The organism is Algoriphagus limi (assembly GCF_024919275.1).
In the GTDB taxonomy this organism is placed as follows: domain Bacteria; phylum Bacteroidota; class Bacteroidia; order Cytophagales; family Cyclobacteriaceae; genus Algoriphagus; species Algoriphagus limi.
Window position 1 is genome coordinate 1 of the sequence record NZ_JANWGH010000002.1, and the last position, 115,343, is coordinate 115,343.

103 protein-coding genes, 1 tRNA gene and 1 rRNA gene (1 of these 105 running past the window's edge) are annotated in these 115,343 nt (G+C 41.6%); 43 read left to right on the top strand and 62 right to left on the bottom strand.

Going from position 1 to position 115,343, the window contains the following annotated elements:
* The 7 genes from NY014_RS08370 to NY014_RS08400 form a co-directional block, all read right to left on the bottom strand.
* Window positions 1-120, bottom strand: a 16S ribosomal RNA gene (locus NY014_RS08370); the annotation flags it as partial.
* Between the two features lie 478 nt (window positions 121-598).
* Window positions 599-1,198: a 3-keto-disaccharide hydrolase gene (locus NY014_RS08375; protein WP_259414151.1), complete on the bottom strand. Its 600-nt coding sequence runs from the start codon at window positions 1,196-1,198 to the stop codon at window positions 599-601.
* The gene (locus tag NY014_RS08380) at window positions 1,195-1,965 is read right to left on the bottom strand and encodes a 3-keto-disaccharide hydrolase (RefSeq protein WP_259414152.1); all 771 of its coding nucleotides are present in this window, start codon (window positions 1,963-1,965) and stop codon (window positions 1,195-1,197) included. The genes NY014_RS08375 and NY014_RS08380 overlap by 4 nt, the downstream gene beginning before the upstream one ends.
* A 183-nt stretch (window positions 1,966-2,148) precedes the next feature.
* A complete protein-coding gene (locus tag NY014_RS08385) occupies window positions 2,149-2,910 on the bottom strand; it encodes a helical backbone metal receptor (RefSeq protein WP_259414153.1) in 762 nt (253 codons plus the stop codon).
* 79 nt (window positions 2,911-2,989) lie between these two features.
* Complete coding sequence (locus NY014_RS08390) at window positions 2,990-4,057, bottom strand: M42 family metallopeptidase (protein WP_259414154.1); 1,068 nt, start codon at window positions 4,055-4,057, stop codon at window positions 2,990-2,992.
* Between the two features lie 46 nt (window positions 4,058-4,103).
* A complete protein-coding gene (locus tag NY014_RS08395) occupies window positions 4,104-4,457 on the bottom strand; it encodes a four helix bundle protein (RefSeq protein ID WP_259414155.1) in 354 nt (117 codons plus the stop codon).
* Window positions 4,458-4,508: 51 nt separating this feature from the next.
* Window positions 4,509-6,092 carry an acyl-CoA carboxylase subunit beta gene (locus tag NY014_RS08400; protein WP_259414156.1) on the bottom strand — a complete coding sequence of 528 codons (1,584 nt, stop codon included), beginning with the start codon at window positions 6,090-6,092 and terminating at the stop codon, window positions 4,509-4,511.
* A gap of 183 nt (window positions 6,093-6,275) precedes the next feature.
* On the opposite strand from NY014_RS08400, the gene NY014_RS08405 reads away from it, so the two are divergent.
* The 7 genes from NY014_RS08405 (at window position 6,276) to NY014_RS08435 (ending at window position 15,032) form a co-directional block, all read left to right on the top strand.
* Window positions 6,276-7,220 carry a Ppx/GppA phosphatase family protein gene (locus tag NY014_RS08405; RefSeq protein ID WP_259414157.1) on the top strand — a complete coding sequence of 315 codons (945 nt, stop codon included), beginning with the start codon at window positions 6,276-6,278 and terminating at the stop codon, window positions 7,218-7,220.
* Between the two features lie 63 nt (window positions 7,221-7,283).
* Window positions 7,284-8,357: an Ldh family oxidoreductase gene (locus NY014_RS08410; protein ID WP_259414158.1), complete on the top strand. Its 1,074-nt coding sequence runs from the start codon at window positions 7,284-7,286 to the stop codon at window positions 8,355-8,357.
* Window positions 8,358-8,563: 206 nt separating this feature from the next.
* Window positions 8,564-9,931: a Gfo/Idh/MocA family protein gene (locus tag NY014_RS08415; RefSeq protein ID WP_259414159.1), complete on the top strand. Its 1,368-nt coding sequence runs from the start codon at window positions 8,564-8,566 to the stop codon at window positions 9,929-9,931.
* A gap of 182 nt (window positions 9,932-10,113) precedes the next feature.
* A complete protein-coding gene (locus NY014_RS08420) occupies window positions 10,114-10,608 on the top strand; it encodes a GNAT family N-acetyltransferase (RefSeq protein WP_259414160.1) in 495 nt (164 codons plus the stop codon).
* Between the two features lie 267 nt (window positions 10,609-10,875).
* Window positions 10,876-12,882 carry an alpha-ketoacid dehydrogenase subunit alpha/beta gene (locus NY014_RS08425; RefSeq protein ID WP_259414161.1) on the top strand — a complete coding sequence of 669 codons (2,007 nt, stop codon included), beginning with the start codon at window positions 10,876-10,878 and terminating at the stop codon, window positions 12,880-12,882.
* 67 nt (window positions 12,883-12,949) lie between these two features.
* Window positions 12,950-14,293, top strand: coding sequence for a DUF5723 family protein (locus NY014_RS08430; protein ID WP_259414162.1), 1,344 nt, complete (start codon window positions 12,950-12,952; stop codon window positions 14,291-14,293).
* A gap of 52 nt (window positions 14,294-14,345) precedes the next feature.
* The gene (locus NY014_RS08435) at window positions 14,346-15,032 is read left to right on the top strand and encodes a hypothetical protein (RefSeq protein WP_259414163.1); all 687 of its coding nucleotides are present in this window, start codon (window positions 14,346-14,348) and stop codon (window positions 15,030-15,032) included.
* A gap of 34 nt (window positions 15,033-15,066) precedes the next feature.
* Here the strand turns inward: NY014_RS08435 and NY014_RS08440 are convergent, their stop codons facing one another.
* The 4 genes from NY014_RS08440 to NY014_RS08455 form a co-directional block, all read right to left on the bottom strand.
* Window positions 15,067-18,249 carry an efflux RND transporter permease subunit gene (locus tag NY014_RS08440; RefSeq protein WP_259414164.1) on the bottom strand — a complete coding sequence of 1,061 codons (3,183 nt, stop codon included), beginning with the start codon at window positions 18,247-18,249 and terminating at the stop codon, window positions 15,067-15,069.
* 1 nt (window position 18,250) lies between these two features.
* Window positions 18,251-21,295, bottom strand: coding sequence for an efflux RND transporter permease subunit (locus tag NY014_RS08445; RefSeq protein ID WP_259414165.1), 3,045 nt, complete (start codon window positions 21,293-21,295; stop codon window positions 18,251-18,253).
* A 3-nt stretch (window positions 21,296-21,298) separates the two neighbouring features.
* Window positions 21,299-22,369 (bottom strand): efflux RND transporter periplasmic adaptor subunit, encoded by a 1,071-nt coding sequence (locus NY014_RS08450; RefSeq protein WP_259414166.1) that lies wholly within the window; start codon window positions 22,367-22,369, stop codon window positions 21,299-21,301.
* A gap of 135 nt (window positions 22,370-22,504) precedes the next feature.
* Complete coding sequence (locus tag NY014_RS08455) at window positions 22,505-23,626, bottom strand: TolB-like 6-bladed beta-propeller domain-containing protein (RefSeq protein ID WP_259414167.1); 1,122 nt, start codon at window positions 23,624-23,626, stop codon at window positions 22,505-22,507.
* A gap of 382 nt (window positions 23,627-24,008) precedes the next feature.
* Between NY014_RS08455 and NY014_RS08460 the strand changes: the two genes are divergently transcribed.
* The 4 genes from NY014_RS08460 (at window position 24,009) to NY014_RS08475 (ending at window position 30,248) form a co-directional block, all read left to right on the top strand.
* Window positions 24,009-25,238, top strand: coding sequence for a metallophosphoesterase family protein (locus tag NY014_RS08460; RefSeq protein ID WP_259414168.1), 1,230 nt, complete (start codon window positions 24,009-24,011; stop codon window positions 25,236-25,238).
* On the top strand, window positions 25,235-28,267 hold the full coding sequence (locus NY014_RS08465; protein ID WP_259414169.1) for an AAA family ATPase: 3,033 nt from the start codon (window positions 25,235-25,237) through the stop codon (window positions 28,265-28,267). Before NY014_RS08460 ends, NY014_RS08465 begins: the two co-directional genes overlap by 4 nt.
* 453 nt (window positions 28,268-28,720) lie before the next feature.
* Complete coding sequence (locus NY014_RS08470) at window positions 28,721-29,302, top strand: hypothetical protein (RefSeq protein ID WP_259414170.1); 582 nt, start codon at window positions 28,721-28,723, stop codon at window positions 29,300-29,302.
* 22 nt (window positions 29,303-29,324) lie between these two features.
* Window positions 29,325-30,248, top strand: coding sequence for a hypothetical protein (locus NY014_RS08475; RefSeq protein ID WP_259414171.1), 924 nt, complete (start codon window positions 29,325-29,327; stop codon window positions 30,246-30,248).
* Window positions 30,249-30,392: 144 nt separating this feature from the next.
* Here NY014_RS08475 and leuB read toward each other — a convergent pair whose 3' ends face one another.
* From leuB to ilvD, 9 genes are all read right to left on the bottom strand, one after another.
* Window positions 30,393-31,460 (bottom strand): 3-isopropylmalate dehydrogenase, encoded by a 1,068-nt coding sequence (gene leuB, locus NY014_RS08480; RefSeq protein ID WP_259414172.1) that lies wholly within the window; start codon window positions 31,458-31,460, stop codon window positions 30,393-30,395.
* Window positions 31,429-33,015, bottom strand: a complete 1,587-nt coding sequence (locus NY014_RS08485; RefSeq protein ID WP_259414173.1) for a hydroxymethylglutaryl-CoA lyase-like TIM-barrel protein — start codon at window positions 33,013-33,015, stop codon at window positions 31,429-31,431. Before NY014_RS08485 ends, leuB begins: the two co-directional genes overlap by 32 nt.
* A 10-nt stretch (window positions 33,016-33,025) precedes the next feature.
* Complete coding sequence (gene leuD / locus NY014_RS08490; RefSeq protein ID WP_135073002.1) at window positions 33,026-33,616, bottom strand: 3-isopropylmalate dehydratase small subunit; 591 nt, start codon at window positions 33,614-33,616, stop codon at window positions 33,026-33,028.
* 115 nt (window positions 33,617-33,731) lie between these two features.
* Window positions 33,732-35,138, bottom strand: coding sequence for a 3-isopropylmalate dehydratase large subunit (gene leuC / locus NY014_RS08495; protein WP_259414174.1), 1,407 nt, complete (start codon window positions 35,136-35,138; stop codon window positions 33,732-33,734).
* Window positions 35,139-35,140: 2 nt separating this feature from the next.
* Window positions 35,141-36,649, bottom strand: a complete 1,509-nt coding sequence (locus tag NY014_RS08500) for a 2-isopropylmalate synthase (RefSeq protein WP_259414175.1) — start codon at window positions 36,647-36,649, stop codon at window positions 35,141-35,143.
* A 12-nt stretch (window positions 36,650-36,661) separates the two neighbouring features.
* Window positions 36,662-37,705 (bottom strand): ketol-acid reductoisomerase, encoded by a 1,044-nt coding sequence (gene ilvC, locus NY014_RS08505; protein ID WP_135072996.1) that lies wholly within the window; start codon window positions 37,703-37,705, stop codon window positions 36,662-36,664.
* Window positions 37,706-37,740: 35 nt separating this feature from the next.
* Window positions 37,741-38,241: an acetolactate synthase small subunit gene (ilvN, locus tag NY014_RS08510; RefSeq protein ID WP_259414176.1), complete on the bottom strand. Its 501-nt coding sequence runs from the start codon at window positions 38,239-38,241 to the stop codon at window positions 37,741-37,743.
* A gap of 8 nt (window positions 38,242-38,249) precedes the next feature.
* Window positions 38,250-39,944: a biosynthetic-type acetolactate synthase large subunit gene (ilvB, locus tag NY014_RS08515; protein WP_259414177.1), complete on the bottom strand. Its 1,695-nt coding sequence runs from the start codon at window positions 39,942-39,944 to the stop codon at window positions 38,250-38,252.
* Between the two features lie 4 nt (window positions 39,945-39,948).
* The gene (gene ilvD, locus NY014_RS08520; RefSeq protein ID WP_259414178.1) at window positions 39,949-41,628 is read right to left on the bottom strand and encodes a dihydroxy-acid dehydratase; all 1,680 of its coding nucleotides are present in this window, start codon (window positions 41,626-41,628) and stop codon (window positions 39,949-39,951) included.
* Between the two features lie 514 nt (window positions 41,629-42,142).
* On the opposite strand from ilvD, the gene ispE reads away from it, so the two are divergent.
* Window positions 42,143-42,949: a 4-(cytidine 5'-diphospho)-2-C-methyl-D-erythritol kinase gene (gene ispE, locus NY014_RS08525; protein WP_259414179.1), complete on the top strand. Its 807-nt coding sequence runs from the start codon at window positions 42,143-42,145 to the stop codon at window positions 42,947-42,949.
* Window positions 42,950-42,962: 13 nt separating this feature from the next.
* Here the strand turns inward: ispE and NY014_RS08530 are convergent, their stop codons facing one another.
* From NY014_RS08530 to tgt, 3 genes are read right to left on the bottom strand one after another with little or no spacing between them, the layout of a single operon-like run.
* Complete coding sequence (locus NY014_RS08530; protein ID WP_259414180.1) at window positions 42,963-43,874, bottom strand: DMT family transporter; 912 nt, start codon at window positions 43,872-43,874, stop codon at window positions 42,963-42,965.
* Window positions 43,875-44,948, bottom strand: a complete 1,074-nt coding sequence (locus NY014_RS08535) for an LptF/LptG family permease (protein ID WP_259414181.1) — start codon at window positions 44,946-44,948, stop codon at window positions 43,875-43,877.
* Window positions 44,948-46,078, bottom strand: coding sequence for a tRNA guanosine(34) transglycosylase Tgt (tgt, locus tag NY014_RS08540; RefSeq protein WP_259414182.1), 1,131 nt, complete (start codon window positions 46,076-46,078; stop codon window positions 44,948-44,950). The genes NY014_RS08535 and tgt overlap by 1 nt, the downstream gene beginning before the upstream one ends.
* A gap of 109 nt (window positions 46,079-46,187) precedes the next feature.
* Between tgt and NY014_RS08545 the strand changes: the two genes are divergently transcribed.
* The 8 genes from NY014_RS08545 to NY014_RS08580 all read left to right on the top strand — a co-directional run bounded on the left by NY014_RS08545 (window position 46,188) and on the right by NY014_RS08580 (window position 56,600).
* Window positions 46,188-47,324, top strand: a complete 1,137-nt coding sequence (locus tag NY014_RS08545; RefSeq protein WP_259414183.1) for a glycosyltransferase — start codon at window positions 46,188-46,190, stop codon at window positions 47,322-47,324.
* Entirely contained in the window at window positions 47,315-47,926 is a 612-nt protein-coding gene (locus NY014_RS08550) for an RNA polymerase sigma factor (protein WP_259414184.1), read from the top strand. Before NY014_RS08545 ends, NY014_RS08550 begins: the two co-directional genes overlap by 10 nt.
* On the top strand, window positions 47,926-48,570 hold the full coding sequence (gene rsmG, locus NY014_RS08555) for a 16S rRNA (guanine(527)-N(7))-methyltransferase RsmG (RefSeq protein ID WP_259414185.1): 645 nt from the start codon (window positions 47,926-47,928) through the stop codon (window positions 48,568-48,570). The genes NY014_RS08550 and rsmG overlap by 1 nt, the downstream gene beginning before the upstream one ends.
* A gap of 213 nt (window positions 48,571-48,783) precedes the next feature.
* Window positions 48,784-53,076 carry a DNA polymerase III subunit alpha gene (dnaE, locus tag NY014_RS08560; protein ID WP_259414186.1) on the top strand — a complete coding sequence of 1,431 codons (4,293 nt, stop codon included), beginning with the start codon at window positions 48,784-48,786 and terminating at the stop codon, window positions 53,074-53,076.
* A 120-nt stretch (window positions 53,077-53,196) separates the two neighbouring features.
* On the top strand, window positions 53,197-53,517 hold the full coding sequence (trxA, locus tag NY014_RS08565; protein WP_135072969.1) for a thioredoxin: 321 nt from the start codon (window positions 53,197-53,199) through the stop codon (window positions 53,515-53,517).
* A 64-nt stretch (window positions 53,518-53,581) separates the two neighbouring features.
* Window positions 53,582-54,637, top strand: coding sequence for a tRNA 2-selenouridine(34) synthase MnmH (gene mnmH / locus NY014_RS08570; RefSeq protein WP_259414187.1), 1,056 nt, complete (start codon window positions 53,582-53,584; stop codon window positions 54,635-54,637).
* Window positions 54,609-55,649, top strand: coding sequence for a selenide, water dikinase SelD (gene selD, locus NY014_RS08575; protein WP_259414188.1), 1,041 nt, complete (start codon window positions 54,609-54,611; stop codon window positions 55,647-55,649). The genes mnmH and selD overlap by 29 nt, the downstream gene beginning before the upstream one ends.
* Before the next feature lie 48 nt (window positions 55,650-55,697).
* Window positions 55,698-56,600, top strand: a complete 903-nt coding sequence (locus NY014_RS08580) for a TolB family protein (RefSeq protein WP_259414189.1) — start codon at window positions 55,698-55,700, stop codon at window positions 56,598-56,600.
* Window positions 56,601-56,604: 4 nt separating this feature from the next.
* Here NY014_RS08580 and NY014_RS08585 read toward each other — a convergent pair whose 3' ends face one another.
* The 9 genes from NY014_RS08585 to cmk form a co-directional block, all read right to left on the bottom strand.
* Complete coding sequence (locus tag NY014_RS08585) at window positions 56,605-57,159, bottom strand: DUF502 domain-containing protein (RefSeq protein ID WP_135072960.1); 555 nt, start codon at window positions 57,157-57,159, stop codon at window positions 56,605-56,607.
* A gap of 59 nt (window positions 57,160-57,218) precedes the next feature.
* On the bottom strand, window positions 57,219-57,845 hold the full coding sequence (locus NY014_RS08590; RefSeq protein WP_259414190.1) for a 3-keto-disaccharide hydrolase: 627 nt from the start codon (window positions 57,843-57,845) through the stop codon (window positions 57,219-57,221).
* Window positions 57,846-57,992: 147 nt separating this feature from the next.
* The gene (gene nqrE, locus NY014_RS08595) at window positions 57,993-58,604 is read right to left on the bottom strand and encodes an NADH:ubiquinone reductase (Na(+)-transporting) subunit E (RefSeq protein WP_135072956.1); all 612 of its coding nucleotides are present in this window, start codon (window positions 58,602-58,604) and stop codon (window positions 57,993-57,995) included.
* Window positions 58,605-58,619: 15 nt separating this feature from the next.
* Window positions 58,620-59,303, bottom strand: a complete 684-nt coding sequence (locus NY014_RS08600; protein ID WP_259414191.1) for an NADH:ubiquinone reductase (Na(+)-transporting) subunit D — start codon at window positions 59,301-59,303, stop codon at window positions 58,620-58,622.
* Window positions 59,304-59,333: 30 nt separating this feature from the next.
* Window positions 59,334-60,101, bottom strand: coding sequence for an NADH:ubiquinone reductase (Na(+)-transporting) subunit C (gene nqrC, locus NY014_RS08605; RefSeq protein ID WP_259414192.1), 768 nt, complete (start codon window positions 60,099-60,101; stop codon window positions 59,334-59,336).
* On the bottom strand, window positions 60,088-61,287 hold the full coding sequence (locus NY014_RS08610) for an NADH:ubiquinone reductase (Na(+)-transporting) subunit B (protein ID WP_259414193.1): 1,200 nt from the start codon (window positions 61,285-61,287) through the stop codon (window positions 60,088-60,090). Before NY014_RS08610 ends, nqrC begins: the two co-directional genes overlap by 14 nt.
* A 2-nt stretch (window positions 61,288-61,289) precedes the next feature.
* Entirely contained in the window at window positions 61,290-62,642 is a 1,353-nt protein-coding gene (locus NY014_RS08615) for a Na(+)-translocating NADH-quinone reductase subunit A (RefSeq protein ID WP_259414194.1), read from the bottom strand.
* 134 nt (window positions 62,643-62,776) lie between these two features.
* Complete coding sequence (locus NY014_RS08620; RefSeq protein WP_259414195.1) at window positions 62,777-63,673, bottom strand: 4-hydroxy-3-methylbut-2-enyl diphosphate reductase; 897 nt, start codon at window positions 63,671-63,673, stop codon at window positions 62,777-62,779.
* Window positions 63,654-64,361, bottom strand: a complete 708-nt coding sequence (gene cmk / locus NY014_RS08625; protein WP_259414196.1) for a (d)CMP kinase — start codon at window positions 64,359-64,361, stop codon at window positions 63,654-63,656. Before cmk ends, NY014_RS08620 begins: the two co-directional genes overlap by 20 nt.
* A 119-nt stretch (window positions 64,362-64,480) precedes the next feature.
* On the opposite strand from cmk, the gene ade reads away from it, so the two are divergent.
* The gene (gene ade, locus NY014_RS08630) at window positions 64,481-66,103 is read left to right on the top strand and encodes an adenine deaminase (RefSeq protein ID WP_259414197.1); all 1,623 of its coding nucleotides are present in this window, start codon (window positions 64,481-64,483) and stop codon (window positions 66,101-66,103) included.
* Between the two features lie 38 nt (window positions 66,104-66,141).
* On the opposite strand, the gene NY014_RS08635 is transcribed toward ade, so the two are convergent.
* Together NY014_RS08635 and NY014_RS08640 are read right to left on the bottom strand one after the other, a co-directional pair.
* On the bottom strand, window positions 66,142-67,722 hold the full coding sequence (locus tag NY014_RS08635) for a peptide chain release factor 3 (protein ID WP_259414198.1): 1,581 nt from the start codon (window positions 67,720-67,722) through the stop codon (window positions 66,142-66,144).
* Between the two features lie 173 nt (window positions 67,723-67,895).
* Entirely contained in the window at window positions 67,896-69,131 is a 1,236-nt protein-coding gene (locus tag NY014_RS08640) for a sensor histidine kinase (protein WP_259414199.1), read from the bottom strand.
* Between the two features lie 147 nt (window positions 69,132-69,278).
* Here NY014_RS08640 and NY014_RS08645 point away from each other — a divergent pair, with 147 nt between their 5' ends.
* Window positions 69,279-69,749, top strand: coding sequence for a Dps family protein (locus tag NY014_RS08645; protein WP_259414200.1), 471 nt, complete (start codon window positions 69,279-69,281; stop codon window positions 69,747-69,749).
* 38 nt (window positions 69,750-69,787) lie between these two features.
* Here NY014_RS08645 and NY014_RS08650 read toward each other — a convergent pair whose 3' ends face one another.
* The 9 genes from NY014_RS08650 to NY014_RS08690 form a co-directional block, all read right to left on the bottom strand.
* The gene (locus NY014_RS08650) at window positions 69,788-71,095 is read right to left on the bottom strand and encodes an ABC transporter permease (RefSeq protein ID WP_259414201.1); all 1,308 of its coding nucleotides are present in this window, start codon (window positions 71,093-71,095) and stop codon (window positions 69,788-69,790) included.
* Complete coding sequence (locus NY014_RS08655) at window positions 71,088-71,981, bottom strand: ABC transporter ATP-binding protein (protein ID WP_259414202.1); 894 nt, start codon at window positions 71,979-71,981, stop codon at window positions 71,088-71,090. Before NY014_RS08655 ends, NY014_RS08650 begins: the two co-directional genes overlap by 8 nt.
* A 7-nt stretch (window positions 71,982-71,988) precedes the next feature.
* Window positions 71,989-72,876: a hypothetical protein gene (locus NY014_RS08660; protein ID WP_259414203.1), complete on the bottom strand. Its 888-nt coding sequence runs from the start codon at window positions 72,874-72,876 to the stop codon at window positions 71,989-71,991.
* 79 nt (window positions 72,877-72,955) lie between these two features.
* Window positions 72,956-74,062: a molecular chaperone DnaJ gene (gene dnaJ, locus NY014_RS08665; protein ID WP_259414204.1), complete on the bottom strand. Its 1,107-nt coding sequence runs from the start codon at window positions 74,060-74,062 to the stop codon at window positions 72,956-72,958.
* Window positions 74,063-74,067: 5 nt separating this feature from the next.
* Window positions 74,068-74,640, bottom strand: coding sequence for a nucleotide exchange factor GrpE (locus NY014_RS08670; RefSeq protein ID WP_259414205.1), 573 nt, complete (start codon window positions 74,638-74,640; stop codon window positions 74,068-74,070).
* Between the two features lie 76 nt (window positions 74,641-74,716).
* Window positions 74,717-75,712, bottom strand: coding sequence for a GTPase ObgE (obgE, locus tag NY014_RS08675; RefSeq protein WP_259414869.1), 996 nt, complete (start codon window positions 75,710-75,712; stop codon window positions 74,717-74,719).
* 65 nt (window positions 75,713-75,777) lie between these two features.
* The gene (locus NY014_RS08680; protein WP_259414206.1) at window positions 75,778-76,350 is read right to left on the bottom strand and encodes an adenylate kinase; all 573 of its coding nucleotides are present in this window, start codon (window positions 76,348-76,350) and stop codon (window positions 75,778-75,780) included.
* A gap of 12 nt (window positions 76,351-76,362) precedes the next feature.
* A complete protein-coding gene (hpt, locus tag NY014_RS08685) occupies window positions 76,363-76,902 on the bottom strand; it encodes a hypoxanthine phosphoribosyltransferase (RefSeq protein WP_259414207.1) in 540 nt (179 codons plus the stop codon).
* A 2-nt stretch (window positions 76,903-76,904) separates the two neighbouring features.
* Window positions 76,905-77,813, bottom strand: coding sequence for a zinc-binding metallopeptidase family protein (locus NY014_RS08690; RefSeq protein ID WP_259414208.1), 909 nt, complete (start codon window positions 77,811-77,813; stop codon window positions 76,905-76,907).
* A 171-nt stretch (window positions 77,814-77,984) separates the two neighbouring features.
* Here NY014_RS08690 and NY014_RS08695 point away from each other — a divergent pair, with 171 nt between their 5' ends.
* The 5 genes from NY014_RS08695 (at window position 77,985) to NY014_RS08715 (ending at window position 82,802) form a co-directional block, all read left to right on the top strand.
* Window positions 77,985-79,271: an OmpA family protein gene (locus NY014_RS08695; RefSeq protein WP_259414209.1), complete on the top strand. Its 1,287-nt coding sequence runs from the start codon at window positions 77,985-77,987 to the stop codon at window positions 79,269-79,271.
* A gap of 120 nt (window positions 79,272-79,391) precedes the next feature.
* Window positions 79,392-80,684 (top strand): OmpA family protein, encoded by a 1,293-nt coding sequence (locus NY014_RS08700; RefSeq protein WP_259414210.1) that lies wholly within the window; start codon window positions 79,392-79,394, stop codon window positions 80,682-80,684.
* Window positions 80,685-80,754: 70 nt separating this feature from the next.
* A complete protein-coding gene (upp, locus tag NY014_RS08705) occupies window positions 80,755-81,399 on the top strand; it encodes a uracil phosphoribosyltransferase (protein WP_259414211.1) in 645 nt (214 codons plus the stop codon).
* Between the two features lie 6 nt (window positions 81,400-81,405).
* Complete coding sequence (locus NY014_RS08710) at window positions 81,406-82,347, top strand: calcium/sodium antiporter (protein WP_259414212.1); 942 nt, start codon at window positions 81,406-81,408, stop codon at window positions 82,345-82,347.
* Complete coding sequence (locus tag NY014_RS08715; protein WP_259414213.1) at window positions 82,344-82,802, top strand: hypothetical protein; 459 nt, start codon at window positions 82,344-82,346, stop codon at window positions 82,800-82,802. Before NY014_RS08710 ends, NY014_RS08715 begins: the two co-directional genes overlap by 4 nt.
* On the opposite strand, the gene sdaAA is transcribed toward NY014_RS08715, so the two are convergent.
* Window positions 82,794-83,699 (bottom strand): L-serine ammonia-lyase, iron-sulfur-dependent, subunit alpha, encoded by a 906-nt coding sequence (gene sdaAA, locus NY014_RS08720; protein ID WP_259414214.1) that lies wholly within the window; start codon window positions 83,697-83,699, stop codon window positions 82,794-82,796. The two genes, NY014_RS08715 and sdaAA, sit on opposite strands and share 9 nt — an antisense overlap.
* Before the next feature lie 135 nt (window positions 83,700-83,834).
* Between sdaAA and NY014_RS08725 the strand changes: the two genes are divergently transcribed.
* On the top strand, window positions 83,835-84,569 hold the full coding sequence (locus tag NY014_RS08725; RefSeq protein ID WP_259414215.1) for a hypothetical protein: 735 nt from the start codon (window positions 83,835-83,837) through the stop codon (window positions 84,567-84,569).
* 54 nt (window positions 84,570-84,623) lie between these two features.
* Window positions 84,624-85,502, top strand: coding sequence for a lipoyl synthase (gene lipA, locus NY014_RS08730; RefSeq protein ID WP_259414216.1), 879 nt, complete (start codon window positions 84,624-84,626; stop codon window positions 85,500-85,502).
* Between the two features lie 115 nt (window positions 85,503-85,617).
* Here the strand turns inward: lipA and panB are convergent, their stop codons facing one another.
* The 4 genes from panB to NY014_RS08750 are packed head-to-tail and all read right to left on the bottom strand — an operon-like array spanning window position 85,618 to window position 89,156.
* A complete protein-coding gene (gene panB, locus NY014_RS08735) occupies window positions 85,618-86,439 on the bottom strand; it encodes a 3-methyl-2-oxobutanoate hydroxymethyltransferase (RefSeq protein ID WP_259414217.1) in 822 nt (273 codons plus the stop codon).
* A gap of 5 nt (window positions 86,440-86,444) precedes the next feature.
* Window positions 86,445-86,936, bottom strand: a complete 492-nt coding sequence (locus tag NY014_RS08740) for a phosphoribosyltransferase family protein (RefSeq protein ID WP_259414218.1) — start codon at window positions 86,934-86,936, stop codon at window positions 86,445-86,447.
* A 56-nt stretch (window positions 86,937-86,992) separates the two neighbouring features.
* Window positions 86,993-87,919: a ribosome small subunit-dependent GTPase A gene (gene rsgA, locus NY014_RS08745; protein ID WP_259414219.1), complete on the bottom strand. Its 927-nt coding sequence runs from the start codon at window positions 87,917-87,919 to the stop codon at window positions 86,993-86,995.
* A gap of 1 nt (window position 87,920) precedes the next feature.
* Window positions 87,921-89,156, bottom strand: coding sequence for a 3-deoxy-D-manno-octulosonic acid transferase (locus NY014_RS08750; protein ID WP_259414220.1), 1,236 nt, complete (start codon window positions 89,154-89,156; stop codon window positions 87,921-87,923).
* A 168-nt stretch (window positions 89,157-89,324) separates the two neighbouring features.
* On the opposite strand from NY014_RS08750, the gene NY014_RS08755 reads away from it, so the two are divergent.
* Genes NY014_RS08755 through NY014_RS08765 form a run of 3 tightly spaced genes read left to right on the top strand, consistent with a single transcriptional unit; the run spans window position 89,325 to window position 91,172 of the window.
* Entirely contained in the window at window positions 89,325-89,810 is a 486-nt protein-coding gene (locus NY014_RS08755) for a low molecular weight protein-tyrosine-phosphatase (protein WP_259414221.1), read from the top strand.
* Complete coding sequence (locus NY014_RS08760; protein WP_259414222.1) at window positions 89,803-90,675, top strand: fructosamine kinase family protein; 873 nt, start codon at window positions 89,803-89,805, stop codon at window positions 90,673-90,675. Before NY014_RS08755 ends, NY014_RS08760 begins: the two co-directional genes overlap by 8 nt.
* Window positions 90,675-91,172, top strand: coding sequence for a GNAT family N-acetyltransferase (locus NY014_RS08765; RefSeq protein ID WP_259414223.1), 498 nt, complete (start codon window positions 90,675-90,677; stop codon window positions 91,170-91,172). Before NY014_RS08760 ends, NY014_RS08765 begins: the two co-directional genes overlap by 1 nt.
* Window positions 91,173-91,197: 25 nt before the next feature.
* On the opposite strand, the gene NY014_RS08770 is transcribed toward NY014_RS08765, so the two are convergent.
* Together NY014_RS08770 and NY014_RS08775 are read right to left on the bottom strand one after the other, a co-directional pair.
* Entirely contained in the window at window positions 91,198-92,304 is a 1,107-nt protein-coding gene (locus NY014_RS08770; protein WP_259414224.1) for a Gfo/Idh/MocA family protein, read from the bottom strand.
* A 31-nt stretch (window positions 92,305-92,335) separates the two neighbouring features.
* Window positions 92,336-93,622, bottom strand: coding sequence for an aspartate kinase (locus NY014_RS08775; protein ID WP_259414225.1), 1,287 nt, complete (start codon window positions 93,620-93,622; stop codon window positions 92,336-92,338).
* 57 nt (window positions 93,623-93,679) lie between these two features.
* Here NY014_RS08775 and fbp point away from each other — a divergent pair, with 57 nt between their 5' ends.
* Complete coding sequence (fbp, locus tag NY014_RS08780; protein WP_259414226.1) at window positions 93,680-94,717, top strand: class 1 fructose-bisphosphatase; 1,038 nt, start codon at window positions 93,680-93,682, stop codon at window positions 94,715-94,717.
* Window positions 94,718-94,782: 65 nt separating this feature from the next.
* A complete protein-coding gene (locus tag NY014_RS08785; RefSeq protein WP_259414227.1) occupies window positions 94,783-95,943 on the top strand; it encodes a PQQ-dependent sugar dehydrogenase in 1,161 nt (386 codons plus the stop codon).
* A gap of 38 nt (window positions 95,944-95,981) precedes the next feature.
* On the opposite strand, the gene NY014_RS08790 is transcribed toward NY014_RS08785, so the two are convergent.
* The 3 genes from NY014_RS08790 to NY014_RS08800 form a co-directional block, all read right to left on the bottom strand.
* Window positions 95,982-97,040, bottom strand: a complete 1,059-nt coding sequence (locus NY014_RS08790) for an NAD(P)H-dependent glycerol-3-phosphate dehydrogenase (RefSeq protein ID WP_259414228.1) — start codon at window positions 97,038-97,040, stop codon at window positions 95,982-95,984.
* Entirely contained in the window at window positions 97,018-98,715 is a 1,698-nt protein-coding gene (locus tag NY014_RS08795; protein WP_259414229.1) for a 1-acyl-sn-glycerol-3-phosphate acyltransferase, read from the bottom strand. The genes NY014_RS08790 and NY014_RS08795 overlap by 23 nt, the downstream gene beginning before the upstream one ends.
* Before the next feature lie 76 nt (window positions 98,716-98,791).
* Window positions 98,792-99,271 carry a DUF4199 domain-containing protein gene (locus NY014_RS08800; protein WP_259414230.1) on the bottom strand — a complete coding sequence of 160 codons (480 nt, stop codon included), beginning with the start codon at window positions 99,269-99,271 and terminating at the stop codon, window positions 98,792-98,794.
* 146 nt (window positions 99,272-99,417) lie between these two features.
* Here NY014_RS08800 and NY014_RS08805 point away from each other — a divergent pair, with 146 nt between their 5' ends.
* Window positions 99,418-100,392, top strand: a complete 975-nt coding sequence (locus tag NY014_RS08805) for a polyprenyl synthetase family protein (RefSeq protein ID WP_259414231.1) — start codon at window positions 99,418-99,420, stop codon at window positions 100,390-100,392.
* A gap of 7 nt (window positions 100,393-100,399) precedes the next feature.
* Here the strand turns inward: NY014_RS08805 and thrC are convergent, their stop codons facing one another.
* The 6 genes from thrC to NY014_RS08835 form a co-directional block, all read right to left on the bottom strand.
* A complete protein-coding gene (gene thrC / locus NY014_RS08810; RefSeq protein ID WP_259414232.1) occupies window positions 100,400-101,695 on the bottom strand; it encodes a threonine synthase in 1,296 nt (431 codons plus the stop codon).
* 4 nt (window positions 101,696-101,699) lie between these two features.
* Window positions 101,700-102,632, bottom strand: coding sequence for a homoserine kinase (locus NY014_RS08815; protein ID WP_259414233.1), 933 nt, complete (start codon window positions 102,630-102,632; stop codon window positions 101,700-101,702).
* On the bottom strand, window positions 102,632-105,079 hold the full coding sequence (gene thrA, locus NY014_RS08820) for a bifunctional aspartate kinase/homoserine dehydrogenase I (RefSeq protein WP_259414234.1): 2,448 nt from the start codon (window positions 105,077-105,079) through the stop codon (window positions 102,632-102,634). The genes NY014_RS08815 and thrA overlap by 1 nt, the downstream gene beginning before the upstream one ends.
* A gap of 365 nt (window positions 105,080-105,444) precedes the next feature.
* Window positions 105,445-105,900 (bottom strand): GreA/GreB family elongation factor, encoded by a 456-nt coding sequence (locus NY014_RS08825; protein ID WP_259414235.1) that lies wholly within the window; start codon window positions 105,898-105,900, stop codon window positions 105,445-105,447.
* Between the two features lies 1 nt (window position 105,901).
* Window positions 105,902-106,375: a nuclear transport factor 2 family protein gene (locus NY014_RS08830; RefSeq protein ID WP_259414236.1), complete on the bottom strand. Its 474-nt coding sequence runs from the start codon at window positions 106,373-106,375 to the stop codon at window positions 105,902-105,904.
* The gene (locus tag NY014_RS08835; RefSeq protein ID WP_259414237.1) at window positions 106,362-107,039 is read right to left on the bottom strand and encodes an SDR family NAD(P)-dependent oxidoreductase; all 678 of its coding nucleotides are present in this window, start codon (window positions 107,037-107,039) and stop codon (window positions 106,362-106,364) included. The genes NY014_RS08830 and NY014_RS08835 overlap by 14 nt, the downstream gene beginning before the upstream one ends.
* Window positions 107,040-107,123: 84 nt before the next feature.
* Here NY014_RS08835 and NY014_RS08840 point away from each other — a divergent pair, with 84 nt between their 5' ends.
* Window positions 107,124-107,462, top strand: a complete 339-nt coding sequence (locus tag NY014_RS08840) for an MGMT family protein (RefSeq protein ID WP_259414238.1) — start codon at window positions 107,124-107,126, stop codon at window positions 107,460-107,462.
* Here NY014_RS08840 and NY014_RS08845 read toward each other — a convergent pair.
* On the bottom strand, window positions 107,459-108,904 hold the full coding sequence (locus NY014_RS08845) for a sodium:solute symporter (RefSeq protein ID WP_259414870.1): 1,446 nt from the start codon (window positions 108,902-108,904) through the stop codon (window positions 107,459-107,461). The genes NY014_RS08840 and NY014_RS08845 overlap by 4 nt on opposite strands.
* A 63-nt stretch (window positions 108,905-108,967) precedes the next feature.
* Here NY014_RS08845 and NY014_RS08850 point away from each other — a divergent pair, with 63 nt between their 5' ends.
* The 6 genes from NY014_RS08850 (at window position 108,968) to NY014_RS08875 (ending at window position 111,405) form a co-directional block, all read left to right on the top strand.
* Window positions 108,968-109,252, top strand: a complete 285-nt coding sequence (locus NY014_RS08850; RefSeq protein WP_259414239.1) for an ATP-dependent Clp protease adaptor ClpS — start codon at window positions 108,968-108,970, stop codon at window positions 109,250-109,252.
* A gap of 12 nt (window positions 109,253-109,264) precedes the next feature.
* The gene (gene recR / locus NY014_RS08855) at window positions 109,265-109,885 is read left to right on the top strand and encodes a recombination mediator RecR (RefSeq protein ID WP_259414240.1); all 621 of its coding nucleotides are present in this window, start codon (window positions 109,265-109,267) and stop codon (window positions 109,883-109,885) included.
* 49 nt (window positions 109,886-109,934) lie between these two features.
* Window positions 109,935-110,011, top strand: a tRNA-Ala gene (locus tag NY014_RS08860).
* Window positions 110,012-110,190: 179 nt separating this feature from the next.
* Window positions 110,191-110,442: a GIY-YIG nuclease family protein gene (locus tag NY014_RS08865; protein ID WP_259414241.1), complete on the top strand. Its 252-nt coding sequence runs from the start codon at window positions 110,191-110,193 to the stop codon at window positions 110,440-110,442.
* Between the two features lie 258 nt (window positions 110,443-110,700).
* Window positions 110,701-111,126, top strand: coding sequence for a hypothetical protein (locus NY014_RS08870; protein ID WP_259414242.1), 426 nt, complete (start codon window positions 110,701-110,703; stop codon window positions 111,124-111,126).
* Between the two features lie 18 nt (window positions 111,127-111,144).
* Window positions 111,145-111,405 carry a hypothetical protein gene (locus NY014_RS08875; protein WP_259414243.1) on the top strand — a complete coding sequence of 87 codons (261 nt, stop codon included), beginning with the start codon at window positions 111,145-111,147 and terminating at the stop codon, window positions 111,403-111,405.
* Between the two features lie 9 nt (window positions 111,406-111,414).
* Here NY014_RS08875 and NY014_RS08880 read toward each other — a convergent pair whose 3' ends face one another.
* Together NY014_RS08880 and NY014_RS08885 are read right to left on the bottom strand one after the other, a co-directional pair.
* Window positions 111,415-112,092 carry a DUF2461 domain-containing protein gene (locus NY014_RS08880; RefSeq protein ID WP_259414244.1) on the bottom strand — a complete coding sequence of 226 codons (678 nt, stop codon included), beginning with the start codon at window positions 112,090-112,092 and terminating at the stop codon, window positions 111,415-111,417.
* Window positions 112,093-112,147: 55 nt separating this feature from the next.
* A complete protein-coding gene (locus tag NY014_RS08885) occupies window positions 112,148-113,443 on the bottom strand; it encodes a UDP-N-acetylmuramoyl-tripeptide--D-alanyl-D-alanine ligase (RefSeq protein WP_259414245.1) in 1,296 nt (431 codons plus the stop codon).
* A 93-nt stretch (window positions 113,444-113,536) separates the two neighbouring features.
* Between NY014_RS08885 and NY014_RS08890 the strand changes: the two genes are divergently transcribed.
* Window positions 113,537-115,343 carry the 5' portion of a T9SS type A sorting domain-containing protein gene (locus tag NY014_RS08890; protein WP_259414246.1) on the top strand. It continues 260 nt past the right edge of the window, so 1,807 of the gene's 2,067 nt are visible here — the first part of the coding sequence; it begins with the start codon at window positions 113,537-113,539; its stop codon lies off the right edge, out of view.

The window sequence follows — 115,343 nt, forward strand, 5'->3', positions numbered from 1 at the left end:
TACGTGTTACGCACCCGTGCGCCACTCTCAACAATCCCGAAAGATCGTCTACCGTTCGACTTGCATGTATTAGGCCTGCCGCTAGCGTTCATCCTGAGCCAGGATCAAACTCTCCATTGTATAGTAACCTTATTTAACGTCCGGTATCAATACCGGCCGCCCTGTCTCTTTTTTGGCTTTCTGCTGTACAACATTTCAAAGAACTTTTCCAGTGAATTCCACCGGATCAGCAAAACTAACCCTACCCGGGATCCGTCCTGTGTCTTTGGTCACTCCGACCCTGTTTTTTTATCCGCTCCTTCCGAACGGGACTGCAAAGGTAAAGTATTTTTTTCTTCCCGCAACAAACCGGTTCAAAAAAAATTTAAACCGCTTTTTTCAACACCCTTTCAACACCCTGCTCTCAACTCCATCCGGCACCTTCCGCGCCTTTGGGACCACAAATATCGGAGGTTTTTTCCACCTCGCAAGCATTCCTCCCAACCTTTTTTTAACCCCCAGCACTAAAACCCTGATACAGAATGAGAAAATTCATAGAAAAAATTTTCCCCTCCCAAAAACTAGTTTCAAGAGGGGAAATTTTGATAAATTTTGATTTTTAAAGCTCTTTCAGAACAATATTTCGCCAATAAACTTTTATCCCTCCACCATCGTGAATCTGGAGTAAAACACCTCCTTTTCCTTCTCCAATCTTCTCATCTGAGAAATTCACCATCTCCACACCATTCAAATAGGAAGTTACATTATCACCCTTCACCACGATTCGCATTTTATTCCAATCGCCAAATTTCAGCGCTGAATCTTTTTCTGGATCTGGCTTGATCAACCAGCCCCTTCCATAGGATTCATAAATACCTCCAGTATCACTTCCTGGAGGTGCCACTTCCACTTGCCATCCGGAAACTTTTGTACCATCCACGGTAGAACGAATAAATACGCCGCTATTTCCATTAGCTTCTTGCTTGAATTCCAAGGTTATTTCGAAATCATCAAAATTTTTCTCAGTACCCAAGTAGCCATAGCCTTTATCAGGTCCACTTTCAGAAACTAGCAATCCATCTTCTACATACCATTTCTCAGTACCATAAATAACCCATCCATCGAGGTTTTTACCATTGAAAAGTTTTTGTTCTTTTTGAGCAAAAGAAACTATTTGGACAGCCGCAAATAGTAGGACTGTAATCAATATCTTTTTCATCGTGTTCTTACTTTAATATTTTTAAACCAAACAGGATCTCCATGATCCTGCAATGCGATTAAACCTTTTCTAGCGATTTTATAATCTGGAAAATCATTCCACTTTCCTGAGTTTCTTCTAGCAGTCCAGTCCTCAGAATAAGGCACAAACTCTACCGTCTTCTTACCATTCAACCAATAGCTAGCCCCTTCTTCGGTAAAAATAATCTTGGAAACATTCCACTCTCCAGCTGGCTTAACTACTCCTTCACCTTCCAAATCCGGCTCATACATCGCATAATCCGCCGCCAAAGATTGCCATGGCTCCAAGGGATCTGCGAAACCTAGCTGATCAATCACCTGATATTCAGGTCCTGTGTAATAAGGTGCTTTGTAATCAGGACCTTCTACCACATGATAGAAGACACCGCTGTTTCCTCCAGGAGAAATTTTCCAGGTGAATTCCAATTCAAATTCCTCGAACTCCATTGGCCCAAATACAATATCACCACCAATGTCACTTCCACCTGTCGCTCCAAGGCCTTTCATGGCACCATCTTCGATAATCCAGTTGGAAGGAGTGCTATCTCCATTGAATGCTCGCCATCCATCCATAGATTGACCATCAAATAATAACATCCATCCTTCGGCTTTTTCTTCCTCGGTCAGTGAATTGTCGGGAAGAACAACTTCCTCCACGACCTCAACTTCTTCTACATTTTCTGTTTTTGGCCCACAAGACCATACGGCAGCAAACAAAGCCACCCAGAGTAAATTTCTTTTCTTCATACTATAAAATGATTTCTGTTTAAAGGCTTTTGGATAAATCGACTCTAATTTACGGATTCATCCAGCAAATTTCCTTTTTGATTAAGCAATAGATTGGGTAATGAAGCAGAAAAGTTAATTGAAAATTTTAAAAAAGACCTGGTGTTATTTTAAAAATTTTACAAGTGGTCGGAAGCCATTGAATCAAATAAGCGTTCGGAAATAGGGCATGCTTTTCAATAATCGGGTCCCATACCAAGAAAATAACTCCCCATCAACAATTTCTATCCTCGTATTGGGCAAAGCTTGTTGAAATCCCTTTGCATGTTTAGCTTTAAAAGGAAAGGGTTCAGAACTCAAAAGCAGGTATTCCGGTGCTAATTCAATTAATCTTTCGAGTGAATTTTCTGGGTAACGATTTTCTTGAATCAAGTTTTCGAAACCAGCCCAATCAAGCATTTCATTAATAAAAGTATCGGACCCTGCTGTCATGATAGGATCATTCCATATCAAATAAACCGCAGTTCCTCTTTTGGGAATAGGTTTCTTGAATGCTTGTCTGAGCTGGACTAATAATTCTTCGGCTTTTTCGCGAGTTTCTGTCAATTTCCCCAAATCCTCTATTAAAGAAAAAGTATCTGAAAGGTTCTTTACGTCACTCAACCATACCTGGTATTTTTTTGCCAACTTTTCAATTCCATCTCGATCATTTTCTTCCTTATTCCCGATAATCAGGTCAGGCTTTATGGAATCAATCCGATCAAAGTGATAAGTTTTGGTTCCTCCAATTACTGATTTGGTCTTTCTGATATGATCAGGATGTACACAGAATTTGGTCACACCGACCAATCGATCCTCCAATCCCAAATCCACCAATAATTCGGTCTGAGAAGGAACCAAGGAAATGATTCGGCTTGGTGGGTTAGGTAAAAAAATCCTCCTATTGAGATGATCTGTGAAATTCATAGTGATAAAAGAAAATGGTTATCGATTATTTATAGATAGCGAAAAACCCCTCACCTGATAACCGATAACCAAAACACTATTAACTGATATATCTGAAGTCAAATTCAGGATCAAATTCCATCAAAAACTCATACATCAACTGAATGACTTGTTCTATATCTTCCTTGCTCGCCGTTTCAACCGTGGTATGCATATATTTAAGTGGAAGAGAAATCAAGGCAGATGGAACACCTTCATTAGAGTATGCAAAGGCATCAGTATCCGTTCCCGTTACTCTTGATGCTGCAGAACGCTGGAAAGGAATATCCTTTTTCTTGGCAGTTTCAATTATTTGATCCAAAAGCTTCTTATGGACAGAAGCTCCATAAGTCAATACAGGACCTTTTCCAGCCACTTGATCTCCACTGCTAATTTTATTATACATGGGGGAAGTCGTATCATGGCAAACATCCGTGATGATCGCAGCATGTGGCTTGATTCGGTGAGCGATCATTTGAGCTCCTCTTAGTCCAATTTCCTCCTGAACCGCATTGACTATGTATAAACCAAATGGAAGCTCTTTACCTGATTCTTTGATTTTCCGAGCCACCTGAGCAATCATGTATCCCCCAATCCTGTTATCCAAAGCTCTCCCTGAATAGAATTTATCATTTAGCTCAATCAACTCATCTCGGAATGTGATCACACAGCCCACGTGAATTCCCATATCCTCCACCTCTTTCTTAGACCGGGCTCCAACATCAATGAAGATATTGTCCAAAGTTGGAGAATCCTCTTTCCCCTCTTTTCTGACGTGGATCGCAGGCCATCCAAACACACCCGGAACGATCCCCTTATCGGTATGAATATTCACCCGCATAGATGGTGCAATCATATGATCAGAACCACCATTTCTTCTTACATAGATATAGCCGTCGTCTTTGATATAGTTGACAAACCAGCTAATCTCATCTGCATGTGCTTCAATAACAAATTTGTACTTGGAGTCTGGATTAATCACACCGACTGCCGTTCCATAATTGTCGGTAAAATAAGTATCAACATACGGTTTGATATAATCCAACCATATTTGCTGACCTGAAGCCTCAAAACCTGTAGGCGAAGCATTATTGAGGTATTTGTATAGAAATTGTTTTTGTGGATCCATAGTTTTGTTTTAGTCAATGGTCAATAGACCATAGTCCATAGAGTTTTTATTTTAAACGTTGTTTTAATGTCTGTATCATTTTAACTAATTCCTCACTTTTTGAATATGCTTCTTGAAATTGATCATCAGATAAATAGTTTCTTCTTTTTGCAATAAATAAAGCACACACCACTTCTACGACTGACCGAATTGCATAACCCAAGAACCTTGCGAATTCAGGGTTAGATTGACTTGTACTTCCTTCTGCAATATTTAATGCTATTGAATCTGCGGCTCTTTTGATTTGAGAGGAAAGATTGAATTTTTCCTCCTGAGGAAATGCTGAGGAAATTTGGAAAACTAGGTCATTCAAGTCCATTGCTTTCTGCCAAACTTGAAGATTTTCGAATTTAAAAGCCATCTATAAATTTAGGCAATATCCAGCTATGGACCATGGTCTATTCGCCATGGTCTATAAAGGAATATTCCCATGCTTTTTCCTAGGTAGCTTATCCACCTTGTTCTCCAGCATTTTAAAGGCTTTGATCAATTTAATTCGGGTTTCGGAAGGCTCTATTACCTCATCGATAAAACCTCTGTGTGCTGCTCGATATGGATTGGCGAATTTAGCGGTGTACTCATCAACCTTTTCCTGAAGTTTTGCTTCTGGGTCGGCGGCGGCGGAAATCTCTTTTCGGAAGATGATTTCAGAAGCTCCTTTTGCCCCCATCACCGCAATCTCTGCGGTTGGCCAAGCGAAGTTCATATCAGCGCCGATATGCTTTGAGTTCATCACGTCATAAGCTCCTCCGTAGGCTTTTCGGGTAATTACCGTGATTCTAGGAACGGTCGCTTCGGAAAATGCATATAACAATTTCGCTCCATTGGTGATAATCCCATTCCATTCTTGATCTGTACCAGGCAAAAATCCAGGAACATCTACTAATACCAATAAAGGCACATTGAAACTATCGCAAAAACGAACGAATCGTGCGGCTTTGATGGAAGCATGATTATCCAATACACCCGCCATAGATTGAGGCTGATTTCCAACTATTCCAATACTTCTCCCTGCAATTCGAGCAAAACCAACCACGATATTATCCGCATAGTTTTCATGAACTTCCATGAACGAATCAGCATCCACTATTCCACGAACTACGTCCCGAATATCATAGGGGTGATTTGGATTTTCTGGAACTATGGAATCCAACTCATTTCGGCTTTCATCAGCCTTCAATTCATAAGGATAAACTGGAGCAATTTCTTCGCAATTCTGAGGGATATAACTCAACAAATCTTTTATATGACGAATACACTCTACTTCATTTCTACAAGCAAAATGCGTCACTCCGGATTTGGTACTATGCGCAGAAGCCCCTCCCAACTCTTCGGCAGTAACAGTTTCCTGAGTAACTGTTTTCACCACATTAGGCCCTGTCACAAACATATAGGAGGTGTTTTCTACCATTAAGATAAAGTCTGTAATGGCAGGAGAATAAACTGCCCCTCCGGCACAAGGTCCCATAATAGCAGAAATCTGAGGAACGACTCCCGATGCAAGGGTATTTCGGTAAAAAATATCCGCATAACCACCCAATGAGTTAACTCCCTCTTGAATTCGGGCACCACCTGAATCATTCAATCCAATCACTGGAGCGCCGTTTTTCATGGCCATATCCATGATTTTGCAGATTTTCTCTGCATGGGTTTCAGAAAGCGACCCTCCAAAAACCGTGAAATCCTGAGAATAAACATAAACCAACCTTCCGTTGATCTCACCATAGCCGGTAACTACACCATCACCCAAATAATGCTCCTTATCCAAACCAAAATCTTTGGCGCGGTGCATCACAAAGCGGTCTATTTCCTGAAAACTTCCCTCATCCAGCAACAGCTCGATTCGCTCCCGAGCCGTCAATTTTCCTTTTTTATGCTGAGAAGCTATCCTTCCTTCTCCTCCACCGAGCATTGCCTCTGCATTTTTTCTTCGCAGTAGCTCGATTTTCTCTTCGTTCGTAGATCCGGTATAAATGGGTTTATTCTGGTTTTCCATAAAATTTGGTTTTGCGAAAGCCAAATATAACAGGCTTTGGGAGGAGGAAAAAAATTCAAAGGGATGGCTGGCTGCAATTGGTGCTGGAAAAGACTTTGAAAAATTAAAGGGGAATATTTAAGAGGCAAGAACTCTGGATTTTACAAGAACTTTCTATATTCGCCCATCCAAAATTTTGGCAGTATGAGTACCCCGAAGGCAGCGGTGATAGACATGGGAACCAATACATTTCATTTAGTATTGGTCGAGTTAGTTAAAGACGGATTTAAAGTTTTATACAAGGAAAAAATTCCTGTGAAGCTTGGGCAAGGTGGCATCAACCAGGACCACATCGCGCCTGATGCATTGAAACGCGCCTATCATACCCTCACTCATTTTAAAAATCTCATCGACGGCGAGCAAATTGACCGGGTTTTTGCCTTTGCAACCAGTGCTGTACGAAATGCCAAAAACGGTGAAGAATTTGTCCAAGAAGTCAAAGAAAAAATCGGAATAGACATCAAAGTCATCAGTGGAGAAGAAGAAGCGCTTCTGATTTATGAAGGAATTAAACTTTCCGGTTCGCTCAATGGGCAAACTGAACTAATGATGGATATTGGCGGAGGTTCAGTTGAATTTATCATCGGTACCTCCGAAGAAGTTTTCTGGAAAGGAAGCTTTGAGATAGGTGGACAACGACTTTTGGAACTTTTCCATCACCATGATCCAATTTTGACTTCCGAACTTCAGCGCCTTCATGATTATCTGGAGGAAAAGCTCCAACCGCTTTTAAAGGCTATCGCTAAATATAAACCGTGCAACTTGGTAGGTGCTTCAGGGACATTCGATACGCTTACTGATATTTACTTTGAGTCCATGCTGCAATGCAAGCTTACCGGTCAGCATGTGTTCGAATTACCGACTAGTGAATTTCATAGAATCCATCAATTATTGCTTTCCAAAAATCGAGAGGAACGCCTTCAAATTCCGGGCATGATTCCGATGCGAGTAGATATGATCGTAGTCGCTTCTTCCCTTATTGATTTTATTTTGAAGTACGTTCCTGTCCAGAATATCACCTGTTCGCATTACGCATTGAAGGAAGGAGCAATCGCTGAAGTTCTTCGTCAGCAGGTAGAAACCACCTGATCTACCCAAAGTCAAAGCGAAAGACTTTTATCTTTGTCCTAATTCTCTGTTAGAAACATGGCTATGCAAAATTTTTCCTACGACCGCTTGTACAAATTCACCCATGACACCCTTCTCAAAATGGGCTGTTCCGAACTTCATGCTCAGATCGGTGCAGAAGTTTTGCTTTCAGCTGATCTTCGAGGCGTGGATAGCCATGGTGTAGCACGCCTTTCTGGCTATGTGCGCTTGTGGGAAAAAGGAAGAATCAACACCTCTCCAAGCATCAAAATTGTCCATGAAACCCCATCAACTGCTGTGGTAGATGGAGACGGGGGGCTGGGTTTAGTAGTAGCTCCTTATGCCATGAATGTGGCGATTGAAAAAGCAAGCAAAGCCGGGACAGGCTGGGTTTCTGTAAAAAATTCCAATCATTATGGGATTGCAGGGTATCATGCTATGATGGCTTTAGACCATGATATGATTGGGATTTCTTTAACAAATGCCAGTCCTTTAGTAAGCCCAACTTTTTCCAAAGAGCGGCTTTTGGGAACCAATCCAATTTCTGTAGCCATTCCAGCCAAGGAAGAACCTGCATTTGTAGCGGATATGGCTACAACCACAGCTGCCAATGGAAAACTGGAAATTCTACAGCGTAAAAATCAGGATGCTCCATGGGGCTGGATTCAGGATAAAGAGGGAAAACCAACCACTTCTGCCAACGGTGTAAAAGAAGGTGGCGCTTTACTTCCTTTGGGTGGAGATCGGGAACATGGCTCACACAAAGGCTATGCTTTGGGAGCAGTAGTAGATATTTTTTCAGCCGTTCTTTCCGGTGCTAATTATGGACCTTGGGTTCCTCCTTTCGTCGCATTCTTGGAACCGGATCCCAATCCAGTAGGAGAAGGAATCGGCCATTTCTTTGGCGCGATGCGCGTGGATGCTTTCCGTCCAGCAGAGGAATTTAAATCTCATATGGATAATTGGATTAAACGATTCCGCTCTGCAAAACCTACCGAAGGAAATGAAAAGGTCTTGATCCCAGGAGATCCTGAACGAGAATTGGAAGCCATCCGACGAGTAGAAGGGATTTCATTGCTAGAGCCTGTGGTAAAAGACCTAATGGCTTTGGGCGAAAAATTTGGAGTAAGCCTCTAAATAAAATCGAAAACCTCCGATTTTTCTTTTTCAAAATACTGACTAATTAGGAAGGCTCTGACTTTTTCCTGCTAACTCGGCCAGGTGTCCTAGGTTATTTTTTAGTGGCAAAGGATTTTCTCCTTTCTCCTTCCATCACAGGTTGATTTGCAACTTTTGGCTCTTTTCGTAAATTGAAAGATGCTTCAACCTTAACCCAATAACCTATGAATCAATTCAATCGCCGCGATTTTTTAAAAGGCTCCTCTGCTTTAATGACCCTTGCTAGTTTTGGACTGCTTGGAATGGAATTTAAAAACCCTGATGGTCCCATCCGAACTGCCCTAATTGGTGCGGGATGGTATGGGAAATCTGACTTATTCCGACTGATTCAAGTCGCCGATATTGACGTAGTGGGATTAGCCGATCCGGATAAAAATATGCTGGAAGCTGCAGGGAAGTTAGTTTCTGAAAGACAAAAATCCGGAAAAGTCCCTCCACTCTATGAAAACTACCAAGATCTTTTAGCCAAGGAAAAACCAGAATTGGTTCTCATTGGGTCTCCAGACCATTGGCATGCCCTGCAAGCGATTGATTCCATTAAGTCAGGGGCGCATGTTTATTTACAAAAGCCTATTTCCGTAGATGTGATCGAAGGAGAGGCGATTTTGGCTGCTGCCAGAAAATACAATCGAGTAGTTCAAATCGGTACTCAACGGAAATCTACTCCTCACTTAATTCAGGCAAAGAAAGAGATTATTGATACTGGCAAATTGGGAAAGATTTCCCATGCTGAGGTTTGCTGCTATTATCATATGCGAGCTAATGGGAATCCACCAGTGCAGGATGTCCCTGACTTTTTCAATTATGAATTATGGACCGGACCTGCACCATTGAGACCATACGATGGACTTCCACATACCCGTTGGTGGAGAACCTTTATGGAGTATGGAAATGGAATCACTGGAGACATGTGCGTTCACATGCTTGACACAGTTCGCTGGATGCTCAAATTAGGTTGGCCAAGCCAAGTGACTGGCACAGGAGGCATCTTTGTCCAGAAAGAAGGTAAATCCAATATCGCGGATACCCAGACAGCCATTTTCGAATTTCCGGAACTAAATGTCGTTTGGCAGCATCGTACTTGGGGTAATCCGGTCGATCCGGAATATCCTTGGGCCTTTAAAATCTATGGGGAAAATGGAATGCTCGCTGGTAGCACCATGCAGGCAGATTTCATCCCGTATGGGGAAGGTGAAGAAGCCAAGCACTATGATGTGGTCTATGAAAAAGAAGAGTATCCGGAAGATGTAACTGAAGATAGGATAGAACTCAATGCTGCTCCAGCAACACGACTTCATATGAAAGACTGGCTCAAAGCCATTGACAATAAAACCCTGCCGATTGCTGATGTGGAGCAAGGACATATTTCTACAGCTTCTTGCATTTTGGCGAATATCTCCATGGAATTGGGAGGCCGTCCTTTAAAATATGATCCAAAAACCAGAACCGTGATCGGTGACCCTGAGGCTACTGCGAAATTAAGGAGACCTTACCGAGCTCCTTATGTACATCCAGAACCTGATCAGGTTTAAAATCTGAGATCGCCGGATTAATAGATTGAAATCATGTACTTGTCAGACTGAGCGAAGTCGAAGTCTTGCCATAATAATTATCAATACATTTTGACTTCCTGTCTTTGCCGGTCAAGCAAACGCTCAATCTGACCATAAACGAATATGGAGTCGGTTTTTTACTTTTGAAAAAGGTAAACCTGATGATCGAAATTGTCCCCGCTCAAAAAAAAGACCTGAAAACCATTCAGGAAATCGCCTATCAAACTTGGCCAAGCACTTTTGGAGAAATTCTTACTACAGGACAAATATCCTACATGCTGGGATGGATGTATAGTTTGGATACCTTGGAAAAGCAACTGGAAGAAGAACAATATTTTTTTCTGGCAAAAGAAGATGGAAAAGCGCTGGGATTCACTGCATTCGAGCTCAATTATGAACCTCAAAAAACCAAAATCCATAAAATTTACATCCTTCCTTCTGCACAGGGAAAAGGAATAGGCAAAAAGCTGTTTTCTAAGATTGAAGAAATAGCAACCGGCAAGAATCAAAGCGCTCTTTTGCTTAATGTAAACAAAGGAAATAAACAGGCTATTGATTTTTACAAGCGATATGGATTTGAAGAACTCCGCCGGGAGGTAATTGATATCGGGGAAGGCTTTGTGATGGATGACATCGTTTTTGAGTTTAAGCTTTAAGCCAAAATCACCCCAATCTTAAGCTGCTTTTTCCTGAATATTATCTAATCATCAAGAGTCCATGTTTTTATTAAAACAAGCTTAACGCATCTTCTAGTGCGATCGGAGAGCTTTTGGCTAATTTTGAAACGTACAGCAAAACTTTTTAACTCCTTGCAATTAATTTTTAGCCCCGACTCCGGTCGGGGCCAATTTGCAAAAAGCTTCCAATCATTTTTCTTGAGATTCTGTGCGCATCTTGTACCTTAGATGGGTAATTTTATTTCTATGGAACTAGCCACTACTCCGGGTAAATTCTTGAATTTTGATCGTAAGAATCTCAGTGATTCTAAACTGCTGGAATTGTATGAGGGACTGTTAATTCCTCGGCGAATCGAGGAAAAAATGCTTATCCTTCTTCGACAGGGAAGAATCTCCAAATGGTTTAGTGGCTGGGGACAGGAAGCCATCTCTGTCGGTGCGGTACAAGCACTTCAAGCAGATGAATTTATTCTTCCCATGCACCGAAACTTGGGAATATTCACAGGTCGAAAAGTCCCTCTGGCAAAACTTTTCGCACAGTTTCAGGGAAAAAAATCCGGATTCACAAAAGGCCGTGATCGGTCTTTTCATTTTGGGTCAAAAGAGCATCATATCGTGGGAATGATTTCTCACTTAGGTCCTCAGTTGGCGATAGCGGATGGAATCGCTTTAGCGCATAAACTTTCGAAGGAAAAGAAAGTCGCACTGGTTTTTTCGGGCGATGGCGCGAGTTCGGAAGGGGACTTCCATGAAGGACTAAATGTGGCAGCAGTTTGGAAGTTGCCTGTGATTTTTGTGATTGAGCATAACGGTTACGGACTTTCGACGCCTAACCGGGAGCAATTTGCTTTCAAAAACTTCACCGATAAGGGCCCAGGATATGGAATCGAAACAGTCCGAATCGAAGGAAACAATATTCTCGATGTTTACCAGACCATATCCAAATTAGCTGTGGACATTCGAAAAAAACCTCGCCCTATCTTGGTAGAAGCCATCACATTCCGAATGCGGGGACATGAGGAGGCTTCAGGAACCAAATACGTCCCCAAACAGCTGATGGAAGAATGGTCAAAATTAGATCCAGTGGAAACCTATGAAAACTACCTGGAATCCATCGGTGTTCTGGATGAAAAGAAAAAAGAACAAGTCAATAAAAAAGTCCGAAAAGCGATCACTGAAGCATGGGAAAAAGCCTTCGCCGAAGAAGCTATATCTCCAGTAATTGAGGAAGAGCTACAGGATGTCTATGCTCCTTTCGAGCAAAAGTTGATCAAACCTGTTTCCGAAAAAACAAGCGAAAGACGGTTTGTAGATGCCATCAGCGACAGCCTTCGCCAATCCATGGAAAAATTCCCAAATCTTGTCCTCATGGGTCAGGATATAGGAGAATACGGTGGAGTTTTCAAAATCACCGATGGATTTGTCAAGGATTTCGGAGCAGATCGGGTACGAAATACCCCACTTTGCGAAAGTGCCATCATAGGAGCTGGCTTAGGTCTATCAGTTAAGGGTTTTAAGGCTATGGTCGAAATGCAGTTTGCAGATTTTGTCTCTGTCGGCTTCAATCAGATTGTGAATAATCTTGCGAAAATCCATTACCGCTGGGGACAGAATGCTGATGTGGTCGTTCGGATGCCGACGGGCGCTGGTGTGGCAGCTGGACCTTTTCATTCCCAATCCAATGAGGCTTGGTTTTTTCATACTCCGGGATTGAAAATAGTCTACCCTTCTAATCCTTTTGAGGCCAAAGGATTGCTCAATGCTGCAATTGAAGATCCAAACCCTTATTTGTACTTTGAACACAAAGCGCTATATCGCTCTATGAGTGCGGAAATCCCGGATGATTACTATACGGTTGAAATTGGTAAAGCTCATCTGGTAGAAGAAGGAAATGATGTATCGATCATTACCTATGGAATGGGTGTTCATTGGGCAAAGCGAGCAGTTGAAGAAATGAAGCTTTCGGCTGATATTTTAGATCTTCGGACCTTGCTTCCTTGGGATCAGGAAGCCGTTAAGGAAACTGTGAAAAAGACCGGAAAGGTGGTTTTCCTTCAGGAAGATTGTTTGACAGGAGGAATCGGAGCTGAAATCTGTGCCTGGATTTCTGAGCATTGCTTTGAATTCTTGGATGCACCTGTGATGCGGGAAGGAAGTTTGGACACTCCAGTACCCTTTTCCCCAAATTTGGAAAAAGCATTTTTGCCAGAGGCTAGGTTTAGAAAAAAGTTGAAAGAGCTGATTGAATATTAACATAATTAGGAACCTCTTCTTGGGATTTCTGTATTCAAAAACAGATATTGAATAAAAATCCCTAGCCATGAAATATCGATTCCTCTTTTTAATTTTTCTTCTTTCAGGATTCCTAATAAATAGATCGGGCTTTTCCCAGACACTTATCGGTGCGCAGATTGATAATCGAGCAGGGATCAAAGGACTCACCCTGAATCCAGCCAATGTAATCAACCCGAGACTGAAAGCTGAAATCCATCTTTTCTCCGCAAGTGCTTATGTTGGAAATGATTACATAGGATTAAACCTAGGCGACCTAAATCAAGTGAATGATTTTCGGTCATTTCAGGAAAACAGCAACATTAATTCCAAGCCAGACAATAATTTTGTTGGAAATTTAGATATTTTCAGACCTGGTTTTCAGTTTAACATAGACCCCAAAAATAGCTTAGCTCTCACGACGAGATTTAGGACATTTTTCAATTTAAACAATGTAGGAGGTGAATTTTTTGAATCAATTGTGGCCGAGGACGAATCATCCAGCTATGAGGTTTTGATGCGTGATCTTTCGGGAATTCTTCACGTTTGGGGAGAATTAGGCTTAACCTACGGAAGAGTTTTGCTAGAAAACAGCAACTACTCTTTAAAAGGTGCTGCTACATTTAAATACTTAGCTGGTGCTGGTGGAGTCATTGGATCCAGCAACCTATTAGGAGCTATCTATCTAGAAACCCCTAATTCACTAACTACAAGAGGAAACTTGGATTATGGTTATTCAAATGGATTTGAATCTGGAGAGGTTGATTTAGGGGATTTTCAATCTGGCTTTGGAATGGACATTGGATTTATCTTTGAACTTCAGGATCAAACCAAAAACGCCTATTCTGATGGGTATAAATTCAAAGCCGGTGTATCGATCATGGATATAGGAGGAATAAAATATCCACAATTCGGAAGATGGAATTATGATTTGGATAAAACGGTTGATCTGGATGGAATTGAAGAAACTACAATTCGTGAATTTCTTGAACAAAACTATGTAAGCGCTGTAAATGAACGAGATACCAGATTGGCAATACCTACCTCCTTACAGATTTTTGCCGACTACGCTTTATCCAATCGTTTTTACATTTCTGCCCATGGATCCTATTCTCTTCGAAAGCATCAAGAAGTTCCTGTTAGCCAAATAGTCAATAGTATAGTCATTACTCCAAGAATGGAAACAGGCTGGTTTAGCCTCTACTCTCCCATAAGTTACCGGCAATTTGAAGGAGGAATTTCCTGGGGAGTTGGTCTCCGTCTCGGTCCTGTAACAATCGGGTCAGCTTCAATCTTAACCAATCTACTTTCCAAAAACTCAAGAAGCACAGATGCATATTTCGGTGTTCAAATCCCGATCTACAAAAAAGGATCTCGAATAAATCAACCCTAAAAGCGAAACATCAAGATCCCTTCAATACGTAATAGTCAGAAAAGCACTTTGTATGGCAAGGGTTTTTCTTTTAAGTTTCTTCATTTTCATTTCACATTCTTCATTCAGCCAATTCTTTCTTGCAGGAGGCCATTTCAATGGTTCTATACCTGTTGGAAAACTTAAGGAAGAAACCGGCTCTCTCTTTTTCCCGACCATTTCAGGGATTTTCCTTCATGAATTCCAAAGTGCACCTATTCAAATTGGATTGGAACTAGGCTATGGAATTTATGGAAGTAAGGTGGAAAGAAGGACGGATTTGTATCCGGGATTTTCGGATGAACTCCGCCTACGAAGAAACAACAACCTAGCGACTGGAATGGCTGTCATTCGCTTCCTTCCAGCTGTCAACACGAAAATCACACCCTTTTTCGAAGCCCAAATGGGTGTAAATTACCTCTACACCCGCTACAAAATCAGAGAAACTATTTTGGCTGAAGAATCTATTGAAAGTGATAAGGATTTTGAGGATTGGGCTTTGGCCTATCGCATAGGAGGAGGACTTCAATTCCCCATTGATGAATTTCTGAAATTGGAATTCCGAGCCACCTTTCAAGACGGCAATAGTGTGCGCTTCCTTCAAAAAGGGGATGTTACCTACCTGCCAGACGAAGGAATTTTTGAATACAATATCAGGCGTAGCCCATTACAGTATATGACATTTTCGGTCGGGTTGATTTATTATGATTTGTTTCATTGAGGTGTTATTCTCACTCATGTTTTAAGTAAGAAAATCACCCCTTCTTTTTCCAGAATTTCCATCTAGACTTCAGTTGGATTGGTTTAAGCTCAGATTCGTTTCTTTTAGTAACAGAAGTAGCCTCCTTTTTCCAAAGGAAAACCGGCAAAGCCCAAAACACTCCCAGCATACTGAAAACCAGTCCCCCAATTGTACCGATCGCCAATGAGAACCAAAAAATCTCATTTTGACCTTCCATGATAAAAGGGATCAAGCCAAAGCAGGTAGACAAAATCGTGAGCAAAATCGGAATGGCTTTTCCTGCTACGGATTTCAGCACGTTTCGATTATAGGCTCCTGTAGTTCGGTTGTTCAGGTCATTGACAATAAAGATTCCGGCATTCACAGCCAATCCTCCCAGCATGACAAAGGCCGCATAGCCTCCCTGATCGAAGTAGAAATCAAAAAGCGAAAAGATCAGAAAGAGGCCGATAAAGCTGATCGGAATGATGGCGATGATGTAGACAGGCTGCTTGAGATTTTCAAAAAGCACTGCACAAATCATAAAAATACCCAGAATCAAAAAGGCTAATAGGGAATACTGCCGCTTGGCTTTTTCATAGCTAAAGGACCAGGTTTGCTTATCCGCCGTATAGCCAATCGGCATAATCTGCTTCATTTCCTCCAACACCTCATCCAAGTATTCATTACCAAACTTCGCTGAACCCATGTACTCAAAGGCCACTGCACGGATATATTGTCGATCTTCTTTATTGAGCGCATTGGTGGTGGTTTCCTTTGTCAAGGTACCGTAATCCGAGATTTTGAAAATGCGATTTTCTCCACTGATCAATCCCTTTTGCTCTAAATCAAACTTGCTGAAATCATTGGATTTAGCTTCCCGAATCACCATGCCGTAGTTCTTTTCTTCCAGCGTCAATGAACCCATAGCACCTTGCGGTTTGCTTAAGTCCAGCATGGTATTGATCAGCTCGAATTGGTTGGTCTGACCTAGGGCTATTTGATTCTGATCCAGGCGAAGTACGTATTCCTCGGTTTTCTGCTCACCCCAATTTAAGCGCTCATTGGTATTGACTTCCTGAATCCGCTTATGCTGAAGTAGTTTCTCCGCCAATATCTCCGCCTGTCGTTCCAATTCATCAAAATTATAGCCTTTCATCGTCACCCGGAAAGAAGGAATACCCTCTCCTCCTGCTCCGGTATAGAATCCCTGTCCTACTCCATAGATATTCCATTGAGCCCCGCTCCAATCCGTGGATTTGACGGATAGTTTTCCTTTGAGTTGATAGGGCAAAGCGGAATTTTCATAAGCCCCTTTAAAGGTAATCTCTATTTGCGCTCGCTGACCAGACATCACGTAAGTGACAAATTTGTCTATCCCTTCCACATCCTTCAGGTAGGCTTCAAACTCACGCATGATAAAGTCCATCTGATCTAGGGTATTCCCAAAAGGCAAACGGGCAGAGACATACAATCGGGTTTTTGCCGCTTCTCGGTAGGAGCTTTTTTCAAAAACTCCCCTCACAAACATCCGCAGCGATCCACCCAAAGCTTGATCCACATAGGGGCGGATTTCCTCTTGGTAAAAAGTGTTTCCAACCGTTTTATTGTACCACTCCTGCCCTTCCCACTTGGCTGGTAAGTAAAATATCGGAATCCCAAAAAGCAGAATCAGGAGGGTAATAAAAGCTTTGCGATAGCGAGCTGTCCAAGAAACAGTTCGCTCAAAGCGATGAAGAGACTTGACCCGCTTACGCAACTGTGAAATGCTGAGTTTTCGGCCTTTTCTGGAAGATTCTTTGAATAGTATTTCGTAAAAAGCCGGAGTAAAAAACAAGGCAATAATCAAGGAAATAGCCAGCATGACGGACACCACAATGGAAAATTCCGTCAGGTTTTTTTGATCTTCTTCAGGAAGGAAAAAGACAATCATCAAGGCAGCGATCGTCGTAAAAGAGGCGGCTAACAATGCCAAAAACACTTTTCGATTCCGGTGCTTATGCAAATGATCAATCATGATAATCGCATTGTCCACGATCAATCCAAAACTAATCGTCAAGCCTGCCAAGGAATACAGATGAATATCCACCTTCAAAAAATAGAGCACCATGGCGCAAAGGCTCAGATTGATTAAAATCCCTAGAAAGAGCACCGCTAGGTATCTCCAGTTGCGATTGATCAAAAAGATAAAGACGATCAAAATCAGGATGGAAAGTCCGGATCGTTTGTAAATTTTATCCAGTTCCTTGTCCAAAAACTCCGTATCATCCCGCTCTAGTCTGACTTCAAATCCGGCAGGAAGCAGGGGTTGAGCTCGCTCGATAGCCGCTTTGAGATTTTGAGCAAGCAGTACCTTATTGACCCCGTCCCGATTGAAGACTGTCAGCGTTACCGAGTTATTTCCATTGATACGATAATAGCTCGATGGCTCGGCTTCCTCCAAAGTCAGTTTGGCCACATCCCGCAGCAGGACATCCTGTCCATTCAGTTGCGCTACTCGAAGGTTCTCCAATTGCTCCAAATCCCGAAGCGAGCGATCTACCTGCACGAAGAGGGTTTTCCCCTCTTTATTCAGTATTGACCCCGGGAAACTCCTACCAAAAGCCTGATTGATTCGGCTACTCAACTGACTTCGGGTAAGCCCATAAGCTTGAAGCTTTTGGATATCAAAGGTGATATACAACTGTAAATCTGTCGCTCCTCTTACGGACACTTCTTCCACCTCTTCAAATTGAGTGAGGGCAGGTTTGAGTATGTCTTCCGTGATTTTTTTGATTTCAAAGGCAGCAAAAGGACCATTCACCGAATAGGTCAAAATAGGAGTCTTAATATCGGAGCGCGCCTCCGCTGACTGGGTCACCACCGGATACGAAAGTCTGGAATCAAGCTGAGGATAAATCTGACGAATCAGCGACAAAACCTCGAATCGCTTCAATTCCATGTCTGCTTCCTTGTCAAATCGAAGCGTAATTTCACCACGGTCATAATTGGATATCGAGGTGATTTTATTGAGTTCGGAGAGTTGAGAAAAAGCCCCTTCCAAAGGAGAAGTGGCTAGCTTTTCGATTATTTCCGGAGAAGTTCGGGGTATTCCATACGAAATGGACAGCACAGGTTCCTTGTCCCGGGGGTTTAAATCCACCGATAACAAGGGAATGACAGCTACTCCCAAAATAGCTAAAACCACAAACGCTACTAAAACCCGAAATGGTGTCATTTTATGCTTCGGTTAATTTCTTTTTGGACACAAAAAACCAATAAGCCAAAGGCACAAAATACAAGGCTGTCAAGGTCCCAATAGTGAGCCCACCAATCACTGAATACACCAAAGGTCGCTGCAAATCAGCACCCAAACCCGAGCTGAAAATAATCGGAATCAATGCTAAAATCGTCGTAATGGAAGTCATCAAAATAGGCTTCAATCGAATCTGACCCGCCCGATGAATGGCCATTTCCAAAGCTTCTTTTGCAGAAACTTCAGGACTCTCCACATATTCTTTTCTCAGTCTGTTAATGGTGTCAATCTTCAGAATGGCATCATTTACCATGATTCCTAGCATCACAACCAAACCGATGGCAGACATGACATTCAGCGAGGCTCCTGCTAATAAAATCACCAATAATGCGCCGGAAATGCCCAATGGCAAGGTCAAGACCACAATCAAAGGCTGTATAAAGCTCTCAAACTGAGCTGCCAAAATGAAGTAAAGCAGGAGCACCGAAACCAGTAGAATACCGATCAATTGCTGAATATTTTCCTTATCCTTGAAATATTGCCCGACCATGCTTACGCCCAAATTCCGCTCCGCTCCCCAACGGATATAATCGGAATTGTGAGCATCCGGCTCTGACGCGGTCACCAAAACAGATTGATAGATTCCACCCTTATCAGCGGTGACGTATTTGTAATGATCTTCATATCGATAATCGACAAATTCCCCAAGCGTGTAAAAAGCAGAGTCCGAAGCTGCCAATTGGGTCGTTCGAAGCAAGTCCTCAAAGCGGGCTTCTGATTCCTTCAATCGAATCGGCGTAATCTCTCCAAATCGTCGAATATCCGTAATCGTGTAAGTGCCAAACAAACGGGAAAGTTGCTCTTGAACTTGATCCACGGAAATCCCATAAGTGGCCAATCGATCTGCCCGAAGGGTAAAGACTACAGAAGCTTCTTTTTGCAAACCAGGTCCTCTCTCCCAATCGGAAACGGGGAATTGACTGAGCCAAGGATCCATTTTCTCTTCAGGCACAGGTTCTTTGGAAGTCAGGTCTTTCCAGCGAACCTCATAATAAGGCAAGGTGGAACTGAACAATTGATCAAATGCATTGGGTGCATCCCCTATTTTATAATTGGCTTCAGGATAATTTTTAGACAAAAAGTCAATCAAATCCTGAGTCATCATCTCCTTATCTTCCAAGGAATTAAAGAGGAAATAAAGCAGGGATTGTTGAATGGAATTTTCCCCATCAAAGAGCAAAAACTGCCTTACACCCACATCAGCCTCAGCCTTTTCGTAGCGACCATTCATCGCATTCATGAGAGCTATGACCCGGTCTCGATTTTCAACTGCCGAGATCGGCTCATTCCAATCAATTTCTAATGTCGCATCGAGCTTATCAATCTGAGGCAATCCTTCTGAATCCAGAAAATAACTTAATCCCAAACCAAGCGGAATAAGCAGAGAAAAGAAGATCATGGCAAGCTTTCTGCGTCCAAAAACAATGCTGTATCCTTTTTCATACAAACCTAAAATCCAGCTAAAGAAAGCTCCCTCTGATCCATCCTCCTTCTTTTTACTTTTGCTGAAAAAGAGAAAATACAACATGGGCAAAAGAATAAAAGCCACTGCCAAGGAAACCGAAAGGATGGCTCCTACTGCCACTGCCTGATCAAAAAATAAGGCCCCCGAAATTCCGCTCAAAAACACTAAAGGCACAAATACCGACAGGGTGGTCAGGACGGAACTAACCAAGGCACTCATCACTTCATTCACTCCAGCCACACAGGCTTCAAAGAGCGAAAGACCGGATTCCCGCTTGCGTGTGATATTATCCAAAACAATGATGGAATTGTCAATAAGCATCCCGATCCCCAAAGCCAGCCCTGAAAGAGAAATGATATTGATGGAAATATCGAAGAAGTAAAAGACCAAAAAGGAAATCAGTAAGGAGGAAGGCAAACTCACCCCGATGATGATAGGAAGTCGATAGTCCTTCATGAACAGAAATAAAACCCCAAATGCAAATAGCCCCCCGAAAAGTAAGGAAGTCTGCAAGTTGGAAATGGCAGCATTCAAGAGATTGGACTGATCTTGGGTCAGTTCAAAATCTACCTGAGGATAATCCGTTTTGAAAAGCTCCAGCGCCTTTTTCAGCTCCGGCATGAGCTCATTCATTTTGGCAGCGGCTTGCTTATGCACCGTGATCACCAAAGCCTCTCGTTCCCCAAAAAGATGGTAGCCGAGCATTTCCTGCGCCTGATAGCTCACTTTAGCCAATCTTCCCAAAGGCACAATCGCCCCTGATGGAGCTAATACCGGAAGACTCTCAATATCTGAAGGGGTATCTACTCGGGTAGCTAGGCGGAGGTAATAGCGAAATTGACCGTCTTTTACTGACACTCCCGGCAACTCCGAATTGCCAGCTTGAATTGCGCTGATTACCTGTTGCTGCGTCATACCCAGCGCACGAATGGCGGCTTCATTGGGTTCAACGGTGATGATGCGTTCTTTTTTACCATTGATATCCACCAAGGAAACTCCAGGCAGTTGCTCGATTCGCTTTTTAAGGACATTCTCAGCGAGTTGGCTGACTTCAATTTCATCAATTCCTTCTTTTGGAATGACTTGTACCCGAGCTACAGGAATATCAGATGTATTGATTCGAATGACTTCGGGACGAGCCAATCCTTCCGGTAAAGAATTGGTAATTCGGTCAATTTTTTCATTGACATCGATGTAGGCCAATTCCATCTGCGTGGAATAATCAAAAGTCAAACGGATAGTTCCCACTTCCGATCCTGCTTTGGAATCCATCTCCTCCAGCCCATTCAGCGTAATCAAGCCCTCTCGAATAGTCCGAAGTACATTTTGCTCTATGGCCTCGGGAGAAGCATTGGGATAGTTGACCTTGACGACGATCTGAGGCACATCGATGGGCGGAAGCAGCGAAATCGGCAATGTCCGCAAGACAATGAAGGAGAAAACCATCAATGCCAAAAAAGTCATGAATACGGCAATGGGCCGTGCCAGTAAAAATCGAACCATGGCTTATTCAGTTACGATTTGAACAGGAGCTTGGTGCGCCAACTGCAAGTTATTCGTAGTGATCACCGTACTACCAGCCTCGATTCCATCCAAAATTTCAATTTCTTGCCCATTGTCTCTTCCTACTTCCACATAGTTCCACTGGGACTCATCGTTATCAATTGTGAATACTACAGCCCGTCCGGATCGATACACTACGGCATCTTTGGGAACGACAAGGGAATTAGCTTGAGGAGCTCGGATAATGGCTCTTGCATTCATACCGGGTAGGAGATTTTGGGAAGTGCTGAGCCGAATAGCCACTTCTACCAAACCACTTTCATCTACTTTGGGATTGATGGCAATGACCCTACCTTCCAAAGCCTCCTGCGTATTGGAAACAGGATAGACCTCTGCTTTTTGATTGATTGAAATCAAGCTGATATCTGATTCGAGCACTTTCACGCGAAGCTCAAGATTGGAAGTACTGAGAATCTCGCATAACTCCGAATTTGTGGCGATCAGACTTCCCATCTTGAATTTCAGGTCTGCCACTCGCCCGCTAATCGGAGCTTTGACTTCACATCTTTCCAAATTCAATTGGGCCTCTCTCAGCTCGATCTCAGCTAAAAAGACTCCGTTTTTGGCTTTTAGTTGCTGCTCCAGAAAGGCTTTTCGTTCTTCATCACCGGAGGCAAAATCACGGGAAAAGCCAAGCTTATCATTTTCATAAGCTGCCAAGGCATTTTGAAGTGAAATTTTGGCCTTTTCAAGCCTGATTTCAGCTTCGGTCGGATCGAGCTTGGCAATGACTTGCCCTTTGGAGACAGCTTGTCCTTCCCGTATTGGCAATTCGATCAGGTATCCCGGCTGCTCGATAACAGCTTTGACCTGAGCTGCTGCTTCCAACTTTCCGGTAGCATTTATCAGGTAGTCAAAGCTTTTTGTTTCAGCCAGAGCCACCCGAACTTCCGTAGCAGCTACTTCATTTCTAAAAGATTCAGCAGGAATTTCCTCCTGTTTTTCTGCGTCTTCCTTACAGGAAAAGTTAAGGCCCAGCAAACAAATCAGGGCTAAATAGTGGTAGTTTTTCATCTAAACAATCGTTAGACCACTAATAAAATAATTTATTAGTAGGTTTCAAACCTGCTCACAGAAAAAAGCTGTTAAAAAAGGTGAAAGTAATTTTCCTTTTTCCCAAGCCAAACCAAAACTCAAGTGATAATTAGCTCAGTTAAAATCAAAGGGTAGATCATGAACTTTAAATTGATCAGTTTGGCTATCGAAGGTATAGACTTTTTGACGAACTAGATCAAAGTCGAAAGAAGTGAAGAAATCCTCAAAGACTAATTTCGAAATAGGGTTTCCCTCCCAATCAAAAATCAGGATTTCGGGAAAAGACTTTCGATCAGTAGCAAAATCCTGCTCCAATTCATTTAGATGTAAAAGCGCAAAGAAATCGTCATAAGCCCGAACATCAGAAAATCGATAATTTCGCTCAGGTTGAGGGACTTTTTCAAGGAGACTCAGATCATCGAGCGTCGGTTCGATAGCAATCGTTTTCTTCAAAGAACCATCCAAGGCGTATAGATTAAAGTAATTAAGTCGAAAATACATCTCCAAGATTTTATCACGCTCTGGACTAAGCCTTGTCATCGATGCCATCAAAGATAGATTTAACATTCCATTGGAAACTTCAGCCCGATTGAGCTGATCGAGAAGTTTATTGCTGGACAATTGACCTTGAGACAGCAAATACCTGTTTTGTTTTGTCTCCTGATTTTCAGGTTGTCTTATGTAATAATGATCAGACTCCAGAATCAATAAATCAAAAAGGAATAGTGGCAAATCATTGTCAGCTAGCTCAAGGCTATCCTGCCCTAGTTTTATAGATTGATTTAGGTTGAATTTTAGTAAGTTTCCTTTTGAGAATTGATAAATCAAAGCTGTAATATCATCCCCTTCCGATCGAAAAAGGACCTTATCTGAAGCAATTGACGGGTAGGAAAATTCCTTTGGTCCTTCTCCTAAGGATAGAAAACTACCCAAGGAGTCCAAGCTAGGAAGTTGGTAAATACTCCAGAACTTTTGAAAAGATGTAGAAACGACCATGAGGCTATCTATGATCTCAAAATCTTTCATTCCAATAAATTCCTTCCTTAAGCCTACTCCCTTCTCGATAGCGTGAATTTTTGGAAACTCATTGACCACATGAACAGAATCAAAGGTCAAAAAATTGGAGTTTTGGGGTACAGCCTGCACAAAATCCTTTTCATCGGAATTTTGAACACAAGCCGTAAAAACCAATATTTTCAAAATACCTAATAGTTTAAAAGCAGATTTAATTTTCATTCTCTTAGTAATTTTTTTTAAGGCACCTTCCTAAGAAGATGTGCCAAATTTAAAATTTCAACTCATTCCCGAACATTTATAACAAAGAGCAGTATCTTTTCCTACTCCCTACTATTTTTCGAAATAGGTGCAGACGCCACAGGATAAAGCTGGCAAGCATTTAGATTTTTCGTTCGCTAAAATCCCCCCCCCAACTAATAAGCAAACATAGTTACATATTTTTATAGTTTTTAGCTGGATGATGTAGCTTTGCAACTACTCAAAATACTTTTCTAGAATAAGTTCGTCTTGAATGATTATGACAGCTTTTGTCAGTTTGAAAATGTAAATTGACTTCCTGAGCTTTTAGGACTACTTTCGATAAAGAAAATTTCATCTTTTTATGCTAAAAATCCTTCATACAGCTGACTGGCATCTAGGTAAGCGCTTACAGGAATATCCCCGCTTGGAAGAGCAAAAGCTGGTTCTTGATGAAATCTGTCAGATTGCCGATCGGGAGCAGGTGGATCTAGTTCTGCTAGCCGGTGATATTTTTGATTCATTTAATCCTTCCCATGAAGCAGTAGAACTTCTTTATAAAACCCTTCATCGACTTTCCAAAAACGGAACCCGTCCAATCATCGCTATCTCTGGCAATCATGATAGTAGTCAATTTGTGGAAGCACCGGATCCTTTGGCCCGAGAAATGGGGATCTTTTTCTACAGTCGCTATGATACCGTTATTCCCACAGGAAAAATGGAGTCAGGTGTTGAAGTCCTGCACTCAGAAAGTGGATTTGTAGAATTAAAACTCCCCACTTTCGAAGACCCCATCCGAATAATTTTAGCGCCCTATGCGCATGAAGTGAGTCTGAAAACCTATCTCGGGGAAGAAAATCGGGAAGCGGAACTGCGGAAAATTCTTTCTGAAAAATGGCAAGATTTAGCAGAGCGGTATTGTGATCAACACGGAGTAAATCTCTTTTTGGGACATTTCTTTTTTGTCAAAGAAGGGGAAGCCCCAAAGCCCGAACCTGAATCCGAGCGCCCCATCCTACATGTGGGCGGTACACAGGCACTTTTTACAGAGAATCTCCCTCCACAGATTCAATATGCAGCGCTAGGGCACCTGCATCGCTACCATGCAGTGGATAAAAATCCTTGTCCTGTCGTCTATTCCAGCAGTCCCCTTGCCTATTCCTTTTCGGAGGCTGACCAGCAAAAACAGGTTGTGATGATTGAATTGGAGGCTGGAAAATCCGCTAGCTACACGCCTATTGGATTGAAAAAAGGTAGACCACTGTATCGCAAGACTTTTGACAAGCTACCAGAAACGCTCCAATGGCTTGAGGAAAACCCCTATTGCTTTGTAGAATTGACCTATCAGACAAAAGACTCCATCGATGCGGCCACTCGTAAGGCCATTCTCAAAGCCCATGATGGGATTGTCAATTTGATTCCTCAAATACAAAATACCCGCGATCGGGATGAATTAACCCTCAAGCCAGAGGATCTGGAAAAAGACATGCTTAGCCTATTCAATCTCTATTTCGAAAGTGTGCGCGGACAAGAGCCTAATGAAGAATTAATGGAAGTTTTTAAGGAAGTCATCAGTCAAGAAGAAAGCAAATGATTCCTGTTCAGTTAGAAATTCAAGGTTTGTATTCCTACCGGGAGCGTCAGGTTATTGACTTCAGTCAATTGACTGCTGCTGGTCTTTTTGGGATTTTTGGAGCAGTAGGAAGTGGAAAATCCTCCATCTTAGAAGCGATTTTATTGGCCCTTTATGGAAGTACCGAACGACTTTCTGATCGGGGTGAAAAAAACTCCATGCTCAACCTGCAGAGCGATGAGGTATTGATACGGTTTATTTTTAACTCCGGAAAAAACAACAGCGAAACCTTACTTGCCCGATACGAAGCCAAACGAAATAAAAAAGATCCCGAAAAAGTAGATCCTGCTACCCACACCTTTTACAAAAAGTCCGGAAATGATTGGGAACCTCTCGAAGCTAGGGCAGAGGAAATTGTGGGAATGAAAAAGGAGCATTTCAAGCAAACGGTCATCATCCCTCAGGGAAAATTTCGTGAATTCATCGACTTGACTCCGGGCCCAAGAGCGGAGATGATGAAGGAACTTTTTGGTTTGGAACGCTTCGATCTTGCCGCAAAAACAGGATTCTTGCTTCGAACGGTAAAAGATGAAAAAATCCGCTTGGAAACTCAATTCCAAGCCTTGGAAGCCTATTCAGAAGAAACCTTAAAAACTGAAAAGGAAAAGCTAAATCACCTTCAAGCGGAACAGGATCAAGAACTGAAGAAAGCTAACAAACTGGACCAAGATGTAAAAAGTCTCGAAAAACTGCGGGATAAACACAGGACTTGGAAAGAGTTGAGTATAGCGAAGCGGGAACTTCTAGAACGCAAACCGGAAATCGAGGAAAAACGTCGGATTTACAAGGATTTCATTCAGGCAAAAACCTATTTGCGTCCGGTTTGGAATCAACTTTCTGAACTTCAAGTCGATGCCGAAAAATACCGCGTAAGCATCACCGATTCAGAGCGCTTTGCCTTAACTTTCGCACAAGAAATCTCCCAACTCAAAGAAGAAGAACAAAAACTCCGAGAAAAGAACCAACAACGTCCTGACCGGGAAAGTAAAATTCGCGATCTCAAAAAGGTCTTGGAAATCAAGGAGCTTCGAGAAAAAATGATCGAAGCAACTAATGCCATCACTCAAATTACTCCTTCTCAAGAAAAACTACTTAACAAGCAAAAGCAGGTTCAACAGGAAATAGAAGAGTTTAGCAAAACTCTTGAAACCTCGCCTTCCAATGACTCGAATTTGTTAGCAAGCCTAAAAAGCCACCTTCAATCCTGGTCAGATTGGGAATCACAGATTCAGGAACATGACAGGCTCATTGGGCAATTCGAAAAGGAAGAGAAAAATGTAAGTGCTTTTTTAGAGAAACTCCGCTATTCGATTCCTGAGGAGTTTGAAAATACAGAAGACTGGCAAAAAGCCCAAAAGCAGGTGATTCTAAATTGGGAAGAAAAACGGGAAAATCTATTGAGGAATTCCGGGTTGAAAGTTCACGCGCATCTCTTGGAAGATGGAAAGCCATGCCCGCTTTGTGGTTCTTTGGAGCACCCCAATCCACTCGATCAATCTACTCAGAATCAAGCGATCAAGGAAATCGAGTTGCAGATTTCTCAAGAAAAGGACCTGCTGGAAAAAATTCTTCTGGTCAGGCAGCAATTAAGGGAACAGGAAATTTACCTGCAAAGTCATCGAGACAATCTCGACCGAAGAAGGAAAGAAAAGGGTCAATTGTCGGAGAAATTGAGCAAACTTCTCGAAGGCTTGAAGGAGTTTGGTTTGAAGGACAAAGAAGGGCTTTCTATGCGAATTGCAGAATTGGAAAATTCCAATCAAAAACGAGAAGATTTACTTCAAAAAATTCAACGAAAGCGACAGGAATCTGATCAAGTCAGAGCTGAACTAGATTCCATACAGCAAAAACTTCAGCAAGCTCAACTGAAAAAGGAAAGCCTTGCCACCGCAATCAAAACCAAAGAAGAGGAAATCAAGGATCCGACATTTTGCAAAGGCTTTTTCGATAAAAATCCCAGCGAAATCCAAGCTATGATTTTGCGGGTAGCACAAGATATCGAACAGGCAGCTGCAGCCTTGGAGAGCAAGCAAAAATACCTGCAAGAGGTTCAGAGCAAGGCAACGACTAATCTAGCCGATTTAAAGAATTTCAATAGCTCGTTGGAAAAAGCTCAGACTAAAATCAAAGAGTTGCAAAGTGAATTCGACTCTTTAAAAAAGCAATATGGTTTTGAAGATGAGGAAGCTTTGATTCAACTTTTTGAGCATTCGCTAGATGCCGAAAAGACTGCAAAGGAAATTGAGCAATTCGATCGTCAGCTGGACTTGACTGAAAATAGACTTCAGGAATTGGAATCTGAGAAAGGTGTGAAGGATTTTGAAGAGGAGGCCTTTCAGGAGCTTTCTCAGCAACTTGAAAACCTTCAGCAATCGAATAATGCTCGGCAAGAGGAGGTGATCCTTTTGCAGAAAGAAGTGAAAGTTTCCGAACAAAAACTTCAGGAAAAGGCGATGCTGAAAAAGGAGTTGGAGCGGGTGGAAAAGCGCGAAACTTACTTGAAGGAACTGGAAAAGCTATTCAAGGGAAGTGGCTTTGTTAAATACGTGAGTTCGATTTATCTAAAAGAACTATGCCACACCGCCAATCAGCGCTTTATGAAACTCAGCAAAAATAGCCTGAGTTTGGAGATAGACGAGGACAATACCTTTTGGGTGATTGATTATTTGAATGGAGGCAAAAGACGTCTCTTAAAGACACTTTCCGGAGGTCAGACTTTCCAGGCTTCCCTATGTTTGGCTTTGGCCTTGGCCGAAAAAGTCAAAGCGCTAAATCAGGCAGATCAGAGTTTCTTCTTTTTGGATGAAGGTTTTGGGGCTTTGGATAGAAATTCCCTTCGGGTTGTTTTCGAGACACTCAAATCACTCCGTCACGAAAACCGGATCGTCGGCATCATCAGCCATGTTGAGGAACTACAACAGGAGATCGGTGTCTTTGCTCAGGTAGAACTTGATCCTGAGAAAGGTTCACAGGTAGGGTATTCTTATTGAGGGAAGGCAGGTTCGGACGTCAAAGAAATCCTTGAGATTGTTTACTTTTTGGACTGCTTCTTCGTTCCTCCCTGCCTTATCGGCAGACAGGCTCGCAGTGACGAGCCTCCAAAAGCCTCTGTGCGTGTCTCCACCCACAGATTTTTATTTAATACCTTCGGAACTGAGTCTTATTAAACCACTAATAATTTACAGTTTCACTTGCGCGGAGGGCTGACGCAACAGCGGGGTGTGCGAAAGCCTCGTGGGGGGAAGCTTTGCTGCGTCTTGGCTTTTTGGTTCTTTTTTGCCAAGAAAAAAGAACAGAGGATCATCTCAATATACTTCATCCCTACGTATCTCCACGTTAGACTTTTTATTCACCAAAAGCACCCTCAAAAATCGACCACCACGCCAAACCCTATATTTTTCAGAATTTTCTTAAATTAAATTCCATCTAAAACCCACTAACCCATGAAACCCTTTCTAACCCTAATTCTTATAAGCCTTAGCTTTTCAGCCTTTTGCCAACAAGCACCAAGCAAGGAAATCCAAATCAAATTGGCTCTTTTAGCCGCTCCGGAAGATCAGCGAGCTGAAGCTACCGTGTATGGCTATCAAAACGGAGAAATTGTTTTGCTTCGAAAAGGCAGTAATCAAACCATCTGCTTGGGTGATGACCCCAGTCGGGAAGGGCTAAGTGTATCCTGCTACCATAGCAGTGCTCAACCTTTTATGGAACGAGGTTGGGCCTTAAGAAAAGACGGGAAAAACGCCCAGGAAATTTTTAACACCCGGGAAGCGGAAGCCAAAGCAGGAAAACTCCAATTGCCTGACCAAGGAAGTGTATTGCATGCCTTGGTGGCGGATGAAAATGATGTCAATTGGGCTACTGGGGAAGCACAGAATACCTATACACGCTCTGTAGTGTACATTCCTTGGGCCACTGCTGAAAGTACCGGATTGCCACTGAAACCAGCTGGACCTGGATTGCCTTGGATTATGGATCCAGGCACGCATCGGGCGCATATCATGATAAATCCTGCTAGAAATTAATCAACACAAACTTTTTATAATTATGAATAAATTCCAGTATTTATCTATCCTTGGATCAGCCCTTCTTTTTTCCTGCTCCAATGAGAAAAAGGAAGAAAAAGAAGTCGAAAAAATTGATCCTGTAATCGAAGTAATAACGAATGCAATGGATTTCCAGATGGTGGATTCCATTTCTTCGGGTTGGAATACTTTCCGATATGTAAATAAGTCGAATGAAGTTCACTTTTTTGTTTTAGAGAAACTCCCCGAAGGCATCAGACTTTCCAATTATGAAAATGAGTTAATCCCAGTATTTAAAGAAGGGTTTGACTTTATGAAATTGGGGAACATGGAAGAAGGGATGAAAGTCTTTGAAAAAATCCCTCAATGGTTTGGAGGAGTGGTTAATCACGGTGGAGTAGGTATACTTTCCGGCAACTCCACTGCCGAAACAACCCTCTTTTTGGAGCCTGGAGTTTATGCGATGGAATGTTATATCCGTATGCCCGATGGAACACCACACGTTTTTATGGGTATGCTCAAAGAAGTAATTGTCAAAGATGAAGTTTCCGAATTAGCTGAACCAAAAGAAGATTATAGCGTCACAATTTCCAGCACAGAGGGAATTCAATTTTTAGACTCTATACCAGCTGGAATTGTTGAATTTGGTGTGGAATTTTTGGATCAGCAGCTATATGAACATTTTGCTGGACATGATGTCAATCTGGTAAAACTTCAAGAAGGAGCTGAATTGGATAGTTTGGTTGCTTGGATCAACCCATCGGATATGTTTGCATTATCCACTCCTGAACCAAAGGAATTTATTTTCATGGGAGGAGCAGAAGATATGCCTGAAGGAAAAAAAGCGTATTTCAAAGCTGAACTAAGTGCAGGTAATTATGTCCTGATTTCGGAGGTTCCAGATGCCATGAATCGAAAAATGGTCCATCCGTTTACGGTTTATTAAAACCAAGAAGAGGCTTTCCTAGAATTAGTCTTTTGCCAGGCTGAGCGGAGTCGAAGCCTATACATGATTAATAAACTCAATTTCGACTTCACTCAATGTGACAAAGGCTAAATTGGACAGCCTCTTCTTCTATTCTAATTTTTCTTATCCCAAAATCTTGGCTGCTAGCCAATCACCCACTTCGGAGGTTTTGTAGGCTTTTCCGCCTTCAGCGATATCTTCGGTGACTACTCCTTCTGCTAAGGAAAGGTTCACTACATCACTTATTGCTTGAGCTTCTTCTTTCATATCGAATGCATACTCAAACATCATCGCAGCAGAAAGCACAGTAGCCAGCGGATTGGCGATGTCTTTCCCTGCTGCTTGCGGATAGGAACCGTGAATCGGTTCAAAAAGCTTGACTTTGGAACCCAAGGAAGCCGATGGCATCAAGCCCATAGAGCCAGAAATAACGGAGGCTTCATCCGTCAAAATATCTCCAAATAGATTTTCGGTAATCAACACGTCATAAGCTTTCGGCCATTGAATCAGGCGCATAGCCACCGCATCTACAAATTCGTATTCGACTTTCACATCCGGATACTCAGCTGCCAATTCCTGAACAGTTTCCCTCCACAAACGAGACGTTGCCATCACGTTGGCTTTGTCCACACAGGTTAGCAATTTTCTTCGTTTTTGCGCCGCTTCGAAACCCATCCGAGCTAATCGAACGATCTCTTCTTTGCTATATACATTGGTATCAAAAGCTTTTGTTCCTTGCTCGTTTCGACCTCTAGGCTCACCGAAATACACGCCGCCTGTCAATTCACGGAAGAAAACAAAATCAACTCCATCCACACGCTCCAATTTCAATGGAGACTTATGCACCAAGGAAGGAAAGGTAAATGTTGGTCGCACATTGGCAAAAAGGCCAAGCTTTTGACGCATTCTCAATAAGCCTTGTTCAGGTCGAACTTTGGCTTTGGGATCGTTGTCATATTTTGGGTCACCAATCGCTCCGAAAAGTACCGCATCGGAGGCAGCGCAAATTTCATGGGTCGCGTCTGGATATGGGTCTCCTGTAGCATCGATAGCACAAGCACCTACAAGACCTTCCTTGAAAGTGATTTGATGACCAAATTTTTGTCCGACTGCTTTGACAACTTTTACTGCCTGAGCGATTACCTCAGGGCCGATGCCGTCACCCGGCAACAGCGCGATATTCATTTCCATAATAGGTAGATTCTTCTTTTTCTGGTTGGTAAGTCATGTTTTCGATGATGTTGAGCATTTTTTCAGTAGCCATCATCGCTGCTACTGTCTGATCTGGATCAAGACCTTTGGTTTTGAATATTTTTCCATAATCCCAAGTAATAACCGTTTCCACAAAAGCATCAGTTTTTCCACCTGGAGGAATGGAAACATGATAATCTGTCAATTTAGGAAGCTCTTTCCCTAAAGACTTATAGATCTTTTTCAAAGCCCGCATAAAGGAGTCATATTGACCGTCTCCAGTGGCACTTTCATCATACGATTTTCCATGGATTTTCATCCGAAGTTGAACCGTGGGTTTGAGTCCCTTGGAATGGGTCATATGATAGCCTTCAATGCTGATATGCTTGGAGATCACATTATTCTGGAGGACATCGGAAATAATGTATGGAAGATCCTCGGTCGTCACCCGTTCCTTTTTATCTCCCAGTTCAATGATTCGTTGGGTAACCTTTGCGAGTTCTTCTTTCTCCAAAGAAATCCCCAACTCTTCCAAATTCTTAAGGATATTGGCTTTTCCGGAAGTTTTCCCCAAGGCATATTTTCGCTGTCTACCGAATCGCTCCGGCATCAAATCATTGAAATAGAGATTCTTTTTATTATCCCCATCCGCATGGATTCCAGCCGTTTGAGTGAAGACATTTTCTCCCACGACAGGCTTATTAGCAGGGATGTGCTGTCCGGAGAACTGCTCCACTAATTTGGAAACCCGGAAAATTTTCTGCTCCTGTATTCCGATTTCAAAATCTGTGAAATCTTCAATTACAGCAACCACGGATTCTAAGGGCGCATTTCCAGCCCGTTCACCCAAGCCATTAATGGTCGTGTGAATACCAGCTGCTCCATAAAGGATCGCCTCCATGACATTGGCCACGGAAAGATCATAATCATTGTGCGCATGGAAATCAAAATGAAGTTCGGGAAACAGCTTGGTGATCTCCTGGAAATAGCTTTTTACCTCTTCAGGCGCAAGCAATCCCAAAGTATCCGGCAACATCACTCGCTTGACAGCTTGACCTTGAAGAAACTCGATCAAGGAAAGAGTGTATTCCTTAGAATTCCGCATTCCGTTGGACCAGTCTTCTAAATAGACATTTACAGCAATCCCTTTTTCCTGAGCGTATGCAATGCTTTCCCGAATATCTTCGAAGTGCTGTTCAGGTGTTTTTTTGAGTTGGTGAATCAAATGATTCAAAGAACCTTTCGTCAGCAGGTTCATCACCTTAGCGCCAGATTCTACGATCCAATTAACTGAAGCCGGAGTATCTACAAACCCCAAAACTTCTACTCGATCCAAGTATCCTTTTTGGGAAGCCCATTGAGTAATTTTCTGCACACCCTCCAGTTCCCCTTCGGAAACACGTGCCGAAGCGACCTCGATCCGATCTACTTTGAGCTCCTCCAAGAGCAACTTGGCAATCTGAAGTTTCTCAGAAGGCAAAAAGGAAACACCTGAGGTCTGTTCACCATCCCTCAGTGTAGTATCCATTATTTCAATTCTCTTCTTTGCCTCCATGGTATTTGGATTATCTAGATGCAGCGAAAGCTTCGATTTCGTCAGACATATTCAACAAATAGTCGATGTCGTCGAAGCCATTCTGCATATTACTCTTCTTGTACTCGTTGATGTCGAAAGTTTCAAACTCGCCGGTGGATAGCAAAGTGATTTTTTGTTCCGGGAGATTTACCTCGATCTCGGTTTTTGGATCTGCTTCAATCGCAGCAAAGAGTTTATCAGCAAATTCAGGAGAAACCGTCACCGGCAGCACACCAATATTCAGGCAATTATTTTTGAAAATATCTGCGAAGAAACTCGATACCACACAACGGAAGCCATAGTCATACAATGCCCAAACTGCATGTTCACGGCTAGATCCTGAACCGAAGTTTTTACCGGCAACCAGGATTTTCCCGCTATAAGTTGGGTCATTGAGAACAAAATCCTTCTTGGGATTGCCCTCCACATCGTATCTCCAGTCTCGGAAAAGGTTATCTCCGAATCCTGTACGTTCCGTTGCTTTTAAGAAACGCGCCGGAATAATTTGATCAGTATCTACGTTTTCGGTCGGTAATGGAACCGCCGTATCTCGAAGAACAGTGAATTTATCGTAAGCCATTTTATTATCTGTTGATTAGTTATTTGTTATTAGTTATTGGTGGGTAAGCAGTTCTTTTGAAATAATGAATCCAAACACTAGAAACGATTAACCAATAACTTAATAACTAGAAAACTCAATTTTCAAAAACCTCCCTCGGGTCTGTGATTCGACCAGTGACGGCGACAGCTGCTACCGTCAAAGGAGAAGCTAACATAGTGCGTGCACCAGGACCTTGTCGCCCTTCGAAGTTTCGATTGGAAGTTGAAACCGCATATTTCCCCGCAGGAATCTTATCATCGTTCATGGCCAAACAAGCTGAACAACCCGGCTGACGCAATTCAAATCCGGCTTCTTCTAGGATTTTAACTAGTCCTTCTTCATGAGCCATTTTTTCAACTTCCCGTGAACCCGGTACAATCCAAGCAGTGATGTTTTCAGCTTTTTTCTTTCCTTTCACAAATTCTGCAACAGCCCGAATATCTTCAATACGGCCATTCGTACAAGAACCCACAAATACATAATCCACCTGCTTCCCTTTTACTGGCTCACCTGGTTCAAATCCCATATAATCCAATGATTTCAAGAAAGAAGCTTTGTTACTTCCTTCCAGTCCTTCTGCAGTAGGAATCCGATCTTTGACCTTTATTCCCATCCCAGGGTTGGTGCCATAAGTAATCATAGGCTCAATATCAGCAGCGTCGAAATGATACTCCTTATCGAAAACCGCTCCCTCATCAGTTTTGAGTGATTTCCAGAAGGCAACTGCTTTTTCCCAGTCCTCACCCTTTGGAGCATATTGACGCCACTTCAGATAATTGAAAGTTGTTTCATCAGGAGCAATCAATCCACCCCGTGCACCCATCTCAATGGACATATTACAGATAGTCATTCTGGCTTCCATAGATAGGCTTTGGATAGCCGAACCTGCATATTCCACAAAATATCCTGTAGCACCTGCTGCAGATATTTTTGAGATGATATACAAGATGATGTCTTTAGAAGTCACACCTTTTCCAAGCTCTCCCTCTACGGAAATCCGCATTTTCTTAGGCTTGGATTGCATAATACACTGAGTGGCCAAAACCATCTCTACTTCAGAAGTACCGATCCCAAAGGCAATTGCACCGAAAGCACCGTGTGTAGAAGTATGGGAATCGCCACAAACGATGGTCATTCCCGGTTGAGTCACACCTAATTCAGGACCGATTACATGGACGATTCCATGATGAGCTGTACCCAAATCGTGAAGTTCAATACCATATTTCTTGCAGTTTTCCCGAAGCTTTTCAACCTGCATCCGGGAAAGTTTATCCTTAATGGTTTGGTCCTGATCGACGGTAGGAACGTTATGATCCGGTGTTGCAATGGTGCGGTGCGGATATTTTACCCCAATGCCTCTTTTCTCCAAGTTGAGGAAAGCTACAGGGGAAGTTACTTCATGGATAAAATGCTTATCGATGAAAAACACATCTGGCCCTGCAGGTACGTGACGCACCACATGGGAATCCCAGATTTTATCAAATAGTGTTGTTTTTTCCATAATTAGGCAGTCGCGTATTCTTTGACTGGTATTTTGTTCAATGCATCCACAAAAGCTTGTGCAGATGCCAATACGATATCTTCATTGGAGGCAAAGCCGTGATAAGGTTTATCAGATTTGATGACCCGCATGTGGACTTTTGCCACGTCGTTAGAGCCATGGGACATAGCCTGAATCAGGAATTCTTCCAAATCCACTTGTGGTTGTACCATCTTTTCAATAGCAGTTAAAACCGCATCTACAGGCCCTACTCCAGAAGCGGAAGCCTCATGGCTTGTATCACCAATTTTCAACTTGACATGGGCCTTCACTTCTCCGTTTGAGGAGTAATTCACTTCCTTCAATTCGATGAAGTTGGACTCATCCAAGTATTTCCCAACAAGTGAAAGCAGGTCTTTTCGACCTATATCCCGCTTGGAATCAGCAAGCTCCAAGAAGGCCTCGTAAACTTTTCGAAGTTCCTCTCCTTCTAACTCTACACCCAAGGCATCCAAATGATGCTTCAAGGCCGCTCTTCCTGAACGAGCTGTCAAAACAATGGAAGACTCTTCTACCCCAACCTCCTTCGGGTCGATGATTTCATAATTTTCCCGATGCTTTAACACGCCGTCCTGATGAATACCGGAGGAATGTGCAAATGCATTTCTACCTACGATCGCCTTGTTAGGCTGAACCGGCATATTCATCAATTTGGAAACTAAGCGGCTGGTTTGATAGATTTTCTGAGTGACTATATCCGTGTGAACCGGAATAGCTTGATGACATTTAATCGCCATCACTACTTCTTCCATGGACGTATTTCCAGCTCGTTCTCCAATTCCGTTAATGGTTACCTCCACTTGTCGGGCTCCATTTTGAACCCCTGCAACAGTATTGGCAGTTGCCATGCCGAGGTCATTGTGACAATGAGTGGAAATGATAGCCTTATCGATATTTGGCACACGGTTTTTGAGATCGGCAATGATTCCCCCATACTGCTCCGGAAGACAATAACCGGTTGTATCAGGAATATTTACTACCGTCGCTCCGGCTTTGATAACCTCCTCAATGATTTTACATAGAAAATCCGGCTCAGAACGACCCGCATCTTCAGCGTAAAACTCCACATCCTCCACAAACTGCTTCGCAAATTTGACCGCAGCTACCCCTCTTCGGATAATTTCATCAGGAGTAGACCGAAGTTTGTATTGGATATGATAAGGAGAAACACCGATTCCGGTATGAATCCGGCCTTTCTTGGCGTATTTCAAGGCCTGAGCCGCTACCTCGATATCCTTTTCCACCGCGCGGGAAAGCGCACAAATGATCGGGTTGGAAACTGCCTTTGAAATCTCTACTACTGAATTGAAATCACCCGGGCTGGAAATCGGAAATCCAGCTTCAATGATATCAACACCCAAATCTTCCAGGGCTCTCGCCACCACAATTTTTTCCTGGGTATTCAACTGGCATCCAGGAACTTGTTCTCCATCTCTGAGGGTGGTATCAAATATCCACAGCTTGTCACTCATAATAAATTGGGTTTAATTGTTTTCTGGCCGCAACTGTCTGACGACAGCTCCTGCTTGCCACATTTCTGATTCTCTTAATTCTTTCAATTCCTCCTCCAACTTCTCTCTGTAGTCAGGCTTGGAGTTAGAGTCAATTGATTTTTGCGCTTCTTTTCCTGTTTTAACGGATTCATACAATGCTTCGAAAACCGGCTTGGTTGCATCCCGGAATGGCTTCCACCAATCCAAGGCTCCACGCTGAGCAGTAGTAGAACAGTTGGCATACATCCAATCCATTCCATTTTCTGCCACCAAAGGCATCAAAGACTGAGTCAATTCTTCAACAGTTTCATTGAAAGCTTCGGAAGGAGTATGGCCATTTTCACGCAATACTTCATACTGAGCAGCGAAAATTCCCTGAATTGCACCCATCAAGGTTCCACGCTCTCCAGTCAAATCGGAGGTTACTTCCCGGTAAAAATCTGTTTCAAAAAGGTATCCAGAACCGACACCTATACCCAAAGCAATCACCCGGTCTTTAGCTTTACCTGTAGCATCCTGATAGATCGCATAGGATGAATTCAAGCCTCTTCCTTCAACAAACATTCTTCTTAAAGAAGTACCAGAACCTTTTGGCGCTACCAAAATCACGTCTACATCTGCAGGCGGGATGATTCCGGTTTTATCCTTATAGGTTACTCCAAAACCATGGGAGAAATACAATGCTTTTCCAGGAGTCAGATGCTTTTTCACAGTTGGCCACAAAGCAATCTGACCTGCATCTGATAATAAAAATTGAATGATAGTTCCTCGCTCACAAGCCTCTTCAATATCGAAAAGCGTCTCACCTGGTACCCATCCGTCAGCAACAGCTTTGTCCCAAGTTTTGGAATTCTTTCGCTGACCTACAATTACATGGAAGCCATTGTCTTTCAGGTTTAAAGCCTGACCGGGTCCTTGAACCCCATAGCCAATTACTGCAATCACTTCATCCTTGAGAACCTCTCTGGCTTTTTCCAAAGGAAACTCTTCCCGAGTGACTACATTTTCTTCCACATTGCCAAATTTTAACTTCATAGCTTTATTGGTTTAATAGATTGATTTTCAATAGTTTATTTAATATAATCATCAATAGTCACCATTCGCTTGGCGACAGCGACTCTTCCTGATCTAGCAAATTCCAAAAGCCCATAGCCTTTCAAAATTTCCAATAACTCCTGTGTCTGCTCCTTGTGTCCTGAAAGTTCAAGCACCACAAACTGAGGTTCCGCAGCAATGATTTTTGCATTATGCTGTCGAATGATTTTCTCCAATCCCCCATCCAATCGGGTTACCGGAATTTTATATAAAGCGATCTCCTGATATACCACGCCTTCATCTTCATGATAGAAAGCCTTGATCACGTCGATGACCTTTTCGATCTGATTGACCAATTGAATGACCATGTCCTCGGAAGTCGTCACTTCAATGGTAATCCGATGAATGCCATCCACTCGACTCTCGGAGGCGGTCAAAGCATCGATATTGATTCCTCTTCGAGTGAAGATGATCGTGATTCTGTTGAGAATTCCGATAAAATTCTCGGTAATGACAAAAATCGTATAGCGCTTCATAGTCTGGATTAACTTAATCTCACCTCTTCAACCGAACATCCCGTGGCAATCATCGGGAACACATTGTCTTCTTTTTCAACGACAACCTCCAAGAAATACGGGCCATCATAGATCAACATATCTTCAATCGCTTCGGTCAATTCTTCTCTAGCCTTCACTTTTTGGGCTCTGATTCCATAGGCTTCAGCAATTTTGATAAAATCAGGATTATTTAACTCGGTGAAGGAATAGCGCCTATCGAAAAACATCTGCTGCCATTGTCTCACCATTCCCAGGTAATTGTTATTCAAAAGGACAATTTTTACAGGAGCTTTGGTTTGCATAATAGTCCCAAGCTCCTGAATCGTCATCTGAATGCCTCCATCTCCAACAACACAAATCACTTGTCGTGAATAATCATGAAGTTGGGCTCCAAGAGCCGCTGGAAGTGCAAAGCCCATAGTTCCCAAGCCACCTGAAGTCACCTGAGTTCGAGGTTTCTTATAATTGAAATATCTCCAGGCTATCATCTGATGCTGTCCCACATCAGTCACCAAAACCGCATCATCTGCCTTATATTGGTTGATTTGATTGATTACTTCTCCCATCGTCAAACCGATTTTGGTTGGAGAAATATCATGCTGCACGACAGCTTCTTTTTCCAACTCTTCTAATTCCCGGAACTTAGCCAACCATTCAGGATGACTCTTTTTGTCAACTGCCTCAGTTAGCATGGAAAGACTTTCCTTGCAGTCACCAATTACCGGCACATGAACTTTTACATTTTTATTGATTTCGGCTGGATCAAGCTCTAGGTGGATAATTTTAGCTTGCTTGGCATATCGCTTCAAATCCCCTGTAACCCGGTCATCGAAACGCATTCCTACGGCAATCAAAACATCGCACTGATTCGTCAACAAATTGGAAGCATAATTTCCATGCATTCCTAATTTACCAACATAAGAAGGATGATCTTGGGAAAGTGCGCCCGAACCGAGCAAAGTCGAAGCAGCCGGAATACCGGTTTTATCCAAGAAAAACTTCAGTTCAGTTTCTGCTTTTCCGAGAACTACGCCCTGGCCAAAAAGCACATAGGGTCTTTCCGATTTATTTATCAATTCAGCTGCTTCCTGAATCGAAGATTGCTCTACCGGCTTATGAACTTTGTAGGATCTAAACCCAAGACAAGGGGCATAATTCATTTCCCCAAAATCGACTTGAGCATTTTTGGTGATATCGATCAAAACCGGTCCCGGTCTACCGGAACGGGCGATATAAAAACCTTTTGCAATGGCTGGAGCAATATCCTCAACCCGACGAACCTGAATATTCCATTTGGTTCCTGGCATAGAAATACCCACAACATCCGTTTCTTGGAACGCATCCGTTCCCAACAAATGAGCTGCTACCTGACCCGTAATACATACCAAAGGCGTGCTGTCAATTTGTGCATCAGCCAAACCGGTAATCAAATTCGTCGCGCCTGGTCCTGAGGTAGCTAGGCAGACTCCCACTTTTCCTGATACCCGAGCATAACCTTGGGCAGCATGAATAGCTCCTTGCTCATGACGGGTCAAAACATGCTTGATCTGCTCATGATAATCATACAATGCATCATAGACCGGCATAATTGCACCGCCGGGATACCCGAAGATAATCTCTGCTTGTTCTGCAATTAGGGACTGAACTACAATGTCCGCTCCCCGGATCATGGATTCCTTCATAGGTTTAGAATTTATCAGTCACACAACCCTCAGAAGCTGTGGCAACGAGTTTATTGTATTTTTTCAAAGTGCCTTGAAGTCCTTCAATGACTTTTGGGGACCAGGACTTTTTCCTTTCTGCAAATTCAGCTTCGCTGACATCTACCGAAAGCTCTAAATTATCAGCGTCAATGGTAATCATATCCCCATCTCGTAAAAGTCCTATCGGACCTCCGCACCAAGCTTCAGGGGTTACGTGTCCCACGACAAAACCATGTGTCCCACCTGAAAATCTTCCATCAGTAATCAAGGCAACATCAGACCCAAATCCTGCTCCAATAATCATGGAAGTTGGCTTTAGCATTTCAGGCATTCCAGGCGCTCCTTTTGGCCCTACATTTCGAATGACGACGATATCCCCTGCTTGAACTTTATGATCCCGAATCGCATTGTTGGCTTCCAATTCAGAATCGAAAACTTTGGCTGGTCCAGTGAAGGAAATTCCTTCTTTACCCGTAATCTTCGACACCGCTCCTTCTGGTGCTAAGTTTCCTTTAAGAATACACAAGTGACCAGTCTTCTTGATTGGTTGATCGAGAGGCCGTATGCAATTGACCATGGAAGGAACAATGGGCTCAATCTTTTCAAGATTTTCAGCCAAGGTTTTTCCAGTTACCGTCATGCAATCTCCATGGAGTAATCCTTCATTCAGCATGAATTTCATGAAGGCAGGCAAACCTCCCTGCTCATGCAAATCCTCCATTAAAAATTTACCGGAAGGCTTGAAATCCCCCAGCATTGGAGTTAAATCATTTAGTGCTTTGAAATCCTGAAGAGTGAAGTCCACTCCAGCTGTCTTGGAGATTGCCAAAATATGAAGTACTGCATTCGTACTACCGCCAAGTGCAATCACTACGCGAACAGCATTTTCTATACTTTTTCGAGTGACAATGTCTTTTGGCTTGATGTCTTTTTCCAAAAGAACTTTCACATACTGATTGACTTCCCGGCATTCCCGAAGTTTTTCCGGAGAATTGGCAGGGTAAGATGCAGAATAAGGCAAGGACATTCCCATAGCTTCAATGGCTGAGGACATAGTATTTGCCGTGTACATCCCACCGCAAGCACCCGCTCCCGGACAGGCATTTCGGATGACTCCATCGTAATCCTCTTCTGAGATGGTTCCTTGGATTTTCTTTCCAAAAGCCTCAAAAGCAGAAACAATATTCAATTTTTCTCCTTTGTAATTACCGGATGCAATTGTGCCTCCATATACCATGATAGAAGGCCGATTAATACGAAGCATTCCCATCACAGCTCCTGGCATATTCTTATCACAACCAGCGACAGCTACGCAGGCATCAAAAGAATGCCCCAAAATGAAGGACTCAATGGAGTCAGCAATAATCTCTCTGGACACTAGCGAATAACGCATCCCCATGGTTCCCATGGAAGTTCCGTCAGAAATCCCGATGGTATTAAAAACCAAACCGGTCAAATCATACTCCTGAGAGGAGGCTTTGATCAGACCGGCAAAATCATTGAGATGCATGTTGCAGGGATTACTTTCATATCCGCAACTCGCGATCCCAACGAAAGGCTGTTTCATTTTTTTGTCAGACAAGCCTGTCGCATAGAGCATAGCTTTCCCGGCGGGATGCTCCGGGTTATCTGAAATTTCCCAGCTGTATTTCTTTAGGTTCATAGTTTGGGTATAAAAAAAAGTGCCTCTTCAAATGAGGCACTTATTTGTTTAATATGTTGATACAAGTCTAGTGCCTCACCTTAAAATCCAAGGAGAATAATAATGCTTAGCAAAAAGACTGATCTGTTCATAGTATTAGGTTGAGCTGCTTTTCAATCAATGACAAGTCAAAATTAACCCTCTTAAACCATACATACAATATTTAATTTGTCATATTTTAATTTTTGCAGAAAATATATTCTTGTTATTTGAATATTTTTAAAATATAATTTTTTACACATTCGATTTAAACCTATTTTTTCAATCGGAATTCTATTTTTTTTAAAATTTCAAAATTTTATATCGAATTGATTCTTTTTCAATAAAACTCAATCTTTTTTTCTATTTCCTTAAGAAAAAGGAAGTTTTAATCTTTTTTCAATAACTTCTTTCAATAAGTATTAAAAATTTTTCAAGCTTAATAGTCAAACACTTCCTCTCAAAAATCCCTTATTTTGCTTGAAATCTAGATTCTATGATCACCTTTCCAAACGCCAAAATCAATTTGGGGCTACATATCACCGGAAAACGAAAAGATGGCTATCATGAAATTGAAACCTGCATGGTTCCAATTCCACTTTTTGATGCATTGGAAATGATCGTAGATAAAAAAGGAGGATGGGAAAGTACCGGACTTTCTATTCCTGGAGACCCGAAAGACAATCTCATTTTAAAAGCAGAAAAACTCTTCAGAAAGGATTTTCAAGGTTTACCCAATTTAAAAATTCATCTACACAAAAACATCCCCATGGGAGCTGGCTTAGGAGGAGGATCAGCAGATGCGGCGTTTGCATTGAAACTGATGAATAACCTGTTTGACCTTCATCTAGATGATTATTTCCTTGTGGAATATGCGGCTCAGCTGGGAAGTGATTGTCCTTTTTTCGTAGAAAATACTCCTAAAATAGCCCGGGGAAGAGGTGAAATTTTAGAACCTGTAGACTTATCACTTCAAGGATCCTATTTGGTTTTAATTCATCCCGGAATCCACGTAGGGACCAAGGAAGCTTATGCAGGAGTCACTCCTAAAACCCCTTCTATCAACTTGGAAGAGGTTTTAGCAGACAAATCCAGATGGAAAGAGGAGTTGGTCAATGACTTTGAAGCCAGCATTTTTCAATCCTATCCCGAAATCGCAGAGATCAAATTGAAACTCTATGAATCCGGCGCCTATTATGCAGCTATGTCAGGCTCGGGTTCTACTGTCTTCGGGCTTTTCCATGAAAAGCCAAGTAACCTTAGCTGGAAAGAGGAGTATTTTGTATTTGAGAAACAGCTTTAAATAAAAGGCAAGATTAACCCAAAGTACGAACAGCTTTTCTCCTTTTATTCCAGTAATTCAATACAGGGTAAATCAAAACTGAAATCAAAATAATCAAGGTGCCTAGATAAAATTCTGGGGTCATTTTTTCCTTCTCACCAAATATCAAAACTGCCAAAACAATCCCATAAACCGGTTCCAGATTGATAGTGAGGTTAATCGAAAATACAGTCAGTCTTTTCATCAATTCCACAGAAACTGAAAAGGCATAAACCGTACAAATTCCTCCTAAAATCAAAAGCCAAAACCAATCATAGCCTTGCCAAGCCCATTGAATCCCCGTCCCGTCCGACAACCAAAATGCATAAATTGGCATAAAGAGAAGAACCGATAATGAGGCCCCTGACATTTCATAGAAAGTAATTTGATAGGGATCATGGCGCTTGGTCAGTCGACCATTGATCACAGAGAAACAGGCCGCCAAAAAAGCTGAAGCCAAAGCCATGGAGAGCCCCAACCAATATCCAGTCTCAAATTTAAAAATCACCAAGAGTCCAGAAATCACCATCAATCCCAACGCGACTTCATACCATTTTACCTTTGTTCGATTAAAGAAAGGTTCAACAAAAGCTGTCCACAGGGAGGTGGTTGCCATACCTGCGAGGCAAACAGAAGCAGTAGAAACCCTAGCAGACCAAAAGAATAAAATCCAATGCAAGGCTATGATTACCCCAGTGCCCAATACTTTGATCATTTGACTTGGTGGAATCAAGATGGGCTTTCGCTTCCAAGCAAAAAGTAAAGCCACACCCACCGATGCAATCAATGTCCGATAGAAAACCAACTCCAATGCAGGAAGGCTAATTAACAAACCAAGAATGGCTGTAAATCCCCAGATCAGGACAATCAGGTGGAGTAAGAGATAGTCTTTAATAGAGGCTTGCATCTATCGAGGGACAGTTTTGTAAAGCACCAAACCAGTTAATCCAAAAATGATGTTAGGTAGCCATACAGCCAAAATGGGATATTCCGAACCATTTTCTGCAAAAGTCCTCGATAGGATAAATAAGAGGATATAAATAAATGCCAACAAGAATCCCATGGCTATTTGAAAACCGGAACCTCCTCTTGTTTTTCGGGCCGACATTATCACTCCAATAAATGTCAGAATCAAAGCTGCAAATGGTGACATAAATCGGACATAACGTTCGATTTTATAATAATTCACATTATCGGCTCCTCGATCTTCTAATATTCGAATCTGCCTGCTCAATTGAGGTAGTTTTAACGTCTCATGATGATTTTCAGGAACTCCAAAGTCGTCAGGAACGATTGAAAGAACCGTATCCAACTCTGTCCCTACAGACCACTTCTCCCCTTCTTCTTCTAGTTCGCGCAGTCTCCAATTCCTCAAAGTCCAAACACTTTTTGCGGTATCCCATTCGATCCGGTCAGAGGAAAGTTTAGCAAGTAATTGCCCATCCCGAATGGTCTCCAAAGTAAAATTATATCCGGTATTACTGGTCTTGAAAAATCGACTTAAATAGGCATAACTCTCTTCCCCTACCTTAATGTGGATATTTTGCTCGTTTTGAGGAGCTCCTTTTTCCAAGTATACTAATCGAAAAACAGTGAGATTTTCAGTTGCAGCGGGAAGCACCCAACCGTTCAGAAAAAAACTGACTCCTCCGATCAAAGCAGCAGAAAAAAGAAATGGAAAAAGCAATCGAACAAAACTCACTCCACTTCCCAAAATAGCAATGATTTCTGTTCGACCAGCCATTTTGGAAGTAATGAAAATTACCGAAATAAAGACCGTAATTGGGGTTAGAAGGTTATTCAGGTACAAACCATAATTCCCCATGTACTTGAGAATCTCGATTGTTGGAACCTGATTTTGGATGTATTTATCGTTTTTCTCAGTAAAATCCAGCACCAAAACCACCAAAATCAGCATCAAGACCACGAAGAAATAGGTCTTCAAGAAATCCTTGATAATGAGTCGGTCGATTAATTTCATTAGAGTCGAGTACTTACTTTCTTAACCATTTCGGTCTTCCAGCTTGCAAAATCACCAGCTAAAATATGCTCTCTAGCCTCTCCTACCAACCATAGGTAAAAGGACAAATTATGAATGCTGGCAATCTGAGCGGCTAAGATTTCCTTTGAAATGGTCAAATGACGAAGATAAGCTTTTGAATAAAAGGAACTAACAGAACTTCCAATTGCAGGATCGATCGGACTGAAATCATCTTTCCATTTTTCATTTCGAATATTAATAATCCCTTCTGAAGTAAAGAGCATGCCATTACGGGCATTTCGTGTAGGCATCACACAATCAAACATATCAACTCCCAAAGCAATACATTCTAAAATATTTGCAGGAGTACCTACACCCATTAAGTAACGGGGCTTGTCCTTTGGCAGGATATCCGTCACTACTTCCGTCATTTCGTACATCATTTCCGCAGGCTCTCCCACCGATAATCCTCCAATTGCATTCCCCTCTCTTCCCTGATCGGCAATAAATTGGGCACTTTGTACTCGTAGATCTTTATAAACAGAACCTTGAACGATCGGGAATAGGGTTTGAGAATAGCCATATTTTCCTTCCGTCTCGTCAAATCGATTCATGCACCGCTTCAACCATCGATGGGTCATTTCCATGGATTTTCTAGCATAGCCGTATTCGCATGGGTAAGGAGTACATTCATCAAAAGCCATAATAATATCAGCACCGATAGTTCGCTGAATATCCATGACATTTTCAGGAGTAAAGTGATGTTTTGAGCCATCAATATGTGACTTAAACATTACCCCTTCTTCTTTTATCTTACGAGTTCCAGATAAGGAAAACACCTGATAACCTCCCGAATCTGTCAGAATGGGACGATCCCATCCCATAAAACGATGAAGTCCTCCAGCTTTTTCTAGTATATCCAATCCCGGACGGAGATATAAATGATAAGTATTCCCTAGAATAATCTGAGCATGTATCGGATCTAACAGCTCGTGCTGATGAACCGCCTTGACCGAGCCGGCTGTACCAACAGGCATAAAAATCGGTGTAAGTATAGTTCCGTGATCAGTTTCTAACTTCCCCGCACGGGCTTTGGTCTGGGGATCAGCATGCTGTAAAGTGAATTTCATCGAAAAGAAATTAGACGTTTTTCCGGGAAATGATCTGCCCGCAAAAATATCCCTTTATTCTTAAACGAATGCTGAAATTGATTTTATATTTGCCCAGCACAATCGACCTATGGCCCTATTTTTATTGTGGATAATATTTGGTTTAGGAGTCCTCATCCAACTCATTTACCTCTTGCCTATTTTTGGCAGAACGGCATTCTTTAACTCAAAAAAGCAAAAAGAGCAATCGGAAAACGAGGAAGGGGTTACAGTTGTCATCTCCGCTCACAATGAATTCAAAAACCTCAAGGTTTTAATTCCTAAACTTTTTGAGCAGGATTATAGCAATTTTGATGTATTGGTGATCGATGATCGAAGTCGTGACAGAACTCCCCGCTTGTTAGCAGAGATGATGGATCGCTATCCTAAGCTTCGTACTGTTACTGTCAAATACACGCCAGACCACGTCACTTCAAAAAAATATGCACTAACTTTAGGTATCAAAGTCGCAAAACATGACGTTATACTCTTAACTGACGCGGATTGTATTCCAGCTTCCGATCAATGGATCCGAAAGATGACCGCGCCAGTTCGAAACGAAGGAATGACATTTTCTCTGGGATTTGGAGGTTATGAAGCTATTAAAGGCTTTTTGAATACTTGGATTCAATTCGAAACCATCCAGACGGCATTATTTTATCTATCCTTTGCAAGATGGAAAGCGCCATTTATGGGAATAGGCAGGAATCTATGCTACCGAAAAAGCTTCTTTATGGATGTGAAAGCATTCAAAGACTTGTGGCATTTTGAAGGGGGAGATGATGATCTTTTCATCAATAAATACGCGACAGGAAAAAATACCCAAGTGGTTATTGACTCTGATGCCCGTACCATTTCTTACCCTAAGGACAACTGGAAGGATTATTTCCGACAGAAAAAAAGGCATTTACACGTTGGGAAGCAGTATAAAAGCCAAGACAAGATGAAAATTGGTTGGTTTGCATTTTCCCACCTTTTATTTTGGGCCGGAGGTATTGGATTACTGATTTATTTGGGATTAGAGCAAAATTGGGAACAATTTCTCATCGTTTTCGGTATATTCCTCGTAAGGGTTCTGTTGGTACTTTGGATTTATTCATCAGCCAATAGAAAACTTAACGGGACCAAAACCCGATCCAATATCCTGATCAACGATTTCTTGTATATCTGGTATTTTTGGGGATTAGGGACATTCTCCCATCAGTCAAAAGACATCAAATGGAAATAAACGAACGCGGTTTTTCAAATAAGGCTTTAGAGGACTTCGATCTGATCGATCGGGCAGTCATCGAAAAAGATCAGTCTGCCTATGCGGCCCTTATGAAGCGGTACAAGAAAGCCGTTTATTTCATGATCCTCAAAATGATTCGAGATGCGGATGATGCCGAGGATTTGACCATGGAAGCTTTTGCAAAGGCTTTCAAAAACCTGCATCGTTTCAAAAAAGACTATACCTTTTCCACTTGGCTTTTCCGAATTGCTACAAACAATGCAATTGATTTTATCCGAAAGAAAAAACTCAAAACCATGAGTTTAAATACTACCATGTCTGATGATAGCGGCAACGCAGTCAATATTGATGTGGAAGATGATGAAAATAACCCACAAGATGAATTCATCAAATCTCAACGGATTGAAATGGTGCGGATTTTTGTAGATAAACTTCCTGCTAAGTACCGGAAATTAGTCCAGTTGCGCTATTTTGATGAGCTCTCTTACGAAGAAATTGCCCAAGAACTGGACAAGCCTCTTGGTACGGTAAAAGCGCAATTGCACCGTTCGAGAGAGTTGCTGTACGAAATCGCTTCCGGCAAAGAAAAGCACATCTGATGAACTCCGGTACTGAATTGATTCTATCCTATTTCCCGAATCTTAGCGCGCGGCAAATCGAACAGTTTGACCAGTTGAAAGCATTGTATGAAGACTGGAACGCCAAGATTAATGTAATCAGCCGCAAAGACATGGATCAATTTTATGTGCATCATGTCATTCACTCCCTGGGTATCGCTAAAGTCATGCGATTCCAACCCGGAACCAAGGTCCTGGATATTGGGACTGGAGGAGGATTTCCAGGGATCCCTTTAGCTATCCTATTTCCAGATACGCACTTTCATTTGGTAGACTCTATTGGAAAAAAAATCACTGTGGTGAAGGAAGTAGCTCGTGCTCTGAAACTGAGCAATGTAGAAGCTCAGCAAGCGCGAGCAGAAACACTGGTTAGAAAATATGATTTTGTGATCAGCCGGGCAGTGACCAGAATGATCAATTTTTACCCTTGGGTAAAAGGAAAAATCCGAAAAGAAGATTTCAATGAGTTTCCAAACGGCATCCTTTACCTGAAAGGTGGAGATGTGGACGAGGAGATGGAGGAAACCGGGAAATCCTATGTCACTTACCACTTGAGCGACTATTTCAAGGAGGACTTTTTTGAAACCAAGAAAGTGGTTTACATGCCTTGGGAAGACAAGCGCTAATCAGGAAAATCCCAAATAAATTCATCCAATTTCTCAAAAAGGAATGATAGAGTTTTAGGGCAAACCTTCTACCTAAAATTTTCAAAAAACCAACGAATTTTCTCCCTAAAAACCTCTTCTGTTATTTGGGCAAATTATCTCCGACAATTCTTGCCATTCCATTTTTTGCTTGGTTCAAATACCCTAATTTAAAGCCTCAATTTCCGAAAGACTATGTATATCATTTTTGATACTGAAACTACTGGATTACCCCGCGATTACAATGCTCCCATGTCCGACCTGGACAACTGGCCTAGGCTGGTTCAATTGGCATGGCAGCTTCATGATGCAACCGGAAAGCTTCTCTCAAATCACAATTATATTATCAAACCTGAAGGTTTTACCATCCCCTACAATGCTGAAAAGGTCCATGGTATTTCCACCAAAAGAGCATTAGCGGAAGGTCATGTTTTGCAGGAGGTTTTGGAGATTTTCGAAAAAGATGTTAAAGAAGCTAAGTACCTAGTTGGACATAATATCGAATTCGACATCAACGTGGTTGGTTCGGAATTCCTTCGGTCTGAATTGGGTATGCCTTTGGCTGCAAACCCATTGGACACCAAGGACATTTCAACTGATTTTTGTGCGATTCCAGGAGGAAAAGGCGGAAAATACAAATGGCCTACACTTACTGAACTTCATCAAAAACTTTTTGGAAAGGGGTTTGGCGATGCACACGATGCAGCCTATGACGTGGATGCAACTGCTCGATGTTTCTTTGGTTTGATCACCCATCGAGTTCATCCACCGGAAGAAGGTATTCTTTTGGAGCAAGTGATTTACGAGGCTCCGGATTTGGGTGAGGCAAATTTTGCCCAGGCAAAGGATGAACAAAAAGTAGCTGCCAAGGAAATTTTAAAGCAGGCTGGTAAAGCAGATATTTCCGAACTGGTCGATGTTCCTTTCACCCATTTGCATGTCCACACCCAGTATTCGGTTTTGCAGGCCACGACAGAGATTCCGGCTATGGTTGCCAAGGCAAAATCCTTAAATATGCCAGCGATCGCCATGACTGATCATGGAAATATGATGGGGGCTTTTCATTTTGTAAAAGCTGCCATGGCTGCAGAAATCAAACCCATTGTGGGGTGTGAGTTTAATCTATGTCGAGATCGGAAAAATAAGAGTAATAAGGACGACGGATTCCAAACCGTTCTTCTTGCAAAGAATAAAGCGGGCTATCACAATTTGGCCAAACTAGCCTCCTACGCAAATATTGAAGGCTTTTATTATGTACCCCGAATTGATAAAGAACTTCTTGTTCAATATAAAGGCGACTTAATTGCTACAACCGGTGGACTTTGGGGAGAGATTCCATTTTTGATCCTGAATGTGGGTGAAACGCAAGCCGAGGAAGCCTTTATTTGGTGGAAGGAGCAGTTTGGGGAGGATTTTTATGTGGAATTAAACCGGCATGGAATTCCGGAAGAAGAGAAGGTCAATGAGGTTCTGCTCGAATTTGCCAAGAAATACAATGTCAAGTATTTCGCCGCCAACAACACCTATTACAATGATAAAGGGGACGCCAAAGCTCATGATATTTTGCTTTGCGTAAAAGATGGGGAGTTGGTAGAAAAACCAAAAAAATATGTAGGAAAGCGAGGTAGAGAATTCCGATATGGCTTCCCAAATGATGAATTCTACCTGAAATCTCCTGAAGAAATGAAAAAGCTCTTCGCAGACTTGCCGGAAGCTATCGAGTGTACTCAGGAAATTGTAGATAAGTGTGAAGCTTACAAGCTTGCGCGGGAAGTATTGCTTCCAAAATTTGACATCCCTGAGGAATTCAAAGACCCACAGGATGAAATGGATGGAGGTAAACGTGGTGAAAATGCTTACCTGAGACACCTCACCTACGAAGGTGCTAAAAAGCGATATAGTGAAATCACACCGGAGATTCAGGAACGATTGGATTTTGAATTGGAAACAATCGAACGAACTGGATATCCCGGTTACTTTTTGATCGTACAGGATTTCACCCGAGCAGCTCGGGATATGGGCGTTTCGGTGGGGCCGGGGCGGGGTTCCGCGGCGGGTTCAGCAGTAGCTTATTGTATTGGAATTACGAATGTGGATCCAATCGAGTATGATCTCCTTTTTGAGAGATTTTTGAATCCGGACCGGGTTTCACTACCAGATATTGATATTGACTTTGATGATGAAGGTCGCGGAAAAGTCATCGACTATGTAATCAAAAAATATGGTTCGAATCAGGTCGCCCAAATCATTACCTATGGTACCATGGCAGCCAAATCTGCGATTCGGGATACTGCTCGGGTACTTAATTTGCCTTTGCAAGAAGCGAGCAGATTAGCCAATATGGTTCCCGATTTGAAGCTAAAAGTCCTTTTTGACCTTGCAAAAAACAAATCAGCCTTAGCGGATAAATTAAAAGGACAGGCTGAATTGATTCAAAAAGCTGAGGAATTACTACGAGTAGCTCAAGGCCAAGACGAATCCGCCAAGACCGTTAATCAGGCGACCGTTTTAGAGGGATCCGTGCGAAATACGGGAATCCACGCCTGTGGCGTAATCATCACACCGGATGACATCACCAACTTTGTCCCTGTTGCGCTTGCGAAGGATTCCGATATGGTTTGTACCCAATTCGACAACTCCGTAGTAGAATCTGCTGGGCTTCTAAAGATGGACTTTTTGGGTTTGAAAACCCTCACACTCATTAAAGATGCCTGCAAAATCGTCAAGGAAAGGCATGGTATCGAATTGGACCCGGATAATTTCCCAATCGATGATGAAAAGACTTACGAGCTTTTCCAACGCGGTGAGACGGTCGGCATTTTTCAATATGAAAGTCCCGGAATGCAGAAATACATGCGGGATTTGAAACCTACGGCTTTTGCCGATTTGATTGCGATGAACGCTCTTTATCGTCCGGGACCTTTGGCCTATATCCCTGAGTTTATCGATCGGAAGCACGGTAAAAAGGAAATCACTTATGACCTCGATGATATGAAAGAATACCTCGAGGAGACTTATGGGATTACCGTATATCAAGAGCAAGTAATGCTGCTATCCCAGAAGCTTGCCGGCTTCACCAAAGGTGAAGCAGACGTTCTTCGTAAAGCCATGGGTAAAAAGCAAAAGGACGTGCTGGATAAGATGAAGCCTAAATTCATCGATCAGGCAGCTGCAAAAGGCCATGATCCTAAAAAGCTGGAAAAAATCTGGACGGACTGGGAAGCCTTTGCTTCATATGCATTTAACAAATCCCACTCCACCTGCTATGCTTGGGTAGCCTATCAGACAGCTTACCTCAAGGCGCATTATCCTGCTGAATACATGGCCTCTGTACTCAGCAACAACATGAATGATATCACACAGGTGACCTTCTTCATGGAGGAATGTAAGCGAATGGGAATCCCTGTTTTGGGACCTGATGTCAATGAATCCAAAGGAGGCTTTACCGTAAACCAAGTGGGAGAAATCCGATTTGGAATGGCCGCGATCAAGGGTGCAGGATCGGCAGCGGTAGATGATATCATCGCGGAGCGGGAAAAGAGTGGACCATTCAAAAACATCTTCGATTTTGCCAAGCGGGTGAATTCTCGTGCTCTGAACAAGAAAACCATGGAGGCACTTGCCATGGCGGGAAGTTTTGATTGCTTCCCAGAGCATCATCGAAGGCAATATTTAGAGGCTCCGGAAGGTGATGTAACGCTGATCGAAAAGGCAGTTAAATATGCACAACGGATACAACAGGAGGAAGAAAGTGCTCAGGTGAGTCTATTTGGAGGAGCAGGCGGCGGAATGGATATTCCTTTACCTACCGTGAACCCAATGGAGCCTTTTTCTCAACTTCAACAGCTAAATATTGAAAAAGAGGTGGTTGGGCTTTATATCTCCGGACATCCTTTGGATCAATACAAATTGGAAATCGAGAGCTTTACCAATTCCACTTTGCCTGATTTAAATGATTTGAACTCTCTTCGTTCCAAAAATGAAGTTCAGCTGGCAGGAATTGTTACGGACTTTGCTCATCGAACTACCAAGAATGGAAAGCCTTTTGGCACGTTGACTTTGGAAGACTATCAGGGAGGCTTCACGTTCTTCCTTTTCGGAGATGATTATGTGAAGTATAAGGAATATTTCATGAAAGGTTGGTTCCTCTTCGTTAAAGGAAAAGTCGGTCAGAAGAAATGGGCCGAAAACGAATTGGAATTCAAGGTGAGCTCTATCATGCTCCTTTCTGAGGTGAGAGGTAAAATGGTTAAAGGTCTTCGGGTAAACATAGATTTGGACGACCTCAATTATGACTTGATGGAAAAATTGGAGGGCATTACCGAGAAGTATAAAGGCGATGCCAAATTATATTTCACAGTTAAAGACCGGAAAGAAAACATCACCTTGGAGCTATTTTCGAAGCGCTTTTCCATTAACCCTTGCGAAGAGTTAATTAGCGAGTTAAAGCTCATTCCAGAGATTGCCTACAAGGTGATCAGCAGCTAGTTATAAAGGAAAAACTATCGCTCATAGAAATTATTTGCCAAGCAATTTGAACTTATTGCCCTCTAATCTACTTTCTCTCATATATTTGAGGAATTGAACCGAAACTAAACGTATTATAAAATGGGAAAAGCAGTAGAAATAACTGACGCCAACTTTGAGGAAGTTATCAAAACAGATAAGCCCGTATTGATTGATTTTTGGGCAGAGTGGTGTGGGCCTTGTAAAATGATTGGGCCAATCGTAGAAGAAATGGCTGGAGATTATGAAGGAAAGGCCATCATCGGGAAAGTTGATGTTGACACCAACCCAAGTGTAGCACAAGCCTTTGGAATTAGATCTATCCCTACGCTATTGTTCTTTAAAGACGGCCAAATTGTAGACAAACAAATCGGTGCTGTTCCAAAAACGATCTTGACACAAAAGTTGGAAGCACAGCTTTAATAAAAACTTATTCAAAACGAAATGCCACCGGAATTCCAGTGGCATTTTTTTATATTCGGATTGTATGAAAGAGACCCTGATTTCACTTTCTGAATATTTAGAACTTCGGCAAAAGCTCCCCATCCTAGATGCACGAAGTGAGGGAGAATTTTCCCAAAGCCATATTCCTGAAGCAATCAATATCCCGATTTTGAATGATCAAGAGCGGAAAACAGTCGGTACACTTTACAAAGAAGAAGGAAGTGAAAAGGCTACTTTAAAAGGCTTTGAATTAGTAGGACCACGATTTCATCAAATTCAAAAAGAAGTCATTAAGCGTTTTCCAAATCGGAAAATCATTCTCTATTGCTGGAGAGGAGGTATGCGAAGTCAAATTCTCTCCTGGCTTTTGAGCATGGTTGGTTTTGAAGTATTTAGGCTAAAAGGGGGCTATAAAACCTACCGAAACTTCACCTTTGAGGAAGTTCGAAAAAAGCGAAATTTTATTGTCCTTGGCGGAAAAACAGGTACTGCAAAGACAGTTTTACTTCAGCATTTGAAAGAAGCTGGGGAACAAGTCTTGGACTTGGAAGATCTAGCTCATCACAAAGGTTCGGCCTTTGGTGGAATTGGACAAGACCCTCAACCTTCGGTAGAACAGTTTGAAAATAAACTGGCAGAGGCACTGCTTCAACTGAATTCAGATTCTCCTATATGGGTGGAAAATGAAAGCAGAAAAATCGGCCGCGTAATCCTCCCGGATGTATTTTTCTCCCAAATGCAGGCAAGCCCACATTTGGATATCAGCAAATCAGAACATGAAAGGATAGCCCATATTGAGTCAGAATATGCTGGACTTCCAAAAGAAGAATTGAAACAGGCTGTCAAAAAACTAAGGAAGAAATTGGGAGGACTACGAACCAAAGAAGCTTTGGAAGCCATAGAAGAAAGAGATCATCCACGCTGGATTCAAAACCTATTGACATACTACGACAAAGCCTACGAGTTTGAACTGGAAAAACATCCGAAAGAACATACTTTAAACCTGGATTTGACAGGCTTGTCTTTAGCAAAACAAATTGATTTGCTAATCCACTCGAAAGACCAACTATATGAACGAGCAAAAAATACGATTGACTGAATGGAGTGAAGGATCTGGATGTGGATGTAAAATCGCACCCGCTGTTCTAGATCAAATTCTTTCTTCCAGCGAATCCTGGACTCAGACAGATCCCAATTTGCTGGTTGGTAATTCCGCCAAAGATGATGCTGCCGTGTATCAGGTGAGTGAAGATTTGGCCATTGTCAACACGGTAGATTTTTTCACACCAATTGTAGATGACCCTTTTGATTTTGGAAGAATTTCTGCTGCCAATGCCATTTCGGATGTCTATGCCATGGGAGGAAAGCCACTTTTCGCCAATGCAATTTTAAGTTGGCCGGTAGAAAAAATCGCTCCCGAACTAGCTGCAAAAGTCCTTGAAGGTGCAAAAAGCATCTGTAAAACTGCTGGGATTGAATTGGCAGGAGGACATAGTATTGCTGCAAAAGACCCGATTTTTGGACTTTCGGTAAATGGGATTGTTCATCCACGAAAAATCAAAACTAACCAAGGCGCTAAAGCGAATGATCTCATTTATCTAACAAAACCTTTAGGGATTGGTGTATTAGCAACAGCTTTGAAAAGGCAAAAAATCAAAGATGAAGATTACCTGACTTTAGTGGATACGGCCTGTCGTTTAAATCGTATCGGGCAGGTTTTGGGAAATCATGAGGAAGTCCATGCCATGACGGATGTGACTGGGTTTGGACTTTTGGGGCATCTGATCGAACTGGCTGAAGCATCTGGAATTTCTGCACAAGTTGATTTTTCGAAGCTTCCCATTCTTGAAGGGGTTCAAGATTACATCAAGCAATTTATTTTTCCAGACAACACCTACCGAAACTGGAATGCTTTTCAATCAAAAGCAAAAGGGGTAAATGGAATGGATTTGGTGCCACTTTGTGATCCTCAAACTAGTGGCGGACTATTAATAGCCGTGGGAGAAGAAAATCAAAAATGGTTTGAAGACACCATGAAGTCTGAAAACCAAATCGTCTGGGAGATTGGACGATTTATTGAAAAACAGGACTTTAAAGTCGAAGTGCTGTAAATTGTGGGAGAAGATTGGTAACTTATTAAGCCATCAACCCCAGCTAAAATGATTTCCCGATTTCTCCTTTCCCTTTTGATTGTGCTAGTTCCTCTCCTCACATTTTCCCAGGTGCCTGAAAACATAAAGAGTGAACTCGTCATTCTGAATATTCATTCGGGAGAGGAAAAAACTGTTCTGCTAGAAAACAGACACTTTGAAGCCCCCAATTGGTCAAGAGACGGAAACTATCTCTTGATAAATGCCGCAGGAAAATTAGAGAAAATTGGTCTAGACGGTCAAAAGTTGGGACTTCTTTTTCCTGATCAAATTGACCGGGTAAACAATGATCATGGGCTCAGTTTTGATGGAAAAACGCTGGTCTTTAGCCGAAATGATGAAGGGCTAAGTTCACGGATTTATACGATCCCCATTGAGGGAGGAACACCCAAACTAATCACTGAAAATTATCCAAGCTACTGGCACGGAATCAGTCCTGATGGGAAGACTTTGGTCTATTGTGCAGAAAGAAACGGCGCTTGGGATATCTGGGGAATTCCTACTGAAGGAGGGAAAGAAGTTCGCTTAACTTCTGCCGAAGGCTTAGACGATGGGCCGGAATATTCCTATGATGGACAGTGGATTTACTTCAACAGTCACCGAACTGGAAGAATGCATGCTTACCGAATGAAGCCAGACGGAAGTGGACAAGAACAGTTAACTTTTGATGACTACGACAATTGGTTTCCTCATCCATCACCAGATGGAAAAACTGCAGTGATTATTTCCTACTTAGAAGACCAAAAAGGAGCACATCCTTTTGGAAAGGATGTCAAGTTGAGGCTTTTAGATGTAGAAAGTAAAGAAATCCGGGACTTGACTCCAGTATTCTATGGTGGCCAAGGTACCATCAATGTGCATTCCTGGTCACCTGATGGAGAGTGGATTGCTTTTGTGAGGTATCATCGTTGAATTGTTACTTCAAGCTCGACACTCCACCCGAAACCATAAACTTCATCACGTCGGCACTTTTCACACCCTTCAAGGGTTTGATTTTCTCTTTGGGAACGAGGAATACGTTTCCAGATACATTGTAGCTGTGTGGAAAATAAACAGCTACCAATTCCGGCTCTCCGATGATAGACATATCTTCTTGAGTGATAAAACCCAATCGTGAAAGTGATTCAGAAACCTGCACGATTACAGGGGAGCTGAATTTTTTCTTTTCCCCCACAAAAGCTGCCATCAAATCCTTGATCGAAGTATAGAGCAGATTAACCAAGGGAATTTTAAATACTGCTCGCTCAAAAAGGTCAAAAAAAGGCTTGGTGAAAAATAGGCTGGCCAGATAGCCAATAAATGTAATCAAAGCCAATACCATGGCGATACCTATTCCCGGAAAAGGGACAGGAATCAATCCATCCAAAAAAACGAAAATCGCATAGATCACATATCCTGTGACCGCAAGGGGAGTAAGAAACAATAACCCTCTAAAGAAATAGGATAGAATTCGCCTATAAGTAAATGCCATAGCATTTTATAGGCAAAAGAAATGCCGTATCGAATTGCCTCAAAAAATTTATTAAGATCTTAATCCAGAAGCTTGATTTTTACACTTCGGTAATAAATCACAGACTCAGGGTCATGAGCCTGCAAGGCGATTGTACCACGATCAAACTCCTTCATTCCGGCATTTTCAGGACGATTAGAATCCTCAGACTCATCATACTCCATCACAATCCGATCATTGATTTTAACCATAGCCTGATCTCCTTTTACAATGATGTGATAGGTGTACCACTCCCCATCTTCTACATAAACATCTCTTACATCATTGAAAGAATAAAGACTTCCGGATTTTCTCCAATCGCTATGGCTTTGATTGACCTGGATCTCATACCCTTTATTGGGCCAGCCGCTTTCTTGATATTGGGTATGAATGAAAATTCCAGAATTTGCCTTGGGCATGGTCTTCACCTCCACTAGCAATTCGAAATCCTTAAAATCATGATTTCCAACCGGCCCTTGATAAAAAGCATGGGCTCGAGGTCCATCAACTTTGATCATCCCATCTACGACAGAAAAGGAACTGGGATTCTCTGAAATCTCCCATCCTTCTAGATCTTTCCCATTAAAGAGTTCTATCCATTGACCAGTTTGGGATTGTGCGGAAAAGAAAATGAGGAAAAATGAAAAGAGCGACAATAGGTTTTTCATGGCTAGGAATTTTGATTGAATATGGGAAGATAATTAGAAAAGAGGTCAATTCCTTTCTGAATAAAAAATCCAGAACTTTCACCATTGCCTAAAACAAAAAAAGACCCTGAAATTTTCAGGGTCTCGCAATATTGATGAAATCTAATTTTATAGATCAATACCCATGAATGACATGAAGGCAATTCCCATCAATCCAGTCAAAAGCATGGTAATACCCAATCCTTTCAAACCATTAGGAACTGCAGAATACTTCAATTTTTCACGAATTGCTGCTAAGGCTACGATGGCCAAGAAGAATCCTGTACCGGAACCGAAACCATAAACAGCAGACTCAGCCAAAGTATAATCACGCTGAGCCATGAAAAGGGATCCACCCAAGATCGCACAGTTTACAGCGATTAGAGGCAAGAAGATACCCAAAGCACCATAAAGAGCAGGAGCAAATTTTTCAACAACCATCTCAACCAATTGTACCATGGCAGCGATGATAGCGATGAACATAATGAATCGCAAGAAAGTCAAATCAACGGTTGCCAATTCGGCATTAACCCAAGTCAACGCACCTTCTTTCAATACATATTCATTCAAAAGCCAGTTGACTGGAACAGTTACGGTCAATACGAAAATAACCGCAGCACCCAAACCAAGGGCTGTACTTACTTTTTTGGAAACGGCTAGGAATGAACACATGCCGAGGAAGTAAGCGAAAACCATGTTGTCGATAAAGATCGACCGAATACCTAAATTGATTAAATCCATTTTCTTCTACCGGTTTTAGTGTTCTACATAGCCAGTCTTGGTACGCTGTACCCAGATAATCAAACCTAAAATGATGAAAGCTCCTACAGGAGAAACCATCAAGCCATTAGTAGCCAGTTTGAAATCAGGACCGAAAATACCAGAGATATATTCAAATACTGGAATTCCAAATACAGAACCAGATCCCCAAAGCTCTCGGAAGAAAGCCACGGTCAAAATGATCCAAGAATATCCAAGTGCTGAACCGAATCCATCCAATACTGAATCGTAAGGCTTGTTACCCAAAGCAAATGCTTCCAAACGACCCATTACAATACAGTTGGTAATGATCAATCCTACGAATACAGACAATTCCTTATACATGTCGTAAGCGAAGGCTCTCAATACTTCGGATACCAGGGTTACCAAAGTCGCAACTACCGCCAATTGAACGATGATACGAACTCGAGTTGGGATGGTGTTCCGCATGATTGAAATCACCAAGTTAGACATCACGATTACGAAAATAACCGAGATAGCCATAACCAAAGTAGGCTTCATTTGGGTAGTCACAGCCAGGGCAGAACAGATTCCCAATACCTGAATGGTGATCGGGTTGTCATCCACCAAAGGATCCGTGATGAGTTTTTTTCTACGCTTAGAGAATAAAGCTTCTGCGGGCTTTTTCTCGATCGCTTTTTCTACTGTTTCAGTACTCATACGTATGATTGTCAGAGAGTGATTGATTGATTAAAAAGCTGCTGCAACAGCCTGTGATGATTTCTTGGATTCGATAAATGCACTGTAATGACCCAAATAAGCCTTCAACATTGCATTCACACCATTACCTGTAATAGTAGCCCCGGACATACCGTCAACCTTATGCGGATCGGAAGAGTAGTCTTTTCCTTCTCCTTTTTGCATTTCAACAGCCACCAAAGCACCAGATTCATCGAAGATTTCTTTTCCTACATATCGTTGCTGTACTCCGGCTTCGGTAATTCTCGCACCCAATCCTGGAGTTTCACCAGCGTGAGCTAAGGTTATACCACCTACAGTATTCATATCAGTATCTAAAGCAATATATCCCCAGATAGCATCCCAAAGTCCTGCTCCGTAAAGAGGCAAAATGTAGGATTCAACTGCATCTGGATTTCCTTCAGCATGATAAATGAACACAGGATACAATCTGTCTTCAGCAGGCATTTTGTAGTTCTTAGCGATATCTACATTTTCTGCGGTAACTGCAGCACCGTCTCTTTCTGTAACTTGTTGACCATTGATATCTACTACAGTAGCAGCAATGTGAGAAGTATAGAAAGCATTTACCTCTTCAGGAGACATGGCGCTGATTTCATCTCCAGAAATCACAGCTCCCAAAATCTGCTTCTTCTTATCCAAAGCTTCAGCTTCTCGCTGCAAAGGTCCCAATACCTGAGAAGTGCCTGAAAGAAGCAAGCCAAGAATAACGGTCAAAATGACCGAAAATGTGATAATATATGCGTTAGACTGTTGCACGTTGTAACCTCCTTGTTTTGTTAGCCTTCACTACGTAATAGTCAATTAATGGGGCAAAGACGTTCATCAAAAGAACGGCTAGCATAATTCCCTCTGGATATGCTGGGTTAGTTACCCGAATGATAACGGTCAAAGCACCGATCAAAAATCCATAAATCCATTTACCTGTTTCGGTTTGAGCTGCAGATACCGGGTCAGTCGCCATAAAGACCACACCAAATGCCAAACCACCCATCACCCAATGGAAATGAGGAGCCATAGCCATGAATTCATTGGATGCAAATAGATTCATCACCAAGCCCATCAAATAGGCTCCACCGAATCCGGATACGATAATTTTCCAGCTTGCTACTCCTGTATAAATCAGAATTACTGCTCCAATTAAAGCCATCAAAGTAGATGTCTCACCAATTGAACCAGGAATCCATCCCATAAACATATTCCAGAAACTGAAATCAGCTCCCAAGGAAGCATTATGAGATGCTAAGGCATCACTGACAGGTACACCGTCGATTCCTGCATTATATGCCACTGCCAAAGCAGTAGCTCCAGAGAAACCATCAACAGGAGTTTGATCTCCCATATAGGTCCATACCTGATCACCAGAGATTTGAGCTGGATAAGCAAAGTACAAGAATGCACGAGCTGTCATAGCCACATTCAAAATATTCATTCCTGTACCACCAAACACCTCTTTTCCTACCACTACGGCAAAAACAGTAGCCAAAGCCACTTGCCAAAGCGGGATATGCGGAGGCATCACCAGCGCAATCAACATCCCTGTAACCAAGAATCCCTCAGAAACAGGGTGATTTCTGATCACACAGAAGGTGAATTCAGTACCCAAGCCTATCGCATACGATACAATTAGAATAGGTAATACAGACCAAAGACCAAACAAGGCCTTGTCTATCCAAGTAACTTCTTCACCGATCGCCAAGAAATGTTGATGACCAATATTGAGGATACCAAAGATCAACGCAGGAATCATGGCGATTACCACCGTGATCATCACTCGCTTAAGGTCAGTAGCATCTTTAATTTGCGCACCTTTTGATTTGGTAGTCAAATCAGGAGCAAATGCAATGGTTCTATGTCCCTCATAAAGAGTATAAAACTTTTCCCATTTGCCACCTTTCTCAAAGTTCGGCTTTATGCTATCGAAAAGATTTTGTAATGCCTTCATATTTAGCTATACATTAATAATTCAATCCCACTTCTTACCAACTGCTGCAAATCATTCTTAGAAGGATCCACAAATTCACAGAGGGCTACATCTTCTTCAATGATTTCATAAAGTCCTAGCTCTTCCATTTCGTCAAAGTCCTCTGCAATGATTGCTTTGAACAAGTAGGTAGGAAGAATATCCATTGGAAGGACTTTTTCGAACACACCGGATACCACGAAAGGACGCTCCTCCCCGTGTGTATTGGTGTCAACTTTGAATTCTCCCTTATTCAAGAAAGAAAGCATTCCGATTGCTTTATGGAAGCTAAGTTTTTTGGTACTTGGCATCAACCAACCCAAAAACTCTTCATAGTCTCCTTCAGGAATTACAGTGATTTGATTGTGATAGAAACCAAGGTAACCTTCCATGGAGATTTTTTCTCCTGTCAACACGTTACCAGAAATCACCCGGATATTTCCACTTTGAAGATTCCCTTTCACAAATGTAGAAACAGAAGCTCCGGAGATGGTTTTTACGTATCCTCGATTTGTCAATTCAGATCCGGTCACTGCAATGGTTTTGGAAGCATCATACTTGCCTTCCAAAATCAATTTACCCATTTGTACTACACCAACAGGGCTTACTGTCCAAGCGATATCGCCTTTGTTGATTGGGTCCAAATGGTGGATTTGCACACCTACATTTCCAGCAGGGTGAGCTCCGGAGAATTTATTGATTTGCACACCTTTAGCATTTGCAAATAATGAAGGAACTTGCTCAGCTCCGTTTACATTCAGGTGTACTTTTCCGCTAGTTAATTTGGTCAAGGCGTCCAAACCAGCTTGGAAATATTGCTCTTCTCCCTGAAGAACAAATCCCATATCTGGAGCGAGCGGATTGGAATCAAAGGCAGAAATGAAAATTGCCTTCGGCTCGTCCGCAGGATTCGCCACTACCCCATAGGGCCGTTGGATGATATGAGGCCAAACTCCCCCTGCAGCCAACTTTTCAACCAAAGTAGATCGGTCAGTTGATTTCAGGTCGATTTTACCAAGATTCTCATAACTGATTTCTTTGTCAGCTAGAATCTTGATCTCAAGAAGTTTGCGCTTTTCTCCACGTTTGATTTCGATGATTTCGCCGGATACTGGAGACAGGTATTGCACCTGGTCCATGGCTTTATCGAATAGGATGGGTGTACCTGCTTTGACAGTGTCCCCTTCATTGACAAGAACTTTGGGTCGTTGCATACCCACAAAGTCTGTCGGCTTAATGGCAAAGGTTTGAGCCGGCTCAAAGTCAACCATTTCTTTGGCTGCTTTTCCTGCCAGGTTGATGTCAAAGCCTTTCCTAAGCTTCACGTTTTTTGACATATCTATTTCGTAACTATGGGCTTTTGAAAAACGCCCCAAATCTAATAAATAACCTTTTTATTTTGAGGCGATTTGAATTTTAATCTTTCAACTTTCTCGTAAGCGGTAGGATTTTAACCTGAACCCCCTCAATTTCAGGCAGGAAGCGTATTTGCTTCCATGGACTCTAGGTGATTTTTGACATCCTCCATCAACCACATTGGCGTGGAAGTCGCTCCGCAAATCCCCACTTTGTCTGATGGATAGAACCACTCAGGTTGTATCTCTGTTTGATTTTCAACAAAAAAACTTCTGGGATTCTCTTCCAAACACACTTGATAAAGGGCTTTTCCATTGGAACTTTTCTTTCCGGAAACGAAAATGATTACGTCATTTTCTTTGGCAAATTGCCGAAGTTGAGGCTCTCGATTAGAAACCTGACGACAAATGGAATCATTTGCATTGAAATCCACTTCAGTCAATTCCCCCTTGGATGCTTTGATGCGATCCTGGATTTTTTGGGATAATTCATAGAAGCCTTTAGTGCTCTTGGTTGTTTGGCTGAAGAGGGTTACTGGACGATTGAAATCAATTTTTTCCAAATCAGAATCCTCCATCACCACAATAGCTTTCTCCATGGTCTGACCAGTCAATCCTATGACTTCTGCATGGCCTTTTTTGCCATAAATAACCACCTGACCATTTTCCCGCTCCATTTTATCAAAAGCAGTTTTTACACGATGCTGTAGTTTCAGCACTACAGGACAGGAAGCATCAATCAGCTCGATATTATTTTCGATGGCAGTTCTGTAGGTTTCAGGCGGTTCGCCGTGAGCCCTGATCAAAACCTTGCAATCACTCAATTCAGAAAGTTTATCCCGGTCAATGACCACAAGACCTTTGTCAGCCAGCCGCTTGACCTCCATATCATTGTGCACGATATCGCCCAGGCAATAGAGTTTGTCTGATTGCTCCATTTCATCCTCTGCCATTTTGATGGCAAATTCAACTCCGAAGCAATAGCCTGAATTTTTATCGATGGTTACTTGCATAATTCTCTATTTGATTAATTCGCTGCTTTGCAAGGTCCACGATTTGTGCAACTTGCTCCGCAAAATTCAAATTACTGGTGTCTACTTCGACAGCATCCTCCACTTTCAAAAGAGGGCTTTCTTTTCGACTACTGTCTATCCGGTCTCTTTCACCCAAATTGGCCTTAATATCTTCGAGGTCTACAATTTCGCCACGCTCGATGAGTTCCTTTTGCCTTCTGAAAGCCCGGGTATCAAGATCAGCAGTCATGAAAACCTTCAGCTCAGCATCCGGGAATACGACAGAACCGATATCTCGACCGTCCATGACGACACCTTTTTCTTTCCCTAAACGTTGCTGCTGGGCCACGAGTTCTTCCCGAATTTCCTTGACTTTAGCGAAATCACTTACTCGTTCGGATACACGCATACTTCGAATTTCTTGCTCTACATTCAGTCCATTCAAGTAGGTATCTTGTTGACCGGTATCAGGGTTCAGTTGAAAACTGATCTCCAAATCCTTCAGGCCCTTTTGAATATCCTTGGGATTGGTAGCAGTGAGATAATTATTTAAAAAATGCAGCGTGGCTGCCCGATACATGGCCCCTGAATCGATATAGGTGTACCCTAATTCTTTGGCTACTGCTTTTGCAGTCGAGCTTTTTCCACAACCAGAATATCCGTCAATTGCAATGACTATTTTTCCCATCCAAAAAGTGCGCTTGCCTCCTTTTATTTTTCTGGGGCAAATATAGTAGTTTTAAAGCAAATGAATTGGAGAGAGTCGGGAATTCCGCCTTTATTTCTCCTCCTTTTAAACTGATTTTCATGCACATTCAAGGTCAATTAGTAGATATCCCTAACCAGAAAATTTATCCGGTTTCTATTACTGTTGAAAAGGGAAAAATTTCAGCTATTAAAGAAATCAACCCCATTCCAGATCTTCCTTTTTTACTTCCTGGATTTATTGATGCCCATGTGCATGTAGAATCATCCATGCTCGTTCCTTCGGAATTTGCAAGACTCGCAGTGGTCCATGGAACTGTAGCTACCGTATCGGATCCTCATGAAATTGCCAATGTCTGTGGGATTGAAGGAGTGGATTATATGATTGAAAATGGAAAGCAAGTCCCATTCAAATTTTATTTTGGAGCCCCTTCCTGCGTACCCGCTACACCTTTTGAAACAGCCGGTGGAGAAATCGACGCCTCTCATATCGAAGACCTGATGAGCAGACCAGAAATTGTCTATTTGGCTGAGATGATGAACTGGCCCGGTACAGTAAATCGGGATCCGTTGGTCATGGAAAAAATCCAAATCGCCCAGAAATATGGTAAACCAATAGACGGGCATGCGCCCGGACTAATAGGCGAATTGGCAGAGAAATATGTTAGTGCGGGCCCAAGTACAGACCACGAGTGCTTTACCTATGCCGAAGCTTTGGGGAAAATCAAACTCGGGATGAAAATCGCCATTCGGGAAGGTTCGGCGGCCAAAAACTTCGAAGCCTTAATCGATCTGATCGATGAATACCCTGAGATGATCATGTTTTGCTCAGATGATAAGCATCCCGACAATCTAGCTTTGGGGCATATCAATGAATTGGCAACTAGAGCAATTGCAAAGGGAAAGGATTTGTTTCAAGTGCTACAGGCAGCCTGCCTCAATCCGATCCATCATTATTCTTTAGAGGTGGGACAATTACGAATGGGTGATCCCGCAGATTTTATTTTAGTCAAAGACCTGAAAGATTTTCAAGTACAGGCTACCTATATAAATGGTGAAAAAGTTGCTGAAAACGGAAAGACGCTAATTGATCGTGTTGATAACCTAGTGATTAACAATTTTACTAGTAGCTTAAAAAAGCCCGAGGATTTTAAAATCGAGGCTAAAGGCTCACAAGTCCGAGTGATTGAAGCGCTCGACGGACAGTTGATTACTCCAGAAATTCAAGGAGATATTTTAAAAAAAAATGGTTTTGCAGAATCCAATCCTGAAAAAGATATCCTAAAAATCACGGTGGTCAATCGCTATCAAGATGCACCTCCGGCAGTAGCTTTTATCAAAAACTTTGGATTAAAAAACGGAGCCATTGCTTCTTCAGTAGGCCACGATTCTCATAATATCATCGCTGTGGGAGTGGATAACGAAACCATTTGTCGAGCAGTGAATCTCTTGATCAAAGCAAATGGTGGGATTTCGGCAGTTTCGGGAGAAAAGGAGGAAGTACTTCCTTTGCCTGTTGGAGGTATTATGTCAGCAGAGAATGGCTATCAGGTCGCAGCAGAATACACCCGGATCGACCGAATGGCCAAGGAAATGGGCTCTACCCTAAACTCTCCCTTTATGACCCTAAGCTTTATGGCCTTACTGGTAATTCCAGATTTGAAGTTGAGTGATAAGGGATTGTTTGATGGGAAAAAATTTGAATTTACAGAGGTATTTCAATAAAAACCCTCCAAGGGATTGAAACCCTTGGAGGGTGAATATCAAAACTCCGAAGTGAAGTGGAACTCGATCTCAGGATAATTGTCCTGAACCATTTGTAACCAAGCTTTGGACTCGGCCATAAAAACCAGTTTGCCGTCTTTGTCATAGGCAATGTGTCGATTTTTTGACCGGACGAATTCATCCAATTGCTTTTTGTCCTTGCTGCTGATCCAGCAGGCTTTGTATAGATTCATCGGGTGGAATTCTACCGTTGCATTGTATTCATTTTTCAATCGGAATTGGATTACTTCAAACTGAAGCTGACCAACTGTACCAACCACTTTTCGTGAACCCATATCAAAAGTGAATAGCTGGGCCACCCCTTCTTCCATGAGCTGTTTCAGACCTTTCTCCAATTGTTTGGTCTTCATTGCATCTTTATTGACAACCTCTCGGAAGATCTCTGGTGAGAAACTCGGGATTCCAGTAAAGACCATATTCTCTCCGTCTGTCAGCGTATCACCAATTTTCAGGTTGCCAGTATCATACAAACCAATAATATCTCCGGGGAAAGCTTCATCAATAATTTCTTTATCCTGAGCCATAAACTGCGTCACATTTGAAAAGCGAAGTGGCTTAGGTCCTCCCACATGATTGTAGGGTTTATTTCGCTCAAATTTCCCAGAACAAATACGTAAAAAGGCAATGCGGTTTCGATGGTTCGGATCCATATTCGCATGAATCTTAAATACAAAACCAGAAAACTTGGACTCATCAGGTTTTACTTCCCGTACATCCGTCATTCGGCTTTTAGGAGGTGGAGCGATTTGAATGAACGTATCCAGCATCTCGTTTACCCCAAAGTTATTTACTGCAGAACCGAAAAAGACCGGAGCAACTTTCCCATCCAAGTATTCCGCAACATCAAATTCAGGATATACTCCTTCGATCAATTCCACATCCTCACGCAGTTGGTCAGCAGGACTTTGTCCGATCAATTGATCCAATTCGGAATCTTCCAGATTTTCAAAAATCTTTCTATCATCACTCAACTTTCGCTGAGATGGGGTAAATAGATTGAGTTTTTGATCATACAAATTATAGACCCCTTTAAAGCTTTTTCCCATTCCGATAGGCCAAGAGAGTGGTCTCAATTGAATATTGAGTTTTTCCTCCACCTCATCAAGCAAATCGTAAGGGTCTCGTCCTTCTCGGTCCAGCTTATTGATAAAACAGATCACCGGTGTATTTCGCATCCGGCAGACCTCCATGAGTTTTTCGGTCTGAATCTCTACCCCTTTCACGCAGTCGATGACCATGATTACCGAATCCACCGCAGTCAAAGTTCTGTAAGTATCCTCCGCAAAATCCTGGTGACCCGGAGTATCCAAAAGGTTGATCTTAATGCCCCTGTATTCAAACCCCATGACCGAAGTCGCCACAGAGATACCCCGTTGCTTTTCGATTTCCATCCAGTCGGACTTCGTAGCGGTATCGATTTTATTCGATTTTACCGCACCTGCAGTCTGAATAGCCCCTCCGAAAAGAAGCAATTTCTCAGTCAAGGTAGTTTTACCCGCATCCGGGTGGGCAATGATAGCAAAGGTTCGGCGTTTTTTGATTTCCTCAGTCAAACTCATGGGTAGTAAAATTCAGGGGGCAAAGGTAAGGAAAATGGATTTACGATTTTTGAAATACGATTTACGATATCAACACCATACCTCATTGTTACTTCCGAAGGTTCGGACTTAGGGAAAAAGCTTAGAATTCCATATTAACCTCGTAAAATCGCCAATCTGAATCTGTAAATCCCTTAGTATTCCAAAATTCCTTCTGTCACAAATTGCTCAGCGCCTTCTACAGTGCTATGCAGGATAATTCTAAAAGTCGTTCCTACCCCAGGCTCAGATGACTTGACAAAAATCCTTCCGCCATGATAGCCCTCAATGATACGTTTTGCTAAGGTTAAGCCTAGACCCCATCCTCGCTGACGAGTTGAAAAACCTGGATTAAAGACCTTTTTGAAATTTCGCTTTTCAATTCCTTTTCCAGTATCCGTGATATCAACGATTACGAACTTGTCACTGTCTTGAATGATATCGATGGTAATCGTCCCCTTCCCTTTCATGGCATCCACGGCATTTTTGCATATGTTTTCCACCACCCATTCAAAAAGTGGTTTATTCATCATCGCATCCAAATCCTGTGAATCCGCATTGATATGAAGTTCTACTTTGGTGGAAATGCGGGGACGAAGGTAATTAATCGTTTCTTCGATTGCCTGATAGAGATTTTCGGACTGAATGACCGGCTTGCTTCCAATACTACTGAATCGCTCTGTCACCATCCGCAACTTCACCACATCTTTATCCATTTCCTGGATAATCTCTTTATTTTCTTCCCAAACGGGAGAATTTCGCAAGTAATCAATCCAAGCCATCAGCGAGGCTATCGGCGTTCCTAATTGATGGGCTGTTTCTTTTGTCAAACCAGCCCAAACTCGATTTTGCTCCGCGATTTTACTTTGGTTAAAAAGCGCATAGGCCAATACTCCAAAAATCATGATTACCGCCAATTGCACATAAGGGTAATACCGAAGATTGGTCAGCAGCTCTGAATTCCTATAATAAATCTGTATATCCGCCTCCTCGAGCAAAATCGGTTCATATTCTGACTTCATCTCATCCAGCTCCTCATTCAGCGTTTTAGTCGAGTCTTGAGCAGTAGCATTTTTCCGAAACTGTATATTTCGAAACTCCAGAGGAATACCTTCTGCATCCACCATAATGATGGGAATGGAGTAATTTTGCTGAATGATTTCCTGATTGATGAAGGATAAGTTATCTGCATTGCTGGCAGCATATTCCAAGGCGCTGGATAGAAGTTCAATTTGACGGCGCTCTCTTGATTTAAGTTCCTCCACCAACTGATTGGTATACCAAATTGACCCTGCTCCAATGAGCACAGAAAGCAATACCACCAGCCATTTTACTTGGCGTCGGTTTTGGTAGAAATCAATGGAAGTCAAATCCTGAAAGCGATTTTTCATGAAGAATTTTTCAGTTGCCTATCCCTATTTTAACTCCTCAAAACGATAGATAGTATCTGATAGGGATTGATATTTTCAGTTGGCTTCTGAGGGTATTTTTTAGTAAATTTATACTATTAATTGAAACACAAAAACGAGAAGAAAATCATGAAAACGAACGATATCGGATTAGAAGTAAAAGACACCATTGTATTGGTAGAAAAGCTCAATAAGCTTTTGGCAAATTATCAAGTCTATTACCAAAACCTACGAAACTTCCATTGGAATGTCAGTGGACCAAATTTCTTTGAATTGCATGCGAAATTTGAGGAATTGTATTCCACAGCCAATGAAAGCGTAGATGAGGTAGCAGAACGGATCTTGACCCTTGGGGGAAGACCTTTCTCTTCTTATGGAGAATACATCGAAAATTCTTCCATTCATGAAGCCAAAGAAGTGCATGATTCCAAAGAGATGGTTTCCATCACTCGGGATAACATCAACACGCTTTTGGATTTGGAAAGAGAAGCTTTAGAAACCGCCTCCGAGCAAGGAGATGAGGGTACAGTAACACTAATGAGTGATTATATAACCGCTAAGGAAAAGATAGTCTGGATGCTATCAGCTTATTTGAGATAAAAAATGAAGCCGGGTCATGTTGATCCGGCTTCATTTTTTTAGTAGCTACTTTTTATCCATCGCCAAAGCGTTTTATAACTCGGCTTGGTTCCATGCATCAGGATTCCTATTCGATAGATTTTTGCCGCCAGCCAAGTCGTACCCAAGAATCCTAAAATCAACAATCCCATTGATAGTCCCAATTCCCAAAAAGGAACTCCATAACTGATTCTTCCCATCATGGCAATGGGCGAAGTAAACGGAATAATGGATAGCCAGAAAGACGTGGTGCTATTTGGGTCTTGTAGGACAAAGACAAATAATCCCATATAAGCTACAATCAAAGGAATAGTCACCGGAAGCATAAATTGCTGCGCATCGGATGGAGCCTCCACAGCCGAACCAATTCCTGCGAATAATGCACCATACAATAGGTAACCTCCCAAAAAGTAAAAAACAAAAGAAGCCACCAATGTCACAAAATCAATTCCGTTGATCACAGCCAAAATCTCACCCATTTCAGTATCAGGAACAGCTTGAGTCATTTCTCCCTGGGCTAATTCCATAGCCTGCTGCTGGGGCATCTGCATTCCCAAAATCCCCGTCACCAAAGTCGTCAAGGTACCAATCAACACGATCCAAATAAGAAGTTGGGTGAGACCAACTGCTGCAATTCCTACGATTTTCCCCATCATTAATTGAAATGGACGCAAGGAAGAAACCAAAATCTCTACAATACGGCTGGATTTTTCTTCGATTACACCTTGCATGATTTGATTGCCATAAATGAAGATGAACATATAGATCAGAATCCCGGCAATAAACCCAATGGCATAATTGACAGTCGCATCAGAAACCCGCTCTCCACCACCTTCATCCAAAGTGATTGCTTTTACATCTACAGAGGTTCGGATTTGAGATAAGATTTCTGGATCAATCCCCGATTCGAAAAGTCGTTGGTCTTCGATTTTCTTTTTGAGACTGCTTCTTAAATAGGAGATTAGATTCATGTTGGGATTTTCCTCCCCATAGTAAGTTATCCCTTCCGGTTTTTCCAGATTGATTTTCGGGATATACAAAAAGCCGTATCTATCCCCATTTTTCACCAGGTCCTTTGCCTCATCCACACTCCGGCTTGAAAAGGAAAAAGCATATTGTTCTGAGCTTTCGAGAAAAAACAGGTCATTTTCATCCACCACCTCAATAATCCGGAGCGCTTGATTCTCCTTTTCCTCTACGGCAATCCAAATGAAAATTGCCATGATAGCCGGGAAAATCAAAGGGGTTAAGAGTGTCGCAAGTAAAAAGGATTTTTTCTTGACCCGGGAAAGATATTCCCGCTGTATGACTAGCCAAATCTTATTCATGTTCGCCTGATTTTACTTGGTGGATAAAAATCTCTTCCATACTTGGGACTTGCTCCTGAAATCTTGACACCTGTCCATAAGTCATTAATTCAGCCAGCAACTCATTCGGAGTTTTTCCATCCAATGATTTTGAAAAGTGCCATTGACCTTCCTCTTCTACAGCCTTCCAACTAACCGGCAAAGGAGACTCGACTTTCTCCAAGGAAACATGAAAGATATCCGGCCGAAAAGAATTCTTAACCTCTCGAATACTGCCATCAAGAATTTTGCGAGACTTATTGATCATGGCCACCTGATCGCAAAGTAACTCAACTGATTCCATCCGGTGCGTACTCAAAATAACCGTGATCCCTTTTTGCTTAAGTTCCAGAATTTGGTCTTTTATAATTTCTGCATTGACCGGATCAAATCCTGAAAAAGGCTCATCCAAAATCAATAAGGCTGGTTCATGGAGAATGGTGGAAATAAACTGGACTTTCTGGGCCATTCCTTTGGAAAGATCTTCCACCTTTTTCTCCCTCCAGCTTCCCATATCCATTTTTTCCAGCCAATGATTAATTCGCTTTTTGGCTTCTGTCTGACTCAGTCCCTTTAGCCGTGCAAAATAAAGCATCTGATCCCAGACCTTCATTTTTTTATAAAGCCCTCTTTCTTCAGGTAAATATCCAATCTTGGAAATATGACTAGGTGAAAGCTTTCTCCCCTCAATTTGAATCGAACCGGAATCAGCATCGATAATTTGATTAATGATTCGGATCAAGGTTGATTTTCCCGCTCCGTTTGGTCCCAGCAATCCAAAAATCACTCCTTTTGGGACAAAAAGATCAACATCCGTCAGAGCCCTATTGGGCCCATAGGACTTATTTAATTTCTCAATTTCTAACATGTATTTTTTATTCGACTTTGAGCGAACCTACCCCTACGTCGATGGTCAAACTTAGAAGTTTGGGATCATCCGGCGCATATCCTTTGGTTACAAAAGTCTCCTTGTCCAGTGATTTCAAATAATTCGGCAAAGAAGTCCTACACATCGGGGTGGTCTTCATTTTGATTTTGATAGGATAATTATCAGAGGGTAATTTTAAATATAAAGATCCAGCCCCAACTGCCGCGATTACCTGGCAGGAAGAAGACATTCCATCGCTAAAATTCAAATCAATCTTCCCATAATTCACCTCAAAGATCATCTGATTAGCGTTGGAGAAGTTGGCATTTTGGATTTCCACAGTTCCCATATTCAAGGTGACCAAAAGTGTATCCATCTGGATTTGATTGGGTTCTGGGATTCCATAATGCACTAAAACGTCTGCGCTAGCACTATGGACTTTCAGCTGCCCAATGGGAAGTTGGGAAAGGTCAAAGTCTGCCATCCCGATACCTAAGTTAAAATTCAGATGATAAAGGTAATTCGAAGCCAAACCCACATCCCAAGAATGTCCAAAATCATCTTTAGAAGGAGAAAAAAGTTTGGTAGTAATGCTCCTTCCTAAATTATCAGACTCAATATTCTTATGAGAAAGGGAAGTATAAAGGGTTTGGTTTTCAACTTTATGGTCAAAAACCGGCAGAATATTTACCTCTTCCAAATGCCCATGGATATAGACTGGATCGGAATTTCTCATCCGTTTCAGGTGAGTGGTGCTTTTATAAGTGGAGAAATCCAGTTGGACAACTTCGAAGCCATCTCTCTCTGGAGCTCGGAATTCTTTGACCAATTGTGCCTGACTGACGCCTATCCCACTGAAAACACCCAGAAGAAGCAGACAGAATTTTTGCAGCATACGGATAGGTTACGACTTGGAATCTCAAAAGGTTTTTAAAAATATAAAAAAAGCCAGAATTGCATCTGGCTTGTGATTTTTAGAAGAACTCCTTCATTTTATCAAAAAAGGATTTTTCCGACTTCCCGGGATCCGGTTTGAAATTCGGAGAATCCCTTAAAGCTTCTAAAGCTTGTTTTTCTTCCTTGGTCAACTGAGTCGGTGTCCATACGTTTACCATAATCAACTGGTCCCCTCGGGAATAGCCATTAATATCTTTAATGCCTTTTCCTTTTAGGCGAAGCATTTTTCCACTTTGAGTTCCCGGATCAATTTTAATCTTCACCCGACCGTCAATGGTTGGAACTTCCACTGAAGCACCCAATGCAGCATCGACAAAAGAAACATATAAATCATAAATCACATTGTTTCCATCACGCTGCAAAGTCTTGTCTTCGATCTCTTCAATTACTATGAGCAGGTCTCCAGGAATTCCACCAGGAATTTCATTTCCTTTTCCTGACATGCTGAGCTGCATACCTTCGGCAACTCCTCCAGGAATATTGATTGTGATTACTTCTTCTTTAACGATCAATCCTCGAGAATCTGCTTCAGCTGGTTTTTTATCTACAATTTGACCACTACCTCCACAGACTGCACAGGTACTAGCAGATACCATCTGACCCAGCATGGTGTTTACAACCTTCTTCACCTGTCCGGTACCTTGACAGGTAGAACAAGTTTTGAAAGTCACACCCGGTGCGACGACATGGCGTTTTACTTTGATTTTCTTCTCAACACCATTGGAGATTTCCTGAAGGTTGAGTTTTAATTTTACCCGAAGATTAGTGCCCTTTTTGGTTCGTCGGCCTCCGCCTCCTCCGCCAAAGAAAGAACTAAAACCTCCCCCACCGAAAATATCTCCAAACTGAGCGAAGATATCTTCCATGTTCATACCACCTCCGCCGAAGCCACCGTTTCCTCCTAAGCCTTGATGGCCAAATTGGTCATAACGCTGACGCTTTTCCGGATTACTTAAAACTTCGTAAGCTTCAGCAGCTTCTTTAAATTTTTCTTCCGCTTCGGGGTTATCAGGGTTTTTATCAGGATGGTACTGAATAGCCAATTTCCGATAGGCCTTCTTTATTTCTTCGGCCGTAGCAGATTTACTGACACCTAGTACTTCGTAATAATCTTTCTTTGCCATATTAATTAAGCTCCAGTTACGACCTTAGCGTAGCGCACCACTTTGTCACCCAAGGTGTAGCCTTTTTCCACTACGTCGATCACTTTTCCTTTCATATCTTCACTTGGGGATGGAATTTGAGTAATTGCCTCCTGCATGTCAGCATCAAATGGCTTTCCAATTAAGTCATCCATTGCCTTTAGCCCCTTAGATTCCAAAATCTTAACCAGTTTATGGAAAATAAGCTGGTTTCCATCTCGAACCTTTTGAGCATCTCCCTCATTTTCGCTGGCTTTGAATGCCCGCTCAAAATCGTCCACTACCGGAAGCAAGTCTCTCAAAACTTCCTCAGAAGCAGTTTTGATCAAATCCAATCGCTCTTTTGCATTCCGCTTTCGGAAATTTTCGAAATCTGAATACAGACGCAGGTATTTATCTTTCATTTCTGCCAACTCGCCTTCCAATTTGGCGATTGGATCTACTTTTTCTTGTGCCACTTGCTCCTGATCAGATTCTTGTTCTTTGGAATTCTCTTGATTTTGCTCTTGTTGATCGAGCACCTCTTCATTTTCGCGTAATTCTTCTTTATTATTTTCCATAGATCTAGTTCAATAGCTGGTCCAGCCTCTAGTCACAATATTTTTGCCATCAGAATATTTCTGACAATCTGACACCTCAACTTGACTGAATGGCCTGCCAAATCATGTCCTTCAGCTTTTCAAGATTAAATTGTGTCACAGATGAAATAAAAACGTAAGGGATTCCTTCCGGTATTTCAGATTTCATTTCATTCATCAACTCCTCATCCAATAGGTCAGATTTGGAAATGGCTAGCAGTCGCTTTTTGTCCAGAAGCTCAGGATTGTATTTTTCTAATTCTCCCAACAAAATCTGGTACTCCTTAGAAATAAGCTCAGTATCTGCAGGAATCAGAAATAGTAAAATTGAGTTTCGCTCAATATGTCTAAGAAATCGTATCCCAAGCCCTTTACCTTCCGCGGCTCCTTCTATAATTCCCGGAATATCTGCCATTACAAAGGATCGGTCGTCTCGATAGCTTACAACTCCAAGGTTAGGAACAAGAGTAGTAAAAGGGTAATCTCCAATTTCTGGTTTGGCTGCCGAAAGAGCGGACAAAAGCGTGGATTTCCCAGCATTTGGGAAGCCTACCAAACCCACATCTGCCAAGAGCTTGAGCTCCAAAATGATCCATTCTTCAATCCCTGACTCACCAGGTTGGGCATAGTGAGGAGCTTGATTGGTTGATGTTTTAAAATGGTGATTACCAAGACCACCTCTACCACCTTTGGTCAAGACAACCTCTTGACCATCTTCCGTAATCTCGAAGCGCTTTTCACCGGTTTCTGCATCTTTGGCAACCGTTCCCAATGGGACATCAAGGATTACATCCTGCCCATTGGCTCCCGTCCTTCTACCACCTTCACCAGGTTTTCCCTGTTCCGCGATCACGTGTTTCTTGTATTTCAAGTGAAGGAGGGTCCACAATTGTGCATTCCCCCGAAGGATGATATGACCTCCCCGGCCACCATCTCCCCCATCAGGTCCACCTTTTGGCACATGCTTTTCTCTTCTAAAATGAAGGGAACCAGCACCACCTGCCCCTGATCGGGAACAAAATTTTACGTAATCGATGAAATTTGACTCTGCCATAGAAACAAAAAAGCTAAGCATTTGGCTTAGCTCATTTTGGTGCAAAAGTAAGGAAAATCAACTACTTAATAACTATCCACTACTTCACTGATGGCATCAAAGATTTCATCAATCTCTCCTACCCCATTGATTTTGGTGAACTTTCCCTGCTTTTCATAATAAGTCGCAACCGGCAAAGTTTCATCCAAGTAAACTTTAATTCGAGTTTGGATTTTTTGATCATCCTGGTCATCTACTCGACCGGATGTTTTTCCTCGCAGTTTGATTCGCTCTTTTAAGATATCCTCAGGAACATCCAAAGCGATCATCCCTGCTATTTCCATTTGATGGCTATCCAACATTTTATCCAAGGCCTCAGCTTGTGCAGTAGTTCTTGGAAATCCATCAAAAATAAATCCATGACTATTTTTGGTAGCTGCGATTTTATCTTCAACCATTCCGATAACAACTTCATCGGGAACCAACCTGCCTTCGTCCATGTATTTCTGGGCAAGTTTTCCAAGCTCCGTTCCTTCTCCTAAGTGCTTTCGGAAAAGGTCACCGGTGGATAGGTGTGTCAGCCCATATTTCTTAATCAACTTTTCGCTTTGAGTACCTTTGCCTGCACCCGGAGGGCCAAATAAGACGATATTACGCATCCGTATTTAGATTTATTGAGAATTCACTAATTGATATAGTTCAGGTAGATTACGACCTAGGTCATTGTAATCCAACCCATAACCGACGACAAATTTATTGGGAATTTCAAAACCGACATAATCAAGCGGGTATTTAAAGCGAAAAGCATCCGGTTTGTATAAAAATGTAGCAATCTTCACATCAGCCGGTTGATACTTTTTGATTTCCTTCAATAGGTAATCCATACTTATTCCAGTATCCACAATGTCCTCTACTATAACGACTGTTTTTCCCGACAAGTCATCATGAAATCCTGCAACCTGCTTGACCACTCCAGTTGTTTGAGTTCCCTCGTAAGAAGAAATTCTTAAAAAAGAGATTTCGAGAGGTAATTCAATTGCCCTGCAAAGGTCAGAAAGAAACATGTATGAGCCTTTCAAAATCCCGAGTAAAACCAGCTTTTTCCCTTGAAAATCCTGAGTGATTTGTGCACCTAATACCTTTACCCTTTCCTGAATTTTGGATTCAGAAATGAATGGTTCAAACTCTTTATCATGGATGAATTGATTCATTTTTACAGGTTTTTCATTAGGTATTGATGCATTTCAATCATTAAGTTCAGGTCAAGCAGCGAGACTTTTTCATCCGGGCTATGGACATTTTCTTCAGCTGCTCCCACAAAGCACCAATCGATGGCATAAGATGAAAATTGAACTTCACGTCCGTCACTCCCTCCATATGCCTCCACTTCCAATTGGAAGGGAATTTCGCTTTTTTGGGCCAAATCAAGGATTCGATTCAGAAATTTTTTTCTAGGAATGTATTTGTCCCGAAGAGAAATCACTACACCCTCATGTGGTCTCACTCCTTCAGTGGCCCAGGTAATATCAGCGATCAAAGCTTGTTGAATCGGATAATTTTCTTGAATGAACCTCAATAAAAAAGGCATACTACCCCCTCCATGCTCTTCATAGGTAGAAAATATCACCCAGCCATCTTCTAAAGTTTCACATACTTTCAAAGCTGTAAAAACGCCTAACCTATTATCTAAATAAGCAGCTTGAATAGATTCCTCGCCTAGACGAACATTTTGTTCGAATGAGAGATAAGTTCCTCGATCAATGGCTCGGGGAAAGTCATGAAATAGCTGATCGTCTTCGACTTTCAATCGACATCGAATATCTCCCAAACTATCTTTCCCCACCAAAAAAGCTCCATCTATATATTCTGGACCACCCACAGGAATTAATTGATTTTCATATCTTGTCATAAAACCAATGGTGTCTATATGGGCGAATAATGCCGTTGATGGCTTTCCAAATTTCAAAAGAATGCAATCGTGAAATTCCTCTCCCGAATATATAATTGGGCGAACCTTCCAGTGTTTTTGCCGTTTTTGGATGTATTCAAGTAGAAATTGAGAAAGTTCTCCTTCGTCTCCAGAGACGCTTTGTGAATTTAAAAGGTCAAACAAAATTTTCATTCTGGCATAAATTATGTTAGATTTTGGAAGATTATTTAAAAAATGCGGTGGAAAATTTTAATTGTACAATCGACAATTAAATAATTCATCTAGATTTGCAGTAAGTTAAAAGTTTATAAATTTGTACTCACATCAATCAAACACTTAAAATTTGGACAAAAATTTTTTGTTATGAAAAAACTAATACTCTCATCCCTGCTTGCCGGAGCTCTTGCTATCGGTACAAACGCACAAGACTTCGATAAGTGGTCTCTTGAAGTTGGAGGTGGTTTTAACAAGCCAATGGCTCCATTATCAGGAGGTTTCTTATCTCCTACACTAAATCTCGGCCACATTGAGTTTGGTGCTCGTTACATGTTCAATGAAAAATTCGGCGTTAAGTTGGATTATGGATTTGGTTCCATGCGAGAAGCTAGAGGTGGCGATTCTCAAAGCCCAGCTTTCGACACTAAATACAACAGATTAAATCTACAAGCTGTTGCTAACCTTGGTCGAATCATGAATTTTGAGTCATTCACTCGTTCTTTCGGCCTATTGCTACACGGTGGTGCTGGTATTGGTTTGGTGAACCCTGAAATGAATACCTTTAATGATTTCGATGACAATGTATACACCATCATGTTCGGTGTTACTCCACAATTGAAATTATCTAAAAACATTGCTCTTGTTGGTGACATTTCAACTATCCTAAACGGACGTCAGACTGTTACTTGGGATGGTTATGAATTTATCAACCCTTCTGTTGACAACGGATTCTATGGAGCTAATGGAACTTGGTGGACTGGTACTATCGGTCTTAACTTCTACCTAGGATCTAACGATGAGCATGCCGATTGGTACATCGCTGCTGACAAGTATGCTACTAAAGAAGAATTAGCATCTCAGATCAATGGCATCAAAGATATGCTTAAGGATTCCGACGGAGACGGTGTTCCTGATTACCTAGATAAAGAACCTAACACTCCTGCTGGAGCTCGAGTTAACTCCGCTGGTACTACTTTAGATTCTGACGGTGATGGAACTCCTGATCACATGGATAACTGTCCATTCCAGCCAGGACCAGCTTCTACAAACGGATGCCCAGTTGTTGAAGAAAGAGAAGAAGTTGATTACTTGAAGAAAGCTATCAACGATGGCTATGTAAACGTTTACTATGCATTCGATAGCGACAAACCACTTGGTTATTCAGTGAGCGCTGCAAATTATGTAGCAAACTTCTTGAAGAGAAATCCAGGTGTTAGCGTAGAAATCAAAGGATATGCTGACGAATTAGGCCCTGAAGATTACAACATGAAGTTATCTGAAAGAAGAGCGAAAGCAGTTTATGACCTAATGGTTGCAGCTGGTGTAGATGCTTCCAGACTTTCTTACAAAGGCTATGGAGAAGATACTAGCGTAGACAAATCTTCTGCTGATGCAAGACAAATGGCTAGAAGAGCTTCATTCGAAGTGAAATAAAAATCAATTAAGATAAATTAAATCCCGTTCTAACCGAACGGGATTTTTTTTTGCTTGATGATAGGATAAAATAAAATCAATACTTTTGAATCATCATCCTTTCAATCAAGTACTCTTATTATGAAAAAATTATTGCTAACTGCTTTTTTGTCAATAGGTATAGCCCAATTTATCTATGCTCAAAAGGAATTCAACCAATGGTCAATAGAAGCGAGTGCCGGCTTCAATAAATCAATGGGGCCTTTATCTCCTGGTTACTTATCTCCGACATTAAATATTGGTCATTTAGATTTTGGAGCCAGATATATGATGAATGAATACTTTGGCTTAAAAGGAGATTTTGGTTTTGGCAACTTTAAAGAAGTAAAAGGAGTGAGCCCAGAATTCACTACTAATTACATTAGAGGAAATGCGCAAATGGTTTTGAATGCTGGACGCATGCTAAATTTTGAAAATATCTCCAGAAGATTGGGGATGTTGGCTCATTTCGGTGTTGGGTTTGGAAGATTGAGTTATGAAGAAACTATATACAACCAAGAATCCGATTATGTTTACAATATAATTTCTGGGGTTACAACACAATACAAACTTTCCAATCGTTTGGCTTTAACTGGAGATATTTCTTATATCCATAATGGTAGACAAACGTACACTTTCGATGGGAATAGCTATAATGCGCCAGTTCAACCAAACCCTCCAACTAATCCATTTATTCATGCACCTGGTGGATGGTGGACCGGAACTATCGGGTTAAACTTTTACTTGGGTTCCCAAGAAGAGCATGCTGATTGGCACATTGCAGCTGATAAATATGCCACAAAAGAAGAGCTAGCGTCTCAAATCGGAGAAATTAAGGACATGCTAAAAGATTCCGATGGAGATGGAATTCCTGACTATCTGGATAAAGAACCAAATACTCCAGCGGGTGCTAGAGTGAATTCATCAGGTGTAACCCTTGACTCCGATGGGGACGGCATGTCAGATCATGAAGACAATTGTCCTTTCTTACCAGGGCCAAGCTCCAATGGAGGTTGTCCAATTGAAGAAATCGCTGAGCCTATTGAATACATTAGAAAGGCAATTGATGAGCAATATCTGAATGTTTACTTCGCATTCGATTCATCAAAACCCCTTCAATATTCAGTTTCTTCCGTTCAATTTGTTTCTAATTTCTTGAAAAAAAATCCAGGAACTTCGCTAGAAGTTAAAGGATATGCAGATGAACTGGGGTCAGAAGACTACAACATCAAACTTTCTGAAAAAAGAGCTAAAGCGGTTTACGATTTACTCATCGCTTCAGGAATTGATTCTAGCAGACTTAGTTTTAAAGGTTATGGAGAAGACACAAGTGTAGATAAAGAATCCCAAGATGCTAGACAATTTGCCAGAAGAGTTTCCTTTGAGGTGAAATAATTCTTTGATACTATGATTTTGGAAAAACCCAGCTTATCTGAAGCTGGGTTTTTTCTATTAAATTCGTCTTATGTTTGTTTTAGCCAACACACCATCTATTGCCAATCAGTTTTTGGCAGAACTTAGGGATGTCTCAATTCAAAAAGATCAAATGCGGTTCAGAACCAATCTTCAACGATTGGGAAAAATACTTGCCTATGAGATCTCGAAAAACCTTTCCTATAAAATTCAAGAAATTGAGACTCCCTTAATGAAGACAAATGTGCTTCAACTGGATGAAAAATTGGTATTAATTGCAGTAATGAGGGCGTCACTTCCATTCTATCAAGGCTTTTTGGATTTTTTTGATTCTGCTGAAAATGGATTTATTGGTGCATTTCGAGCTGAAGAATCCAAAGACTCTATTGAAGTCCATTTAGGCTATTGTGCTAGTCCTTCTTTGGAAGGAAAGACGCTAATTTTGGCTGACCCCATGCTTGCAACTGGTAAATCTTTCATTACCTCTATTGAAAATCTTTTGAAAAACGGAACCCCGAAAAAGATTCACATTGCTTGTGCGGTAGCCGCTCCTGAAGGGATCGATTATATAAAATCTAACCTTACAATCCCTCACCAGTTTTGGATAGGAGCATTGGATCATGGATTAAATGAGCATTCCTATATTTTACCGGGGTTAGGCGATGCAGGAGATCTGGCTTTTGGCCCTAAACTATAAAAAATCATGTCTGAGTATTTTCTCTTAGCTGTTGGTTTGGGCGTACTATTGCTCGGCGGAAAATTCCTTGTAGACGGAGCTTCGGGGATTGCTGTCAAACTTGGAATGAGTGCTGGCTTAATTGGTTTGACCATTGTAGCTTTTGGTACCTCTGCCCCAGAACTCCTGGTAAGTGTGAATGCTGCTCTCAAAGGAAACAGTGAGATTTCCATTGGAAATGTTGTAGGTTCAAATATTGCCAATATAGGTCTAGTTCTAGGATTAAGTGGGCTTTTTTATCCTACAAAAATCAACAGAAGGCACATACGTTTTGAATACCTCATTACACTTTTGGTCACAGGTCTCTTTTTTATTTTAAGCTTGAACGGAAGTGTAGAGCGATGGGAAGGAATCCTTTTGTTTGTCCTTTTTATAGTCTTCAATTTTTATCTTTTCTGGTTGGAAAAAAAAGGAGCCGCAAAGCAATTCAAAGAAGTAGAAGAAGAAATCGAACAGGTAAAAAAGCTCTCTTGGTGGATGGCGCTAGGACTATTCTTTGGAGGAATCGTAGGCTTGTATTTTGGTTCAGAACTCTTGGTTGAAAATGCGGTACTGATCTCCAGAAATTACGGGGTTTCAGAACGGATTATTGGAGTAACCATCATTGCTATTGGAACAAGTCTCCCGGAATTAATCACATCTGTAATGGCTGCAATAGCCAAAGAAACTGATATGGCTCTCGGAAATATTCTTGGAAGTAATATCATGAACATCCTTTCTATCATAGGATTGACTGCCATTATCGAACCAATAGGAGTTGCTGAGGCGTTCCTCAAGGTGGATTTTTGGTGGATGCTTGGGATTACGGTTCTGCTCTTTCCTTTGATGAGAACCAAAATGCAAATTTCGAAATTTGAAGGTTCAATTTTACTCATAGCCTACGCTGCATACATGTTCTTCCTACTATGAATGAATCATTGATCAGTTTAATCGGGATTTATTTTTTAGGCTATTTCAAATTTATTGCTGGACCTATTCTGGTTCCTGCAGCAGGGTTTGGAGTAGGAACAACCATTTTTATAACTGTATCCAGCATGATGTCAAGCGTTTTTATTTTCACCTTGATCGGTAAAAAATTCAAGAAAAAACTCCTGCTTAGATTTCGGAAGAAAAAACCCGTATTTACTTCCCGAAATAGAAAAATTGTGACTGTTTGGAAAAAGTATGGTGAAATTGGAATTGCTTTCCTCACTCCTTTGATTTTGACGCCTATTGGAGGAACATTGATATTAGTTTCATTTGGTAGCAAAAAACGTAGAATCTACTTCCACATGTTCTGGAGCGCTCTTTTTTGGGCAACAATTTTTAGCTTTTCGATTGACAAACTCCTTCAAATTCCGATTTTAAACAGTCTATTAGGGTAATTCCTCATCAGGTAGAATTTCAATATCTTGGATTAAAACCCGCTTAGATATTTCCTGGCCAGTCAAAGTTGCTGCCAAGCCTCCCAGAGCCGTCTCTTTATATCGGCTTTCCATAGAAGCTCCAATTTCTCCCATTGCCTCCACACACTCATCCACTGGAATCACTGCACTCACGCTGGCTAAGGCTATTTGTGCAGAGCTAAACGCAATACTTGCAGCACTTGCGTTTCTAACAACACAAGGAACTTCCACTAAGCCCGCAACCGGATCACAGACCAAACCCAACATACATTGAATAGTAATCGCAACTGCATTAAATACCTGGTCAATGGTTCCACCCAAACAAAAAACAATTGCTCCTGCCGCCATTGCAGCAGCAGAGCCCGTTTCAGCCTGACAGCCTCCAACTGCACCTGCCAAACTTGCTTTTTGCTCAATAATCAAAGCAATCCCAGCTCCAACCAACAAACCTTTGATAATCTGATCATCTGATAGGGCATGAATTTCCTGAAGTGTTACCATAGTTCCTGGAAGGATTCCAGAAGCACCTGCAGTAGGTGCTGCCACTACTCTTCCCATGCATGAATTTACCTCTTTCGCCGCCAAAGCTCTTGAAATCAGCTTTTGAAATTCAGGAGACAAAACAGTAAGCGGATGATTGAAAACTTTTTTTGCACCATTATCAATCATTCCAGATCGAGACTTCATATCCTTTTCAAGTCCAGTATGGACAGCATCCTTCATGACTTGATATGCATGCAAAAGGCCTTCTTGGATTTTTTCTGGAGTAGCTCCTTTTTGCTCACATTCATATGCAACGACGGATTCATCTAGACTCTCTCCGTGAGATTCACAATAGGACTTCCAATCCTTGAAACTGGTAAATAAAAAACACATGGCTATTTGGGTTTATAAATTCAAGCTAATCTTATCCGAAAATTCAATTAGCCGTACTTTTTATCACGAGTCTAAACTCTTACTTTTAAATTTCAGTTAAATACTTTAACCAAAAATAGGTTAATATTTCCTCATATGAAGTTTCTAAAATCATTATTGCTCTTAGGGATCGCTGGCGCCTTAATTTTACAGGAAGCTCATGCCCAGCGTGAAGATGCTGGAAACTACGACTATGACAAAGAATTTGTTTTTGGCTTAAATAAAAATACCAACGGAGGACTTATTGGAGGCTTCTCATTTAAGCTTGGGACAAGGATAACAGATGATCAGTTTAGTTTCTTTGCTCTTGAACTTTCAAATGTCAAAAATCCAAAAGAAGTCAGATATAATACCGTTTTAGGCAATAGCTACATTTTTGGAAAATCGAATTACCTCTATTCCATCCGCCCACAATATGGTCGTGAAGTGATTTTATTCAAAAAGGCACCAAACCAAGGAGTCCAAGTTTCTGCCTTAGCGGCTGTAGGGCCAAGTATTGGATTAATCGCACCCTATTATATAGAATATGCCATCAATCGATTGGAGACTGTACGAGAGCAATATGATCACGAAATCCATCAAAGTCGATTCAATATTTTAGGAACCGGTCGTTTGTTTGAAGGACTGGGACAATCCCAGTTGGCAATAGGAGCAAATGCTAAAGCTGCGGTCAACCTAGAATTTGGTGTATTTCGAAGCAACGTGACCGGCTTGGAACTTGGATACATGATTGAGGGTTTCAACAAAGAAATTCCACTGATCCCTACAACGGAAAATAGACAGGTTTTTCAATCCGTTTATTTTACTTTCTACTATGGGTTCAGAAAATAGAGAACTGGTTTTTCCCAGAATATCACCTAATTTTGACCTGAAAAATCTACAGATATGATAGAATTACCCGTAATATCCGAAGAAGCAACTCGAAGAAAAAAGCCAGATTGGTTGAGAGTGAAACTTCCTGTGGGTAAAGAATACGCCAAAGTCCGCAAATTGGTGGACCAGCATAAACTCCACACCATCTGCGAAAGCGGAAATTGTCCCAATATGGGTGAGTGTTGGGGAGCTGGCACAGCTACTTTTATGATTTTGGGAAATGTTTGTACTCGTTCTTGTTCGTTTTGTGCGGTGGCTACAGGAAGACCACCTGAGTATGATGAAGATGAGCCAAGAAGAGTGGCAGAAGCAATCAAACTCATGGGTGTAAAACATGCGGTAATCACCTCCGTAAACCGTGACGAATTGAAGGATAGAGGCGCGGAAATTTGGTATCAAACTGTAGTAAAGACTAAAGAACTTTCTCCAGAGACAACTATAGAAACGCTAATCCCTGATGTAAAAGCAAATTGGGATGCACTGTATAGAATGATCAGCGGTGGACAAGAAGTGGTTTCTCATAATATGGAAACAGTAGAAAGCCTTTATCGACGAGTTCGACCGCAAGCCAAATATGCCCGCTCACTTGAGCAAATCAAGCTTACAAAGGAATATGGTAAGCGAACCAAAACCGGAATCATGCTGGGACTTGGAGAAACGAAAGAGGAGGTCTACAAGGCAATGGATGACTTGGTAGCACACGGATGTGACATCTTGACTTTGGGGCAGTATTTACAGCCTACCAAAATGCACATTGAAGTGGCGGAATTTATTCATCCAGACCTATTTGAGCATTATCGAGAAGAAGGGTTAAAACGAGGATTAAAATATGTAGAGTCTGGACCATTAGTTCGCTCTTCATACCACGCCGAACGTCACGTAAACGTATAAATGAGAAAGCCATCTATCCAGATGGCTTTCTCATTTATTTTCATTTCTTTCTTGATTTGAAAACCTTTAATCCAAGTCAGCAATCTCCTATTCTTAAAATGAAAAAAGCTACTAATCAGTAGCTTTCAGAGTCGTTCGGGAATTTCCGATCTTTTACGTCTTTTATATAATTTTGAAACGCCTCGGTCATGATAGACTGCAAATCAGCGTATTGACGTAAAAATCTAGGCTTAAATTCTTGAGTAATTCCAAGCATATCATGCATCACCAAAACCTGACCATCTACATCAGGCCCTGCACCAATTCCAATCACGGGAATACGTACACTTTCAGCAACTTTTTTGGCTAAAGAAGCAGGGATTTTTTCAAGAACAATCGCAAAGCAGCCGCATTCCTCGAGCAACTTAGCGTCTTCCAATAATTTTTGAGCTTCAGCCTCCTCCTTTGCACGGACGGTGTATGTTCCAAATTTATAGATGGACTGTGGAGTCAATCCCAAATGTCCCATCACCGGCACACCAGCACTCAAAATTCGACTGACTGACTCTTTAATTTCGGAGCCTCCTTCTACTTTCACTGCATGAGCTCCTGATTCCTTCATAATCCGAATAGCTGATCGTAATGCTTCAGAGCTATTGCCTTGATAATGTCCAAATGGAATATCCACCACAATAAATGCCCGACGAACAGCCCGAACCACAGATGAAGCATGATAGATCATCTGATCCAAAGTAATAGGTAAAGTGGTTTCGTGACCAGCCATTACATTGGAGGCTGAATCCCCTACTAACACTATATCAATCCCTGCCCGGTCCACAATAGTTGACATAGAATAATCATAGGCCGTCAACATGGATATTTTTTCACCCCTATCTTTCATTTCCTGAAGGATATGGGTAGTCACCCGTTTAATTGATGAGGTTGCGTGAACAGACATATTTTTTAGAGAAGGTGTACTGAAAATTGCGGACCGGAAAGATCTACGCGAATATGTTCATTGAGTGTGGTAGCGAGTTCATAACCGGTATAATCAGGTCTCAGGGGAAAAAGCCCATGTTCCCGATTTACTAATACTGCCAATTCCATTTTACTGATATCCTCTTCCAGAAATGGCTTCATGGCATACGCCACAGTTCTACCGGTATTGAGTACATCATCGACCAAAATCAAGGTCTTACCAGTTAATTCCAGTTCTTTTGAAAGTGTGATTTTGGACTGGGAGACATTGGATTTGTCAAGTTGTACTTCCAACTCCTCTACAGAAAGATCCGAAATCGCTTTTAGCTCTTTTGAAAGAAGCTCCGATAGGATCAAACCCATACCTGAAATTCCAGCAAACACAACTCCTGAAGTATGGAGGTTTCGCTCATAAATCTCATAAGCCATTCGGGTGACTTTCTGCCGGATCTGTTTGTCATTGAGAACTTCGCTCATGGGTAATTATTAAGTTTGAAAATTAGGCCTATTTGATTTGCTATCAAAATCCTTAACTATCGATGGGTATCTTCTTCGTTTAAAATATTCAAATAACTGTTGTAACGACTTGGATGAATTAAACCTTCTTCCAGTTTTTGTAAAACCACACATCCTGGTTCATTTACATGGCGACAATTATGGAATTTACATTGCCCCAGATAAGCTCGCATTTCTGGAATGTAATGTGAAAGCTCATTCTCCTCAATATCCAAAATCCCAAACTCCTTAATTCCAGGTGTGTCAATGATATCACCACCTTCCGGCAATTCAAAAAGTTCGGCAAAAGTTGTTGTATGCACACCTTTACTGCTAAACTTTGAAACTTGTTTGGTAGGTTGGGCTGCTTGAGGCACCAACTTATTTAGTAAAGTAGATTTCCCAACACCAGAATGACCTGACACCAGGGTGGATTTACCTTTCAGTAAATCCCGAAACTTTTGAGACAAATCACTATCCTGCTCTGCAGAAATTTCAATCACCGGATACCCTAGAGGCTCATAGATATCATGTAACTCCTTCAGCCATTTCTTCCCTTTCTCAGTATCTCCATAAAGGTCCATTTTGTTGACCACCAATAACGCCGGAATTCGGAAACTCTCGGTACTGACCAAAAAGCGATCAATAAAACCCAAAGAGGTTCTAGGCTGCTCCATGGTTACTAGAAGCATAGCTTGATCTAAATTACTGGCAATGATATGTGAAAAATGCTGCTTTCGGGTGGACTTTCGAATGACGTAATTTTCCCTGGGAAGAATAGAGCTAATCACCGCCGTCGACTGCCCTTCCTCCTCATCCATTTCTACCCAGTCTCCAACTGCAATCGGGTTTGTTAATTTCAAATCGTCTTGCTTGAATTTCCCTTTCAGCCTGGCCTGAATATATTTTTCATCAACCTTGACGGTATACCAACTTCCAGTAGATTTTATGACCCTGCCTTTCATTTCACTGCAATTTACGGGTTAATTCATAGATTTTTTCGGCCGCACCCAGATTGGATTGAACCCAATCCCGAGCTGCTTTTTGGGAATGGGAATGAAAATCTAAAGAAGATAATCGTTCAAAAACACCTGCCAATTCCTTTTGATCCTTCACTTCAAAACCACAACCTTTTTCTATCGCTTCCAAGGCTTCAGGGAATTTCCCGGCTTTTTTTACTTTCCCAAATACTACAGGAACCCCAAATCCAATGGGCTCTAAAATATTATGAAGACCTGAACCAAAAGCCCCTCCTACATAAGCTATGTAAGCAAATTGGTAGAGAGAGGAAAGCATCCCAATCGTGTTGATAAATAAAACTGAAGAAGACTTTGTTGAGTCCCAACTGGTATAGAATTGAGAAGGAAGGTTGATTTTTGCTTTCCATTTTTCCAAAGGTTCTGGATTCATACTATGAGGAGCAATCAGCCAACAATAATCAGGGAGAGAATTGATAAGTGGAATAAGAATCTCCATGTCTTCTTCCCAAACAGACCCAAGTACAATTGTTTTTTTGTTTCCTATCCAAGATTTTATCCTAGGGAAATCTTGAGGAGAATTTGCTATAGCAGCTACTCGATCAAATCTGGTGTCCCCAACTCTTGTGAAGTCCGTAAACCCAATTTTGTAAAGCAATTCACCGCTTTTCTCATTTTGTGTGAATATGTGATCGAAAAAGAATAAAGGCTTCCGGAAAAACCCCTTCCTTTTGAAATACACTTGATCCTCCCTAAAACTGGCAGAAATCAAGTAAAGAGGGATTTTACGATGGGAAATCTCATTTAAGAATTGATACCAAAGATCATACTTGACAAAAAAAACAAGGTTTGGACGAACAATATCCAGAAACTTTCGGACATGACTAACTCTATCTAATGGCAAATAAACCACTCCATCTAAATCCTGATCTTTTCGCTTAACAACTGGGTCGTATCCTGAAGGCGAAAAAAAAGTAACCAAAATATTGGTCTCGGGTTGTTTTCGCTTCCATAAATGGATCAAAGGTTTTGCCTGCTCAAACTCCCCTAAGGAAGCGACATGAATCCAAACCAATTCCCCTTCATGAGATTCCCTAAATTTTTGGAGATTTGTATACAAACCCTTTCTCCCTTTGACAAAAGAAGCCAGCCTTGGTGAAAAAAAAGCCGCAAGTGGCAGAAGCCCATCAAGTATCCAGAGCACCAATCGGTAAATCCAAACCATGGCTAAAATTAGCTTTTATCAAGGGAACAACGACCCTACTTATGTATTAAAAAGTTAAAGCTCAGATTTTTTTCAAAAAATGAGCGTACAATTTGTTGATTCAGCTCAAAAATTTCTATTTTCAAAGTTACCGTTTTAGACTAGTCCCACGCGAATCGAAATTTTAGAATGATTAAAGTATTATTTGTCTGTTTAGGTAATATCTGCAGATCTCCTTTGGCCGAAGCCATTTTCAATGACAAAGTCAAGAAGCTCGGCATTGGGCCTTACTTCAAAAGTGATAGCGCAGGGACTTCTGATTACCACATAGGAGAATTACCTGATGAGCGAACCATTAAATGTGCTCAAGTGAACAATATCAAAATCAACCATCGGGGTAGACAAGTTAACCGGATTGATTTCAGAGAGTTTGATTACATCCTAGCCATGGACCATCAAAATCTTCAAAACCTAAACCTTATGAAATCAAAGTATGGTTTTGAGCAAAAGGAGATTTTTTTGATTCGGGATTTTGTGGAAGGAAGCCAAGGAAATCCTGTACCAGATCCATATTACGGTGGAGAGGAAGGTTTTCATGAAATTTACAGAATCCTTGATGAAGCAATCGATCATTTTTTAAATACTATTCAGGAGCGTCATCAAATTTATGCTTGACCTAAATGGGATCTATGAACAAGTGCTTTTCGAAAGCCTAGGTCCCATGGCAGAATTTAAATCTGCCAATCTTATAGCAGCAGGTAATCATAATCAAGGTATCAGAATTGGCAGTTCAGAAGGAATTTTTTTTCTCAAACTGAATTTTGATCATGAAAAAGATATTCTGGTTCGGGAGGCCCAAGGTTTAGATTTACTCCGAAAATCAACCTTTTTAAAAGTCCCGGAAGTATATGGATATGGAAGAGTCGAAGACTACAATTACCTGCTTACGGAGTTTATTCCTGGAGGTAGAAAGGCCTCAAATTATTGGGAAAATCTAGGAATCGGGCTTGCCCACCTACATCTCACCCAACAGGAATACTTTGGTTTAGATCAGGATAATTTTATCGCATCTCTCTACCAAAAGAACTTACATTCGGACAATTGGCTTGACTTTTTTATTGAACAGCGCTTAGAACCACTTCTTGGAAAAGCCTATTTTGACCGACTTATACCTTTGGATTTTCTTAAAAAATTCCAGGAAATCTACCCCAAACTTCAAGATATTTTCCCTGAAGAGTCCCCTTCCCTAGTTCATGGTGATTTGTGGTCAGGGAATGTCATCATTCATGAAGATGGACAACCTTGCTTGATAGATCCAGCTGTTTATTTTGGCCATCGCGAAATGGATTTGGCTTTCAGCAGACTTTTTGGAGGGTTTGACTCCCAATTTTATGAAGCCTATGAATCTGTACTTCCAATGGCGCCAGGTTTTGAAAACCGAATAGGTGTGTATAATCTTTATCCGCTTTTAGTTCATCTTAATTTATTTGGAACAGCTTACCTTCCCGGAATAGAAAAGATCGTCAATCGCTTTCAATAATGAGCCTAGAAATCCGTCCTTACCAAACTGCCGACTCTGAAGCTATTTGGGCGATCATTAATGACTCCATAGCAAACACTTCTCACAATTATGACTATTTCCCAAAAACACTGGAAGAAGTGCAGAAAAACTTTGATGATAAAATAAAGGAAGGTTACCCCATATTGGTAGGGACTTTATTGGGCAAAGTCTGCGGTTACGCCACTTATGGTAAATTCCGGGCAAAACCCGGATATAATCGAAGCCTCGAACACACCATCTATCTGAATTCGGAAGCCCAAGGACAAGGATTTGGTACTGAATTGATGAAACACCTAATCACTATTGCCAAATCCCAAGGATATCACGTTATGATTGCTGGGATGGACTCTGAAAATACAGGAAGTTACCGCTTTCATGAACGTTTGGGCTTCAAGGAAGTAGCTAGAATTCCAGAAGTTGCATTTAAATTCGACAAGTGGTTAACCCTGGTCTTTATGCAACTTATTTTAGAATAAAACTCTTCAATCGATATTAAAGGGACTAAGCTAACTTAACTTTTTCGCCCGTTCGAACGGCTTCATAAATGGCATCAATAATCACCATATCCCGTAATCCCTCCTCTCCATCCACAGGAATGAACGGCTTTTTCCCATCTAAAATAATTTGGGCCATTTCATCCATTTGAGTCGTTTGATGAGTAATATGCTCAGCCTCAATAGGGCCTTGATTCGTCCATGCCTGAATGGGGCCATAGCCCGTCGAAGGTTGCATTTCAGCAAATCCTTTTGTTCCGTTTAAGAAAAATTTATCCAAATTATTCAGCGAATAAGTAGAAAGACAAGAGGCTACCGCCCCTGAAGGAAAGCCCATTTGGAAGGTGATAGTCTCATCCACCCCTTCTTTAAATTTGACGGGATCAGTTTTCACCTCCTGAGCAGTCACCCAAGTTGGTTCTTCTCCTAACATGTAGCGTGCTCCATTTACTGAATAAATACCAATGTCCATCATTGATCCACCTCCTGATAATTCCTTTTTCAGCCTCCACTGATTAGGATCACCAATAATGAATCCACTTAAGCCCTGAAAAAATAGAGTTTTCCCAAATTGCCCAGCTCTTTGCCTTTTTACTACTTCCAAAGTCTTGGCTTCAAAGTGCATCCTATAACCAATCAGCAAATGAACTCCAGCCTTTTTACAGGCATCAACCATTTCTTTTCCTTCGGCGGCATTAAGAGCCATAGGTTTCTCACAAATGACGTGCTTCCCAGCTTGGGCTACTCGAATAGAATAAGGCTTGTGCAATGAATTAGGAGTAATTACATAGACCGCATCGATATCCGGATTATCCTTGATTTGGTCAAAATTCTCATAGTTGTAGCAATTCTTGGCGGGTATATCATACTTCTCTTTCCAGCTTTCGATTTTTGAAGGCGTACCACTTATCACCCCTACCAATTTCGCCCGCTTGCAATCCTGCATGGCTTCAGCAACCCGAGTTCCATAGCTTCCAAGTCCCATTATGGCTACCCGAAGAACTTTATCTTCTTTTGGAAAAACAGATCCAGAAAAACTTTCAGCGAATGGTAAATTGACCGCAGCCAAGGTAGTGAGGCCTGCTTTCTGAATAAATTGTCTTCGAGTTTGCATGGGTTGGAGATTATGTTGGTTCTATAAGTTACTAAACTTTTTCTTGCTGTGTGATTTTCCTACGCACGGCCTGAAAGGTGTTTCTTGTGGTCTGTTCTAACAAAAGGTCATAGCCTTCGAGATAAGGTTCAAAATCCACTCTTTTGTGATTTAATATGGTCAACAACTCCAGCCCTTTATTGAATCTGATTTCAAAGTCATTTTTTAAATTTTTGAGCAATCGCTCCAGTTTAAAAAGTTCATCATCAATCACTACAGAGACGCTAATTGCAGATAATTGAAGCATATTGACTCGAAGCTTTAAATTCTTCAATTGATCATAAATCTGATGGATATGGTCTTCCCCAATGAAGGTAAAATCGGTCACTTTAAACGTGATCAATATTTGATTTCTCTTGAGAATAAATGCCGGGATTTCATGATTTGGTGCCAGTCCATGAATCTTTGTTCCAGAAGCATCCGGATTTAAAAAAGACTTCACAAAGAGTGGTATTCCTTTATTTGCAAGTGGTTTGATGGTTTTTGGATGAATTACAGATGCTCCAAAGTAGGTCATCTCAGCAGCCTCCTTATAGCCCAATTCATCAAATTTTTGGGTTCCTGAAAATATCTTTGGATCAGCATTCAAAACTCCAGGCACATCCTTCCAAATAGTCACAGAGCCGGCATCAAGCGAGGAAGCTAAAATAGCGGCGGTAAAATCTGACCCCTCCCTTCCTAATGTGGTGCTTCGACCTTTATTATCACTTCCAATAAATCCTTGAGTAACAACAGGAAACTGATCTAAAACAGGGTTAAGAATTCGCTGACTTTGTTTTCGAGTCTTTTCCCAATCCACCTGCGCAAAGCGAAAATCTGAAGAAGTCCGAATCAAATCCCTAGCATCCTGCCAAACCACCAACAATCCTTGACTGCATAAATATTCAGCAATTATTCGAGTAGAAATCAATTCTCCAAAGGATACAATCCGATCGTAAGATTCATCATAATTACTAGGATTGATCTGAGTTTGAAGCTGATTCTCGAGTTGAATAAATAAATTATCAATACGTGGAAATATGGTATGGTCCTTTGGAAAAAGTTCTTCACAAAGTTCAATATGATAATTTCTAAGAATTGCACATTCTTTAGAATAATCCAAATTATCCATTTTCAAGCGAATCAGACTTTCAAGGGCATTTGTGGTTTTCCCCATAGCAGAAACCACTAAAACCATCCGATTTCGCAATCGATTACGCAAAATTTCAGCTAAGTTTTTGACAGAATCAGCATCTTTTACAGATGCACCGCCAAATTTGAAAATGATTGTTTTTGTCATTCGATTTTCTTCCTAATTTCGAGAAGATATAAACCCAAATATTGTACTTTTCTAATAATGAAAATTAATCCTTACCAACCTGACCAAACAGGCATGGCCTATTCGGTTGGGACCACCTTAGATCGCTTTATCAAACTCAAACAAAGCGATTTTCCCTTTGCTTCAGGCGAACTATCCCAATTACTCCGAGACATTGCACTTGCCGCAAAGATCGTCAATCGCGAAACCAATCGAGCTGGCCTAGCAAATATCGGAGGAGCCTTTGGCCAAACCAATGTGCAAGGGGAAGAACAGCAAAAACTGGACGTCATCGCGAACATCCGATTTATGCGAGCATTAAGTAAAGGTGGCGAAGTCTGTGCCATAGTTTCTGAAGAAGAGGATGCGGTGGTGGATTTGCAGAATAATTCTGGAAAATATGTAGTAGCCATCGATCCCTTGGATGGAAGTTCCAACATTGATGTGAATATCAGTATAGGGACGATTTTTTCTATCTATAGACGAAAAACCCCGATTGGCAGCCCAATTCAACAAGAAGACATCATGCAGCCAGGCTCGGAACAGGTGGCGGCAGGATATGTGCTCTATGGCTCTTCCACGATGCTTGTTTACACCACTGGTTTCGGAGTCAACGGATTTACCTACGAGACTAGCTTAGGAGAATTTTTCCTTTCCCATCCACAAATTCAAGCTCCAAAATCTGGGAGCATTTATTCGATTAACGAAGGATTGGAAAAGGATTGGCAAGATGGAATAAAAAGCTATGTAGACCAATGTAAGGAAAATCGATTCGCCGCCCGATATATTGGTTCCTTGGTAGCTGATTTTCATCGAAACCTTCTCAAAGGAGGAATCTATTTATATCCTGCTACCAAGAAAAATCCTAGTGGGAAACTGCGCCTTTTATATGAAGCAAATGCCCTTGCTTTTATTGCCGAACAGGCTGGTGCCAAAGCAAGTGATGGACAAGAAAGGATTCTTGACATTGTCCCGGAGTCTCTACATCAGCGCACACCGCTTTTGATTGGATCTACTGAATTAGTTGAGGATGCCATGAATTATATCCAATTAGCCAAAGAGCAAGAAACTGTTTGAATGAATTCTCAATTCCGATTGCCATAGATATAGTAAATTGCGATTCATTTAGAAAAAACTAAACCATGAAAAAATCGCTAAATCTATTTCTTTTGGCTGTTACAGCTTTGCTTCTTTTTTCCTGTTCCCAAAAGGAGGAAATTGAAGCCCCCAAGCCGATTGATCCGACTTTTGCTACGCAAACTGAGAAACATTTGATCAAGATTGACACCCTTTTCACCGAATTGGAAAGTCCATGGGGAATGACTTGGCTTTCTGATGGAAAAATGTTGGTTACAGAGAGAAAAGGGGAAATTCTGATTTTCGAAAATGATCAATTTACCGGACAAAAGGTTCAGGGTCTTCCTGAAGTTCACGAAGTAAACCAAGCAGGTCTTCTTGATGTCGCAGCCCATCCAAATTATGAAGAAAATGGCTGGATTTACATCGCATACGCAAAACCTTTCCCTGATAACAAAGGAGCTTTAACCATTATGCGATTTAAGCTGGATGAAAATAATCAAGCAGTGAACCGGGAAGAATTAATAGTAGCACTACCAGAATGGGAAGGCGGACGACACTTTGGAAGCCGAATCGTTTTTGACAATGATGGCTATCTCTATTTTTCAAATGGAGACAAAGGAAACAAGCCTGAAAATGCACAAGACCTGACCAGTCCTCATGGGAAAATCCATCGAATTCATGATGATGGTCGGATTCCTAGTGACAACCCTTTTGTGAATGACCCCAATGCCTTTGCTTCCATTTGGTCATACGGAAATCGAAATCCTCAAGGATTGTATTACGACAAAGTCAATAATAGACTTTGGGAAACAGAACATGGTCCTATGGGTGGTGATGAATTGAACTTGATTGAAAAAGGCAAGAATTACGGTTGGCCGGTAATCACTTATGGAATCAACTATAATGGAACGCCAATTACAGACATCACCGAAAAAGAAGGAATGGAGCAACCTGTCACCTACTATGTTCCCTCAATTGCAACTTGTGGCATGACCATAGTCACCTCGGATCGATATCCCGCCTGGAAAGGAGATATTTTAATTGGGGCTTTGGCTAAAATGCATATCAACCGAGTGGATATGGAAGGAACTGAAGCTCTTTCTCAGGAAATCATGTTCCAAGATTTAGGACGGGTTAGACAGGTTTCCGAAAGCCCTGATGGCTACTTATATGCAATAACGGAAGGAACTGGTCTTCTTGTGAAATTACTTCCAGTACAATAAAAATTAGGAAAGCTCTTCGTTTTGAAGAGCTTTCTTTTTTATACAAAGTCTACATCCACATTGAATGGATATTTCATAAGGAATTGGAGCGCCTCTTCTATTTCAAGTTCTTCAAATAAAACCCGATATAAGTTCTCCGTGATCGGAGCACGAAGGTCTGCTGATTCCAAAAATCCTTTGATAATTTTTATAGTATTTATCCCCTCGGCAACTTCCTCCATATCCGCTAAAATCTCACTTAATTTTTCTCCTTTGGCTAGTCGGTAACCGACAGTAAAGTTTCGGGAATTGACGGAGTTACAAGTAGTGACAAGATCCCCTACCCCCGCTAAGCCAAAGATCGACTTAACACTTCCTCCCAAGGCTTTGCTCAAATGCACCATCTCAACCATTCCTCTGGAAATTAGCAATCCCTTGGCATTCTCACCCAAGCCTAAGCCTGCCAAAGCTCCAGCGGCGATGGCAATGATATTCTTTAAAACCCCACTGAGTTCGACACCGATGATGTCTGAATTTCCATAAACCTGAAATTTCTCAGATCGAAGTAAGCGCTGTCCTTCCAAAATTACTTCATTGAATTTTGATGCGATTACGGTAGCAGCAGGTTGAGAAAGACCCAATTCTTTAGAAATATTTGGGCCTGCCAGACAGCCAACTCGAACAGCAACCGTCTCTTTTTGGAGCACTTCACTCATTGTTAGAATTCGTCTACGATTTATACTCTTCAACGAATCCAAATCCTTTCCTTCGGGCAAATCCAAACAAAGGCCTTTGGTACCATGGATCACAAGGTGATAAGGTTGTAGGAAAGGGGAAAACCTTCTAGCTACTTCCTGAAAACCAGAACTGGGAACCATAAAAAAGATCGTATGGCAGGAATTACAGAGTTTTTCTGGATCATGGGTAGCTCGGATGGATGGGTTAAATTCCCGATTCTGTGCGCGATGAAATTGGTTAATTTCCTGAACTACCTCCTCCTTCCGGGCATAAACCAATACTTGGTTTTTTTCAGCCAACATATTTGCTATGACCGTACCAAAGCTTCCTACGCCAACTACTCCTACTACAGCGTCTTTAGAAAAGTTTTTCAAGCCCATAGCCATGTAATCTATTGTGATAAAAGTAGAGCAAACTGATGTCCTCGGTAACGATTTGACCCTGTTTATTTTGAATCAAAGGCCTCTTTGCATGATACATACCCACATTATCCAACCCGTGAGCGATGATCTCGTCCATTCCCTGTTTCATATGGGGAGCAATTTTAATTTTCCCCTCTTCCCGCAAACGCATAATTTGATCATACACTCGTTGACAGGCATCTTTAAATTCCTGGTAGTCGATGAAAATATCTTCTTCGGGCAAGCGAATCAAATCGAATAAATCCAATTTGGAGTTTCTTGCTTGAATCATCTCAAAAGCCGTAAATGCCACTAAATGAGAGCTAAACACGCGATTGATTCGATGGAATTCCTCCACGATCCGCTTCCCAAGCATTTGTGTATATTCTTCCTCCCGCTGATGATCCACATTCACTTCACCGTTTGACATGAAGTAATGCTTCGGATTGATGACACGGCCATGTTGATCGAGGCTATCCCCATTTTCATCTACATAATTGCCAAGCACATCCATCGCCTTCCCAACGGAAACAGAAATATCTGACCCCTTGGTAAAAAACTTTATCAAAAACTTTGAGATTTTGTAAGAGGTCGAAAATTCATCATTTTCCTTGTAATAGCGCTCCTGTCCTGTGATACTCAAATAGTCTCGGATAAGACTAGGAGCCTCCAGCACGAAATGATAATTGATTGTGACAGGGACTATAAAAACCTTCCCATTGATTTCATCTAAGCCATGCTGGTAATTACTTCGCTGAGCTTCAATGGCTGTACTCAGGAGCCCTAACTTCAATTTGCTCTCGATCATTCCACTTCTACTTCGGGTACCTCCCGGAAAAAATAGGGAATGACAGCCAAAGCGGATCGCTTCTTTGGAGTAGGTTTTGAGAGTTTCCAGATAAACCAAGTTTTTCTTCCGGCGATCCACCTTGTAGGCCCCTAAAGCATCCATGAAGTAAGCGAAGATCGAGATATTAAAGAGGTTCAAACCTGCCCCATAGATGAAAGGAGGCAGACCCAAGACTGAAATAATCCAGCCAATCAAAATACTATCTAAATTTGAGAAGTGTGTCGGAACCATGACAATCGTGCCTTTGGTCGCTAAATCACGGAGCTGATCTGTTTCTCCAGTAATCTGTATCTTATCCTGAAGAGAATATTGGTTGGAGAAAATAGATTTGAAGCCTTTAACCCTAGCTGCATTCAGCAGCCTAGCAAATCCAAAGGTTACAACACTTCGGATAAATTTATAATGCTGATGCTTGAAATTACTGGCAATTTCCTCCGAATAGCGGGAAGTGATAGATTCAAGAATTTGCTGGTACTCTTGAATTCGTTGTGCATCATTCAGCTTGTTTTCGCTATTGACATGCAAAAGGGAAGCCTTTACTTTTCCCCAAAACTCTGCTTCATCATCCGGGTCAACTACCCAAGGGTTCTGCTTAATTCTAAGCTTTTCCCGATACAAGGTCGTTTCCAGCTCCTCTTTTAAAATCTCCGCAGAATTACCTGTTTGATTTAAAATTCTACGCTGTGCCTTCTCCGATACTTTTTTTACAAAATCCTTCCTTTCCCTGGCCAATTTGACCACAGGCCACTCATCCTTACTGGGAAGGATAGGTTCATACCGGTGCTTAATATATTTTTCCTCCAAGTGGACTATTGCATTTTAAAATGAGAAGGCAAAGATAAAGAATTACAATTTCCGAGAACTTGATTAGGCCGCTTGTCTATCGCTTTGACCGAACAAACAAGGCTACCACTAGGGTGGTGATTAGTCCCATCATCACAGCTCCAATCACAGAAATTAGCATGTAATTTTTCAAACTGAAATAGGCCTCCGCCTCTGTTTGCTCCATTATCCCATTGGAAACGGAATATTCGATCACATTGGTAAAATAGTCAGGAGTGATGATAGTGCTGATGATATACTGATTCAAAGGGCTCAAAATCGCTACAATCAAGGTAATGATTAAACCAGTCATAAATCCTTGTTTATAAGTCATCTGCCCTCCATAAAAATTTTTCTTTTTATCCAGTAAAGCTAAAACATAGACCATAATTGCAGGTATTGCATATAGATTGGTGTAGGAAGCATGGTCAGCAATACCTTCATCATGCCAGCCCATAGATTTTTCAAACATCATCCAGAGAAGGGTCATCACCAAAAAAACGATGGCCCATTTGATTTCAATTCCGAGATTTTTCATAGTGCAGGGGGGCTTGGGTTTTGAATTAATTGATCAAAATACACAAAATCCCGAAACGAAACCTTCTATTTCAAGTTTGTGAGTTATGAAGTAAGAATCGCTTGTCCTAGAGTGAAAGCCTGTTATTTTTACGCCAGCAATTTCTGATGAAACCTGACCTCAAAAAAATACAAGTCCCTATCGCTTCCGAAATGCTCGTTTTCGAGCAGAAGTTTCGGGATTTCATGAAGAGTAAAGTCAAGCTCCTCGATCACATCACCAATTACATTGTTAAGCGAAAAGGGAAGCAAATGCGCCCCATGTTCGTCTTTCTGACAGCAGGTATTTGTGGAAAAATAAATGATTCCACCCATCGAGGTGCCGCCTTGATCGAATTGCTCCATACGGCAACCTTGGTGCATGACGATGTGGTCGACGATGCCAATTATCGCAGAGGCTTTTTTTCGGTAAATGCCCTTTGGAAAAACAAAATCGCGGTTTTAGTCGGAGATTACCTTCTTTCCCGTGGTTTGTTATTATCGGTCGACAATGGAGATTTCCACCTTTTGCAAATAGTCTCCAATGCCGTCAAGGAAATGTCTGAAGGAGAGCTTTTGCAAAGTTACAAAGCCCGAAAATTGGATGTGGACGAGTCAGTTTACTATGAAATTATAAGACAAAAAACCGCCAGCTTGATTGCATCCTGCTGTGCAGTGGGAGCTGCTAGCGTCAATGGAGATTTGGAGACAGTCAGCAAAATGCGGGATTTCGGTGAAAAAGTGGGGATGGCTTTCCAGATCAAAGATGATTTGTTTGACTATGGAGAAGATGAAATCGGAAAGCCAGTAGGTATTGACATCAAAGAGAAAAAGATGACCTTACCGCTTATCTATGCGCTTCGGAATGCCGATTGGTTGGAAAAAAGAAGAATCATCAGTTTGATCAAAAATAAATCTGAGGACAAAAAAGCCGTAGCAGAGGTCATAGACTTCGTGAAAAGTAGTGGTGGGTTAGAATACGCAAAAGAAAAAATGAACAGCTTTTATCAGGAAGCCTTAAGTCTTTTGGATGAATTCCCCGAATCGGACTACAAAACCTCATTACGAGATTTGGTGAGTTATTCAATTGAGCGAAAGAAGTAAGCTGATACTAAAGTTTCTCCAAAAAAGCCTTAAACTCCCCAAATTCCTTCCCCAGTGGGATCACCTTTTTATCTCCCTCTAAAAAGGCAGCCAATCGATCCGGTAAAACCAGTGTTTCACCTAAGGCTTCTTCCACTACATCTTTGAATTTACCAGGATGGGCCGTTTCCAAAAAGACTCCCACATATCCTGGATTTTTTGCCATAAAATCCTTCAGGCCCAAATATCCCACAGCTCCGTGAGGATCTAAGATATAACCCTGCTCTTTGACTTTTTGAATAGCCCTCACTGTCTCCTCATCGGTGTAGAAATATCCCTTTACTTTTTCTCGAAATAATGACTCATCCTCACCAAACAATGCCTTCAAGCGAGGAAAATTACTCGGGTTCCCCACGTCCATGGAATTGGATAAGGTTTGAATGGAAGGTTGTGCTAAAAACTCAGCACCTTTAAGGTATTCCGGAACAACCTTATTCAAGTTTGTAGCAGCTACAAAATGATCAATCGGCAGGCCCATTCGCGCTGCTAAAATGCCAGCTCCAATATTTCCAAAATTGCCGCTTGGAACAGAAAAAACGACCTTTTTCCCATTTTTAGGCAATCTTGAATAAGCGTAGAAATAGTATAGACACTGAGGAATCCATCGAGCAATATTGATGGAATTAGCAGAAGTTAAAAGCAACTTTTGATTCAATTCTTCATCCAAAAAAGCCTGTTTGACCAAGGTTTGACAATCATCAAATACTCCCTCAACTTCCAAAGCAGTAATATTCTGTCCCAAAGTAGTAAACTGCTTTTCCTGTAGTGGACTTACCTTCCCTCTTGGAAAAAGAATAATAACTTCTACCCCTTTTACTCCAAGAAATCCATTGGCAACTGCACTACCCGTATCCCCTGAAGTAGCAACAAGGACATAGATCTTTTGATCCTTGTCCTGCACCAACATGCTCATCAATTTGGAGCAAAAGCGTGCTCCAAAATCCTTAAATGCTAAGGTTGGGCCATGAAAAAGTTCCAAACTGTAAACATCTTCCTCCACTTTGACAATTGGCGCATCAAAAGCAAGGGTATGATCTACCAATTCTTGAATCTGACTTTCGTTGAGATCTTCCGAGAATAAAGCGCTAATTACTTCGTAGCCTATTTCCCGAAAACTCATTTCCGACATTCGGTTAATTAGCTCAGGGGACAAAGCGGGAATTCGCTCCGGCATATATAAGCCGTTATCAGGAGCAAGTCCCTTAATTACTGCCTCAGAAAGAGAAACTTTGTGTGAAGGGTTATTTGTGCTGTAGTACTTCATAAAATTAACTTTCTAAAACATGCCCCCCAGCAGTATTGATTGCTGAAAAGTAAACATCAACTCCCAATCCAATTGACTGATAAACTTCTTTAGCCGCTTCCGCAATTTGAGATGCTTTTTCTTTTCCTCTTGACAAACAAAACAAAGTTGGACCACTGCCCGAAATCCCCATTCCAAGTGCTCCTGCACCTTTAATTGCTTCTCGAACCTCATAAAACCCAGGAATTAAAACCGCCCGATACGGCTCCGCAATTACATCCCTCAAGGAGCGAGAAATCAATTCGTAATCTTCTTCATACAAGCCTGCCACCAAACCTGCGACATTTCCTGATTGGATTGTCGCATGTTTCAATGGGATACTTTCCCTCAAAACGGATCTTGAATCAGCAGTATTCAACTCAAAATGAGGATGTAAAAGAGTGCAATAAAGGTCTTTTGGCACATGGAGTTTGATCACATCAAGCGGATGATAATCTCGGATTAAAACAAATCCTCCCAATAAACTTGGCCCAACATTATCTGCATGCCCGGCTCCACAAGCTGCCTTTTCTGCCGCCATAGCAAAGGGTAACAAATCCTTTTTTTCAAATGGATTTCCAAGCAAATGATTGGCAGCTACCAAAGCCGCTACCGCACTTGCTGCACTCGAACCCATTCCCGAACCCAAAGGAAGACCCTTTTCCAAAAAAATCTCCATTCCAACATTTCGTCCCAACTCATCAAGCAAAGCCTGAATGGCCACCGAACAGGTATTTTTCAATGGATCCTTCGGGAGTTTCCCTCCATCTCCTTGGATGGAAGTCACAACCAAACCGGGAGATTCTTTTTCGTGCAAAGTCACCCAATCCCCCATTCCTTCAATGGCAAAACCTAGAATGTCAAAACCGCAGGAAACATTGGCTACAGTTGCCGGGGCAAATGCTTGAACAGATTTCATTATTCCCGAGTATAGTTACCGATTCGAATTACATCTGCAAAAACTCCAGCAGCAGTCACATCAGCTCCAGCTCCCGGTCCTCGGATAATCATCGGCCTATCCAAATACCGCTCAGTGGTCAATAGAATCATATTGTCGCTACCACTTAAGCTGCTAAAGGGATGGGAATTCGGAAGGGAATTCAAGCCGACTTTTGCCTTTCCATTTTCAAGAGTTGCCATAAATCGAAGCTTCTCTCCTTTTGCTTCTGCTTCTTCCAATAGCTTCTTGAAATAGGTATCATGATGTTTGAGTTTTTCAAAAAACTCATGCACGGAAGCTGCATCCCGACAATCCTCGGGAACCATACTTTGAATTGAAATATCATCAAATTCAAGCTTCTGCTCGGCTTCTCTTCCCAAGATCAAAATCTTGCGGGCCACATCCATTCCACTCAAATCATCTCGAGGGTCAGGTTCTGTATATCCTTTTTCCCGAGCAACCCGGACTACTTCAGAGAAGGGATCTCCTTTTTCCAATTCAGAAAAAATGAAATTCATCGAACCGCTTAATACGGCCTCTATTCGAATAACCCGATCTCCGGAAAGCATCAAATCCTGCAAGGTGTTGATCACAGGAAGTCCTGCTGCCACATTAGTTTCATATAGGAATCTTACCCCTCGTTTCTTTGCAAGACGCTTAAGGGATAGATATTGCTCCATAGAGCCCGAGTTCGCTTTTTTATTTGGAGTAACGATAGCGACTTTTGCTTCTAAAATTCTGGAATAGGCATCTGCCACCTCCTGACTTGCCGTGCAATCCACGAAAACCGAGTTGGAGAAGTTCATGTCCTCCATTTGCTGAATGAATTTTCCCAAATCCATTTTTTGATCAGCATCAGAAAGTTCATAGCCTTCTTTAAGATTGAAGCCATCCTCATGAAATGCCATGTATCGGCTATTGGCTAAGCCATGAATCTGAATATCCAACTCGCTATCATCCCGAAGCTTTAGCTGCTGATTGGCTATCATCTTGATCAATGCCTTTCCTATCAAGCCTGTACCAACTAGGAATACGTGAAGAACTTTGTTTTCTGATAAGAAAAAGGCTTCGTGCAAGGCATTTAGTGCCTTTTGAAGGTCAGCTTGAGGAATTACTGCTGAAATATTAAGCTCTGAACTTCCCTGAGCAATCGCCGCAACGTTGATATTATTTCTTCCTAAAGCCCGAAACATTCTGCCAGATGCACCTGGATTATGCTTCATATTTTCCCCAACCACTGCGATAGTAGAGAATCCATGAAGTAATGAAACCTCATCCATCTCACCAGATTTGATTTCATAGTAAAACTCCTGCTCCACCACTTCCTTCGCTAGATAGGACTCGGTGGTTTTGATTGCCAAGCATACACTATGTTCCGAGGATGCTTGCGAGATCAGGACTATATTAACTTTGGCTTCAGCCAATGCTTTGAAAATCCTACTTCCCGCTGTTCCATCTAATAGAGCAGCCCCCTGCACAGTGACAATGGAAATATTGGACATGGAACTGATCCCCTTGATCAATGCTTCTTTGGTCACCTCCCCATTGATCAAGGTTCCTGGATTGGCAGGATCAAAGGTATTTTTGATACGAATCGGAATACTACGCTTCATCGCCGGCTGCATGGTTGCCGGGAAAATTACCTTCGCACCAAAGTGGGAAAGCTCCATCGCCTCATTATAGCTGAGTTGGGGAATGGTAAAAGCAGTGTAAACCAGATTGGGGTCAGAGGTCAAAACCCCTGAAACATCTGTCCAAATCTCCAAATCCTCCGCCTCCAAAGCGGAAGCAAAAATTGCTGCAGTATAATCCGAACCCGATCTCCCGAGGGTGGTTGTTTCCCCCTTTTCTGTGGCCGCGATAAAACCGGTAATCACTTTGATTCCATCATGGTTAAGAAAATATTCTCGGATGAGCGCATTAGTTTTCTCAAAATCCACCCGTGCCTGTCCAAATCGATCATTGGTACGGATGACTTCTCGGGCATCCAAAAATTTCGTTTTAAGACCTTTAGCAGCTAAGGCTTCTGCCAAAATAAATGCTGAAAGACGCTCCCCAAAGCTTACCACATAATCCAACGTACGAGGAGAGTTTTCCTTGATAAGAAAAATCCCGTGAAACAGGTCTTCTAGCTCATTGAACCTAACTTTAACATAGGTCATGACGGTAGATTGATTCTGTACAGAAATGAGCTGCCGAACCATATCCAAGTGCTTTTCTTCCAGACTTTGTAGTAAATCCCGGTACACCTGATCCCCTTCCCGAGCCATTCGGGCGATGCTGAGCAGGGTCTCCGTCACTCCTCCAAAAGCAGAAAAAACAACAGCCAAATCCTGTCTTTTTAGCTTTTCCTGAATGATGGAAAAAACTTTTTGGATCGTATCTGGATTCGCTATGGACGAACCTCCAAACTTGATAATTTTCATAGTTAATGGGTGGGTTTAATGAGAAAAAAGGCAAAAGCCTAAAGGGGCGGAATTCAATTAGCTAGCACGGGATCACCCCGTAATGGTAGTCCAACCAGTCGTCATCATAAAAATCACAGGCATTTCCATGCTCATGGAAGCCTTATCGAAAAAATAAAAAAAGGTGTTGTTGGAATTTTTCATCTTTTTCACACGACTCTACAAGTTTAATCAGCTATTTCCTTTTTGCCAAACCTCAAGCCTTTTTTGTTACAATTTGTTAGAAAAAGCATCGATTTGATGAAATTTTAAAAAAATAAAGCCCAAAAATTTTAAAATCATTGGGCTTTACTTCTGAATATCTCCTTATTACTGAATAGAGAGATCTAAGCGATCAATTCCAATTGGTGAGACTTGCCTTTAAAAAGAACTGAGTCCCCATTACTCTTTCCAAAAATCTGCTGGGCTAAAGGAGAGGCAGGACTTATCAAATAAATCTCTCCTTCAGGAAGAGCTAATTTCCCCAATGCAACAGAAATTAGGAAGTGATCATCTCCGATTTTCACCAAACTTCCTTCCCGGACCTTTTCTCCGATTCCCTTGATGCTTTGAATTCGGTAAAGCTCCTCAAGCAAAGCTGAATTGGATTTGATCTGCCCTTCAACTTGTCGAAGGTCCTGAGTAAGCATTTCTCTTCCCGTCTCAAACTTATCCCCAGCACTACTTTTATCATCCTCCAAAATCCCTTCCGAAATAGCTTTTCGTTCCTCTTGAAGCTGGGATAGCCTATCTTTCAAAAAGGACACCGCCATTTGAAAAATCTCCTCTTTGTTCAAATTCATACTAGCAGCCCTCTTTGCGCCGGGTATCGATGATATAAGCAATTTTCCAACCTTCCTCTGTACGCACCAATTGGAAGGAATTCACTCCGCAATGACTGAAGTTGCCATTGACATAAAATTCGTAAGGTGTCCAAGCGGCAGCCATATCCCCATCCACCTTAATTTGATAATCCAGAATTCGCTCATCTAGCTGGACATCCTCTGGAGTCTGGGAAATTCTAGATACAAAATCAGCCACTGAATTGCTACCGACTTTGCTTCCGTTTTCTCCAGCTATTACAGTTTGCATTGGAGCTTCCTGTAAAAAAGTAGCAGCAACCATTTGACCATCCTTTGCTCGCATTCCGTCAAATAACTGCTCAATCACTGCCTGAACTTCTTTATCAGAACTTTGAGCCTGAACCTGAAAGGAGAAAAGCATTAGGGAAATCAATCCCAAAAAGGCAAGCCTGTTTTTCATATTATACTTCGCCATAGAGTTTAAATGTCATATTTCTAAGTGCTTGATTATTGACAGCATAATGCATTGCTTCTGCAATTTCTTCTGGCCTTACCCACTTGGAAAAGTCAGAATCCGGCATTGATTCTCTATTCGGTGGAGTATCGATGATGCTTGGCACAAAAACATGGGATCGAATGGAAGTCTCTTTAGTAAGTCCAGCAACAATCTCCGCCAAATTCATCACCATCCCCTTACTCATTGCATAAGCGACAGCCCAGGAAGCATCTCCTAATTCAAGGGCAGGTCTTGCACCTACGAAGAGGAATGTACCCTTACTCTGCTTTTTCATAACAGGAAGAAACCCCTTAACAAGGTGAAATGCACTGAAAAAATTAAGTTGAATCATTTTTTCCAGATCCTCCTGAGAAGTCTCTTCGATAGTTCCTGTGGCGAAACCACCAACCAGCATTGCCATCGCATCCAAATCCTGATATTGTAATTGGTATTCTTTTACAAATTCTGCAACGGCTTCTTCATTAGTCACATCCACTTCATAGCTATCATCTGCTTCTTCCACTTCCTCGTCCATTCCCGGGTTGAGTAAAGCAATCACTTTATATCCTTCTCGTTTGAATTTCCCAACAACTGCTGATCCTAGATTTCCTGCTGCACCAGTGATGATAATATTTCGTGTCATTTCAATTTTATCGGTTGATAATTCCTAAAATTAGCTGTTATTTTTCGAATCCTTGAGGAATACACCAAAAACTCTATAAGTGAAATGAGCGATGAAAAAGTGAATTATTTTGACTTGGTATATCAAGTTGTCAAGGAAATCCCTCCCGGTCGGGTCTGCACTTATGGAACAATAGCCCATTATTTAGGACTCAAAAGCGGTGCGAGAATGGTAGGGTATGCCATGAATGCCGCCCATACACTTCCTGATGTTCCCGCCCATCGTGTAGTCAATCGAATTGGAGTTTTGACAGGAAAGTACCATTTCCAAACCCCTACGCTGATGCAAGAGCTATTGGAAGCGGAGGGAGTAATTGTGCAAAATGATAAGGTTCAGAATTTCGACAAGCTATTTTGGGACCCTGAGAAAGAATTGGGTTTTTAGGATTTTTTACGGAACAAATACAGCCCCAAAAACATCAGCAAGCCATTAAGAATTAAGGCCTCAAAACCGAACTTATAACCCCAAAACCAATCTTCCGAATTGGAACTGATGATAAAAGTAAGTGTCGGAGCTGCCACTGCCAAGTATGGCACAATTCGATCTTTTACATTCCACTTAGTAAATAACCCAAAGGAATAAAGCCCCAAAAGTGGCCCATAAGTGTAGCCAGCTACCACAAATACTGAATTGATTACACTTTGATCATTGATCCAGTGGAAAATCAAAATAGCTACAAACATCACGAGTGTAAAAGCGAGATGCACTTTTTTGCGAATTGCAACCCTCTTTTCCTGAGGGTATTTTCGCTCGATTTCCAAAAAGTCAATACAAAAAGAAGTTGTCAAGGCGGTCAAAGTGGAATCTGCACTGGAATAGGCCGCAGCCGTGATTCCCAATACAAAAATGATCCCTGCAAAGGCTGAAAAATGCTGGGTAGCAAGCATTGGAAAAAGTTCATCTGTTCTTGCTGGAATAGAAATTCCATTCGTCTCGGCATAGAGATAAAGCATAACCCCAAGACCTAAAAAAAGAAGATTCACAATCACCAAAATGATGGTAAACCAAAACATGTTTTTCTGAGCATCCCCAATATTTCGACAGGTAAGATTCTTCTGCATCATGTCTTGGTCCAGACCTGTCATAACAATGGTGATGAAAGCCCCGGAGATAAATTGCTTGAAGAAATTGGTGCCGGCTTTCCAATCCCAATTGAAAATATCGGATCGAGGATCTTCCGAAACTCGCTGGAAATAATCCATTACTCCTGAAAACCCCAATTCATCCCCTACCAACTTTATACAAACGACCACGGAGGCAAGCATGAAGAATGTCTGCAAAGTATCCGTCCAAACGACAGTTTTGATTCCTCCTCTATGGGTATAGATCCAAATCAGTGCAACCGTAATCAAAACTGACACCCAAAACGGAATTCCCAAGGAATCAAATAAAATCAACTGAAGAACGGAAGCGACTAGAAAAACGCGGAGAGAGGAACCCAAGGTCCTTGAAAGGATAAAAAAGAAAGCGCCTGTTTTATAGGACCAAAATCCAAATCTATCCTCTAGATAAGAATAAATGGATACTAGATTTAGTCGGTAATACAGCGGCAGAAGAACCTTAGCAATGGTGAAATATCCCAGCGTATAACCCAAAACAACCTGGAAATAGTAGAAGTTACTGTTCCCAACTTCACCAGGAACGGATATAAAAGTCACACCCGACAAAGAAGCCCCAATCATTCCAAATGCAACCAAAAACCAAGGAGATTGTCGGTCACCCGTAAAAAAGGTTTCAGCCGTTACCTTTCGTGAGGTGAACCATGAAATCAAAAAAAGCAGCAAAAAGTAAAATGAAATAACAATTAGGACGATTTGCGGATTCATAAAAGAGAAGGGATGTGAATCGCTAAAATTGACCATAATTCTTAATTTTGCAACATGATCGATATGAGGACATCATTTCCTGAGTTGGAAGAAGAAGAGATTATATTAGAGGAGCTGTTGGATCTCGAGGAACATGACTTGGTCGTATTCAATGATGACGTCAACACCTTCGACCATGTCATCAATATTCTGGTAAAGGTTTGTAAACACACCAGAGAACAGGCCGAACAATGTACCCTTATCATTCATTACAAAGGGAAATGCGCCGTCAAAAAGGGAAGTTTCGAAGAACTGAAACCCATGTGCGAGGCCATACTTGATGCCGGAATCCAAGCTACCATCACCTAATTCAACAAATCTGTGAATCTTCCCTCCAAATTGATTGAAGATGCTGTAACGGAAATATCCCGTCTTCCAGGCATAGGAAAGAAAACAGCATTAAGACTTGCCTTACACCTCCTAAAACAACACGAAGCGCATACTGAAGCTTTGGCGCTTGCCATTACCAGAATGCGACAGGAGGTAAAGTATTGCAAAACCTGCCATACTATTTCGGACGAGGAAGAATGTAGCATTTGTAAAAGTCATAGACGGGACGGGACCATTATTTGTGTGGTGGAAGATATTCGGGATGTTTTAGCAATTGAGAATACCAATCAGTTTAATGGAAAATATCATGTTCTTGGGGGTGTGATTTCTCCTATTCAGGGAATTGGTCCGGAAGAGTTACACATCGAATCTTTGATCAATCGAATTGATTCAGCTAAAGAAGGGGAACCTGTCAAAGAAATAATCTTGGCTCTTAGTGCGACGATGGAAGGAGATACCACAGCATTTTACCTTTCCAAAAGACTGAAAGACAAAGGAGTTGATATCAGCACTATTGCCCGCGGAATCCCTGTAGGTGGAGAATTGGAGTTTACAGATGAGGTGACATTAGGCAGAAGTATTATGACTCGGGTTAATTACTCAGGTCAATAATTTTTTATTGGTTGAAACCAATCCCTGTTCTATATTTGCAATCCATTTAGGGGAATTAGCTCAGTTGGCTAGAGCGCTACACTGGCAGTGTAGAGGTCATCGGTTCGAATCCGTTATTCTCCACCAAAGGCTTGCTTTGACTGCAAGCCTTTTCTTTTTTAAAGCATTTCTTCAGCCCTATTACAATTACTAATAGCGTGGTAGAGCGTCCCGACACCTGTCGGGAAGGTCATCGGTTCGCCCCGAATAATTTCGGGACTCCACCAAAGGCTTGCTTTGACTACAAGCCTTTTTTATTTTTAGTTATGTACTTTGTATATATTCTTTACAGCTCAAAAACCGACAAATTCTATATCGGATCAACTGATAATCCCGAAGCAAGGCTCAAGCATCATAATTCAGCATCGACCCCATCAACTAAAGCTGGAGCACCTCTCTGGGAAATCAAATACTTAGAAAAACTTTCAGATAGATCCTCTGCCCTAAAGCGTGAGCTTGAAATCAAAAAAAAGAAAAGTAAAAAATATATCGAGTGGCTGATTAACTCAGCTGGCTAGAGCGTCCCGACACCTGTCAGGAAGGTCCCCGAATTACTTCGGGGCAGGCTATCGGTTCGAATCCCTGCCATTGCCGGCAGGCAGGCGTTATTCTCCACCAAAGGCTTGCTTTGACTGCAAGCCTTTTCTTTTTCCTTTCCTTACCTCTTGAAGTATCCTTTATTTTAGGCTCAAAACTTCAAATCCAGGGATTTGGGAATCGCTTTTTCATCTTGAAAAGACAGAATAGGAATCGTATCTTGTTGGAAAGCTTTTCCTATGAAAATAAGGGTTTTACAATTTAGCCTTTTGTTCTTTTCAGTCTTCGGACTTTTCTCTTCATGTGCCTGTAATCCAGAAGATCTTATCAAAGTGGCTTTTACTGGAATCGAAGCCATCATTGGAGATGGGTTTATTCCCTCTGACGAAATCAGAGCTTTAGGGGAATTTGAAAATATGCAAGTCAATTTGACCAATACACCAACTGAAAAAATCATAATCCTCCGTCTAGAAAATGGAGATCCCAAAAAGCTTTCAAACCAACCTGAAATATTAGCCAGAAAATGTGCTGAGATCTACCTACGCGATTTTGACAATGCGCAGGAATACGATCAAATCATTATTCAATTTGTACAAACTGACCCTTATCAACCGGAAAATTATGCCATCCAAGAGCATGAATTCCAAGTGAGTGATTTCTTCTAACCCTAAACCCTTTACACTATGAATTTTCCTGATGAGTTCAAAAAACCACCCCTAACCTTGGGTGACTGGATTATCAATTTGATCATTTCAAAAATCCCCCTGATTGGCTTTATCGTATTGATCGTCTGGGCAATTGACAAGTCCACCGAACCGAACAAGGCAAATTGGGCGAAATCTGAGTTGATTATCCGTTTGATTGGATTGGCAATCGGAATAATCATCATTTCGATTGTGGGCCTAAGCTTTTTTACCCATTTCTCAGATCAAATGGATTGGTAAAAAACCTTTTTATAAAATCCCGCTTCCATCTTCCACTTCCTCCACCGCTCTTTCTAAGAATTGGAGGAAGGGATGCATGGTTCGGAATCCTTGAAATGCCTCATTGATGAAATTCCCAGAATCAACGTCCCTATCTTTAATTGGGCTGGAAACGACAAAGCTTTTCATTCGAAGGAATTCGATATAAGGATGGTCAGCTTCATATTCCCTAGGAGAGGTTTTCAGCTTTTCCCCTTCAATTGTTGGGAATAACTTCTTAAAGTCTGGCTGGGAAAGAATCTGCTCTAATTCTGCTCCGGAATAATCAATTTCTTTTCGGATTTTTTTGAGGGTATCAGACATAGGCATCCAAATCCCTCCACCTATGAAAGATTTTCCGGGTTGAATATGTAAATACCAACCTGGCCCTTCGGATTTCTTTCCTTTTGGAGAAAAATAGGCTGCAAAATTTGTCTTATAGGGATCTTTATTGGCAGAAAATCGCACATCTCGATTTTGTCGAAACACACAACCCTTTGCCTGAAATGAGGAAAAAACCGGATTTATTTCAGAAAGATTTTTGAGCATTACTTCCACATCTGCCAAAAATTCCTTCCTGGTTTCCTGATACCAAGGCTTATTCGCATCCATCCAATCTTTATGATTGTTTTGCGCAAGCTCAGAAAGGAATTTCAAGTATGGCCTCATAATTTTATCGATTTAATGGATCCTTATTTCCTTAACTAGCTGAAGAAAAGAGAGTTTAAATAAAATCCACCAAGGTTTCTAATTTCATTCCTCGGCTTCCTTTGATAAGAATGAGATAATCTTCCAATTTACTGTCCTGAATCCAGTTTCTAAATGAAAAAGGATCGGGAAAATACAAGGCCTTTGGGGCTTTTTCCAATGCCGAAACGATAAGCTTTCCCGTAAAGCAGACCTTGTCAATTGGATACTCACTCACAATTTCCCCAAGCTTTCGGTGTTCCTCTTCTGCGTGCTCACCCAATTCAAACATATCTCCCAAAATGATCATTTTATGCTTTTTACCAGTCATCTTCCCAAAAGTTCGGATCGCTACCTCCATGCTAGAAGGATTGGCATTGTAAGCATCCAAAATGATCAAGTTGCTGCGCTTTTCTATCATTTGAGAACGCATATTTTCAGGCTTGTAATTGACTACAGCCTCTACCGCATCTTGCATCGCCACTCCAAAATATTTCCCTATAGTCAAAGCCGTGGCAATATTACCAAAGTTATATCCCCCGATCAGAGATGTCAAATGCTCTCCTTCCACACCTTCAACCGAAAATTTCACATAAGGATCAGCTCCTAAAAAGTTTACTTCACAGAAATCTCCTTTTGCAGGATAAAGAATTGGATCCGAGAATCGCTTGATCATATTCGAGAGAATAGGATCCTGAGAATTGATAAAAACGGTACCCTTGTTTTCCCGGAGATGCTGATAGAGTTCTGTTTTTGTCTTCAAAACCCCTTCTGGTCCACCCATTCCTTCCAGATGAGCCTTTCCGATATTGGTGATAAATCCATGTGTCGGCTCGGCGATTTCACATAGTTCCTGAATATCGCCTTGCTTATTGGCTCCCATTTCAATGATGGCAATCTCATGTTCGGCATTTAATTGGAGCAAAGTCAAGGGAACTCCGATATGATTGTTGAGATTTCCTTTGGTGGCTAGGGTTTTGAATTTTTTACTCAATACCGCATTAAGCAGTTCTTTTGATGTAGTCTTTCCATTAGAACCTGTCAAACCAATGACCGGAATATCAAACTGATGCCGATGGTAGTTGGCGAGCTTCTGCAAGCAAACCAAAGCATCCTGACAAATGAAATAGCGTTCATCCTCTTCTACAAAATAATTCTCCTCATCGACTACAACAGCAGATGCACCCATTTCCAAAGCTTTGGCAGCAAACTCATTGGCGTTGAAATTGGGACCTTTTAAGGCAAAAAATAAGTTGTCCTTTTGAATTTGACGGGTATCGGTACTAACTCCAGTGCTATTCAGAAATGCTTGGTAAAGCGTAACAATATTCATGGTTCCAATCAATTTTCCCCAAAATAAACCAATCTAACGCATCTTGGAAGTACAGACATCGTTTTATATTTAATTTTGGTTTTCAAATCACGCATGCGAAGCACTCTATTTCTACTTCTTTTTCTACATTCTGTGCTTGCTTTCGGGCAAACTACTTTTTCCCTGAGTGATTCACCTTCCATTCTAGAAAATGGCCAAACTCTTCCTGCTGCTTGGAGCGGAGGAATCAATTCAGCACAAATTCAAACCATCGATCTAAACGGGGATGAAATTGAAGAGTGGATCATTTGGGATATCAATTCCAGACAATTGAGTGTGTTTGAAAAGTCAGGGGAAAGCTTTACTCTCCGTCCCGAATGGGCTTATTATTTCCCAAGCGATATCAGTGGTTTTCTTGTTTTAGCGGACTTTGACCTAGATGGAAAAAAAGACCTTTTCACCTCCACAGCTTTAGGAATCAAGGTCTATAAAAACACATCTACACAGAATGAAATTTCCTGGGAATTGGAGCGAAATTTTCTCCCTTTGGATAATGGATCAAATATCCAAGCAAATAATTTGGATACGCCACTAATCAGAGATTTGGATCGGGATGGGGATTTGGACCTTGCGATCTTCAATTTTGCTTCAGGTGATTATTTAGAGTTTTATGAAAATACTTCGGTAGACCGAACAGGAACTCCTGACTTAGATGGTTTTGCTTTTCCCAAAACCCATTGGGGGAATTTTGAATTTTGTGCCTGTGGAGACATTTCCTTCGGAAAAACCTGTAGTGGTTTAGATTTAAGCCAAAATCCAAGTGAAAATCTACGAATTCAGCATGCAGGAGGACATTCCATTCTTTATCAGGATTTTACAGGAGATGGTATTCCTGATATGTTACTGGGCAGAGATGAATGTCAGATTCTCTATTTTCTCCCTAATAAAGGTACAGAAGAAGAACCACTCTTTGATGAATTTTCGAATAGCTTGCTCGACTTTGGTCCCCTTCCCCAATTTCCTTCCTTTCATAATGCTTCCTGGGTGGATGATCAGCTCGTGATAAGCCTCAATTCCAACGAAACAGCAACTATTTACGGAATTGATTACGAATCCTCAGTCTTTCTTTTCAATGGAAATACCACCCCGTTTTTGCAGGATCAGGTTTTGGATCTGGGAGAAAACAGCCGGCCTTTTTTCAAAGGAAATCAAAACGGTGGAGAATTGTGGATCACTTCCAATGTGACCCGTGAAGGAGAAGTTTTGGGTGAATTGGCTTCTTTTTCTTTTCAAAATGGTGAATTTGATTTGAGCTCCCGAAATCAAGAACTCCGAGAGTTGAATTTGACAGAAATTCAATATTTGGAATACTCAGACCTCCAAAACAACTCGCATAAACTAATCAGTGGAATTCGATTTGAGGGGAACATTCCCGAGCAAGTACTGTTCAGATTTTTGGAAGGAACTTGGCAAGAAGCTTCACTAACAGGATATGAACCTAATCGGGGAGATTTCCTTCAATTTTTTTCCTTTGAAAATCAGGAATACCTCTTGGTTGCCCGGCAAAATGGAGGACTGGATCTTTATGAAATGAATTGGGATTCTTTCTCAGCCCAACTAGAGGAAAGGGATTTTTTGGGTTTTCAGGATAATCCCGCAAATCGGAATCTGAGCATTTCAGTACAACAAGGAGAGCAACCTAATCTATATGCAGTCGATCAACGAGGGATTGTTGTATTTATCGAAAACTTCATGGAAAACAGCCAGCGAGGAGAAGTTAAAATACGGATTGGTAACCTAGATTTCCCGACTCGATTAGGCAGAAATACTTGGATAGCACTCGTTCCGAATCTGCTCGGCGAAAATCCAGATTTGATTTTGGGAACAAGAGGAGGAGGCTTGATCTACCTATCTGCTGGAT

What these genes read in the sequence shown, in the direction of transcription:
- rsmG (WP_259414185.1), top strand. Translation starts at nt 47,926, where the DNA reads ATGAACTCCGGTACTGAATTGATTCTATCCTATTTCCCGAATCTTAGC.
- NY014_RS08405 (WP_259414157.1), top strand. Translation starts at nt 6,276, where the DNA reads ATGAGTACCCCGAAGGCAGCGGTGATAGACATGGGAACCAATACATTT.
- upp (WP_259414211.1), top strand. Translation starts at nt 80,755, where the DNA reads ATGTTTGTTTTAGCCAACACACCATCTATTGCCAATCAGTTTTTGGCA.
- NY014_RS08775 (WP_259414225.1), bottom strand. Translation starts at nt 93,622, where the DNA reads ATGACAAAAACAATCATTTTCAAATTTGGCGGTGCATCTGTAAAAGAT.
- ispE (WP_259414179.1), top strand. Translation starts at nt 42,143, where the DNA reads ATGATCACCTTTCCAAACGCCAAAATCAATTTGGGGCTACATATCACC.
- selD (WP_259414188.1), top strand. Translation starts at nt 54,609, where the DNA reads ATGAACGAGCAAAAAATACGATTGACTGAATGGAGTGAAGGATCTGGA.
- NY014_RS08865 (WP_259414241.1), top strand. Translation starts at nt 110,191, where the DNA reads ATGTACTTTGTATATATTCTTTACAGCTCAAAAACCGACAAATTCTAT.
- hpt (WP_259414207.1), bottom strand. Translation starts at nt 76,902, where the DNA reads ATGAATCAATTCATCCATGATAAAGAGTTTGAACCATTCATTTCTGAA.
- NY014_RS08825 (WP_259414235.1), bottom strand. Translation starts at nt 105,900, where the DNA reads ATGAATTTGAACAAAGAGGAGATTTTTCAAATGGCGGTGTCCTTTTTG.
- NY014_RS08790 (WP_259414228.1), bottom strand. Translation starts at nt 97,040, where the DNA reads ATGGGCTTGAAAAACTTTTCTAAAGACGCTGTAGTAGGAGTAGTTGGC.
- leuC (WP_259414174.1), bottom strand. Translation starts at nt 35,138, where the DNA reads ATGGAAAAAACAACACTATTTGATAAAATCTGGGATTCCCATGTGGTG.
- NY014_RS08385 (WP_259414153.1), bottom strand. Translation starts at nt 2,910, where the DNA reads ATGAATTTCACAGATCATCTCAATAGGAGGATTTTTTTACCTAACCCA.
- NY014_RS08635 (WP_259414198.1), bottom strand. Translation starts at nt 67,722, where the DNA reads ATGAGTTTGACTGAGGAAATCAAAAAACGCCGAACCTTTGCTATCATT.
- NY014_RS08870 (WP_259414242.1), top strand. Translation starts at nt 110,701, where the DNA reads ATGAAAATAAGGGTTTTACAATTTAGCCTTTTGTTCTTTTCAGTCTTC.
- NY014_RS08710 (WP_259414212.1), top strand. Translation starts at nt 81,406, where the DNA reads ATGTCTGAGTATTTTCTCTTAGCTGTTGGTTTGGGCGTACTATTGCTC.
- NY014_RS08650 (WP_259414201.1), bottom strand. Translation starts at nt 71,095, where the DNA reads ATGAATAAGATTTGGCTAGTCATACAGCGGGAATATCTTTCCCGGGTC.
- NY014_RS08610 (WP_259414193.1), bottom strand. Translation starts at nt 61,287, where the DNA reads ATGAAGGCATTACAAAATCTTTTCGATAGCATAAAGCCGAACTTTGAG.
- NY014_RS08680 (WP_259414206.1), bottom strand. Translation starts at nt 76,350, where the DNA reads ATGCGTAATATCGTCTTATTTGGCCCTCCGGGTGCAGGCAAAGGTACT.
- leuB (WP_259414172.1), bottom strand. Translation starts at nt 31,460, where the DNA reads ATGGAAATGAATATCGCGCTGTTGCCGGGTGACGGCATCGGCCCTGAG.
- NY014_RS08530 (WP_259414180.1), bottom strand. Translation starts at nt 43,874, where the DNA reads ATGCAAGCCTCTATTAAAGACTATCTCTTACTCCACCTGATTGTCCTG.
- panB (WP_259414217.1), bottom strand. Translation starts at nt 86,439, where the DNA reads ATGTCTGTTCACGCAACCTCATCAATTAAACGGGTGACTACCCATATC.
- NY014_RS08830 (WP_259414236.1), bottom strand. Translation starts at nt 106,375, where the DNA reads ATGGCGAAGTATAATATGAAAAACAGGCTTGCCTTTTTGGGATTGATT.
- NY014_RS08550 (WP_259414184.1), top strand. Translation starts at nt 47,315, where the DNA reads ATGGAAATAAACGAACGCGGTTTTTCAAATAAGGCTTTAGAGGACTTC.
- mnmH (WP_259414187.1), top strand. Translation starts at nt 53,582, where the DNA reads ATGAAAGAGACCCTGATTTCACTTTCTGAATATTTAGAACTTCGGCAA.
- NY014_RS08475 (WP_259414171.1), top strand. Translation starts at nt 29,325, where the DNA reads ATGAATAAATTCCAGTATTTATCTATCCTTGGATCAGCCCTTCTTTTT.
- NY014_RS08390 (WP_259414154.1), bottom strand. Translation starts at nt 4,057, where the DNA reads ATGGATCCACAAAAACAATTTCTATACAAATACCTCAATAATGCTTCG.
- NY014_RS08885 (WP_259414245.1), bottom strand. Translation starts at nt 113,443, where the DNA reads ATGAATATTGTTACGCTTTACCAAGCATTTCTGAATAGCACTGGAGTT.
- NY014_RS08465 (WP_259414169.1), top strand. Translation starts at nt 25,235, where the DNA reads ATGATTCCTGTTCAGTTAGAAATTCAAGGTTTGTATTCCTACCGGGAG.
- obgE (WP_259414869.1), bottom strand. Translation starts at nt 75,712, where the DNA reads ATGGCAGAGTCAAATTTCATCGATTACGTAAAATTTTGTTCCCGATCA.
- NY014_RS08615 (WP_259414194.1), bottom strand. Translation starts at nt 62,642, where the DNA reads ATGTCAAAAAACGTGAAGCTTAGGAAAGGCTTTGACATCAACCTGGCA.
- NY014_RS08435 (WP_259414163.1), top strand. Translation starts at nt 14,346, where the DNA reads ATGGCAAGGGTTTTTCTTTTAAGTTTCTTCATTTTCATTTCACATTCT.
- NY014_RS08800 (WP_259414230.1), bottom strand. Translation starts at nt 99,271, where the DNA reads ATGAAAAATCTCGGAATTGAAATCAAATGGGCCATCGTTTTTTTGGTG.
- thrC (WP_259414232.1), bottom strand. Translation starts at nt 101,695, where the DNA reads ATGAAGTACTACAGCACAAATAACCCTTCACACAAAGTTTCTCTTTCT.
- NY014_RS08410 (WP_259414158.1), top strand. Translation starts at nt 7,284, where the DNA reads ATGCAAAATTTTTCCTACGACCGCTTGTACAAATTCACCCATGACACC.
- NY014_RS08700 (WP_259414210.1), top strand. Translation starts at nt 79,392, where the DNA reads ATGAAAAAATTATTGCTAACTGCTTTTTTGTCAATAGGTATAGCCCAA.
- NY014_RS08500 (WP_259414175.1), bottom strand. Translation starts at nt 36,649, where the DNA reads ATGAGTGACAAGCTGTGGATATTTGATACCACCCTCAGAGATGGAGAA.
- lipA (WP_259414216.1), top strand. Translation starts at nt 84,624, where the DNA reads ATGATAGAATTACCCGTAATATCCGAAGAAGCAACTCGAAGAAAAAAG.
- thrA (WP_259414234.1), bottom strand. Translation starts at nt 105,079, where the DNA reads ATGAAAATTATCAAGTTTGGAGGTTCGTCCATAGCGAATCCAGATACG.
- NY014_RS08590 (WP_259414190.1), bottom strand. Translation starts at nt 57,845, where the DNA reads ATGAAAAACCTATTGTCGCTCTTTTCATTTTTCCTCATTTTCTTTTCC.
- NY014_RS08535 (WP_259414181.1), bottom strand. Translation starts at nt 44,948, where the DNA reads ATGAAATTAATCGACCGACTCATTATCAAGGATTTCTTGAAGACCTAT.
- NY014_RS08485 (WP_259414173.1), bottom strand. Translation starts at nt 33,015, where the DNA reads ATGGAGGCAAAGAAGAGAATTGAAATAATGGATACTACACTGAGGGAT.
- NY014_RS08425 (WP_259414161.1), top strand. Translation starts at nt 10,876, where the DNA reads ATGGAACTAGCCACTACTCCGGGTAAATTCTTGAATTTTGATCGTAAG.
- rsgA (WP_259414219.1), bottom strand. Translation starts at nt 87,919, where the DNA reads ATGAAAGGCAGGGTCATAAAATCTACTGGAAGTTGGTATACCGTCAAG.
- trxA (WP_135072969.1), top strand. Translation starts at nt 53,197, where the DNA reads ATGGGAAAAGCAGTAGAAATAACTGACGCCAACTTTGAGGAAGTTATC.
- NY014_RS08875 (WP_259414243.1), top strand. Translation starts at nt 111,145, where the DNA reads ATGAATTTTCCTGATGAGTTCAAAAAACCACCCCTAACCTTGGGTGAC.
- NY014_RS08835 (WP_259414237.1), bottom strand. Translation starts at nt 107,039, where the DNA reads ATGACACGAAATATTATCATCACTGGTGCAGCAGGAAATCTAGGATCA.
- NY014_RS08375 (WP_259414151.1), bottom strand. Translation starts at nt 1,198, where the DNA reads ATGAAAAAGATATTGATTACAGTCCTACTATTTGCGGCTGTCCAAATA.
- NY014_RS08450 (WP_259414166.1), bottom strand. Translation starts at nt 22,369, where the DNA reads ATGAAAAACTACCACTATTTAGCCCTGATTTGTTTGCTGGGCCTTAAC.
- ade (WP_259414197.1), top strand. Translation starts at nt 64,481, where the DNA reads ATGCACATTCAAGGTCAATTAGTAGATATCCCTAACCAGAAAATTTAT.
- leuD (WP_135073002.1), bottom strand. Translation starts at nt 33,616, where the DNA reads ATGGCTTACGATAAATTCACTGTTCTTCGAGATACGGCGGTTCCATTA.
- NY014_RS08765 (WP_259414223.1), top strand. Translation starts at nt 90,675, where the DNA reads ATGAGCCTAGAAATCCGTCCTTACCAAACTGCCGACTCTGAAGCTATT.
- NY014_RS08430 (WP_259414162.1), top strand. Translation starts at nt 12,950, where the DNA reads ATGAAATATCGATTCCTCTTTTTAATTTTTCTTCTTTCAGGATTCCTA.
- cmk (WP_259414196.1), bottom strand. Translation starts at nt 64,361, where the DNA reads ATGGGAAAAATAGTCATTGCAATTGACGGATATTCTGGTTGTGGAAAA.
- NY014_RS08445 (WP_259414165.1), bottom strand. Translation starts at nt 21,295, where the DNA reads ATGGTTCGATTTTTACTGGCACGGCCCATTGCCGTATTCATGACTTTT.
- ilvN (WP_259414176.1), bottom strand. Translation starts at nt 38,241, where the DNA reads ATGAAGCGCTATACGATTTTTGTCATTACCGAGAATTTTATCGGAATT.
- NY014_RS08845 (WP_259414870.1), bottom strand. Translation starts at nt 108,904, where the DNA reads ATGAATCCGCAAATCGTCCTAATTGTTATTTCATTTTACTTTTTGCTG.
- NY014_RS08805 (WP_259414231.1), top strand. Translation starts at nt 99,418, where the DNA reads ATGAAACCTGACCTCAAAAAAATACAAGTCCCTATCGCTTCCGAAATG.
- NY014_RS08645 (WP_259414200.1), top strand. Translation starts at nt 69,279, where the DNA reads ATGAAAACGAACGATATCGGATTAGAAGTAAAAGACACCATTGTATTG.
- NY014_RS08815 (WP_259414233.1), bottom strand. Translation starts at nt 102,632, where the DNA reads ATGAAATCTGTTCAAGCATTTGCCCCGGCAACTGTAGCCAATGTTTCC.
- NY014_RS08395 (WP_259414155.1), bottom strand. Translation starts at nt 4,457, where the DNA reads ATGGCTTTTAAATTCGAAAATCTTCAAGTTTGGCAGAAAGCAATGGAC.
- NY014_RS08690 (WP_259414208.1), bottom strand. Translation starts at nt 77,813, where the DNA reads ATGAAAATTTTGTTTGACCTTTTAAATTCACAAAGCGTCTCTGGAGAC.
- NY014_RS08725 (WP_259414215.1), top strand. Translation starts at nt 83,835, where the DNA reads ATGAAGTTTCTAAAATCATTATTGCTCTTAGGGATCGCTGGCGCCTTA.
- NY014_RS08715 (WP_259414213.1), top strand. Translation starts at nt 82,344, where the DNA reads ATGAATGAATCATTGATCAGTTTAATCGGGATTTATTTTTTAGGCTAT.
- NY014_RS08695 (WP_259414209.1), top strand. Translation starts at nt 77,985, where the DNA reads ATGAAAAAACTAATACTCTCATCCCTGCTTGCCGGAGCTCTTGCTATC.
- NY014_RS08620 (WP_259414195.1), bottom strand. Translation starts at nt 63,673, where the DNA reads ATGCAAGTAACCATCGATAAAAATTCAGGCTATTGCTTCGGAGTTGAA.
- NY014_RS08455 (WP_259414167.1), bottom strand. Translation starts at nt 23,626, where the DNA reads ATGAAAATTAAATCTGCTTTTAAACTATTAGGTATTTTGAAAATATTG.
- NY014_RS08850 (WP_259414239.1), top strand. Translation starts at nt 108,968, where the DNA reads ATGAGGACATCATTTCCTGAGTTGGAAGAAGAAGAGATTATATTAGAG.
- NY014_RS08670 (WP_259414205.1), bottom strand. Translation starts at nt 74,640, where the DNA reads ATGGAAAATAATAAAGAAGAATTACGCGAAAATGAAGAGGTGCTCGAT.
- sdaAA (WP_259414214.1), bottom strand. Translation starts at nt 83,699, where the DNA reads ATGTGTTTTTTATTTACCAGTTTCAAGGATTGGAAGTCCTATTGTGAA.
- NY014_RS08585 (WP_135072960.1), bottom strand. Translation starts at nt 57,159, where the DNA reads ATGGCATTTACTTATAGGCGAATTCTATCCTATTTCTTTAGAGGGTTA.
- NY014_RS08785 (WP_259414227.1), top strand. Translation starts at nt 94,783, where the DNA reads ATGAAAAAATCGCTAAATCTATTTCTTTTGGCTGTTACAGCTTTGCTT.
- NY014_RS08840 (WP_259414238.1), top strand. Translation starts at nt 107,124, where the DNA reads ATGAGCGATGAAAAAGTGAATTATTTTGACTTGGTATATCAAGTTGTC.
- NY014_RS08740 (WP_259414218.1), bottom strand. Translation starts at nt 86,936, where the DNA reads ATGAGCGAAGTTCTCAATGACAAACAGATCCGGCAGAAAGTCACCCGA.
- ilvB (WP_259414177.1), bottom strand. Translation starts at nt 39,944, where the DNA reads ATGAAGGAATCCATGATCCGGGGAGCGGACATTGTAGTTCAGTCCCTA.
- NY014_RS08880 (WP_259414244.1), bottom strand. Translation starts at nt 112,092, where the DNA reads ATGAGGCCATACTTGAAATTCCTTTCTGAGCTTGCGCAAAACAATCAT.
- fbp (WP_259414226.1), top strand. Translation starts at nt 93,680, where the DNA reads ATGAAAATTAATCCTTACCAACCTGACCAAACAGGCATGGCCTATTCG.
- NY014_RS08600 (WP_259414191.1), bottom strand. Translation starts at nt 59,303, where the DNA reads ATGAGTACTGAAACAGTAGAAAAAGCGATCGAGAAAAAGCCCGCAGAA.
- nqrE (WP_135072956.1), bottom strand. Translation starts at nt 58,604, where the DNA reads ATGGATTTAATCAATTTAGGTATTCGGTCGATCTTTATCGACAACATG.
- NY014_RS08755 (WP_259414221.1), top strand. Translation starts at nt 89,325, where the DNA reads ATGATTAAAGTATTATTTGTCTGTTTAGGTAATATCTGCAGATCTCCT.
- NY014_RS08545 (WP_259414183.1), top strand. Translation starts at nt 46,188, where the DNA reads ATGGCCCTATTTTTATTGTGGATAATATTTGGTTTAGGAGTCCTCATC.
- NY014_RS08415 (WP_259414159.1), top strand. Translation starts at nt 8,564, where the DNA reads ATGAATCAATTCAATCGCCGCGATTTTTTAAAAGGCTCCTCTGCTTTA.
- NY014_RS08660 (WP_259414203.1), bottom strand. Translation starts at nt 72,876, where the DNA reads ATGCTGCAAAAATTCTGTCTGCTTCTTCTGGGTGTTTTCAGTGGGATA.
- dnaJ (WP_259414204.1), bottom strand. Translation starts at nt 74,062, where the DNA reads ATGGCAAAGAAAGATTATTACGAAGTACTAGGTGTCAGTAAATCTGCT.
- NY014_RS08400 (WP_259414156.1), bottom strand. Translation starts at nt 6,092, where the DNA reads ATGGAAAACCAGAATAAACCCATTTATACCGGATCTACGAACGAAGAG.
- NY014_RS08760 (WP_259414222.1), top strand. Translation starts at nt 89,803, where the DNA reads ATGCTTGACCTAAATGGGATCTATGAACAAGTGCTTTTCGAAAGCCTA.
- NY014_RS08460 (WP_259414168.1), top strand. Translation starts at nt 24,009, where the DNA reads ATGCTAAAAATCCTTCATACAGCTGACTGGCATCTAGGTAAGCGCTTA.
- NY014_RS08440 (WP_259414164.1), bottom strand. Translation starts at nt 18,249, where the DNA reads ATGACACCATTTCGGGTTTTAGTAGCGTTTGTGGTTTTAGCTATTTTG.
- dnaE (WP_259414186.1), top strand. Translation starts at nt 48,784, where the DNA reads ATGTATATCATTTTTGATACTGAAACTACTGGATTACCCCGCGATTAC.
- NY014_RS08770 (WP_259414224.1), bottom strand. Translation starts at nt 92,304, where the DNA reads ATGCAAACTCGAAGACAATTTATTCAGAAAGCAGGCCTCACTACCTTG.
- NY014_RS08420 (WP_259414160.1), top strand. Translation starts at nt 10,114, where the DNA reads ATGATCGAAATTGTCCCCGCTCAAAAAAAAGACCTGAAAACCATTCAG.
- NY014_RS08580 (WP_259414189.1), top strand. Translation starts at nt 55,698, where the DNA reads ATGATTTCCCGATTTCTCCTTTCCCTTTTGATTGTGCTAGTTCCTCTC.
- tgt (WP_259414182.1), bottom strand. Translation starts at nt 46,078, where the DNA reads ATGAAATTCACTTTACAGCATGCTGATCCCCAGACCAAAGCCCGTGCG.
- NY014_RS08750 (WP_259414220.1), bottom strand. Translation starts at nt 89,156, where the DNA reads ATGGTTTGGATTTACCGATTGGTGCTCTGGATACTTGATGGGCTTCTG.
- ilvD (WP_259414178.1), bottom strand. Translation starts at nt 41,628, where the DNA reads ATGAACCTAAAGAAATACAGCTGGGAAATTTCAGATAACCCGGAGCAT.
- ilvC (WP_135072996.1), bottom strand. Translation starts at nt 37,705, where the DNA reads ATGAAGTTAAAATTTGGCAATGTGGAAGAAAATGTAGTCACTCGGGAA.
- NY014_RS08640 (WP_259414199.1), bottom strand. Translation starts at nt 69,131, where the DNA reads ATGAAAAATCGCTTTCAGGATTTGACTTCCATTGATTTCTACCAAAAC.
- NY014_RS08380 (WP_259414152.1), bottom strand. Translation starts at nt 1,965, where the DNA reads ATGAAGAAAAGAAATTTACTCTGGGTGGCTTTGTTTGCTGCCGTATGG.
- NY014_RS08655 (WP_259414202.1), bottom strand. Translation starts at nt 71,981, where the DNA reads ATGTTAGAAATTGAGAAATTAAATAAGTCCTATGGGCCCAATAGGGCT.
- NY014_RS08470 (WP_259414170.1), top strand. Translation starts at nt 28,721, where the DNA reads ATGAAACCCTTTCTAACCCTAATTCTTATAAGCCTTAGCTTTTCAGCC.